116 protein-coding genes and 5 tRNA genes (1 of these 121 cut by a window edge) are annotated in these 110,119 nt (G+C 60.8%); 88 read left to right on the top strand and 33 right to left on the bottom strand.

What is annotated here, in order from left to right; translation table 11 throughout:
* Positions 1 to 205 precede the first annotated feature (205 nt).
* The 50 genes from birA to bfr all read left to right on the top strand — a co-directional run bounded on the left by birA (position 206) and on the right by bfr (position 36,746).
* Complete coding sequence (birA, locus tag ABIE20_RS14740) at positions 206 to 1,165, top strand: bifunctional biotin--[acetyl-CoA-carboxylase] ligase/biotin operon repressor BirA (RefSeq protein WP_429505692.1); 960 nt, start codon at positions 206 to 208, stop codon at positions 1,163 to 1,165.
* A complete protein-coding gene (locus ABIE20_RS14745; protein WP_429505693.1) occupies positions 1,155 to 1,901 on the top strand; it encodes a pantothenate kinase in 747 nt (248 codons plus the stop codon). Before birA ends, ABIE20_RS14745 begins: the two co-directional genes overlap by 11 nt.
* Positions 1,902 to 1,908: 7 nt before the next feature.
* Positions 1,909 to 2,337: a hypothetical protein gene (locus tag ABIE20_RS14750; protein WP_429505694.1), complete on the top strand. Its 429-nt coding sequence runs from the start codon at positions 1,909 to 1,911 to the stop codon at positions 2,335 to 2,337.
* A gap of 152 nt (positions 2,338 to 2,489) precedes the next feature.
* A tRNA-Tyr gene (locus ABIE20_RS14755) sits at positions 2,490 to 2,573 on the top strand.
* A 24-nt stretch (positions 2,574 to 2,597) separates the two neighbouring features.
* A tRNA-Gly gene (locus ABIE20_RS14760) sits at positions 2,598 to 2,671 on the top strand.
* 26 nt (positions 2,672 to 2,697) lie between these two features.
* Positions 2,698 to 2,773, top strand: a tRNA-Thr gene (locus ABIE20_RS14765).
* A gap of 85 nt (positions 2,774 to 2,858) precedes the next feature.
* The gene (gene tuf / locus ABIE20_RS14770) at positions 2,859 to 4,052 is read left to right on the top strand and encodes an elongation factor Tu (protein ID WP_010220303.1); all 1,194 of its coding nucleotides are present in this window, start codon (positions 2,859 to 2,861) and stop codon (positions 4,050 to 4,052) included.
* 53 nt (positions 4,053 to 4,105) lie between these two features.
* Positions 4,106 to 4,181 (top strand) — tRNA-Trp (locus ABIE20_RS14775).
* A 45-nt stretch (positions 4,182 to 4,226) separates the two neighbouring features.
* Positions 4,227 to 4,595: a preprotein translocase subunit SecE gene (gene secE, locus ABIE20_RS14780; RefSeq protein ID WP_274114506.1), complete on the top strand. Its 369-nt coding sequence runs from the start codon at positions 4,227 to 4,229 to the stop codon at positions 4,593 to 4,595.
* Between the two features lie 9 nt (positions 4,596 to 4,604).
* The gene (gene nusG / locus ABIE20_RS14785; RefSeq protein WP_010220294.1) at positions 4,605 to 5,138 is read left to right on the top strand and encodes a transcription termination/antitermination protein NusG; all 534 of its coding nucleotides are present in this window, start codon (positions 4,605 to 4,607) and stop codon (positions 5,136 to 5,138) included.
* 119 nt (positions 5,139 to 5,257) lie between these two features.
* Positions 5,258 to 5,689 (top strand): 50S ribosomal protein L11, encoded by a 432-nt coding sequence (gene rplK, locus ABIE20_RS14790; RefSeq protein ID WP_010220295.1) that lies wholly within the window; start codon positions 5,258 to 5,260, stop codon positions 5,687 to 5,689.
* Positions 5,689 to 6,384, top strand: a complete 696-nt coding sequence (gene rplA / locus ABIE20_RS14795) for a 50S ribosomal protein L1 (protein ID WP_045202241.1) — start codon at positions 5,689 to 5,691, stop codon at positions 6,382 to 6,384. The genes rplK and rplA overlap by 1 nt, the downstream gene beginning before the upstream one ends.
* Before the next feature lie 201 nt (positions 6,385 to 6,585).
* Complete coding sequence (gene rplJ, locus ABIE20_RS14800) at positions 6,586 to 7,086, top strand: 50S ribosomal protein L10 (RefSeq protein ID WP_010220297.1); 501 nt, start codon at positions 6,586 to 6,588, stop codon at positions 7,084 to 7,086.
* 78 nt (positions 7,087 to 7,164) lie between these two features.
* Positions 7,165 to 7,530 (top strand): 50S ribosomal protein L7/L12, encoded by a 366-nt coding sequence (gene rplL, locus ABIE20_RS14805; protein WP_007957596.1) that lies wholly within the window; start codon positions 7,165 to 7,167, stop codon positions 7,528 to 7,530.
* A 219-nt stretch (positions 7,531 to 7,749) separates the two neighbouring features.
* On the top strand, positions 7,750 to 11,823 hold the full coding sequence (rpoB, locus tag ABIE20_RS14810) for a DNA-directed RNA polymerase subunit beta (protein ID WP_038998482.1): 4,074 nt from the start codon (positions 7,750 to 7,752) through the stop codon (positions 11,821 to 11,823).
* Positions 11,824 to 11,887: 64 nt separating this feature from the next.
* Complete coding sequence (rpoC, locus tag ABIE20_RS14815) at positions 11,888 to 16,087, top strand: DNA-directed RNA polymerase subunit beta' (protein ID WP_045202248.1); 4,200 nt, start codon at positions 11,888 to 11,890, stop codon at positions 16,085 to 16,087.
* A 210-nt stretch (positions 16,088 to 16,297) separates the two neighbouring features.
* The gene (rpsL, locus tag ABIE20_RS14820) at positions 16,298 to 16,669 is read left to right on the top strand and encodes a 30S ribosomal protein S12 (RefSeq protein ID WP_003186084.1); all 372 of its coding nucleotides are present in this window, start codon (positions 16,298 to 16,300) and stop codon (positions 16,667 to 16,669) included.
* A gap of 120 nt (positions 16,670 to 16,789) precedes the next feature.
* Positions 16,790 to 17,260: a 30S ribosomal protein S7 gene (rpsG, locus tag ABIE20_RS14825; RefSeq protein WP_008089143.1), complete on the top strand. Its 471-nt coding sequence runs from the start codon at positions 16,790 to 16,792 to the stop codon at positions 17,258 to 17,260.
* Positions 17,261 to 17,290: 30 nt separating this feature from the next.
* Complete coding sequence (gene fusA, locus ABIE20_RS14830; RefSeq protein ID WP_045202252.1) at positions 17,291 to 19,438, top strand: elongation factor G; 2,148 nt, start codon at positions 17,291 to 17,293, stop codon at positions 19,436 to 19,438.
* 30 nt (positions 19,439 to 19,468) lie between these two features.
* The gene (tuf, locus tag ABIE20_RS14835) at positions 19,469 to 20,662 is read left to right on the top strand and encodes an elongation factor Tu (protein WP_010220303.1); all 1,194 of its coding nucleotides are present in this window, start codon (positions 19,469 to 19,471) and stop codon (positions 20,660 to 20,662) included.
* A gap of 142 nt (positions 20,663 to 20,804) precedes the next feature.
* Positions 20,805 to 21,116, top strand: a complete 312-nt coding sequence (gene rpsJ, locus ABIE20_RS14840) for a 30S ribosomal protein S10 (protein ID WP_003186070.1) — start codon at positions 20,805 to 20,807, stop codon at positions 21,114 to 21,116.
* A gap of 80 nt (positions 21,117 to 21,196) precedes the next feature.
* Positions 21,197 to 21,832 (top strand): 50S ribosomal protein L3, encoded by a 636-nt coding sequence (gene rplC / locus ABIE20_RS14845; RefSeq protein ID WP_010220304.1) that lies wholly within the window; start codon positions 21,197 to 21,199, stop codon positions 21,830 to 21,832.
* Between the two features lie 12 nt (positions 21,833 to 21,844).
* Positions 21,845 to 22,447 carry a 50S ribosomal protein L4 gene (gene rplD / locus ABIE20_RS14850; protein WP_010220305.1) on the top strand — a complete coding sequence of 201 codons (603 nt, stop codon included), beginning with the start codon at positions 21,845 to 21,847 and terminating at the stop codon, positions 22,445 to 22,447.
* Positions 22,444 to 22,743, top strand: a complete 300-nt coding sequence (gene rplW, locus ABIE20_RS14855; RefSeq protein ID WP_010220306.1) for a 50S ribosomal protein L23 — start codon at positions 22,444 to 22,446, stop codon at positions 22,741 to 22,743. Before rplD ends, rplW begins: the two co-directional genes overlap by 4 nt.
* Positions 22,744 to 22,757: 14 nt before the next feature.
* Positions 22,758 to 23,582, top strand: coding sequence for a 50S ribosomal protein L2 (rplB, locus tag ABIE20_RS14860; protein ID WP_038606161.1), 825 nt, complete (start codon positions 22,758 to 22,760; stop codon positions 23,580 to 23,582).
* Positions 23,583 to 23,598: 16 nt separating this feature from the next.
* On the top strand, positions 23,599 to 23,874 hold the full coding sequence (gene rpsS, locus ABIE20_RS14865) for a 30S ribosomal protein S19 (protein ID WP_002555486.1): 276 nt from the start codon (positions 23,599 to 23,601) through the stop codon (positions 23,872 to 23,874).
* 11 nt (positions 23,875 to 23,885) lie between these two features.
* Positions 23,886 to 24,218, top strand: a complete 333-nt coding sequence (gene rplV, locus ABIE20_RS14870; RefSeq protein WP_003103908.1) for a 50S ribosomal protein L22 — start codon at positions 23,886 to 23,888, stop codon at positions 24,216 to 24,218.
* 13 nt (positions 24,219 to 24,231) lie between these two features.
* A complete protein-coding gene (gene rpsC, locus ABIE20_RS14875) occupies positions 24,232 to 24,918 on the top strand; it encodes a 30S ribosomal protein S3 (protein ID WP_010220308.1) in 687 nt (228 codons plus the stop codon).
* Positions 24,919 to 24,930: 12 nt separating this feature from the next.
* Entirely contained in the window at positions 24,931 to 25,344 is a 414-nt protein-coding gene (gene rplP / locus ABIE20_RS14880; protein WP_003255479.1) for a 50S ribosomal protein L16, read from the top strand.
* Positions 25,344 to 25,535, top strand: a complete 192-nt coding sequence (rpmC, locus tag ABIE20_RS14885) for a 50S ribosomal protein L29 (protein ID WP_002555481.1) — start codon at positions 25,344 to 25,346, stop codon at positions 25,533 to 25,535. Before rplP ends, rpmC begins: the two co-directional genes overlap by 1 nt.
* Positions 25,536 to 25,537: 2 nt before the next feature.
* Positions 25,538 to 25,804: a 30S ribosomal protein S17 gene (gene rpsQ, locus ABIE20_RS14890; protein ID WP_008374160.1), complete on the top strand. Its 267-nt coding sequence runs from the start codon at positions 25,538 to 25,540 to the stop codon at positions 25,802 to 25,804.
* 23 nt (positions 25,805 to 25,827) lie between these two features.
* Positions 25,828 to 26,196 carry a 50S ribosomal protein L14 gene (rplN, locus tag ABIE20_RS14895; protein ID WP_002555479.1) on the top strand — a complete coding sequence of 123 codons (369 nt, stop codon included), beginning with the start codon at positions 25,828 to 25,830 and terminating at the stop codon, positions 26,194 to 26,196.
* A gap of 11 nt (positions 26,197 to 26,207) precedes the next feature.
* Positions 26,208 to 26,522: a 50S ribosomal protein L24 gene (gene rplX, locus ABIE20_RS14900; protein WP_009397501.1), complete on the top strand. Its 315-nt coding sequence runs from the start codon at positions 26,208 to 26,210 to the stop codon at positions 26,520 to 26,522.
* A gap of 20 nt (positions 26,523 to 26,542) precedes the next feature.
* Complete coding sequence (gene rplE, locus ABIE20_RS14905) at positions 26,543 to 27,082, top strand: 50S ribosomal protein L5 (RefSeq protein WP_010220311.1); 540 nt, start codon at positions 26,543 to 26,545, stop codon at positions 27,080 to 27,082.
* A 13-nt stretch (positions 27,083 to 27,095) separates the two neighbouring features.
* On the top strand, positions 27,096 to 27,401 hold the full coding sequence (gene rpsN / locus ABIE20_RS14910; RefSeq protein ID WP_038998487.1) for a 30S ribosomal protein S14: 306 nt from the start codon (positions 27,096 to 27,098) through the stop codon (positions 27,399 to 27,401).
* 209 nt (positions 27,402 to 27,610) lie between these two features.
* Positions 27,611 to 28,003 carry a 30S ribosomal protein S8 gene (gene rpsH / locus ABIE20_RS14915; protein ID WP_010220313.1) on the top strand — a complete coding sequence of 131 codons (393 nt, stop codon included), beginning with the start codon at positions 27,611 to 27,613 and terminating at the stop codon, positions 28,001 to 28,003.
* A 12-nt stretch (positions 28,004 to 28,015) separates the two neighbouring features.
* Positions 28,016 to 28,549: a 50S ribosomal protein L6 gene (rplF, locus tag ABIE20_RS14920; protein WP_010220314.1), complete on the top strand. Its 534-nt coding sequence runs from the start codon at positions 28,016 to 28,018 to the stop codon at positions 28,547 to 28,549.
* Positions 28,550 to 28,559: 10 nt separating this feature from the next.
* Positions 28,560 to 28,910, top strand: a complete 351-nt coding sequence (gene rplR / locus ABIE20_RS14925) for a 50S ribosomal protein L18 (RefSeq protein WP_009397496.1) — start codon at positions 28,560 to 28,562, stop codon at positions 28,908 to 28,910.
* A 3-nt stretch (positions 28,911 to 28,913) separates the two neighbouring features.
* Complete coding sequence (gene rpsE / locus ABIE20_RS14930; protein ID WP_010220316.1) at positions 28,914 to 29,414, top strand: 30S ribosomal protein S5; 501 nt, start codon at positions 28,914 to 28,916, stop codon at positions 29,412 to 29,414.
* Positions 29,415 to 29,416: 2 nt separating this feature from the next.
* On the top strand, positions 29,417 to 29,593 hold the full coding sequence (gene rpmD, locus ABIE20_RS14935; protein WP_010220317.1) for a 50S ribosomal protein L30: 177 nt from the start codon (positions 29,417 to 29,419) through the stop codon (positions 29,591 to 29,593).
* Positions 29,594 to 29,596: 3 nt separating this feature from the next.
* A complete protein-coding gene (rplO, locus tag ABIE20_RS14940; protein WP_429505695.1) occupies positions 29,597 to 30,031 on the top strand; it encodes a 50S ribosomal protein L15 in 435 nt (144 codons plus the stop codon).
* A complete protein-coding gene (gene secY, locus ABIE20_RS14945) occupies positions 30,032 to 31,363 on the top strand; it encodes a preprotein translocase subunit SecY (RefSeq protein ID WP_010220319.1) in 1,332 nt (443 codons plus the stop codon).
* A 28-nt stretch (positions 31,364 to 31,391) separates the two neighbouring features.
* Positions 31,392 to 31,508: a 50S ribosomal protein L36 gene (gene rpmJ, locus ABIE20_RS14950; protein ID WP_002555468.1), complete on the top strand. Its 117-nt coding sequence runs from the start codon at positions 31,392 to 31,394 to the stop codon at positions 31,506 to 31,508.
* 131 nt (positions 31,509 to 31,639) lie between these two features.
* Positions 31,640 to 31,996, top strand: coding sequence for a 30S ribosomal protein S13 (gene rpsM / locus ABIE20_RS14955; RefSeq protein WP_010220320.1), 357 nt, complete (start codon positions 31,640 to 31,642; stop codon positions 31,994 to 31,996).
* Between the two features lie 30 nt (positions 31,997 to 32,026).
* Entirely contained in the window at positions 32,027 to 32,416 is a 390-nt protein-coding gene (gene rpsK, locus ABIE20_RS14960) for a 30S ribosomal protein S11 (protein ID WP_002555466.1), read from the top strand.
* A gap of 15 nt (positions 32,417 to 32,431) precedes the next feature.
* Positions 32,432 to 33,052 (top strand): 30S ribosomal protein S4, encoded by a 621-nt coding sequence (gene rpsD / locus ABIE20_RS14965; RefSeq protein WP_010220321.1) that lies wholly within the window; start codon positions 32,432 to 32,434, stop codon positions 33,050 to 33,052.
* Positions 33,053 to 33,074: 22 nt separating this feature from the next.
* Entirely contained in the window at positions 33,075 to 34,076 is a 1,002-nt protein-coding gene (locus tag ABIE20_RS14970) for a DNA-directed RNA polymerase subunit alpha (RefSeq protein ID WP_003186012.1), read from the top strand.
* 43 nt (positions 34,077 to 34,119) lie between these two features.
* Positions 34,120 to 34,506 (top strand): 50S ribosomal protein L17, encoded by a 387-nt coding sequence (gene rplQ, locus ABIE20_RS14975; RefSeq protein WP_002555463.1) that lies wholly within the window; start codon positions 34,120 to 34,122, stop codon positions 34,504 to 34,506.
* A gap of 171 nt (positions 34,507 to 34,677) precedes the next feature.
* Positions 34,678 to 36,126 carry a catalase gene (locus ABIE20_RS14980; protein ID WP_429505696.1) on the top strand — a complete coding sequence of 483 codons (1,449 nt, stop codon included), beginning with the start codon at positions 34,678 to 34,680 and terminating at the stop codon, positions 36,124 to 36,126.
* A 155-nt stretch (positions 36,127 to 36,281) separates the two neighbouring features.
* Positions 36,282 to 36,746: a bacterioferritin gene (gene bfr, locus ABIE20_RS14985; RefSeq protein ID WP_045200027.1), complete on the top strand. Its 465-nt coding sequence runs from the start codon at positions 36,282 to 36,284 to the stop codon at positions 36,744 to 36,746.
* A 61-nt stretch (positions 36,747 to 36,807) separates the two neighbouring features.
* Here the strand turns inward: bfr and uvrA are convergent, their stop codons facing one another.
* Positions 36,808 to 39,642 (bottom strand): excinuclease ABC subunit UvrA, encoded by a 2,835-nt coding sequence (uvrA, locus tag ABIE20_RS14990; protein WP_429505697.1) that lies wholly within the window; start codon positions 39,640 to 39,642, stop codon positions 36,808 to 36,810.
* A gap of 129 nt (positions 39,643 to 39,771) precedes the next feature.
* Between uvrA and ABIE20_RS14995 the strand changes: the two genes are divergently transcribed.
* From ABIE20_RS14995 to ABIE20_RS15035, 9 genes are all read left to right on the top strand, one after another.
* Entirely contained in the window at positions 39,772 to 41,166 is a 1,395-nt protein-coding gene (locus tag ABIE20_RS14995) for an MFS transporter (RefSeq protein WP_045200021.1), read from the top strand.
* Positions 41,167 to 41,175: 9 nt separating this feature from the next.
* A complete protein-coding gene (locus ABIE20_RS15000; RefSeq protein ID WP_045200019.1) occupies positions 41,176 to 41,688 on the top strand; it encodes a single-stranded DNA-binding protein in 513 nt (170 codons plus the stop codon).
* A gap of 206 nt (positions 41,689 to 41,894) precedes the next feature.
* Positions 41,895 to 44,960, top strand: coding sequence for a formate dehydrogenase-N subunit alpha (gene fdnG / locus ABIE20_RS15005; RefSeq protein ID WP_429505698.1), 3,066 nt, complete (start codon positions 41,895 to 41,897; stop codon positions 44,958 to 44,960).
* Entirely contained in the window at positions 44,960 to 45,910 is a 951-nt protein-coding gene (fdxH, locus tag ABIE20_RS15010) for a formate dehydrogenase subunit beta (RefSeq protein WP_429505699.1), read from the top strand. The genes fdnG and fdxH overlap by 1 nt, the downstream gene beginning before the upstream one ends.
* Positions 45,907 to 46,560 carry a formate dehydrogenase subunit gamma gene (locus ABIE20_RS15015; RefSeq protein ID WP_045200010.1) on the top strand — a complete coding sequence of 218 codons (654 nt, stop codon included), beginning with the start codon at positions 45,907 to 45,909 and terminating at the stop codon, positions 46,558 to 46,560. Before fdxH ends, ABIE20_RS15015 begins: the two co-directional genes overlap by 4 nt.
* A gap of 4 nt (positions 46,561 to 46,564) precedes the next feature.
* A complete protein-coding gene (gene fdhE / locus ABIE20_RS15020) occupies positions 46,565 to 47,488 on the top strand; it encodes a formate dehydrogenase accessory protein FdhE (RefSeq protein WP_429505700.1) in 924 nt (307 codons plus the stop codon).
* A 62-nt stretch (positions 47,489 to 47,550) separates the two neighbouring features.
* On the top strand, positions 47,551 to 48,966 hold the full coding sequence (gene selA / locus ABIE20_RS15025; protein ID WP_429505701.1) for an L-seryl-tRNA(Sec) selenium transferase: 1,416 nt from the start codon (positions 47,551 to 47,553) through the stop codon (positions 48,964 to 48,966).
* Positions 48,963 to 50,882 carry a selenocysteine-specific translation elongation factor gene (gene selB / locus ABIE20_RS15030; RefSeq protein WP_429505872.1) on the top strand — a complete coding sequence of 640 codons (1,920 nt, stop codon included), beginning with the start codon at positions 48,963 to 48,965 and terminating at the stop codon, positions 50,880 to 50,882. The genes selA and selB overlap by 4 nt, the downstream gene beginning before the upstream one ends.
* A gap of 9 nt (positions 50,883 to 50,891) precedes the next feature.
* Positions 50,892 to 50,987, top strand: a tRNA-Sec gene (locus ABIE20_RS15035).
* 6 nt (positions 50,988 to 50,993) lie between these two features.
* On the opposite strand, the gene ABIE20_RS15040 is transcribed toward ABIE20_RS15035, so the two are convergent.
* A complete protein-coding gene (locus tag ABIE20_RS15040) occupies positions 50,994 to 51,986 on the bottom strand; it encodes an asparaginase (RefSeq protein ID WP_429505702.1) in 993 nt (330 codons plus the stop codon).
* A gap of 1 nt (position 51,987) precedes the next feature.
* A complete protein-coding gene (locus ABIE20_RS15045) occupies positions 51,988 to 53,430 on the bottom strand; it encodes an alanine/glycine:cation symporter family protein (RefSeq protein WP_429505703.1) in 1,443 nt (480 codons plus the stop codon).
* 175 nt (positions 53,431 to 53,605) lie between these two features.
* On the opposite strand from ABIE20_RS15045, the gene ABIE20_RS15050 reads away from it, so the two are divergent.
* Positions 53,606 to 54,424, top strand: a complete 819-nt coding sequence (locus ABIE20_RS15050) for a helix-turn-helix domain-containing protein (RefSeq protein WP_429505704.1) — start codon at positions 53,606 to 53,608, stop codon at positions 54,422 to 54,424.
* A gap of 6 nt (positions 54,425 to 54,430) precedes the next feature.
* Here ABIE20_RS15050 and ABIE20_RS15055 read toward each other — a convergent pair whose 3' ends face one another.
* Genes ABIE20_RS15055 through ABIE20_RS15065 form a run of 3 tightly spaced genes read right to left on the bottom strand, consistent with a single transcriptional unit; the run spans position 54,431 to position 57,135 of the window.
* Positions 54,431 to 55,270 carry an alpha/beta hydrolase gene (locus ABIE20_RS15055; RefSeq protein WP_429505705.1) on the bottom strand — a complete coding sequence of 280 codons (840 nt, stop codon included), beginning with the start codon at positions 55,268 to 55,270 and terminating at the stop codon, positions 54,431 to 54,433.
* A 9-nt stretch (positions 55,271 to 55,279) separates the two neighbouring features.
* On the bottom strand, positions 55,280 to 56,074 hold the full coding sequence (locus ABIE20_RS15060; protein WP_429505706.1) for a TSUP family transporter: 795 nt from the start codon (positions 56,072 to 56,074) through the stop codon (positions 55,280 to 55,282).
* A gap of 17 nt (positions 56,075 to 56,091) precedes the next feature.
* Positions 56,092 to 57,135 (bottom strand): TauD/TfdA family dioxygenase, encoded by a 1,044-nt coding sequence (locus ABIE20_RS15065; RefSeq protein ID WP_429505707.1) that lies wholly within the window; start codon positions 57,133 to 57,135, stop codon positions 56,092 to 56,094.
* A gap of 294 nt (positions 57,136 to 57,429) precedes the next feature.
* Between ABIE20_RS15065 and ABIE20_RS15070 the strand changes: the two genes are divergently transcribed.
* Positions 57,430 to 58,314, top strand: a complete 885-nt coding sequence (locus tag ABIE20_RS15070; protein WP_045199991.1) for a sugar nucleotide-binding protein — start codon at positions 57,430 to 57,432, stop codon at positions 58,312 to 58,314.
* Entirely contained in the window at positions 58,307 to 59,236 is a 930-nt protein-coding gene (locus tag ABIE20_RS15075) for an NAD-dependent epimerase/dehydratase family protein (protein ID WP_429505708.1), read from the top strand. Before ABIE20_RS15070 ends, ABIE20_RS15075 begins: the two co-directional genes overlap by 8 nt.
* Positions 59,237 to 59,314: 78 nt before the next feature.
* Here ABIE20_RS15075 and ABIE20_RS15080 read toward each other — a convergent pair whose 3' ends face one another.
* From ABIE20_RS15080 to ABIE20_RS15100, 5 genes are all read right to left on the bottom strand, one after another.
* On the bottom strand, positions 59,315 to 59,998 hold the full coding sequence (locus tag ABIE20_RS15080) for an OmpW/AlkL family protein (RefSeq protein WP_038998518.1): 684 nt from the start codon (positions 59,996 to 59,998) through the stop codon (positions 59,315 to 59,317).
* Positions 59,999 to 60,108: 110 nt separating this feature from the next.
* Positions 60,109 to 60,624 carry a DUF3299 domain-containing protein gene (locus ABIE20_RS15085; protein ID WP_429505709.1) on the bottom strand — a complete coding sequence of 172 codons (516 nt, stop codon included), beginning with the start codon at positions 60,622 to 60,624 and terminating at the stop codon, positions 60,109 to 60,111.
* A gap of 8 nt (positions 60,625 to 60,632) precedes the next feature.
* A complete protein-coding gene (locus ABIE20_RS15090; protein ID WP_429505710.1) occupies positions 60,633 to 61,898 on the bottom strand; it encodes an ABC transporter permease in 1,266 nt (421 codons plus the stop codon).
* A complete protein-coding gene (locus ABIE20_RS15095) occupies positions 61,898 to 62,617 on the bottom strand; it encodes an ABC transporter ATP-binding protein (RefSeq protein ID WP_429505711.1) in 720 nt (239 codons plus the stop codon). The genes ABIE20_RS15090 and ABIE20_RS15095 overlap by 1 nt, the downstream gene beginning before the upstream one ends.
* 46 nt (positions 62,618 to 62,663) lie before the next feature.
* The gene (locus tag ABIE20_RS15100) at positions 62,664 to 63,242 is read right to left on the bottom strand and encodes a DUF2796 domain-containing protein (RefSeq protein WP_429505712.1); all 579 of its coding nucleotides are present in this window, start codon (positions 63,240 to 63,242) and stop codon (positions 62,664 to 62,666) included.
* Positions 63,243 to 63,374: 132 nt separating this feature from the next.
* Between ABIE20_RS15100 and ABIE20_RS15105 the strand changes: the two genes are divergently transcribed.
* Complete coding sequence (locus tag ABIE20_RS15105; RefSeq protein WP_429505713.1) at positions 63,375 to 63,719, top strand: hypothetical protein; 345 nt, start codon at positions 63,375 to 63,377, stop codon at positions 63,717 to 63,719.
* A 63-nt stretch (positions 63,720 to 63,782) separates the two neighbouring features.
* Here the strand turns inward: ABIE20_RS15105 and trxA are convergent, their stop codons facing one another.
* From trxA to ABIE20_RS15120, 3 genes are read right to left on the bottom strand one after another with little or no spacing between them, the layout of a single operon-like run.
* Complete coding sequence (gene trxA, locus ABIE20_RS15110) at positions 63,783 to 64,655, bottom strand: thioredoxin (RefSeq protein WP_429505714.1); 873 nt, start codon at positions 64,653 to 64,655, stop codon at positions 63,783 to 63,785.
* 31 nt (positions 64,656 to 64,686) lie between these two features.
* Complete coding sequence (locus ABIE20_RS15115; protein ID WP_429505715.1) at positions 64,687 to 65,346, bottom strand: class I SAM-dependent methyltransferase; 660 nt, start codon at positions 65,344 to 65,346, stop codon at positions 64,687 to 64,689.
* The gene (locus ABIE20_RS15120; RefSeq protein WP_429505716.1) at positions 65,346 to 65,792 is read right to left on the bottom strand and encodes a hypothetical protein; all 447 of its coding nucleotides are present in this window, start codon (positions 65,790 to 65,792) and stop codon (positions 65,346 to 65,348) included. The genes ABIE20_RS15115 and ABIE20_RS15120 overlap by 1 nt, the downstream gene beginning before the upstream one ends.
* 107 nt (positions 65,793 to 65,899) lie before the next feature.
* Between ABIE20_RS15120 and nrdR the strand changes: the two genes are divergently transcribed.
* The 12 genes from nrdR to ABIE20_RS15180 all read left to right on the top strand — a co-directional run bounded on the left by nrdR (position 65,900) and on the right by ABIE20_RS15180 (position 74,588).
* Complete coding sequence (nrdR, locus tag ABIE20_RS15125) at positions 65,900 to 66,364, top strand: transcriptional regulator NrdR (RefSeq protein ID WP_010222838.1); 465 nt, start codon at positions 65,900 to 65,902, stop codon at positions 66,362 to 66,364.
* Between the two features lie 2 nt (positions 66,365 to 66,366).
* Complete coding sequence (gene ribD / locus ABIE20_RS15130) at positions 66,367 to 67,497, top strand: bifunctional diaminohydroxyphosphoribosylaminopyrimidine deaminase/5-amino-6-(5-phosphoribosylamino)uracil reductase RibD (RefSeq protein ID WP_429505717.1); 1,131 nt, start codon at positions 66,367 to 66,369, stop codon at positions 67,495 to 67,497.
* Between the two features lie 45 nt (positions 67,498 to 67,542).
* On the top strand, positions 67,543 to 68,208 hold the full coding sequence (locus ABIE20_RS15135; protein ID WP_010222840.1) for a riboflavin synthase: 666 nt from the start codon (positions 67,543 to 67,545) through the stop codon (positions 68,206 to 68,208).
* Positions 68,209 to 68,226: 18 nt separating this feature from the next.
* Positions 68,227 to 69,321, top strand: coding sequence for a bifunctional 3,4-dihydroxy-2-butanone-4-phosphate synthase/GTP cyclohydrolase II (gene ribBA / locus ABIE20_RS15140; RefSeq protein ID WP_038998529.1), 1,095 nt, complete (start codon positions 68,227 to 68,229; stop codon positions 69,319 to 69,321).
* Positions 69,322 to 69,410: 89 nt separating this feature from the next.
* Entirely contained in the window at positions 69,411 to 69,887 is a 477-nt protein-coding gene (gene ribH, locus ABIE20_RS15145; protein ID WP_010222842.1) for a 6,7-dimethyl-8-ribityllumazine synthase, read from the top strand.
* On the top strand, positions 69,884 to 70,384 hold the full coding sequence (gene nusB / locus ABIE20_RS15150; protein WP_429505718.1) for a transcription antitermination factor NusB: 501 nt from the start codon (positions 69,884 to 69,886) through the stop codon (positions 70,382 to 70,384). Before ribH ends, nusB begins: the two co-directional genes overlap by 4 nt.
* 18 nt (positions 70,385 to 70,402) lie before the next feature.
* The gene (thiL, locus tag ABIE20_RS15155; protein WP_429505719.1) at positions 70,403 to 71,368 is read left to right on the top strand and encodes a thiamine-phosphate kinase; all 966 of its coding nucleotides are present in this window, start codon (positions 70,403 to 70,405) and stop codon (positions 71,366 to 71,368) included.
* Positions 71,365 to 71,868, top strand: coding sequence for a phosphatidylglycerophosphatase A family protein (locus tag ABIE20_RS15160; protein WP_045199966.1), 504 nt, complete (start codon positions 71,365 to 71,367; stop codon positions 71,866 to 71,868). The genes thiL and ABIE20_RS15160 overlap by 4 nt, the downstream gene beginning before the upstream one ends.
* An 11-nt stretch (positions 71,869 to 71,879) precedes the next feature.
* Positions 71,880 to 72,632 carry a substrate-binding periplasmic protein gene (locus tag ABIE20_RS15165; RefSeq protein WP_429505720.1) on the top strand — a complete coding sequence of 251 codons (753 nt, stop codon included), beginning with the start codon at positions 71,880 to 71,882 and terminating at the stop codon, positions 72,630 to 72,632.
* Positions 72,633 to 72,745: 113 nt separating this feature from the next.
* Positions 72,746 to 73,363: a GTP cyclohydrolase II gene (ribA, locus tag ABIE20_RS15170; protein WP_010222848.1), complete on the top strand. Its 618-nt coding sequence runs from the start codon at positions 72,746 to 72,748 to the stop codon at positions 73,361 to 73,363.
* Complete coding sequence (locus ABIE20_RS15175) at positions 73,360 to 73,779, top strand: hypothetical protein (protein WP_045199962.1); 420 nt, start codon at positions 73,360 to 73,362, stop codon at positions 73,777 to 73,779. Before ribA ends, ABIE20_RS15175 begins: the two co-directional genes overlap by 4 nt.
* On the top strand, positions 73,779 to 74,588 hold the full coding sequence (locus ABIE20_RS15180) for a cobalamin-binding protein (protein WP_429505721.1): 810 nt from the start codon (positions 73,779 to 73,781) through the stop codon (positions 74,586 to 74,588). Before ABIE20_RS15175 ends, ABIE20_RS15180 begins: the two co-directional genes overlap by 1 nt.
* Here the strand turns inward: ABIE20_RS15180 and ABIE20_RS15185 are convergent.
* From ABIE20_RS15185 to ABIE20_RS15200, 4 genes are all read right to left on the bottom strand, one after another.
* Positions 74,566 to 76,419 carry a TonB-dependent receptor domain-containing protein gene (locus tag ABIE20_RS15185; protein ID WP_429505722.1) on the bottom strand — a complete coding sequence of 618 codons (1,854 nt, stop codon included), beginning with the start codon at positions 76,417 to 76,419 and terminating at the stop codon, positions 74,566 to 74,568. The two genes, ABIE20_RS15180 and ABIE20_RS15185, sit on opposite strands and share 23 nt — an antisense overlap.
* A gap of 77 nt (positions 76,420 to 76,496) precedes the next feature.
* Positions 76,497 to 78,395: a 1-deoxy-D-xylulose-5-phosphate synthase gene (gene dxs, locus ABIE20_RS15190; protein ID WP_429505723.1), complete on the bottom strand. Its 1,899-nt coding sequence runs from the start codon at positions 78,393 to 78,395 to the stop codon at positions 76,497 to 76,499.
* A gap of 140 nt (positions 78,396 to 78,535) precedes the next feature.
* A complete protein-coding gene (gene ispA / locus ABIE20_RS15195; RefSeq protein WP_429505724.1) occupies positions 78,536 to 79,423 on the bottom strand; it encodes a (2E,6E)-farnesyl diphosphate synthase in 888 nt (295 codons plus the stop codon).
* Positions 79,420 to 79,662, bottom strand: coding sequence for an exodeoxyribonuclease VII small subunit (locus tag ABIE20_RS15200; protein ID WP_429505725.1), 243 nt, complete (start codon positions 79,660 to 79,662; stop codon positions 79,420 to 79,422). Before ABIE20_RS15200 ends, ispA begins: the two co-directional genes overlap by 4 nt.
* A 243-nt stretch (positions 79,663 to 79,905) precedes the next feature.
* Here ABIE20_RS15200 and ABIE20_RS15205 point away from each other — a divergent pair, with 243 nt between their 5' ends.
* Genes ABIE20_RS15205 through ABIE20_RS15215 form a run of 3 tightly spaced genes read left to right on the top strand, consistent with a single transcriptional unit; the run spans position 79,906 to position 83,637 of the window.
* Positions 79,906 to 81,309: an MBOAT family O-acyltransferase gene (locus ABIE20_RS15205; RefSeq protein ID WP_429505726.1), complete on the top strand. Its 1,404-nt coding sequence runs from the start codon at positions 79,906 to 79,908 to the stop codon at positions 81,307 to 81,309.
* Positions 81,296 to 82,432 (top strand): SGNH/GDSL hydrolase family protein, encoded by a 1,137-nt coding sequence (locus tag ABIE20_RS15210; RefSeq protein WP_429505727.1) that lies wholly within the window; start codon positions 81,296 to 81,298, stop codon positions 82,430 to 82,432. The genes ABIE20_RS15205 and ABIE20_RS15210 overlap by 14 nt, the downstream gene beginning before the upstream one ends.
* Positions 82,432 to 83,637: an SGNH/GDSL hydrolase family protein gene (locus ABIE20_RS15215; protein WP_429505728.1), complete on the top strand. Its 1,206-nt coding sequence runs from the start codon at positions 82,432 to 82,434 to the stop codon at positions 83,635 to 83,637. The genes ABIE20_RS15210 and ABIE20_RS15215 overlap by 1 nt, the downstream gene beginning before the upstream one ends.
* 244 nt (positions 83,638 to 83,881) lie before the next feature.
* Here the strand turns inward: ABIE20_RS15215 and ABIE20_RS15220 are convergent, their stop codons facing one another.
* Both ABIE20_RS15220 and rtcR read right to left on the bottom strand, forming a co-directional pair.
* Complete coding sequence (locus tag ABIE20_RS15220) at positions 83,882 to 84,970, bottom strand: alpha/beta hydrolase (RefSeq protein WP_429505729.1); 1,089 nt, start codon at positions 84,968 to 84,970, stop codon at positions 83,882 to 83,884.
* A 70-nt stretch (positions 84,971 to 85,040) separates the two neighbouring features.
* On the bottom strand, positions 85,041 to 86,633 hold the full coding sequence (gene rtcR / locus ABIE20_RS15225) for an RNA repair transcriptional activator RtcR (RefSeq protein ID WP_429505730.1): 1,593 nt from the start codon (positions 86,631 to 86,633) through the stop codon (positions 85,041 to 85,043).
* Between the two features lie 596 nt (positions 86,634 to 87,229).
* On the opposite strand from rtcR, the gene ABIE20_RS15230 reads away from it, so the two are divergent.
* Genes ABIE20_RS15230 through ABIE20_RS15245 form a run of 4 tightly spaced genes read left to right on the top strand, consistent with a single transcriptional unit; the run spans position 87,230 to position 91,528 of the window.
* A complete protein-coding gene (locus ABIE20_RS15230; RefSeq protein WP_429505731.1) occupies positions 87,230 to 88,375 on the top strand; it encodes a slipin family protein in 1,146 nt (381 codons plus the stop codon).
* A gap of 54 nt (positions 88,376 to 88,429) precedes the next feature.
* On the top strand, positions 88,430 to 89,635 hold the full coding sequence (locus tag ABIE20_RS15235; RefSeq protein WP_429505732.1) for an RtcB family protein: 1,206 nt from the start codon (positions 88,430 to 88,432) through the stop codon (positions 89,633 to 89,635).
* 13 nt (positions 89,636 to 89,648) lie between these two features.
* Positions 89,649 to 90,446 carry a nucleotidyltransferase domain-containing protein gene (locus ABIE20_RS15240; protein WP_429505733.1) on the top strand — a complete coding sequence of 266 codons (798 nt, stop codon included), beginning with the start codon at positions 89,649 to 89,651 and terminating at the stop codon, positions 90,444 to 90,446.
* Positions 90,447 to 90,496: 50 nt separating this feature from the next.
* On the top strand, positions 90,497 to 91,528 hold the full coding sequence (locus tag ABIE20_RS15245; protein WP_429505734.1) for a DUF6708 domain-containing protein: 1,032 nt from the start codon (positions 90,497 to 90,499) through the stop codon (positions 91,526 to 91,528).
* On the opposite strand, the gene ABIE20_RS15250 is transcribed toward ABIE20_RS15245, so the two are convergent.
* Positions 91,500 to 92,414, bottom strand: a complete 915-nt coding sequence (locus ABIE20_RS15250; RefSeq protein ID WP_429505735.1) for a DMT family transporter — start codon at positions 92,412 to 92,414, stop codon at positions 91,500 to 91,502. The two genes, ABIE20_RS15245 and ABIE20_RS15250, sit on opposite strands and share 29 nt — an antisense overlap.
* A 97-nt stretch (positions 92,415 to 92,511) precedes the next feature.
* Here ABIE20_RS15250 and ABIE20_RS15255 point away from each other — a divergent pair, with 97 nt between their 5' ends.
* A complete protein-coding gene (locus tag ABIE20_RS15255; RefSeq protein WP_429505736.1) occupies positions 92,512 to 93,399 on the top strand; it encodes a LysR family transcriptional regulator in 888 nt (295 codons plus the stop codon).
* Here the strand turns inward: ABIE20_RS15255 and ABIE20_RS15260 are convergent.
* Both ABIE20_RS15260 and ABIE20_RS15265 read right to left on the bottom strand, forming a co-directional pair.
* Positions 93,380 to 93,994 (bottom strand): glutathione S-transferase family protein, encoded by a 615-nt coding sequence (locus tag ABIE20_RS15260; protein ID WP_429505737.1) that lies wholly within the window; start codon positions 93,992 to 93,994, stop codon positions 93,380 to 93,382. The genes ABIE20_RS15255 and ABIE20_RS15260 overlap by 20 nt on opposite strands.
* Positions 93,995 to 94,058: 64 nt before the next feature.
* Entirely contained in the window at positions 94,059 to 94,490 is a 432-nt protein-coding gene (locus ABIE20_RS15265) for an Lrp/AsnC family transcriptional regulator (RefSeq protein WP_115085126.1), read from the bottom strand.
* Between the two features lie 198 nt (positions 94,491 to 94,688).
* Between ABIE20_RS15265 and ABIE20_RS15270 the strand changes: the two genes are divergently transcribed.
* The 4 genes from ABIE20_RS15270 (at position 94,689) to ABIE20_RS15285 (ending at position 99,494) form a co-directional block, all read left to right on the top strand.
* On the top strand, positions 94,689 to 95,396 hold the full coding sequence (locus tag ABIE20_RS15270) for a YczE/YyaS/YitT family protein (RefSeq protein ID WP_429505738.1): 708 nt from the start codon (positions 94,689 to 94,691) through the stop codon (positions 95,394 to 95,396).
* Positions 95,397 to 95,503: 107 nt separating this feature from the next.
* Positions 95,504 to 96,988, top strand: coding sequence for an AmmeMemoRadiSam system radical SAM enzyme (gene amrS / locus ABIE20_RS15275; protein ID WP_429505739.1), 1,485 nt, complete (start codon positions 95,504 to 95,506; stop codon positions 96,986 to 96,988).
* On the top strand, positions 96,985 to 98,109 hold the full coding sequence (locus ABIE20_RS15280) for a trans-sulfuration enzyme family protein (RefSeq protein WP_429505740.1): 1,125 nt from the start codon (positions 96,985 to 96,987) through the stop codon (positions 98,107 to 98,109). Before amrS ends, ABIE20_RS15280 begins: the two co-directional genes overlap by 4 nt.
* Positions 98,110 to 98,177: 68 nt before the next feature.
* Entirely contained in the window at positions 98,178 to 99,494 is a 1,317-nt protein-coding gene (locus tag ABIE20_RS15285) for a PLP-dependent aminotransferase family protein (protein WP_429505741.1), read from the top strand.
* On the opposite strand, the gene ABIE20_RS15290 is transcribed toward ABIE20_RS15285, so the two are convergent.
* Both ABIE20_RS15290 and ABIE20_RS15295 read right to left on the bottom strand, forming a co-directional pair.
* On the bottom strand, positions 99,423 to 100,055 hold the full coding sequence (locus ABIE20_RS15290) for a LysE family translocator (protein WP_115085131.1): 633 nt from the start codon (positions 100,053 to 100,055) through the stop codon (positions 99,423 to 99,425). The genes ABIE20_RS15285 and ABIE20_RS15290 overlap by 72 nt on opposite strands.
* Before the next feature lie 428 nt (positions 100,056 to 100,483).
* The gene (locus ABIE20_RS15295) at positions 100,484 to 101,194 is read right to left on the bottom strand and encodes a LexA family transcriptional regulator (protein ID WP_429505742.1); all 711 of its coding nucleotides are present in this window, start codon (positions 101,192 to 101,194) and stop codon (positions 100,484 to 100,486) included.
* A 407-nt stretch (positions 101,195 to 101,601) separates the two neighbouring features.
* Between ABIE20_RS15295 and ABIE20_RS15300 the strand changes: the two genes are divergently transcribed.
* Complete coding sequence (locus tag ABIE20_RS15300) at positions 101,602 to 101,883, top strand: hypothetical protein (RefSeq protein ID WP_429505743.1); 282 nt, start codon at positions 101,602 to 101,604, stop codon at positions 101,881 to 101,883.
* Between the two features lie 202 nt (positions 101,884 to 102,085).
* On the opposite strand, the gene ppa is transcribed toward ABIE20_RS15300, so the two are convergent.
* The 8 genes from ppa to exaC all read right to left on the bottom strand — a co-directional run.
* A complete protein-coding gene (ppa, locus tag ABIE20_RS15305) occupies positions 102,086 to 102,613 on the bottom strand; it encodes an inorganic diphosphatase (RefSeq protein ID WP_007933577.1) in 528 nt (175 codons plus the stop codon).
* 91 nt (positions 102,614 to 102,704) lie between these two features.
* Positions 102,705 to 103,520: a zinc-dependent peptidase gene (locus ABIE20_RS15310; RefSeq protein WP_429505744.1), complete on the bottom strand. Its 816-nt coding sequence runs from the start codon at positions 103,518 to 103,520 to the stop codon at positions 102,705 to 102,707.
* Between the two features lie 9 nt (positions 103,521 to 103,529).
* Positions 103,530 to 104,180 carry a DedA family protein gene (locus tag ABIE20_RS15315; RefSeq protein ID WP_038998563.1) on the bottom strand — a complete coding sequence of 217 codons (651 nt, stop codon included), beginning with the start codon at positions 104,178 to 104,180 and terminating at the stop codon, positions 103,530 to 103,532.
* A 211-nt stretch (positions 104,181 to 104,391) separates the two neighbouring features.
* Entirely contained in the window at positions 104,392 to 104,850 is a 459-nt protein-coding gene (locus ABIE20_RS15320; RefSeq protein ID WP_123565102.1) for a GNAT family N-acetyltransferase, read from the bottom strand.
* Positions 104,851 to 104,944: 94 nt separating this feature from the next.
* Entirely contained in the window at positions 104,945 to 105,769 is an 825-nt protein-coding gene (gene eutC / locus ABIE20_RS15325) for an ethanolamine ammonia-lyase subunit EutC (protein ID WP_429505745.1), read from the bottom strand.
* An 11-nt stretch (positions 105,770 to 105,780) separates the two neighbouring features.
* Positions 105,781 to 107,175 (bottom strand): ethanolamine ammonia-lyase subunit EutB, encoded by a 1,395-nt coding sequence (locus ABIE20_RS15330; RefSeq protein WP_429505746.1) that lies wholly within the window; start codon positions 107,173 to 107,175, stop codon positions 105,781 to 105,783.
* A gap of 51 nt (positions 107,176 to 107,226) precedes the next feature.
* Positions 107,227 to 108,675 carry an ethanolamine permease gene (eat, locus tag ABIE20_RS15335; protein ID WP_429505747.1) on the bottom strand — a complete coding sequence of 483 codons (1,449 nt, stop codon included), beginning with the start codon at positions 108,673 to 108,675 and terminating at the stop codon, positions 107,227 to 107,229.
* 110 nt (positions 108,676 to 108,785) lie between these two features.
* Positions 108,786 to 110,119, bottom strand: partial view of an acetaldehyde dehydrogenase ExaC gene (gene exaC / locus ABIE20_RS15340; protein ID WP_429505748.1) — the 3' portion only. 187 nt of this gene lie beyond the right edge of the window; 1,334 of the gene's 1,521 nt are visible here — the last part of the coding sequence; its start codon lies off the right edge, out of view; its stop codon occupies positions 108,786 to 108,788.

Below are 110,119 nucleotides of genomic sequence, written 5' to 3' on the forward strand. Positions count from 1 at the left end.
AGTGTGGGGTTTCCCCATGTGAGAGTAGGTCATCGTCAAGATTAAATTCCGAAACCCCTATCTGCATATGCAGGTAGGGGTTTTGTCTTTCTGGCGTTTGCCTCTGTGGGCAGTGCCTGCAGAGTGCCATTCCTGCAGTTCAGTTTTCTATGCAATCCCCACCTGCATGGCTATCATGCCCTCCTCATTGTGAGTCGAGATTGGCATGCTGAAGTTGTTGAAGCTCCTCAAGGATGGCCGGTTCCATTCTGGGCAAGACCTGGGCGCAGCCTTGGGCGTCAGTCGCGCCGCCGTCTGGAAGCAATTGCAGCTTCTTGAGGCTGAGCTGAACCTGCCCATTCATAAAGTTCGTGGCCGCGGCTATCAGTTGGCCACGCCGTTGTCGTTGCTGGAAGAGTCGGCCATAGCCGAGCTTTCCCTGGGCGAACAGTGGCCAGTGTTGATATTCGAATCCATCGACTCGACCAACGCCCAGGCCCTGCGCTCGATCAGCGAAGGCCAGGCTGCACCGTTCCTGGTGCTGGCTGAGCGTCAGGCGGCGGGGCGCGGTCGACGCGGTCGTCAGTGGGTCAGTCCATTCGCGGAAAACCTCTATTACAGCCTGGTGCTGCGCATTGAAGGCGGCATGCGCCAGCTTGAGGGTTTGAGTCTGGTGGTTGGCCTGGCGGTAATGCGTACGCTGCAGGCCTTTGGTGTTGCCGGCGCGGGGCTCAAATGGCCGAATGATGTTCTGGTAAACAATCAGAAGATCGCCGGTATCCTCCTGGAGCTGGTCGGTGACCCCGCGGACGTCTGTCACGTGGTGCTGGGCATCGGAATCAACGTCAATATGCAGGTCAATGAGCAGATAGATCAGTTGTGGACGTCAGTGCGCCGTGAGACCGGTGCTGCAGTCGATCGGAACAAGCTGGTAGCTACGCTCAGTGGCAACTTGCAGCAGGATCTGCAGCGTCATCGCCTATCCGGTTTCGCCGCATTCCAGGCCGAGTGGGAGCAGTCCCACCTGTGGCAAGGGGCTGCGGTATCCTTGATTGCCGGAGTTAACCGGATCGATGGCATTGTTCTAGGCATTGACCGGCAAGGGGCGTTGCGCCTCGAGGTTGATGGTGTTGAAAAGAGCTTTAGTGGTGGTGAGCTCAGTTTGAGGTTGCGTGATGATTCTTGAGCTCGATTGCGGCAACAGCTTTATCAAGTGGCGAGTCATCAGTGCTGCTGAGGGTGCCGTTGTTGCCGGTGGCATTGTGGACTCCGATCAGGCCCTGGTGGCTGCCGTCACGGCGCTCCCGGCAACGCCCCGACGCTGCCGCCTGGTCAGTGTCAGAAGTGAGGAGGAGACCGCTGGCCTTTCGGCGCTGCTCGCCCAGCACTTTGGCTTGAGCGTTGTGGTGGCCCAGCCTGCCAAGGAGGTCGCTGGCGTACGAAACGGCTATGAAGATTACCAGCGCCTTGGCCTGGATCGCTGGCTTGCGGTGCTGGGCGGTTTTCACTTGGCCCGTGGGGCTTGCCTGGTGATGGATTTTGGCACGGCAGCCAAGGCTGACTTCGTTTCTGCCGACGGTGAGCACCTGGGTGGCTTCATCTGTCCGGGCATGCCGTTGATGCGTAGCCAGCTGCGTACCCACACGCGACGCATCCGCTATGACGATGCCTCCGCTGAGCGCGCGCTATCGAGCCTTGCGCCTGGGCGTTCTACCGTCGAGGCGGTAGAGCGTGGCTGTGTGCACATGCTTCAGGGCTTTGTCCGCTCGCAGCTTGAGCATGCCCATGAGTTGTGGGGGGATGATTTCACTGTGTTGTTGACCGGGGGCGATGCGCTCCTGGTGCAAAAGGCCGCTCCACAAGCCCGGGTGGTGCCGGACCTGGTATTCGTTGGCCTGGCCATGGCTTGTCCCCTAGATTGAGGTGCCTATGCGTTGGTTGTTTCTGTTATTGGTGGTGCTTAACGTCTTTTATTACGTCTGGCACCAGCAGGAAGCGCCGTTGAAAGCCAAGGAAGTGGCGCCGTTGTCGCTGTACAAGGGAAATCAGCAGGATATTCGTCTGTTAAGTGAGTCGACCAAGGGGAAAGCGGCGCCTCAGCGGGGCCAGGAATGCCTCTATGTAGGTGGGCTGGTGGAGCAGGAACAGCTAAAAGCACTGCGTCAGCGATTACTGAGCCTCGATATTGCCGCCGTTCCAGTGACCGGTCGCCTGGGCGACAGCACTGGTTTGTGGCTGCAGATTGCGCCCCAGAGCCAGCGTTTGCTGGACCAAACCCTACTCGGGACACTTTCCCATGATTTCAAAGACTTAAAACACAAAATAATGTTGTGCGAGGGTATTGCAACTGGCGAATAGCTTGATAGAATGGCGCCCGCTTCACAGGGAACACCACTGAGGTGGTAGAGCTGGAAGCGGTGTCAAAGCAGCTAAGTTTCAGATTTGATTGAAAAAATTTGAAAAAACGCTTGACACTAGGGCGGCATCTGAATAGAATGCCGGCCAAATCTGGAGGGATTCCCGAGCGGTCAAAGGGGACGGACTGTAAATCCGTTGCGAGAGCTTCGAAGGTTCGAATCCTTCTCCCTCCACCAGTTTTAGCGAGAGCCGCAAGCTCCGCGGGTATAGTTTAGTGGTAGAACCTCAGCCTTCCAAGCTGATGATGCGGGTTCGATTCCCGCTACCCGCTCCAGGTTTGCTGTTGTTGCACAGTGTTACGCTCTTGTAGCTCAGTTGGTAGAGCACACCCTTGGTAAGGGTGAGGTCAGCGGTTCAAATCCGCTCAAGAGCTCCATATGACAAGGCAGATATGAAAATATCTGCCTTTGTTTTAATGGTCATATTGACTTGCTTGTTTCTTATTGCTGAGGATTGTCTCGATGGCTAAGGAAAAGTTCGATCGTAGTCTGCCGCACGTAAACGTCGGCACCATTGGTCACGTTGACCATGGCAAGACCACGCTGACTGCGGCATTGACCCGCGTCTGCTCCGAAGTTTTCGGTTCGGCCGTCGTTGAATTCGACAAGATCGACAGCGCTCCAGAAGAGAAAGCTCGCGGTATCACCATTAACACCGCGCACGTCGAGTACAACTCGAACATTCGTCACTACGCTCACGTCGACTGCCCAGGTCACGCTGACTACGTGAAGAACATGATCACCGGTGCTGCCCAGATGGACGGCGCGATCCTGGTTTGCTCGGCCGCTGATGGTCCGATGCCGCAAACCCGTGAGCACATCCTGCTGTCCCGTCAGGTTGGCGTTCCGTACATCGTGGTCTTCCTGAACAAGGCTGACCTGGTAGACGACGCTGAGCTGCTGGAACTGGTCGAGATGGAAGTTCGCGACCTGCTGTCCACCTATGACTTCCCAGGCGACGACACCCCGATCATCATCGGTTCGGCTCGTATGGCGCTGGAAGGCAAAGACGACAACGAAATGGGCACCACCGCTGTCAAGAAGCTGGTTGAGACTCTGGACAGCTACATCCCAGAGCCTGAGCGCGCTATCGACAAGCCGTTCCTGATGCCAATCGAAGACGTATTCTCGATCTCGGGTCGTGGTACCGTTGTTACCGGTCGTATCGAGCGTGGTATCGTCCGCGTTCAAGACGCCCTGGAAATCGTTGGTCTGCGTGACACCACCACCACCACCTGCACCGGTGTTGAGATGTTCCGCAAGCTGCTGGACGAAGGTCGTGCTGGCGAGAACTGCGGCGTGCTGCTGCGCGGCACCAAGCGTGACGACGTTGAGCGTGGCCAGGTTCTGGTCAAGCCAGGTTCGGTCAAGCCGCACACCAAGTTCACCGCAGAAGTTTACGTTCTGAGCAAAGAAGAAGGCGGCCGTCACACTCCGTTCTTCAAAGGCTACCGTCCACAGTTCTACTTCCGTACTACTGACGTGACTGGTAACTGCGAGCTGCCAGAAGGCGTTGAAATGGTAATGCCAGGTGACAACATTCAAATGACTGTTACCCTGATCAAAACCATCGCGATGGAAGACGGTCTGCGTTTCGCTATCCGTGAAGGCGGTCGTACCGTTGGCGCCGGTGTAGTAGCGAAGATTATCGAATAAGTAGTTGATTTCTCTCAATCAGGCCGGCATAATGGTCGGCCTGATAAGCTTTTAGGTCAGTAGCTCAATTGGCAGAGCGACGGTCTCCAAAACCGTAGGTTGGGGGTTCGATTCCCTCCTGACCTGCCAGATTCACCTCGTGTGTCTGGCTTTCTTTTCACAGGATTTTCCTAGATGACTCCCAAGGCTGAAGCCCAAGACTCTCGTTTTGATCTGCTCAAGTGGCTGGCTGTTGTCGCTTTGGTAGTTGTTGGTGTTGTGGGTAACCAGTATTACTCCGCTTCGCCGATTCTGTACCGCGTACTCGCACTGCTTGCCCTTGCTGCTGTAGCTGGCTTTATCGCCCTGCAGACCGCCAAAGGCAAGTCGTTCTTTGCGCTGGCAAAGGAAGCTCGCACCGAGATTCGAAAAGTCGTATGGCCAACCCGCCAAGAAACCATGCAAACCACGCTCATCGTAGTGGCGGTTGTCCTGGTAATGGCGTTGCTGCTGTGGGGTCTCGACTCCCTGCTGGGTTGGTTGATTTCCTTGATTGTTGGCTAAGGGTGTCCCGTGGCTAAGCGTTGGTACGTTGTGCATGCTTACTCGGGTTACGAGAAGCATGTCATGCGCTCGCTGATCGAGCGCGTAAAGCTGGCTGGCATGGAAGATGGCTTCGGCGAAATTCTGGTCCCCACTGAAGAAGTGGTTGAGATGCGCAATGGCCAGAAGCGCAAAAGCGAGCGTAAGTTCTTCCCAGGTTATGTGCTGGTCCAAATGGACATGAACGAAGGGACTTGGCACTTGGTCAAGGATACCCCTCGCGTCATGGGCTTCATCGGTGGTACTGCAGACAAGCCTGCACCGATCACCGACAAGGAAGCCGAGGCTATTCTGCGTCGCGTTGCCGATGGCAGCGACAAGCCGAAGCCGAAGACTCTGTTCGAGCCGGGCGAAGTGGTCCGCGTTATCGATGGTCCGTTTGCTGATTTCAACGGTACCGTTGAAGAAGTTAACTACGAGAAGAGCCGGATCCAAGTGGCCGTGCTTATTTTCGGTCGCTCTACCCCGGTAGAGCTCGAGTTCAGCCAGGTCGAGAAGGTCTAGCCGAACAAAGCATCCCATACCCCGCAGCCCTATGTGCTGCGGGGTTTTGTCGTCACTGGGATAAAACGCAAGTCATCCGGGGAGCCTTCTGGCGTTCGTACCCGATATTGGAGTAGCTCATGGCTAAGAAGATTCAGGCTTACATCAAGCTGCAAGTAAAGGCCGGCCAGGCCAACCCAAGCCCACCCGTTGGTCCAGCACTGGGTCAACACGGTGTGAACATCATGGAATTCTGCAAGGCCTTCAACGCCCGTACTCAGGGTCAAGAAGCCGGCCTGCCGACTCCTGTGATCATCACTGTTTACAGTGACCGCAGCTTCACCTTCGAAACCAAAAGCACCCCTGCTTCGGTTCTGCTGAAGAAAGCAGCTGGCCTGACCAGCGGTTCTGCACGTCCGAACACCGTTAAAGTCGGTACTGTGACCCGTGCTCAGCTGGAAGAGATCGCAAAAACCAAAAATGCTGATCTGACCGCTGCTGACATGGATGCGGCCGTGCGTACCATCGCCGGTTCCGCTCGCAGCATGGGCCTCAACGTGGAGGGTGTGTAATGGCTAAGCTGACCAAGCGCCAAAAAGCCATTGCTTCGAAAATCGAAGCAGGCAAAGTCTACAACTTCGAAGAAGCAGCAGTGCTGCTGGCCGAACTGTCCACCGTGAAGTTCAGCGAATCCTTCGACGTTGCTGTCAACCTCGGTGTTGACCCACGTAAATCTGACCAGGTTGTTCGTAGCGCTACTGTGCTGCCACACGGCACTGGCAAGACCGTACGTGTAGCTGTCTTCACCCAGGGTCCTGCTGCTGAGGCCGCTTTGGCTGCCGGCGCTGACCGCGTTGGTATGGACGATCTGGCTGCCGAAATGAAAGGCGGCGACCTGAACTATGACGTCGTTATTGCTTCCCCGGACGCAATGCGTGTTGTAGGTCAGCTGGGTCAGGTTCTGGGTCCTCGCGGCCTGATGCCTAACCCTAAAGTCGGTACCGTAACTCCAGACGTAGCCACCGCGGTTAAAAACGCCAAGGCTGGTCAGGTTCGTTATCGCACCGACAAAAACGGCATCATCCACACCTCCGTTGGCAAAATCGGCTTTGAAGCTGGCAAGCTGAAGGAAAACGTTGAAGCCCTGATCGCTGATCTGAAGCGTATCAAGCCAGCTTCTTCGAAAGGTATCTACGTCAAGCGCGTTACCCTGAGCACCACTATGGGCCCAGGTCTGGTCATCGACCAGAGCTCGCTGAACGCGTAAGACAAAACCCGGTGCGAGTGATCGCACCAGGTTGAAAAAAATTGGGGTCCCTGCCTGGCGGGGGCTATCCAAGACCGTAGGCGGCGCAAGCCTTAAACCTCAAGCCTACGCAGATGGTGCTCCCGGTTCCTTACCGAATCAGACACCAAAACGACATCCGGCTTCGGCCAGATGAAACGGTAACAAGCAGGAGTTAAACCCGTGGCAATTAAACTCGAAGACAAGAAGGCCATCGTCGCTGAAGTCAACGAGGCTGCCAAAGTCGCTCTGTCCGCTGTCGTGGCTGATGCCCGTGGTGTGACTGTAGGCGCAATGACCGGACTCCGTAAAGAGGCTCGTGAAGCTGGCGTATACGTACGTGTCGTACGTAACACCCTGCTCAAGCGCGCTGTTGCTGACACTGAATTCAGTGTCCTCAACGACGCCTTCACCGGCCCGACCCTGATCGCTTTCTCCAACGAACACCCGGGCGCTGCTGCTCGTCTGTTCAAAGAGTTCGCCAAGGGTCAGGACAAGTTCGAGATCAAGGCAGCTGCGTTTGATGGCAAGTTCCTTGCCGCTAACCAGATCGACGTGTTGGCTACCCTGCCGACCCGCGACGAGGCCATTGCGAAGCTGATGAGCGTGATCCAAGGCGCTACCAGCAAGCTGGCTCGTACCCTGGCAGCCGTTCGCGACCAGAAAGAAGCTGCTGCTGCCTAAGGCACCGCAAGCCCTTTCAAAATCATATGTTTAATTTGATGGCTGCGTAAGCTGTCACCCCAATACAGGATTCAAGTCATGTCTCTGACTAACGAACAAATCATCGAAGCAATCGGCCAGAAAACCGTTCTGGAAGTTGTTGAGCTGATCAAAGCAATGGAAGAAACCTTCGGCGTTACCGCTGCTGTTGCCGCTGCTGGCCCAGCTGCTGCCGCTGCCGTTGTTGAAGAGCAAACCGAATTCAACGTTGTTCTGGTTGAAGCCGGCGAGAAGAAAGTCAACGTGATCAAGGCCGTTCGTGAACTGACCGGTCTGGGCCTGAAAGAAGCCAAAGAGAAAGTTGACGGCGCTCCTCAGGTTGTCGCTGAAGGCGTTTCGAAAGAAGCCGCTGAAGACGCCAAGAAGAAGCTGGAAGAAGCAGGCGCTAAAGTCGAACTCAAGTAATTTCGACTTTGCGACTCCAGCCCGAGCGCTAAGCAAACGGCTGATGGCTGGTGGCTCTTGCCACCGGCCTTTTTCCGTTATTGGCAGCTGACCAGGTCGGCGCCGATAACGAGCTGCAACCACCAATGATGGTGGCGCAAACCAAGGGGTTTGCACGATTTTCTGGCTGCTCCCGTCGGGAGAAGCCAAACAAGCAGGTGACCAAGCTGGGGAACGCTGATGGCTTACTCATACACTGAGAAAAAACGTATCCGCAAGGACTTTAGCAAGTTGCCGGACGTCATGGATGTGCCTTACCTCCTGGCCATCCAGCTGGATTCGTATCGTGAATTCTTGCAAGCGGGAGCGACCAAAGATCAGTTCCGCGACGTGGGCCTGCATGCGGCCTTCAAATCGGTTTTCCCGATCATCAGCTACTCCGGCAATGCTGCCCTGGAGTACGTTGGCTATCGTCTGGGCGAACCGGCTTTTGATGTCAAAGAATGCGTACTGCGTGGCGTGACCTACGCGGTTCCGCTGCGGGTAAAAGTCCGCCTGATCATTTTCGACAAAGAATCGTCGAACAAAGCGATCAAGGACATCAAAGAGCAAGAAGTCTACATGGGTGAAATCCCCCTGATGACTGAAAACGGTACCTTCGTAATCAACGGTACCGAGCGTGTTATCGTTTCCCAGCTGCACCGTTCGCCGGGCGTGTTCTTCGATCACGACCGCGGCAAAACGCACAGCTCTGGCAAACTGCTGTACTCGGCGCGGATCATTCCTTACCGCGGCTCGTGGCTGGACTTCGAATTCGATCCGAAAGACTGTGTATTCGTCCGTATCGACCGTCGTCGCAAGCTGCCTGCGTCGGTTCTGCTGCGCGCGCTGGGCTACAGCACTGAAGAAGTACTGGATGCCTTCTACACCACCAACGTTTTCCACGTGTCGGGCGAGAAGCTCAGCCTGGAACTGGTGCCTCAGCGCCTGCGTGGTGAAGTTGCGGTCATGGACATCCATGACGAGACCGGCAAGGTCATTGTCGAGCAAGGTCGTCGCATCACTGCTCGCCACATCAACCAGCTGGAAAAAGCTGGCGTCAAGCAGCTGGACGTGCCGCTGGAATACGTCCTGGGCCGCACTACCGCCAAGGCGATCGTGCACCCGGCTACCGGCGAGATCCTGGCTGAGTGCAACACCGAGCTGAGCACCGACGTCCTGGTGAAAATCGCCAAGGCCCAGGTTGTTCGCATCGAGACCCTGTACACCAACGACATCGACTGCGGTCCGTTCATCTCGGATACCCTGAAGATCGACTCCACCAGCAACCAACTGGAAGCGCTGGTCGAGATCTATCGCATGATGCGTCCTGGCGAGCCGCCAACCAAGGATGCCGCCGAGACCCTGTTCAACAACCTGTTCTTCAGCGCCGAGCGTTACGACCTGTCGGCCGTAGGCCGCATGAAGTTCAACCGTCGTATCGGTCGAACCGAGATCGAAGGTTCGGGCGTGCTGAGCAAGGAAGATATCGTCGAGGTCCTCAAGACCCTGGTCGACATCCGTAACGGCAAAGGCATCGTCGACGACATCGACCACCTGGGTAACCGTCGCGTTCGTTGCGTCGGCGAGATGGCCGAGAACCAGTTCCGAGTTGGCCTGGTGCGTGTAGAGCGCGCGGTCAAAGAGCGTCTGTCGATGGCTGAAAGCGAAGGCCTGATGCCTCAGGACCTGATCAACGCCAAGCCGGTTGCGGCGGCGGTGAAAGAGTTCTTCGGCTCCAGCCAGCTCTCGCAGTTCATGGACCAGAACAACCCGCTGTCCGAGATCACCCACAAGCGTCGTGTCTCCGCACTCGGCCCTGGTGGTCTGACCCGTGAGCGCGCAGGCTTTGAAGTCCGTGACGTACACCCGACCCACTACGGCCGCGTGTGCCCGATCGAGACTCCTGAAGGTCCGAACATCGGTCTGATCAACTCCCTGGCTGCGTACGCTCGCACCAACCAGTACGGCTTCCTGGAAAGCCCGTACCGCGTGGTGAAAGAGGGCGTTGTAACCGACGACATCGTGTTCCTGTCGGCGATCGAAGAAGCTGATCACGTCATCGCCCAGGCTTCGGCCACGATGAACGAGAAGAAGCACCTGATCGATGAGCTGGTAGCCGTTCGTCACCTGAACGAATTCACCGTCAAGGCGCCGGAAGACGTCACCCTGATGGACGTTTCGCCGAAGCAGGTAGTTTCGGTTGCAGCGTCGCTGATTCCGTTCCTCGAGCACGACGACGCCAACCGTGCGTTGATGGGTTCGAACATGCAGCGTCAGGCTGTACCAACCCTGCGCGCCGACAAGCCGCTGGTCGGTACCGGCATGGAGCGCAACGTTGCCCGCGACTCCGGCGTTTGCGTCGTGGCCCGTCGTGGCGGCGTGATCGACTCCGTCGATGCCAGCCGTATCGTTGTTCGCGTTGCCGATGACGAAGTTGAAACCGGTGAAGCCGGTGTCGACATCTACAACCTGACCAAATACACCCGTTCGAACCAGAACACCTGCATCAACCAGCGTCCGCTGGTTAACAAGGGTGACGCGGTTCAGCGTGGCGACATCATGGCCGACGGCCCGTCCACCGACATGGGTGAACTGGCGCTGGGTCAGAACATGCGCATCGCGTTCATGGCGTGGAACGGCTTCAACTTCGAAGACTCCATCTGCCTGTCCGAGCGTGTTGTTCAGGAAGACCGCTTCACCACGATCCACATCCAGGAACTGACCTGTGTGGCCCGTGACACCAAGCTTGGCCCAGAGGAAATCACCGCGGACATCCCGAACGTCGGTGAAGCTGCGCTGAACAAGCTGGACGAAGCCGGTATCGTTTATGTTGGTGCTGAAGTTGGCGCTGGCGACATCCTGGTCGGCAAGGTCACGCCAAAAGGCGAAACCCAGCTGACTCCGGAAGAAAAACTGCTGCGCGCAATCTTCGGCGAGAAGGCCAGCGACGTTAAAGACACCTCCCTGCGCGTGCCTACCGGCACCAAAGGTACTGTCATCGACGTACAGGTCTTCACCCGTGATGGCGTCGAGCGCGACAGCCGTGCGCTGTCCATCGAGAAGATGCAGCTGGACGAGATCCGCAAGGACCTCAACGAAGAGTTCCGCATCGTCGAAGGCGCAACCTTCGAGCGTCTGCGTTCGGCCCTGAACGGCCAGGTTGTCGACGGTGGTGCAGGCCTGAAGAAAGGCACTGTGATCACCAACGAAGTCCTGGACGGTCTGGAGCACGGCCAGTGGTTCAAACTGCGCATGGCCGAAGACGCGCTGAACGAGCAGCTCGAGAAGGCCCAGGCCTACATCGTTGATCGTCGCCGTCTGCTGGACGACAAGTTCGAAGACAAGAAGCGCAAGCTGCAGCAGGGCGATGACCTGGCACCGGGCGTACTGAAGATCGTCAAGGTCTACCTGGCAATCCGTCGCCGCATCCAGCCGGGCGACAAGATGGCTGGCCGTCACGGTAACAAAGGTGTGGTCTCTGTGATCATGCCGGTCGAAGACATGCCGCACGACGCCAACGGTACTCCGGTCGACGTGGTACTCAACCCGTTGGGTGTACCATCGCGTATGAACGTTGGTCAGATCCTCGAAACCCACCTGGGCCTGGCGGCCAAAGGTCTGGGCGAGAAGATCAACCGCATGCTCGAAGAGCAGCGCAAGGTCATCGAGCTGCGCAAGTTCCTCACCGAGATCTACAACGAGATCGGTGGTCGTCAGGAAGAACTGGAGACCTTCTCCGACCAGGAAATCCTGGACCTGGCGAAGAACCTCAAAGGCGGTGTGCCAATGGCCACTCCAGTCTTCGACGGTGCCAAGGAAAGCGAGATCAAGGCCATGCTGAAACTGGCAGACATGCCAGAAAGCGGTCAGATGCAGCTGTTCGACGGTCGTACCGGCAACAAGTTCGAGCGTCATGTGACCGTTGGTTACATGTACATGCTCAAGCTGAACCACTTGGTGGACGACAAGATGCACGCGCGTTCCACTGGTTCTTACAGCCTGGTTACCCAGCAGCCGCTGGGTGGTAAGGCGCAGTTCGGTGGTCAGCGTTTCGGGGAGATGGAAGTGTGGGCGCTGGAAGCATACGGCGCGGCATACACCCTGCAAGAAATGCTCACAGTGAAGTCGGACGACGTGAACGGTCGGACCAAGATGTACAAAAACATCGTGGACGGCGATCACCGTATGGAGCCGGGCATGCCCGAGTCCTTCAACGTGTTGATCAAAGAGATTCGTTCGCTCGGTATCGATATCGATCTGGAAACCGAATAACACGTGACGCGAATCGGGAGCGTGGCTGAAAAGCCCGCTCCCTGCTCCGCCAGGAGGAAAGGCCTTGAAAGACCTACTGAATTTGCTGAAAAACCAGGGTCAAGTCGAAGAGTTCGACGCCATCCGTATCGGATTGGCCTCGCCTGAGATGATCCGTTCGTGGTCGTTCGGTGAAGTTAAAAAGCCGGAAACCATCAACTACCGTACGTTCAAACCTGAGCGTGACGGCCTGTTCTGCGCCAAGATCTTTGGCCCAGTCAAGGACTACGAGTGCCTGTGCGGTAAGTACAAGCGCCTGAAACACCGCGGCGTGATCTGCGAGAAGTGCGGCGTTGAAGTCGCTCTGGCCAAGGTTCGTCGTGAGCGCATGGCGCACATCGAACTGGCTTCGCCGGTTGCCCACATCTGGTTCCTGAAATCGCTGCCGTCCCGTATCGGCCTGCTGATGGACATGACCCTGCGTGATATCGAGCGCGTTCTCTACTTCGAGAGCTACGTCGTTATCGACCCGGGCATGACCACTCTGGAAAAAGGCCAGCTGCTCAACGACGAGCAGTACTTCGAAGCGCTGGAAGAGTTCGGTGACGACTTCGATGCCCGCATGGGTGCCGAAGCTGTCCGCGAGCTGCTGCACGCTATCGACCTGGAGCACGAGATCGGTCGCCTGCGCGAAGAAATTCCGCAGACCAACTCGGAAACCAAGATCAAGAAGCTGTCCAAGCGTCTGAAACTGATGGAAGCCTTCCAGGGCTCGGGCAACCTGCCTGAGTGGATGGTCCTGACCGTTCTGCCGGTTCTGCCGCCAGACCTGCGTCCACTGGTTCCGCTGGATGGCGGTCGCTTCGCGACTTCCGACCTGAACGACCTGTATCGTCGGGTGATCAACCGTAACAACCGTCTGAAGCGCCTGCTCGACCTGTCCGCGCCGGACATCATCGTGCGCAACGAAAAGCGCATGCTGCAGGAAGCGGTCGATGCCTTGCTGGATAACGGCCGTCGCGGTCGTGCCATCACCGGCTCGAACAAGCGTCCTCTGAAGTCCCTGGCCGACATGATCAAGGGTAAGCAAGGTCGTTTCCGTCAGAACTTGCTCGGTAAGCGCGTTGACTACTCTGGCCGTTCGGTAATTACCGTAGGTCCGACCCTGCGTCTGCACCAGTGCGGCCTGCCGAAGAAAATGGCGCTCGAGCTGTTCAAGCCGTTCATTTTCGGCAAGCTGGAAATGCGTGGTCTGGCGACCACCATCAAGGCTGCCAAGAAGATGGTCGAGCGCGAGCTGCCAGAGGTCTGGGACGTTCTCGCCGAAGTGATTCGCGAACACCCCGTGCTGCTCAACCGTGCACCGACCCTTCACCGTCTGGGTATCCAGGCCTTTGAACCGGTACTGATCGAAGGTAAGGCTATCCAGCTGCACCCGCTGGTCTGTGCTGCGTACAACGCCGACTTCGACGGTGACCAGATGGCCGTTCACGTGCCGCTGACGCTGGAAGCCCAGCTCGAAGCGCGCGCGCTGATGATGTCGACCAACAACATTCTGTCGCCAGCCAACGGTGAGCCAATCATCGTTCCGTCGCAGGACGTTGTACTGGGTCTGTACTACATGACCCGTGAAGCCATCAACGCCAAGGGCGAAGGTCGCGTATTCGCCGACCTGCAGGAAGTCGACCGCGTATTCCGCGCCGGCGAAGCTGCCCTGCACGCCAAGATCAAGGTTCGTATCAACGAAACCGTCAACGATCGTGATGGCGGCAGCGTCAAGAACACCCGTATCGTCGACACCACTGTCGGCCGTGCTCTGCTGTTCCAGGTTGTACCACCAGGTCTGTCGTACGACGTGGTCAACCAGCCAATGAAGAAAAAGGCGATCTCCAAGCTGATCAACCAGTGCTACCGCGTGGTTGGTCTGAAAGAGACCGTGATCTTCGCTGACCAGCTGATGTATACCGGCTTTGCCTACTCGACCATCTCCGGCGTTTCCATCGGTGTTAACGACTTCGTTATCCCGGATGAAAAAGCCCGCATCATCGGTACTGCAACCGACGAAGTGAAAGAGATCGAGAGCCAGTACGCCTCCGGCCTGGTAACCCAGGGCGAGAAGTACAACAAAGTCATCGACTTGTGGTCCAAGGCGAACGACGAAGTTTCCAAGGCGATGATGGCCAACCTCTCGAAAGAGAAAGTCATCGACCGCAATGGCGACGAAGTCGAGCAAGAGTCCTTCAACTCGATGTACATGATGGCTGACTCCGGTGCCCGGGGTTCGGCAGCTCAGATTCGTCAGCTGGCCGGTATGCGTGGTCTGATGGCCAAGCCGGACGGCTCGATCATCGAGACGCCGATCACCGCGAACTTCCGTGAAGGTCTGAGCGTACTCCAGTACTTCATCTCGACTCACGGTGCTCGTAAGGGTCTTGCGGATACCGCGTTGAAAACCGCGAACTCCGGTTACCTGACTCGTCGTCTGGTAGACGTTGCCCAGGATCTGGTGGTTACCGAGATCGATTGCGGCACCGAGCAGGGCCTGCTGATGACGCCGCACATTGAAGGCGGCGACGTTGTAGAGCCGCTGGGTGAGCGTGTACTGGGTCGTGTTATCGCCCGTGACGTGTTCAAGCCAGGCACCGACGACGTTATCGTTCCGGCCGGTACCCTGGTCGACGAGAAGTGGGTCGAATTCATCGAGCTCAACAGCATCGACGAAGTGATCGTGCGTTCGCCGATCAGCTGCGAAACCCGCTACGGCATCTGCGCCAAGTGCTACGGTCGCGACCTGGCTCGCGGTCACCAGGTGAACATCGGTGAAGCTGTCGGCGTTATCGCTGCCCAGTCGATCGGTGAGCCGGGTACCCAGCTGACCATGCGTACGTTCCACATCGGTGGTGCTGCAAGCCGGACCTCGGCTGCCGACAGCGTCCAGGTGAAGAACGGCGGTATGGTTCGTCTGCACAACCTGAAGCAGGTTGAGCGTGCCGACGGTAACCTGGTTGCCGTATCGCGTTCCGGTGAGTTGGCGATTGCCGACGAATTCGGTCGTGAGCGTGAGCGTTACAAGCTGCCTTACGGTGCGGTCATTTCCGTGAAGGAAGGCGACAAGGTCGACGCTGGCGCAATCGTCGCCAAGTGGGATCCGCACACCCACCCGATCGTTACCGAAATGAAAGGTACCGTGACCTTCGTGGGCATGGAAGAAGGCATCACCATCAAGCGTCAGACTGACGAATTGACTGGTTTGACCAACATTGAAGTTCTGGACGTCAAAGACCGTCCGGCTGCAGGTAAGGAAATCCGTCCTGCAATCAAGATGGTCGACGCCAATGGCAAGGATCTGCTGCTGCCAGGTACTGACGTACCGGCTCAGTACTTCCTGCCGGCTAACGCCCTGGTTGGTGTGGCTGACGGTGCCCAGATCGGCGTCGGTGACGTTATTGCGCGTATCCCGCAAGAAACGTCGAAGACCCGTGACATCACCGGTGGTCTGCCACGGGTTGCCGACTTGTTCGAAGCCCGTCGTCCGAAAGAAGCCTCGATTCTGGCTGAAGTCAGCGGCACCATCGCCTTCGGTAAAGAGACCAAGGGCAAGCGCCGTCTGGTCATCACCCCGAACGATGGCAGCGATCCGTACGAAGAGCTGATTCCGAAGTGGCGTCACCTGAACGTCTTCGAAGGCGAACAGGTTAACCGCGGCGAAGTTATCTCCGACGGTCCAAGCGATCCGCACGACATCCTGCGTCTGCTGGGTGTAAGCGCGCTGGCCAAGTACATCGTCAACGAGATTCAGGACGTTTACCGTCTGCAGGGCGTGAAGATCAACGACAAGCACATCGAGACCATCCTGCGTCAGATGCTGCGTAAAGTTGAGATCACCGAGTCCGGCGATTCCAGCTTCATCAAGGGCGACCAGATGGAACTGACCCAGGTACTGGTAGAGAACGAGCGCCTCGGCGCTGATGACAAGTTCATCTCCAAGTTCTCGCGCGTACTGCTGGGTATCACCAAGGCCTCGCTGTCCACCGAATCGTTCATCTCGGCGGCTTCCTTCCAGGAAACCACCCGCGTACTGACCGAAGCGGCGGTAACCGGCAAGCGCGATTACCTGCGCGGCCTGAAAGAAAACGTGGTCGTGGGTCGTCTGATCCCGGCCGGTACCGGTCTGGCCTACCACAGCGAGCGCAAGCGTCGCCGTGATGCCGACAAACCGCTGCGCGTAAGTGCCAGTGAGGTGGAAGCCGCACTGACCGAAGCGCTGAATTCCAGCGGTAACTGAAAGTAGGACGGGGCCCCGGCAAACCTGTTTTGGCCATCGGCGACATAATTTGTTGCCGATGACCGGAAGGGGAGGGCCGGGGCCTTGTCTTGACTGGGGGCAAGATCCTCTTTAGACTCTTGTACCCCTAAATTTGGTGGGACTCCGTCCTGCCAATTTTTGCTTTTCTTGCAAGACAATAGCGTCGCAAGACAACAGTGGAGCTAGTAGATGGCAACTATCAACCAGCTGGTACGTCAGCCGCGTAAGCGTATCGTCGAGAAATCCGACGTTCCTGCGCTGCAGAACTGCCCGCAACGTCGTGGCGTGTGCACCCGTGTGTACACCACCACGCCGAAAAAACCTAACTCGGCACTGCGTAAAGTTTGCCGTGTGCGTCTGACCAACGGTTTCGAGGTTTCCTCGTACATCGGCGGTGAAGGCCACAACCTGCAAGAGCACAGCGTCGTCCTGATCCGTGGCGGCCGTGTAAAAGACTTGCCAGGTGTTCGTTACCACACCGTTCGCGGCTCCCTGGATACCTCCGGCGTCAAAGGTCGTAACCAAGGTCGTTCGAAGTACGGTACCAAGCGTCCGAAGTAATCGGCCGTTTGTCGCAGTTTGCAGTTATCAATTTTATTGAGTCGATAAGAGTAAGGTCGGGCACGCACCCTTAGGGGGCACTGTCCCGGGCTAACCTGAAGACCGTTTGAGGGCTTATCAATGCCAAGACGTCGTGTAGCAGCCAAGCGTGAGATTCTGGACGATCCAAAATACGGAAGCCAGATCCTCGCCAAGTTCATGAACCACGTAATGGAAAGCGGCAAAAAAGCCGTTGCCGAGCGTATCGTTTACGGTGCACTGGACAAGGTTAAAGAACGCAAGAACAGCGATCCCCTGGAAATCTTCGAGAAAGCTCTCGACGCCATCGCTCCGCTGGTCGAAGTTAAGTCGCGCCGTGTTGGCGGTGCCACTTACCAGGTTCCTGTTGAAGTTCGTCCATCCCGTCGTAACGCCCTGGCAATGCGCTGGTTGGTAGACTACGCCCGCAAGCGTGGCGAGAAGTCCATGGCTCTGCGCCTGGCTGGCGAGCTGCTGGATGCTGCTGAAGGCAAAGGTGCTGCAGTCAAGAAGCGTGAAGACGTACACCGTATGGCCGAAGCCAACAAAGCGTTCTCGCACTACCGCTTCTAATTCTGGCATCACTATTTTTGCGAGGGCTCTATGGCTCGTACTACACCAATCAACCGCTACCGTAACATCGGTATTTGCGCGCACGTTGACGCGGGCAAAACTACCACTACCGAGCGGATCCTGTTCTACACAGGCCTGAGCCACAAGATGGGCGAGGTGCATGACGGCGCCGCGACCACCGACTGGATGGTGCAGGAGCAGGAGCGGGGTATTACCATTACCTCCGCTGCTGTTACCACCTTCTGGCAGGGTTCCCGTGGCCAGTATGACAACTACCGCGTAAACGTCATCGATACCCCTGGCCACGTTGACTTCACCATTGAAGTAGAACGTTCGCTGCGCGTACTCGACGGCGCGGTCGTTGTGTTCTGTGGCACTTCCGGCGTTGAGCCGCAGTCCGAAACCGTATGGCGTCAAGCCAACAAGTACGGCGTTCCACGTGTTGTTTACGTGAACAAGATGGACCGTGCCGGTGCCAACTTCCTGCGCGTCGTAGGTCAGATCAAGAACCGTCTGGGTCACACCCCGGTTCCTGTTCAGCTGGCCATCGGTTCGGAAGATAACTTCCAGGGTCAGGTCGACCTGATCAAGATGAAGGCTATCTACTGGAACGACGACGACAAAGGCACCACTTATCGCGAGGAAGAAATTCCTGCCGATATGCTGGAGCTGGCTGAAGAGTGGCGCGCCAATATGGTCGAAGCCGCTGCCGAAGCCAACGAAGAGCTGATGAACAAGTACCTTGAAGAAGGTGAGCTGACCGTCGAAGAAATCAAAGCCGGTCTGCGCGCGCGCACCCTGGCCAGCGAGATCGTTCCGGCTGTCTGCGGTTCGTCGTTCAAGAACAAGGGCGTTCCCCTGGTTCTCGACGCCGTTATCGACTTCCTGCCTGCTCCGACCGAAATCCCGGCGATCAAGGGTATCCACCCTGATCTGATCGAGAAGCCGAAAGAAGAGCTGGTTGACGCCGACTACGACGAGCGTCATGCCGACGACAACGAGCCGTTCTCGGCTCTGGCGTTCAAGATTGCCACCGACCCGTTCGTGGGTACTCTGACCTTCGTCCGCGTTTACTCGGGTATGCTGCAGTCCGGCGACTCCGTGATCAACTCGGTCAAGGGCAAGAAAGAGCGCGTTGGTCGTATGGTGCAGATGCACGCCAACCAGCGTGAAGAAATCAAAGAAGTACTGGCAGGCGACATCGCTGCTCTGATCGGCATGAAGGACGTCACCACCGGTGACACCCTGTGCAACGCCGACAAGCCGATCATCCTCGAGCGTATGGACTTCCCGGAGCCTGTGATCTCGGTAGCTGTTGAGCCGAAGACCAAGCAAGACCAGGAAAAGATGGGTATCGCACTGGGCAAGCTGGCTCAGGAAGACCCGTCGTTCCGCGTCAAAACCGACGAAGAAACCGGCCAGACCATCATCTCCGGTATGGGTGAGCTTCACCTGGACATCCTCGTTGACCGCATGAAGCGCGAGTTCAACGTCGAAGCCAACATTGGTAAGCCACAGGTTTCGTACCGCGAGCAGATCACCAAGGACAACGTCGAGATCGAAGGTAAGTTCGTTCGTCAGTCCGGTGGTCGCGGTCAGTTCGGTCACTGCTGGATTCGCTTCTCGCAGCCAACAGTGGACGCACAAGGCAACATCACCGAAGGCCTGGAATTCACCAACGAGGTTGTAGGTGGTGTGGTTCCTAAGGAATACATCCCGGCGATCCAGAAGGGTATCGAAGAGCAGATGAAGAACGGCATCGTTGCCGGCTATCCGCTGATCGGCCTGAAGGCTACCGTGTTTGATGGTTCCTACCACGACGTCGACTCCAACGAGATGGCGTTCAAGGTGGCGGCCTCCATGGCGACCAAGCAACTCGCAGCCAAAGGCGGCGGTAAAGTGCTTGAGCCGATCATGAAGGTAGAAGTTGTGACCCCTGAGGACTACATGGGTGACGTGATGGGTGACCTGAACCGTCGTCGTGGTCTGATCCAGGGTATGGAAGATTCGGTGTCCGGCAAGGTTGTCCGTGCTGAAGTTCCGCTCGGAGAAATGTTCGGTTATGCGACCGACGTTCGTTCCATGTCTCAGGGTCGCGCGAGCTACTCCATGGAATTCTCCAAATACGCCGAAGCTCCGTCGAATATCGTCGAAGCACTCGTTAAAAAACAAGGCTAATCCAGCCCTTTAGGCAAGAGGTTCACTGTCGTGGCTAAAGAAAAATTTGATCGTTCCCTTCCGCACGTCAACGTTGGCACCATCGGTCACGTTGACCACGGTAAAACCACTCTGACCGCAGCTCTGACTCGCGTCTGCTCCGAAGTTTTCGGTTCGGCCGTCGTCGAATTCGACAAGATCGACAGCGCTCCAGAAGAGAAAGCTCGCGGTATCACCATCAACACCGCACACGTCGAGTACAACTCGAACATTCGTCACTACGCTCACGTCGACTGCCCAGGTCACGCTGACTACGTGAAGAACATGATCACCGGTGCTGCCCAGATGGACGGCGCGATCCTGGTTTGCTCGGCCGCTGATGGTCCGATGCCGCAAACCCGTGAGCACATCCTGCTGTCCCGTCAGGTTGGCGTTCCGTACATCGTGGTCTTCCTGAACAAGGCTGACCTGGTAGACGACGCTGAGCTGCTGGAACTGGTCGAGATGGAAGTTCGCGACCTGCTGTCCACCTATGACTTCCCAGGCGACGACACCCCGATCATCATCGGTTCGGCTCGTATGGCGCTGGAAGGCAAAGACGACAACGAAATGGGCACCACCGCTGTCAAGAAGCTGGTTGAGACTCTGGACAGCTACATCCCAGAGCCTGAGCGCGCTATCGACAAGCCGTTCCTGATGCCAATCGAAGACGTATTCTCGATCTCGGGTCGTGGTACCGTTGTTACCGGTCGTATCGAGCGTGGTATCGTCCGCGTTCAAGACGCCCTGGAAATCGTTGGTCTGCGTGACACCACCACCACCACCTGCACCGGTGTTGAGATGTTCCGCAAGCTGCTGGACGAAGGTCGTGCTGGCGAGAACTGCGGCGTGCTGCTGCGCGGCACCAAGCGTGACGACGTTGAGCGTGGCCAGGTTCTGGTCAAGCCAGGTTCGGTCAAGCCGCACACCAAGTTCACCGCAGAAGTTTACGTTCTGAGCAAAGAAGAAGGCGGCCGTCACACTCCGTTCTTCAAAGGCTACCGTCCACAGTTCTACTTCCGTACTACTGACGTGACTGGTAACTGCGAGCTGCCAGAAGGCGTTGAAATGGTAATGCCAGGTGACAACATTCAAATGACTGTTACCCTGATCAAAACCATCGCGATGGAAGACGGTCTGCGTTTCGCTATCCGTGAAGGCGGTCGTACCGTCGGCGCCGGCGTCGTAGCCAAAATCATCGAGTAATCGTTGATCGCTTAAAAAGGCCCCCGCTCAGCGGGGGCTTTTTTATTGGGTTGACACTCAGTGGGGCCCTCTATAGAATCACGCCTCCTTTTAACGGGCGTAGTGCGCCCGGTGGGAATAGCAGCCTGGAGTCTGAAATCCAATGCAAAATCAGCAAATCCGTATCAGGTTGAAGGCTTTTGACCATCGCCTGATCGACCAATCCACCCAGGAAATCGTGGAAACCGCGAAACGTACTGGTGCTCAAGTGCGTGGTCCAATTCCACTGCCTACCCGTAAAGAGCGGTTCACCGTTCTGGTCTCCCCGCACGTCAACAAAGACGCGCGTGACCAGTACGAGATCCGTACTCATAAGCGCGTTCTGGACATCGTCCAGCCAACGGATAAAACCGTTGATGCTCTTATGAAGCTTGATCTTGCGGCCGGTGTGGAAGTGCAGATCAGCCTCGGCTAAGACTCGGTCTTAGTCGTGTAACGCTCTGAAATGGGCGGCCATAGCGGGTGAAAGCCCCGTACACTCATGAGGTTTACAACATGACTATTGGTGTAGTCGGTCGTAAATGCGGTATGACCCGTATTTTCACCGAAGAAGGTGTCTCCATTCCGGTCACGGTCATTGAGATCGAGCCGAATCGCGTCACCCAGTTCAAAACTGAAGAAACCGATGGCTATCGTGCAGTGCAAGTCACTGTCGGTGAGCGTCGCGCTTCGCGCGTGACTGCTGCTCAAGCAGGTCACTTCGCTAAAGCGAACGTTGCCGCGGGTCGCGGTGTCTGGGAATTCCGCCTTGAAGAAGGTGAGTTCCAGGCCGGTGATTCGATCAACGCTGAAATCTTCGCTGCAGGTCAGCTGGTAGACGTTACCGGCCAGTCCAAGGGTAAAGGCTTTGCCGGTACCATCAAGCGCTGGAATTTCCGCGGTCAAGATAACACCCACGGTAACTCCGTCTCCCACCGCGTCCCGGGCTCTATCGGCCAGTGCCAGACTCCTGGTCGTGTATTCAAGGGCAAAAAAATGTCCGGTCACATGGGCGCCGAGCGCGTGACCGTTCAGTCCCTCGAAGTAGTGCGCGTCGACGCTGAACGCAATCTGTTGCTGGTCAAGGGTGCCGTTCCAGGCGCAACTGGCAGCGATCTGGTTGTGCGTCCGGCTGCCAAGGCTCGCGGTTAAGGGGAAGCTGACATGCAACTAAATGTAAATGACGCTCAAGCGATCGAAGTTTCCGAACTGACTTTCGGCGGCGAATTCAACGAGACGCTGGTACACCAAGCAGTCGTGGCCTATATGGCCGGCGGCCGTCAAGGCACCAAGCAGCAGAAAACCCGTTCCGACGTTGCTGGTGGCGGTAAGCGCCCATGGCGTCAGAAAGGCACTGGCCGTGCTCGTGCCGGTACTATCCGTAGCCCAATCTGGCGTGGCGGTGGTACCACTTTCGCAGCTCGTCCTCAGGATCACTCGCAGAAGCTCAACAAGAAGATGTACCGCGCAGCAATGCGTTCCATCCTCGCTGAGCTGGTGCGTACCGACCGTCTGGTCGTGGTTCAGGACTTCGCTGTTGAAGCACCGAAAACCAAAGACCTGCTGAACAAGCTGAACGGCATGGGTCTGAGCGACGTACTGATCGTTTCGGACGCTGTTGATCAGAACCTGTACCTGGCTGCTCGTAACCTGCCGCACGTCGACGTACGTGACGTACAGGGTTCCGATCCGGTCAGTCTGATCGCATACGACAAAGTGTTGATCACTGTGTCGGCCGTGAAGAAATTCGAGGAGCTGCTGGGATGAACCAGGAACGCGTATTTAAAGTCCTCCTTGGCCCGCATGTTTCCGAGAAGGCTACCGTTCTGGCTGAGAAAAAAGGCCAGTTCGTATTCAAGGTTGCTACTGACGCAACCAAGCTGGAAATCAAGAAAGCTGTCGAAGGCCTGTTCGGCGTAAAAGTCGAAAACGTGTCGACTGTAAACGTTCTGGGTAAAACCAAGCGTACCGCACGTGGTCTGGGCAAGCGCAATGACTGGAAGAAAGCGATCGTTTCGCTTCAGCCAGGCCAAGATCTCGATTTCAGCAGCAGTGCTGAGTAAGGAAGGGGTGCATCATGGCAATCGTTAAATGCAAACCGACTTCCCCTGGCCGCCGTTTCGTGGTCAAGGTGGTCAACAAGGAGCTGCATAAAGGCGCTCCTCACGCACCGCTGCTCGAGAAGAAATCGAAGTCTGGTGGTCGTAACAACAATGGCCGTATCACTACTCGTCACGTAGGTGGTGGTCATAAGCAGCATTACCGTATGGTCGATTTCCGTCGCAACGACAAAGATGGCATCGTCGCCACTGTCGAGCGTATCGAATACGATCCAAACCGTACTGCTCACATCGCACTGCTGTGCTACGCAGACGGCGAGCGCCGCTACATCATCGCCCCTAAAGGCGTTGCTGCTGGCGACCAGCTGATCGCAGGCGCTCTGGCTCCAATCAAGCCAGGCAACTCCCTGCAACTGCGCAACATCCCAGTGGGTAGCACCATTCACGGCATCGAACTGAAGCCGGGCAAAGGTGCACAGATCGCTCGTTCCGCTGGTGCTTCGGCTCAGCTGATCGCTCGCGAAGGTGTCTATGTGACCCTGCGTCTGCGCTCTGGTGAAATGCGTAAAGTCCTGGCTGAATGCCGTGCGACCCTGGGTGAAGTCTCGAACTCCGAGCACAGCCTGCGTTCGCTGGGTAAAGCTGGTGCCAAACGCTGGCGTGGCGTTCGCCCAACCGTTCGTGGTGTTGCCATGAACCCGGTTGACCACCCACATGGTGGTGGTGAAGGTCGTACCTCCGGTGGTCGTCATCCGGTATCGCCATGGGGCTTCCCGACTAAGGGCGCGAAGACTCGTGGTAATAAGCGTACCGACAACATGATCGTCCGTCGTCGCAAGTAAATAGAGGGATACGACAGTGCCACGTTCTCTGAAAAAAGGTCCTTTTATCGATCTTCACCTACTGAAGAAGATCGAAGTGGCGGCGGAAAAGAACGATCGCAAACCAGTTAAGACCTGGTCGCGCCGTTCCATGATCCTGCCACAAATGGTCGGTCTGACCATCGCGGTACACAACGGTCGCCAACACGTCCCAGTTCTCGTGAACGAAGACATGGTCGGCCATAAACTGGGCGAGTTTGCCGGTACCCGCACTTATCGTGGGCACGTGGCTGACAAGAAAGCCAAGCGTTAAGGGGTAAGGAAATGGAAGTAGCCGCTAAGTTGTCGGGCGCTCGAATCTCCGCCCAGAAAGCCCGCTTGGTCGCCGACCAGATCCGCGGGAAGAAGGTGGGCGAAGCGCTCAACCTGTTGGCTTTCAGCAGCAAAAAAGCCGCTGAAATCATGAAGAAAGTCCTCGAGTCGGCCGTAGCCAACGCCGAGCATAACGAAGGCGCAGACGTTGATGACCTGAAGGTCTCCACCGTTTTCGTCAACGAAGGGCGTTCGCTGAAGCGCATCATGCCGCGTGCCAAAGGCCGCGCTGATCGCATCGTCAAGCGGTCTTGCCATATCACTGTCAAGGTTGCGGACAAGTAACGGAGTCGATCAGATGGGTCAGAAAGTACATCCCACTGGCATTCGCCTGGGAATCGTCAAGGAGCACACCTCCGTCTGGTACGCAGACGGTCGGACTTATGCGGACTATTTGCTCGCAGATCTGAATGTGCGTGAGTACCTCCAAGACAAACTAAAAAGCGCGTCCGTTAGCCGTATCGATATCCATCGTCCGGCCCAAACTGCACGCATCACCATCCACACCGCTCGTCCAGGTATCGTTATCGGGAAGAAAGGTGAAGATGTTGAGAAACTGCGTCAGGACCTGACCAAGCAAATGGGTGTGCCTGTGCACATCAACATCGAAGAGATCCGCAAGCCGGAACTCGACGGTATGCTGGTAGCTCAGAGCGTAGCTCAGCAGCTGGAGCGTCGTGTGATGTTCCGTCGCGCCATGAAGCGCGCCGTACAGAACGCCATGCGCATTGGTGCCAAAGGCATCAAGATCCAAGTGAGCGGTCGTCTCGGCGGTGCTGAAATCGCACGTACTGAATGGTATCGCGAAGGTCGTGTGCCCCTGCACACCCTGCGTGCCGATATCGACTATGCCACCTACGAAGCTCACACCACTTACGGTGTGATCGGTGTGAAGGTTTGGATTTTCAAAGGCGAAGTAATTGGTGGTCGCCAAGAAGAACTGAAACCACAAGCACCAGCGCCTCGTAAAAAAGCTGCTAAGTAAGGGGTACGCCAAATGTTGCAACCAAAGCGTACAAAATTCCGCAAGCAGATGACTGGCCACAACCGTGGTCTGGCACTGCGCGGTAGCAAAGTCAGCTTCGGCGAGTTTGCTCTGAAAGCTGTTGCTCGCGGTCGTCTCACCGCCCGCCAGATTGAGTCGGCACGTCGTGCTCTGACCCGTCACGTAAAACGTGGCGGTAAAATCTGGATCCGTGTGTTCCCGGACAAGCCGATCTCCAAGAAGCCTCTCGAAGTGCGGATGGGTAAAGGTAAAGGTTCCGTGGAGTACTGGGTTGCCCAGATCCAGCCAGGCAAAGTCCTGTACGAGATCGAGGGTGTTTCTGAAGAGCTGGCGCGTGAGGCTTTCGCCTTGGCGGCTGCAAAGCTGCCTCTCGCCACCTCCTTTGTTAAGCGGACGGTGATGTGATGAAAGCGAATGAACTTCGTGAAAAATCAGCACAGCAGCTGAACGAGCAACTGCTCGGCTTGCTGCGCGACCAGTTCAATCTGCGTATGCAGAAAGCAACTGGCCAGTTGGGGCAGTCGCACCTGCTCTCGCAAGTTAAGCGTGACATCGCTCGCGTGAAAACTGTGCTCAACCAGCAGGCAGGTAAGTGATCATGGCTGAAGCTGAAAAAACCGTCCGTACGCTGACTGGCCGTGTCGTCAGCGACAAGATGGACAAAACCATCACCGTACTGATCGAGCGTCGCGTAAAGCACCCGATCTACGGTAAATACGTTAAGCGTTCGACTAAGCTGCACGCGCACGACGAAACCAACCAGTGCCATATCGGCGACAAGGTCTCCATCCGCGAGACCCGTCCGCTGGCCAAGACCAAGTCCTGGGCACTGGTTGAAGTTCTCGAACGCGCTGTTGAAGTCTAAGGGCTAAGGGTCGGAGAAATTTTATGATTCAGACTCAATCCATGCTCGATGTGGCCGATAACAGCGGCGCTCGTCGCGTCATGTGCATCAAGGTTCTCGGCGGTTCGCACCGCCGTTACGCCGGCATCGGTGACATCATCAAGGTAACCGTCAAGGAAGCAATTCCTCGCGGTAAAGTGAAGAAAGGCCAAGTGATGACTGCTGTTGTAGTCCGCACTCGCCACGGTGTCCGTCGTGCTGACGGCTCCATCATCCGCTTTGATGGCAATGCTGCTGTTCTGCTGAACAACAAGCAAGAGCCGATCGGCACCCGTATCTTTGGGCCAGTGACCCGTGAACTTCGTACTGAGAAGTTCATGAAGATCGTCTCGCTCGCCCCAGAAGTGCTGTAAGGAGATCCGACATGCAAAAGATTCGTCGTGACGACGAGATCATCGTGATCGCCGGCAAAGACAAAGGTAAGCGCGGTAAGGTGCTCAAGGTTCTCGCTGACGACCGTCTGGTCGTTGGTGGGATCAACCTGGTGAAGCGTCATACCAAGCCTAACCCGATGTCGGGCGTACAGGGCGGTATCGTCGAGAAAGAAGCGCCACTGCACGCTTCCAACGTCGCCATTTTCAACGGCGAAACCAACAAGGCTGACCGCGTTGGTTTCAAAGTAGAAGACGGCAAAAAAATTCGTGTCTTCAAGTCGACCCAAAAAGCGGTTGATGCTTGAACACTGCTAGGTAGAAGACCATGGCACGACTGAAAGAGATTTACCGGAACGAGATTGCTCCCAAGCTTAAGGAAGAACTTAAGCTGGCGAACGTGATGGAAGTTCCGCGCGTTACCAAGATCACCCTGAACATGGGTCTGGGCGAAGCTGTCGGCGACAAAAAAGTCATCGAACACGCTGTTGCTGACCTGGAGAAGATCACCGGTCAGAAAGCCGTTGTGACTTTCGCTCGGAAATCCATCGCGGGCTTCAAAGTCCGTGAGGGCTGGCCGATCGGCGTTAAAGTTACCCTGCGCCGTGATCGTATGTACGAGTTCCTGGACCGCCTGCTGGCGATCTCCCTGCCTCGGGTTCGCGACTTCCGCGGCCTGAATGCCAAGTCCTTCGATGGTCGTGGCAACTACAGCATGGGCGTGAAAGAGCAGATCATCTTCCCGGAAATCGACTACGACAAGATCGATGCTCTGCGCGGTCTGGACATTACCCTGACCACCACTGCCAAGAACGATGACGAAGGCCGCGCTCTGATGCGTGCTTTCAAATTCCCGTTCCGCAACTGATTGGAGTAGGAAAATGGCCAAGAAGAGCATGAAAAACCGTGAGCTGAAGCGTCAGCTCACTGTTGCCAAGTACGCCAAGAAGCGTGCCGAGCTGAAAGCGACCATCGTGAACCTGGAAGCAACTCCAGAAGAGCGTTTTGCCGCTGTCGTAGCTCTGCAGAAGCAACCACGTGACGCCAGCGCTGCGCGCCTGCGTAACCGTTGCCGCATCACCGGTCGTCCACACGGCGTTTACCGCAAGTTCGGCCTCGGCCGTAACAAGCTGCGTGAAGCAGCAATGCGCGGTGACGTTCCAGGTCTGGTTAAAGCCAGCTGGTAAGACGTACCGGCAGCGTCCAGGTGGCGGGGGAGCAATCTTCCGACCACCGGTGACCTTGCAACGAAACAAGCCCCTTCTGGGGCTTGTTTCGTTTCTGGGAACTGTCTAGAATGACCGGCTCTCCTGAGCCCGGGTTTTTACGTCCGGCGATTTCAGGGGACTGTAGTAGCCGAGAGGCTAATTTTTCTTGTATCAGGAGCGTCTAGCCCATGAGTATGCAGGACCCGTTAGCGGACATGCTAACTCGCATCCGTAATGCCCAGATGGCTGAAAAGTCCGTCGTAAGCATGCCTTCGTCGACTCTGAAGGTTGCGGTAGCCAAAGTTCTGAAAGACGAAGGTTACATCGCTGGCTACCAAGTCAGCAGCGAAGTAAAACCATCGCTTTCCATCGAGCTGAAATACTTCGAAGGCCGTCCGGTCATCGAGGAAGTCAAGCGCGTAAGTCGTCCAGGCCTGCGTCAGTACAAGTCCGTCGAAGAACTGCCGAAAGTACGTGGCGGTCTGGGCGTGTCTATCGTCTCCACCAACAAAGGTGTGATGACTGATCGTGCTGCGCGCGCTGCCGGTGTCGGCGGCGAAGTTCTCTGCACAGTGTTCTAAGGGGGGATAAGCATGTCTCGCGTCGCTAAGAACCCCGTTAAGCTGCCAGCCGGTGTCGAAGTCAAATTCGTCGGCCAACAGCTTTCGGTGAAGGGTGCCAAGGGCACTCTCGAACTGAACGTTCACTCGTCGGTTGAAATTGTTGAAGAAGCTGGTGAGCTGCGTTTCGCTGCTCGCAATGGCGATCAACAAACTCGCGCTATGGCCGGTACTACCCGCGCCCTGGTGAACAACATGGTCCAGGGCGTAAGCCAAGGCTTCGAGCGCAAGCTCCAGCTGGTCGGTGTTGGTTACAAAGCACAAGCCAAAGGCACCGTGCTGAACCTGGCACTCGGCTTCTCGCATCCAGTGGATTACGAACTGCCGGCCGGTATCACCGCAGAGACCCCAAGCCAGACCGATATCCTGATCAAGGGTATCGACAAGCAGCTGGTAGGTCAGGTGGCCGCTGAAATCCGCGACTTCCGTCCACCAGAGCCGTACAAAGGCAAGGGTGTGCGTTACGCGGACGAAGTCGTCCGTCGTAAAGAAGCCAAGAAGAAGTAGGGCCTAGCAAATGACCGACAAAAAAGTTACTCGACTGCGTCGCGCTCGCAAAGCACGCCTGAAAATGCACGAACTCGAAGTCGTGCGTCTCTGCGTGTTCCGCTCCTCGCAGCACATCTACGCCCAGGTCATTTCGGCCGACGGCAGCAAGGTTCTGGCCAGTGCCTCGACCTTGGACAAAGAACTGCGTGATGGTGCCACCGGCAACATCGACGCGGCCACTAAGGTTGGCAAGCTGGTAGCTGAGCGCGCGAAAGCCGCCGGTGTATCTCAAGTTGCCTTTGACCGTTCCGGCTTCAAGTACCATGGCCGCGTCAAAGCGCTGGCTGATGCTGCTCGTGAAGGCGGGCTGGAGTTCTAAGTTATGGCAAATAACGATCAAAAGCGCGACGAAGGCTACATCGAGAAGCTGGTTCAAGTTAACCGCGTTGCTAAAACCGTCAAAGGCGGCCGTATCTTCACTTTCACCGCGTTGACCGTGGTTGGTGATGGTAAAGGTCGTGTTGGCTTCGGCCGTGGCAAATCGCGCGAAGTACCTGCTGCGATCCAGAAAGCCATGGAAGCTGCCCGTCGCAACATGATTCAGGTAGACCTGAACGGCACTACTCTGCAGTACGCCACCAAGTCCGCCCATGGCGCGTCGAAGGTGTACATGCAGCCTGCCTCGGAAGGTACCGGTATCATCGCCGGTGGCGCAATGCGTGCCGTCCTGGAAGTTGCTGGCGTTCAGAACGTCCTGGCCAAGTGCTACGGCTCGACCAACCCAGTGAACGTGGTTCATGCCACTTTCAAGGGTCTGAAGGCTATGCAATCTCCTGAGTCCATTGCTGCCAAGCGCGGCAAGAGCGTTGAGGAGATCCGCTGATCATGGCTACCGTTAAAGTAACGCTGATCAAAAGCACCGCCGGCCGTCTCCCTAACCACAAACTGTGTGTTAAGGGTCTGGGTCTGCGCCGCATCGGTCACACTGTAGAAGTCCTGGATACTCCCGAGAATCGCGGGATGATCAACAAGGCTTACTACATGCTGCGCGTCGAGGGTTAATCGATGAAACTCAATGATCTGAGTCCAGCGCCGGGTTCCCGTCGCGAGAAGCATCGTCCGGGCCGTGGTATCGGTAGCGGTTTGGGTAAGACTGGTGGCCGCGGCCACAAAGGTCAGACCTCCCGTTCCGGTGGCACCATTGCTCCAGGCTTTGAAGGCGGTCAACAGCCGCTGCACCGTCGTCTGCCGAAATTCGGCTTCGTTTCCCTGAAAGCCATGGACCGCGCAGAAGTGCGTCTGTCCGAGCTGGCCAAAGTGGAAGGCGACGTTGTCACCGTGCAATCCCTGAAGGATGCCAACGTGATTAACCAAAACGTACAGCGTGTGAAAATCATGCTGTCCGGCGAAGTTACTCGCGCGGTCACCATCAAGGGTATCGCAGCCACCAAAGGTGCGCGTGCGGCTATCGAAGCAGTTGGCGGCAAGTTCGAGGAATAAATGGCTAAGCAAGGTGCTCTCTCTTCGCTCGGCAAAGGCGGGATGTCTGAACTCTGGGCTCGTCTGCGTTTTCTGTTCCTGGCGATCATCGTCTACCGGATAGGCGCACACATCCCAGTTCCAGGTATCAACCCGGACCGGCTGGCGGAACTGTTTCGACAGAATGAGGGGACCATTCTTAGCTTGTTCAACATGTTTTCCGGCGGCGCGCTGGAACGGATGAGCATCTTTGCACTGGGGATCATGCCGTACATTTCGGCATCGATCATCATGCAGCTGATGACCGCCGTCAGCCCGCAGCTGGAGCAGTTGAAGAAGGAAGGTGAAGCTGGCCGTCGCAAGATCAGCCAGTACACCCGCTACGGCACCGTTATCCTGGCGCTGGTCCAGGCCATTGGCATGTCCATTGGCCTGGCCGGTCAGGGCGTGGCGTTTTCTGCTGACTTTGGCTTCCATTTCGTTGCGGTGTCCACTTTCGTGGCCGGCGCGATGTTCATGATGTGGCTGGGCGAGCAGATCACCGAGCGCGGTGTAGGCAACGGTATCTCGATGTTGATTTTCGCAGGTATCGTCGCCGGTCTTCCGAGAGCAATCGGGCAGTCTTTCGAGTCTGCACGCACAGGCGATATCAACATTTTCGCCCTGGTCGCTATCGGTTTGCTGGCAGTAGCGATTATCGGTTTCGTGGTGTTCATTGAGCGTGGTCAGCGTCGTATCGCCGTTCACTACGCCAAGCGTCAGCAGGGCCGCAAGGTCTTCGCTGCGCAGACCAGCCACCTGCCGTTGAAAGTGAACATGGCGGGTGTAATCCCTGCCATTTTCGCGAGCAGCATCTTGCTGTTCCCGGCTTCGCTGGGTGCCTGGTTCGGTCAGTCCGAAGGTATGGGCTGGTTGCAGGACATCTCGCAGTCGATCGCTCCTGGTCAGCCGTTGAATATTCTGCTGTTTAGTGCAGGGATTATTTTCTTCTGCTTCTTCTATACGGCGTTGATGTTCAATCCGAAAGACGTAGCGGAAAACCTGAAGAAGTCCGGTGCCTTTATTCCGGGCATCCGTCCAGGTGAGCAGTCGGCGCGCTACATTGATGGCGTTCTGACCCGCTTGACCATGTTCGGTGCTCTTTATATGACGGCCGTGTGTCTGCTTCCCCAGTTCCTGGTGGTCGCGGCAAACGTTCCGTTCTACCTTGGCGGGACCTCGTTGCTGATTGTGGTAGTGGTTGTGATGGACTTCATGTCCCAAGTACAATCGCACCTCGTTTCGCACCAGTACGAATCCCTGATGAAGAAAGCCAACCTGAAAGGCTACGGTGGCAGCGGTCTGCTGCGCTGATTGACCCTTAAGGTTCGAGGAGTTGGTGATGAAAGTTCGTGCATCGGTGAAAAAGCTGTGCCGTAACTGCAAAATTATTCGCCGCGAAGGTGTCGTTCGAGTAATTTGCAGTGCGGAACCACGTCACAAGCAGCGCCAAGGCTGATTGTGATCTGCGCTACAAACCCAGCAGCTAGTGCGCTGCTGGGTTGATTATTTGTTTCTACAGCGATATTATCTCGCGCCCTATTTCTTGGCTTCCGGGGCGTAGGTAGCTGTCAATTGGAGTCCCACTGAATGGCCCGTATTGCAGGCGTCAACATTCCAGATAACAAGCACACTGTTATCTCGCTGACCTACATCTATGGTGTTGGTCGCACTACTGCACAGAAAATCTGTGCAGAGACTGGGGTCAACCCAGCCGCAAAGATCAAGGATCTGAGCGACGAGCAGGTTGAATCGCTGCGTACTGAAGTCGCGAAGTACATCACCGAAGGTGATCTGCGCCGTGACATCAACATGAAAATCAAGCGGTTGATGGACCTGGGTTGCTACCGCGGCCTGCGTCATCGTCGGGGTCTGCCAGTACGCGGTCAGCGTACCAAGACCAACGCGCGTACCCGTAAGGGCCCGCGTAAGCCGATCCGCAAGTAATCGCACCAGCGAATCGACAGGAATTTAGAAATGGCAAAACCTGCTGCTCGTCCTCGTAAAAAAGTCAAAAAGACAGTGGTTGATGGCATCGCCCACATCCATGCCTCTTTTAACAACACCATCGTGACCATCACCGATCGTCAAGGTAACGCTCTGTCCTGGGCTACCTCCGGCGGTTCGGGTTTCCGCGGTTCCCGCAAGTCCACCCCGTTCGCTGCTCAGGTAGCTGCTGAACGTGCTGGTCAAGCTGCGCTGGAATATGGTCTGAAGAACCTCGACGTCAACGTCAAGGGTCCAGGTCCAGGTCGTGAGTCCGCTGTTCGTGCTCTGAACGGCTGTGGCTATAAGATCGCCAGCATCACCGACGTGACGCCAATCCCGCATAACGGGTGCCGTCCGCCGAAGAAGCGCCGCGTGTAATCAGGAGACAGATAAATGGCACGTTACATTGGTCCAAAATGCAAACTGTCTCGTCGTGAAGGCACCGATCTGTTCCTGAAGAGCGGCGTTCGCGCTCTGGAATCGAAGTGCAACATCGAAGCAGCCCCAGGTATCCACGGTCAGCGCCGCGGTCGTCAGTCCGACTACGGCACCCAGCTGCGTGAGAAACAAAAAGTCCGTCGTATCTACGGCGTACTTGAGCGTCAATTCAGCGGTTACTACAAGCAAGCGGCCTCCAAGAAGGGCGCTACTGGTGAGAACCTGCTGCAACTGCTCGAGTGCCGTCTGGATAACGTCGTTTATCGTATGGGCTTTGGCGCTACTCGTGCCGAATCCCGTCAGCTGGTTTCGCACAAAGCGATCAGCGTAAACGGCAAGACTGTAAACGTTCCGTCCTACCAAGTTCGTCCGGGTGACGTGGTCGCGGTTCGCGAGAAGTCGCTGAACCAGCTGCGCATTGTTCAAGCCCTTGAACTGTGCGCCCAGCGTGGCCGCGTTGAGTGGGTAGATGTGGATGCTGCCAAGAAGTCGGGCGTTTTCAAGAACGTTCCTGCTCGCAGCGACCTGTCCGCCGACATCAACGAAAGCCTGATTGTCGAGCTCTACTCCAAGTAAGGGCTAGAAAATAGGTGCATCCATGCAGATTTCGGTAAATGAGTTCCTGACGCCCCGCCACATCGATGTGCAGGTCGTCAGTCCAACCCGCGCTAAAATCACGCTCGAGCCTCTCGAGCGTGGCTTTGGCCATACCCTGGGCAACGCGCTGCGCCGCATCCTGTTGTCCTCCATGCCTGGCTGTGCAGTAGTCGAGGCCGAGATTGACGGTGTACTCCACGAGTACTCGGCAATCGAAGGTGTACAGGAAGATGTCATTGAAATCCTGTTGAACCTGAAAGGCCTGGCTATCAAACTGCACGGTCGTGACGAAGTTACGCTGACCTTGTCGAAGAAGGGTTCGGGGGTGGTTACCGCTGCCGATATTCAGCTGGATCATGATGTCGAGATCGTTAACCCCGATCACGTAATCGCTAACCTGGCGTCGAATGGCGCCTTGAACATGAAGCTCACCGTAGCTCGTGGTCGTGGTTATGAGCCGGCCGATTCGCGTCAGAGCGATGAAGACGAAAGCCGCAGCATTGGTCGCTTGCAGCTCGACTCTTCGTTCAGCCCGGTTCGCCGTATCGCATACGTGGTGGAAAACGCCCGTGTCGAGCAGCGTACCAACCTGGACAAGCTGGTAATTGATCTGGAAACCAACGGTACCCTGGATCCTGAAGAGGCCATCCGTCGTGCCGCAACCATCCTGCAACAGCAGCTGGCTGCGTTCGTCGACCTCAAAGGTGACAGTGAACCAGTGGTAGTCGAACAGGAAGACGAGATCGATCCGATCCTGCTTCGTCCGGTTGACGATCTGGAATTGACCGTGCGTTCGGCCAACTGCCTTAAGGCGGAGAACATTTACTACATCGGCGACCTGATTCAGCGCACCGAAGTAGAACTGTTGAAGACTCCGAACCTGGGCAAGAAATCCTTGACTGAAATCAAGGACGTTCTGGCCTCCCGTGGTCTGTCCCTCGGCATGCGCCTCGACAACTGGCCGCCTGCAAGTCTTAAGAAGGACGACAAGGCGACTGCCTGATCGTCGTAATCACCGAACGTAGTGTTTGGTAAGGAATGAACCCATGCGTCATCGTAAAAGTGGACGTCACCTGAGCCGTACTAGCTCTCACCGTAAGGCCATGTTCCAAAACATGGCGGTGTCGCTGTTCGAGCACGAGCTGATCAAAACTACTCTGCCAAAAGCCAAGGAACTGCGCCGCGTTGCCGAGCCGCTGATCACCCTGGCCAAGGAAGACAGCGTTGCTAACCGTCGTCTGGCTTTCGACCGTACTCGTTCGAAAGAAATCGTCGGTAAGCTGTTCAACGATCTGGGCAAGCGCTATGCCACCCGTCAGGGCGGCTACCTGCGTATCCTCAAGTGCGGCTTCCGCGCTGGCGATAACGCACCTATGGCGTACGTCGAGCTGGTTGATCGTCCTGTTGGTGGCTCGGTTGAAGCTGCTGAGTAAGGCGAACAGTCTGTAACAAGAAACCGGGCCTAGCGCCCGGTTTTTTGTGCTCGCATGTATTGTAATAATCTATTGATCTGAATCAGCTAATGAATTTGTTGTTGTCATAGTTGTGGTCGATACTCATCCCAAGCCGATTAGCCGGCCGTTCAAGACCGATAGGGAGAGAGTATGAGCCAGAACAAGATACTGACCACCGCCAGCGGCGCCCCGGTAGCCGACAACCAGAACTCGCGTTCGGCAGGCCCACGCGGCCCGTTGTTGCTGGATGACTTTCATCTGATCGAGAAGCTCGCGCACTTCAACCGCGAGAACATCCCTGAGCGCCGCGTACACGCCAAAGGCTCGGGCGCCTATGGCACCTTTACCGTCACCCGTGATATCACTCAGTACAGCTGCGCCAAGCTGTTCAGCAACGTTGGCAAGCAGACTGAAACCTTCCTGCGCTTCTCCACGGTGGGCGGCGAACGTGGTTCGGCAGACACCGAGCGTGACCCGCGTGGTTTCGCCCTGAAGTTCTACACCGAAGAGGGCAACTGGGACATCGTTGGCAACAACACCCCGGTATTCTTCATTCGCGACCCGCTGAAATTCCCCGATTTTATCCACACCCAGAAACGCCTGCCGCAAAGCAACCTGAAGAGCGCACAGATGATGTGGGACTTCTGGTCGCATTCGCCCGAAGCCCTGCACCAGGTGACCATCCTGTTCTCCGACCGCGGCATCCCGGACGGCTACCGCCACATGCACGGCTTCGGCAGCCACACCTACAGCCTGATCAACGCTCAGGGCCAGCGCACCTGGGTTAAATGGCACTTCAAGACCAAGCAAGGCATCAAGAACCTGGCCCCTGCCGAGGCCGCGCGCCTGGCCGGTACTGACCCGGACTACGCCCAGCGTGACTTGTTCGAAGCGATCGAGCGCGGTGATTTCCCCAAATGGGCCGTGTGCATCCAGGTCATGAGCGAAGAAGAAGCGGCCAGCCGCGACGAGAACCCGTTCGACGTGACCAAGACCTGGTCGCAGAAGCACTACCCGCTGATCGAGATCGGCGAGCTGGAACTCAACCGCAACCCGCTGAACTACTTCGCCGAAGTCGAGCAAGCCGCGTTCGGCCCGAGCAACATGGTGCCGGGTGTTGGCCTGTCGCCAGACCGCATGCTGCAGGGGCGCGTATTCGCCTACGCAGACGCCCATCGCTACCGTGTCGGTACCAACCACCAGCAACTGCCGGTAAACGCCCCACGCAGCCCGGTGAACAGCTACCAGCGTGATGGTTCGATGGCGTTCGGCAGCAATGGCGGTGCGGCGCCGAACTACGAGCCGAACAGCTACGCCAATGCGCCGAAACAGGCCCCGCAGTACGCTGAGCCGGCACTGGCGCTCAACGGTGTCGCTGATCGTTACGATCACCGTGAAGACACTGACTACTACAGCCATGCCGGTGCGCTGTTCCGCCTGATGAACCCGGAGCAGAAGGCGCTGCTGGTCAGCAACATCGCCGGCGCCATGGGCGGAGTTTCTGAAGAGGTGGTCCAGCGTCAGTTGCAGCACTTCTTCAAGGCCGATCCGGCCTATGGCGAAGGGATTGCCAAGGCTTTGGGCATAAATCTCGCCTAAGTCGAAGTGATAAGAAGAACCGCCCTCATTTGGGCGGTTTTTCAATGAATATCACTACCGTTTACCTGCTTTTTTGCACTTTTTTGCCCAATTCTCAGTGACCTTCCGGTCATCCTGGTTCAAACTATGACTTTCACACAGGGAGAGGCAGGGCGATGCAAGGTCACCCGGACGTAATCGATTATCTCAACACGTTGCTGACGGGCGAACTGGCGGCACGTGACCAATATTTCATCCACTCGCGGATGTACGAGGACTGGGGCTTGAGCAAGCTCTACGAGCGTATCAACCACGAAATGGAAGAAGAGGCGCAACACGCCGATGCCCTGATGCGTCGTATCCTCATGCTCGAAGGCACCCCGCGCATGCGTCCTGATGACCTGGACGTCGGCACCACCGTGCCGGACATGATCGCCGCCGACCTGCGCCTGGAGTACAAGGTGCGCGCCGCACTGTGCAAGGGCATCGAGCTGTGCGAACTGCACAAAGATTACATCAGCCGCGACATCCTGCGCCTGCAACTGGCCGATACCGAAGAAGATCACACCTATTGGCTGGAAAAACAGCAGGGCCTGATCAAGTCGATCGGTCTGGAAAACTACCTGCAATCGCAGATGTAATTTTCCCGGAACAAAAAAAGCCCCGCCAGTGCGGGGCTTTTTCATTTGCAAGCGGACCAAATCAGGCGCGGTCACGTTCCAGCAGCGGCTTGAGGTAGTAGCCGGTATACGACTGTTTCATCTCGGCCACCTGTTCCGGGGTACCAAAACCGATGATCTGACCGCCCTTGGAACCACCCTCAGGGCCGAGGTCAACGATCCAGTCGGCAGTCTTGATAACATCCAGGTTGTGCTCGATCACCACTACGGTGTTGCCGTGATCGCGCAGGCGGTGCAGTACATCGAGCAGTTGCTGAATATCGGCAAAGTGCAGGCCGGTAGTCGGTTCGTCGAGGATGTACAGGGTCTTGCCGGTGTCACGCTTGGACAGCTCGCGTGACAGCTTGACCCGCTGCGCCTCGCCCCCGGAGAGGGTGGTCGCCGACTGACCGAGCTTGATGTAGGACAGGCCGACATCCATCAGTGTCTGCAGCTTGCGAGCCAGCGCCGGTACCGCGTCGAAGAACTCGCGGGCTTCCTCGATGGTCATTTCCAGGACCTCGTGGATGTTCTTGCCCTTGTACTTGATCTCCAGGGTTTCGCGGTTGTAGCGCTTGCTCTTGCACACATCGCACGGCACATAGATGTCCGGCAAAAAGTGCATCTCGACCTTGATCAGGCCGTCGCCCTGGCACGCTTCGCAGCGCCCGCCCTTGACGTTGAACGAGAAACGCCCCGGGCCGTAGCCGCGTGAGCGCGATTCCGGCACGCCGGAGAACAGTTCGCGGATCGGCGTGAACAGTCCGGTGTAGGTCGCCGGGTTCGAACGCGGGGTGCGGCCGATCGGGCTCTGGTCGATGTCGACCACCTTGTCCAGGTGCTGCAGGCCATCGCAGCTGTCGTGCGGCGCCGCTTCCAGGGTGCTGGCACCGTTGAGGGCGGTGGCGCTGAGCGGGAACAGGGTGTTGTTGATCAGGGTCGATTTGCCGGAGCCGGACACGCCAGTCACGCAGGTCAGCAGGCCGATCGGAATTTCCAGGTCGACGTTTTGCAGGTTGTTGCCGCGCGCGCCCTTGAGTTTGAGCGAGAGCTTCTTATTTCGTGGTGTGCGCTTGGCCGGTACGGCAATCTTCACTCGCCCAGACAGGTACTTGCCGGTCAGCGAGTCCGGATGGGCCATGACCTCGGCCGGTGTCCCCTCTGCGACGATCTGGCCGCCGTGCACGCCGGCGCCCGGGCCGATGTCGACGACGTAGTCGGCCAGGCGAATGGCGTCCTCGTCATGCTCGACCACGATCACCGTGTTGCCGATGTCGCGCAGGTGATTGAGGGTGCCGAGCAAGCGGTCGTTGTCGCGCTGGTGCAGGCCGATGGATGGCTCGTCGAGGATGTACATGACCCCGACCAGGCCGGCGCCGATCTGGCTGGCCAGGCGGATACGCTGGGCTTCACCGCCCGAGAGGGTGTCGGCGCTGCGATCGAGGGTCAGGTAGTCGAGGCCGACGTTGACCAGAAACTGCAGGCGCTCGCAGATCTCCTTGAGGATCTTGTCGGCAATTTCGCCGCGTCGGCCGGTCAGCTTCAGGCCACCGAAGTAGCCGCTGGCATCGCCGATCGGCAGGCATGTGACCGCCGGCAGGGTCTTCTCGCCGACCCAAACGTGCCGCGCTTCACGGCGCAGGCGCGTGCCACGGCAATCCGGGCAGGGCTGGGTGCTGAGGAACTTGGCCAGCTCTTCGCGTACGGTCGCCGATTCGGTCTCGCGGTAGCGACGCTCCAGGTTCGGCACGATGCCTTCGAACGGGTGCGAGCGCTTGACGATGTCGCCGCGGTCGTTGAGGTACTTGAAGTCGACGTTCTGCTTGCCGCTGCCGTGGAGGATGACTTTCTGCTGCTCGGCTGGCAGTTCGCCGAAGGGGATCTCGAGGCTGAAGTCATAATGCGCGGCCAGCGAGCCGAGCATCTGGAAGTAATAGACGTTGCGCCGGTCCCAGCCGCGAATTGCGCCTTCAGCCAGGGTCAACTCGCCGTTTACCAGGCGCTTGGTGTCGAAGAACTGCTTGACCCCCAGGCCGTCGCAGGTCGGGCAGGCGCCGGCCGGGTTGTTGAAGGAGAACAGCTTGGGCTCCAGCTCGCTGATCGCATGGCCGCAGATCGGGCAGGCGAAGCGGGCGGAGAAGATCATCTCTTCGAACAGCTCGTCATCCATTGATGCGACCAAGGCAATGCCGTCGGCGAGCTTCAGCGCGGTTTCGAAGGATTCGGCCAGGCGCTGCTGCAGGTCCTCGCGAACCTTGAAACGGTCGACCACCACTTCGATGGTGTGCTTTTTCTGCTTGTCGAGCTTGGGCAGTTCATCGAGTTCGAACAGCTTGCCGTTGACCCGGGCCCGCACGAAGCCCTGGGCGCGCAGTTCTTCAAATACTGCCAGGTGTTCACCCTTGCGCTCGCGAATTACCGGTGCCAGCAGCATCAACTTGCTGCCTTCGGGCTGGGCCAGCACCAGGTCGACCATCTGGCTGACGGTTTGCGCTTCCAGCGGGATGTCGTGGTCCGGGCAGCGTGGAGTTCCGACGCGGGCGTAGAGCAGGCGCAGGTAGTCGTAGATTTCGGTGATAGTGCCGACGGTCGACCGCGGGTTGTGCGAAGTCGACTTCTGCTCGATGGAGATCGCCGGCGACAGGCCTTCGATGGTATCGACGTCGGGCTTTTCCATCATCGACAGGAACTGCCGGGCGTACGCCGACAGGGATTCGACATAACGGCGCTGGCCTTCGGCGTACAGGGTATCGAAGGCCAGGGACGACTTGCCGGAACCGGACAGGCCGGTGATGACGATCAACTTGTCCCGGGGCAGGGTCAGGTCGATGTTCTTCAGGTTGTGGGTTCGTGCCCCACGAATCAGGATCTTGTCCACTGCGGCCTCGCTCGGCGGGCATAAACGGTTGAGTATACGGCTCCATGCCATTACGCGGCAAAGCGTCGCGTATATGCCGTTATGCGATGGGACTGGTAGAATCGCCGCCGGTTCACACGAGGTTTATCCATGCACGATCCCCACAGCGAACGCATGAGTGGCAGCGAGACCCGCGCCGCAGGCGGCCTGGCCCTGGTGTTCGCCTTCCGTATGCTGGGCATGTTCATGGTCCTGCCGGTACTGGCGACCTATGGCATGGACCTGGCCGGTGCCACCCCGGCATTGATCGGCCTGGCCATTGGCGCCTACGGCCTGACTCAGGCTTTCCTGCAGATTCCGTTCGGGGTGATTTCCGATCGCATCGGCCGTCGCCCGGTGATTTACCTGGGCCTGGTGATCTTTGCCCTGGGCAGCGTGCTGGCGGCCCAGGCCGACTCGATCTGGGGGGTGATTGCCGGACGCATCCTGCAAGGCGCAGGGGCGATTTCTGCTGCGGTCATGGCCTTGCTCTCGGACCTGACCCGCGAACAGCACCGCACCAAGGCCATGGCCATGATCGGCATGAGTATCGGCCTGTCGTTTGCCGTGGCCATGGTCGTCGGCCCGCTGGTCACCCGTGCCTTCGGCCTTTCGGGGTTGTTCCTGGCCACCGCGGCCATGGCCGTGGTCGGCATTGCGATCATTGCCTTTGTCGTGCCGCCATCTCACGGCGCCCTGCAGCATCGTGAGTCAGGGGTCGCCAAGCAAGCACTGATGCCGACCCTGCGCCATCCGGACCTGCTACGCCTGGACGTGGGCATCTTCGTCTTGCATGCCATTCTGATGGCCAGTTTCATCGCCTTGCCGCTGGCCTTCGTCGAGCGTGGCGGTTTGCCGAAAGAAGAGCACTGGTGGGTGTACCTCACCGCCTTGCTGATTTCATTCTTTGCAATGATCCCGTTCATCATCTACGGCGAAAAAAAGCGCAAGATGAAACGTGTCCTGCTGGGCGCGGTCAGTGTGTTGATGCTTACCGAGCTATTCTTCTGGCTGTCAGCAGACAACTTGCACGAACTGGTGATCGGCACCGTGATATTCTTCACCGCCTTCAACCTGCTGGAGGCATCCTTGCCTTCACTGGTAAGCAAGGTGTCGCCCGCCGGCGGCAAGGGCACGGCCATGGGGGTGTATTCCACCAGCCAGTTCCTTGGTGCCGCGCTGGGAGGAATTCTCGGTGGCTGGTTGTTCCAGCACGGTGGCCTGAGCACGGTGTTCCTTGGCTGCGCAGCGTTGTGTGCCCTGTGGTGGGTCGTGGCGCTGAGCATGCGTGAACCGCCGTACGTGACCAGCCTGCGCATGCCGTTATCGGCCGAGGCGGTACGCGAAGCGGGGCTGACCGAGCGGCTGATGGCCGTCCCGGGTGTGACCGACGCAGTGGTGGTGGCCGATGAAGCCGCCATCTATATCAAACTTGATACACAAATTTTGGATCGCACGACCCTGGAACGCCTGGTAAACCCGGCTTCCTCCGCGTGCGAAGCCTAGGAGAACGTTATGGCCCGTGGGGTTAACAAAGTCATTCTGGTCGGTACCTGCGGCCAGGATCCCGAAGTCCGCTACCTGCCTAACGGTAACGCCGTGACCAACCTGAGCCTGGCGACCAGCGAGCAGTGGACCGACAAGCAGACCGGCCAGAAGGTCGAGCGCACCGAATGGCACCGCGTGTCGATGTTCGGCAAGGTCGCCGAAATCGCCGGTGAATACCTGCGCAAAGGCTCGCAGGTCTACATCGAAGGCAAGCTGCAGACCCGCGAGTGGGAAAAGGACGGCATCAAGCGTTACACCACCGAAATCGTCGTCGACATGCAGGGCACCATGCAGTTGCTCGGCGGCCGCCCGCAGAACCAGGACGGCGCCCCGCAAGGCGGCAACAACTACAACCAGGCGCCACGCCAGCAGGCTCCGCGTCCACAGCAGTCCGCGCCGCAACAGCGCCCGGCGCCTCAGCAGGCCGCACCGCAGCCGGCTCCGGACTTCGACAGCTTCGATGACGATATTCCGTTCTGATTCGCGACGCTGACTGCAACATCCTCAAAACGCCCAGTGCATCGCACCGGGCGTTTTGCTTTTTGCCGACCGGCAATCCGTTTTCATCCCGCTCTCGGGAATCTTGACTAGAGTGACAGTTGGCGGCCATCAATCTGCCGCTACCGTGATCGTTCAAGAGACGCCGGCCACGTCCCGGGCGTCCACCACCTGATCAGGAGTGCACGATGGATCTCAACCGTCGGCAGTTCTTCAAGGTCGCAGCAGTTGGCCTTGGAGGCTCGAGCCTGGCAGCGTTGGGCATGGCCCCGACACCTGCCTTCGCCGAGCAGGTGCGCCACTTCAAGCTGGCGCACACTAAAGAAACCCGCAACACCTGCCCCTATTGCTCGGTCGGCTGCGGCCTGATCCTGTACAGCCAGGGGGACGGCGGCAAGAACGTTGCGCAGAACATCATCCACATCGAAGGCGATGCCGACCATCCGGTGAACCGCGGAACCCTGTGCCCGAAAGGCGCCGGCCTGCTCGACTTCATCCACAGCCCCAGCCGGCTGCAGTACCCGCAGATGCGCAAGCCCGGCAGCAGCGAGTGGACGCGGGTGTCCTGGGATGAGGCGCTGGACCGTATTGCCGACCTGGTCAAGACCGACCGCGATGCCAACTTCGTCGAGAAGAATGCTCAGGGGCAGACGGTCAACCGTTGGCTGACCACGGGTTTTCTGGCGGCATCGGCGGCTTCCAGCGAGGCCGGTTACCTGACTCACAAGGTCATTCGCAGCCTGGGCATGCTGGGGTTCGATAACCAAGCGCGTGTCTGACATGGCCCGACGGTGGCAAGTCTTGCCCCGACGTACGGCCGTGGTGCCATGACCAACCACTGGACTGATATCGCCAACGCGAATCTGATCCTGGTGATGGGCGGCAACGCAGCAGAAGCGCACCCGTGCGGCTTCAAATGGGTGACCGAAGCCAAGGCTCACAACAAGGCCCGGCTGATCGTGGTTGACCCGCGGTTTACCCGTACCGCGTCGGTGGCCGATTACTACGCGCCGATTCGTACCGGTAGCGATATCGCCTTCATGGGCGGCCTGATCAATTACCTGCTGAGCAACGACAAGATCCAGCACGACTATGTGCGCAATTACACCGACGTGTCGTTTATCGTCAAAGCCGGCTTTGGCTTCGAGGATGGGCTGTTCAGTGGCTACGACGCGGCCAAGCGCAGCTACACCGACAAGTCCGGCTGGGGTTACGAGCTGGGCGAGGACGGCTTTGCCAAGGTCGATCCGACCCTGCAGGACCCGCGCTGCGTCTACCAGCTGATGAAGCTGCACTACAGCCGCTACACCGCGGACCTGGCGAGCATGACCTGTGGCATGCCGCAGGACCGCATGCTGAAGATCTGGGAAGAGATCGCCACCTGCTCGCAACCGGGCAAGACCATGACGATCCTCTATGCCCTGGGCTGGACCCAGCACTCGATCGGCGCGCAGATCATCCGCAGTGCGGCCATGGTGCAACTGCTGCTGGGTAACGTCGGCATGCCCGGTGGCGGCGTCAACGCCCTGCGCGGGCACTCCAACATCCAGGGGCTTACCGACCTTGGCCTGCTGTCGAACTCCTTGCCCGGTTACCTGACCCTGCCGGGCGATGCCGAGCAGGACTACGACGCCTACATCGCCAAGCGGGCGCTCAAGCCGTTGCGGCCGGGGCAGCTGTCGTACTGGCAGAACTACGGCAAGTTCCACGTCAGCCTGATGAAGGCCTGGTATGGCGCCAATGCCAGCGCCGAGAACCATTGGGGCTACGACTGGCTGCCGAAGCTGGATATCCCCGGCTACGACGTGCTGAAGATGTTCGACCTGATGGGCCAGGGCAAGGTCAACGGCTACATGTGCCAGGGTTTTAACCCTATTGCCGCGCTGCCGGATAAAAACCGCGTGACTGCGGCCCTGAGCAAACTCAAGTGGCTGGTAGTGATGGACCCGCTGGCCACCGAGACCTCGGAGTTCTGGCGCAACGTCGGGCCCTTCAACGACGTGCAGAGCGCCGAGATCCAGACGGAGGTGATCCGCCTGCCCACTACCTGCTTCGCCGAGGAAGATGGCTCGCTGGTCAACAGCAGCCGTTGGCTGCAATGGCACTGGAAGGGCGCCGACGGCCCGGGGGAAACCCGCACCGACGTGCGCATCATGAGCGAGCTGTTCCTGCGCCTGCGCAAACGCTACCAGGCCGAAGGCGGCGCCTTCGCCGAGCCGCTGTTGAACCTCAGCTGGCCGTACAAGGTGGCCGACGAACCATCACCTGAAGAGCTGGCCAGGGAGCTCAACGGCAATGCCGTCAGCGACCTCACCGATGCCACTGGCGTTACCCTCAAGGCCGGCCAGCAGTTGTCCGGTTTTGCCCAGCTCAAGGACGATGGCAGTACGGCTTCCGGGTGCTGGATTTTTTGCGGCAGCTGGACTGAGCAGGGCAACCAGATGGCCCGCCGTGACAACAGCGACCCGTTCGGCATGAAGCAGAACCTCGGCTGGGCCTGGGCCTGGCCGGCCAACCGGCGGATCCTCTACAACCGCGCCTCGGCCGACCCGCAAGGCAAACCCTGGGACCCGAACAAGCGCCTGGTGTGGTGGAACGGCAAAGCCTGGGGCGGCACCGACACCCCGGACTACAAGGCCGACGTGCCGCCAGAGGCCGGCATGAACCCGTTCATCATGAACCCGGAAGGGGTGGCGCGCTTCTTTGCCGTCGACAAGATGAACGAAGGCCCGTTCCCCGAGCACTACGAGCCCTTCGAGACGCCGATCGGCATCAACCCGCTGCACCCGAACAACAAGCAGGCGACCAGCAACCCGGCCGGGCGGATCTTCGATTCGGTGTGGGACACCCTTGGCCAGGCCAAGGACTTCCCTTACGCCGCGACCAGCTACCGGCTGACCGAGCATTTCCACTTCTGGAGCAAGCACTGCAAGCTCAACGCCATCGCCCAGCCCGAGCAGTTTGTCGAGATCGGCGAAGTGCTGGCGCAAGAGAAGGGCATCGTCGCCGGCGACCGCGTGCGGGTCACCTGCAAACGCGGGCATATCGAGGCGGTGGCGGTTGTCACCAAGCGCATCCGGCCGTTGCAGGTCAACAACCAGACCGTGCACCAGATCGGCATTCCGCTGCACTGGGGCTTCACCGGCAGTACCCGTCACGGCTACCTGACCAACACCCTGGTGCCGTTCCTCGGTGATGGAAATACGCAGACGCCGGAATCCAAGTCGTTCCTGGTCAACGTGGAGAAAATCTGATGGCTAGCCAAGACATCATCGCCCGTTCGGCCACCACCACGCCGCCCTCGTCGATCCGCCAGCTGGAGGAGGTGGCCAAGCTGATCGACACCACCAAGTGCATCGGTTGCAAGGCCTGCCAGGTGGCCTGTTCGGAGTGGAACGAGCTGCGAGACGAGGTCGGTCACAACCATGGCACCTACGACAACCCGCAGGACCTGAGCGCCGAAACCTGGACGCTGATGCGCTTCACCGAGCACGAGACCGGCGACGGCAACCTGGAGTGGCTGATCCGCAAGGACGGCTGCATGCACTGCGCCGATCCTGGTTGCCTGAAGGCCTGCCCGAGCCCGGGGGCGATCATCAAGCATGCCAACGGCATCGTCGACTTCAATCAGGACCACTGCATCGGCTGCGGCTACTGCATCACCGGCTGCCCGTTCAACATCCCGCGAATTTCGCAGAAGGACCACAAGGCTTACAAATGCACCTTGTGTTCCGACCGGGTGTCGGTGGGGCTGGAGCCGGCCTGTGTGAAAACCTGCCCGACCGGCGCCATCGTCTTTGGCAGCAAGCAGGACATGAAGGAGCATGCTGCCGAGCGCATCGTCGACCTCAAGTCGCGCGGTTTCGACCAGGCCGGCCTGTACGACCCGGACGGCGTTGGCGGTACCCACGTGATGTACGTGCTGCACCACGCCGATACGCCGCGCTTATACGCGGGCCTGCCGGACCAGCCGGTCATCAGCCCGCTGGTAGGCCTGTGGAAAGGCGTGACCAAGCCACTGGCGCTGCTGGCCATGGGCGCGGCGGTGCTGGCCGGGTTCTTCCATTATGTGCGCGTCGGCCCGCAACGGGTCGACGCGGACGAACACCCGAGCCCGGTGGATACCAGCGTGCAGGTGGTCGACCCGGCGGTGCACGTTTATGACCCGAACCGGCCGGGCGGGCAAGGGGAGGAGCGACCATGAACGACAAACCTATCCTGCGCTACAACGCCAACGAGCGGACCAACCACTGGCTGGTGGCGATCCTGTTCATCATGGCCGGGTTGTCGGGGCTGGCGCTGTTTCACCCGGCGCTGTTCTGGCTCAGCCATCTGTTCGGCGGCGGGCCGTGGACACGGATTTTGCACCCGTTCATGGGCGTGTTGATGTTCGTGTTCTTTGTTGGCCTGGTGCTGCGTTTCTGGCGGGCGAACTACTTTATCGCCAACGACCGCCTGTGGCTCAAGCGCATCGACCGGGTGATGCGCAACGAGGAGGAGGGCGTGCCGCCAATCGGCAAGTACAACCCCGGGCAGAAGCTGCTGTTCTGGACTTTGCTGCTGTGCATGCTGGTGCTGTTGATCAGCGGCGTGGTGATCTGGCGAGCCTACTTCAGCAGTTATTTCGGCATCGGTTCGATTCGCCTGGCGACCCTGGCGCATGCCCTGGCGGCGTTCGTGCTGGTGCTGAGCATCATCGTCCATATTTACGCCGGGATCTGGATCAAGGGTTCGGTCAGCGCCATGCTGCATGGCTGGGTCAGCCGCGCCTGGGCGAAAAAACACCATGAGCTGTGGTATCGGGAGGTGACCGGCGACAAACAGCCGCCACCGCCGATCAATAAAAAAGGATGAGCGCTTGAGTACCCTTCTTGAACCCGGGCAGATCGAAGCGGCGGCCAGCACGCCGCCGTTTCTCTACCTGCCGCCGAGGAACCTGTTCGCCCTGCGTGCGCAGCGCCTGGAGCAATTGGCCGGGTGCAGTCCGCTGGCGGACTACCTGCGCCTGATCGCCGGCTTGTGCCAGGTACAACAGAGCCTGCTCGACCAGCCGCCTGCCGCAGCCCCCAGCGACACCGAGCGCCAGCGTCTGTGTGTCGAGCACGGCTTGCCACCGCTGGCGGCCGACAGCCTGGTGCGCGAGGGGCATTGGCTGGTTTATCTGCAGGCGATGTTGCAGCGCTATCCGGCTTCGACGGGTGCCGTGGCCGATGCCGTGTCGGTACTGCAGCGCGCTGATGATGAACAGCGCAAACTGTGGGCCATCGCCTTGCTCACAGGTTCGTACAGCCTGGTGCCGGCGGCGCTGGTGCCGTTCCTGGGCGCGGCATTGCAGGCGGCCTGGAGTCATTGGTTGCTGAGCCTGCAGGGTGTCGAGCTGAAAGCGGCAAACAGCCTGTGCCAATGCCCGGCCTGTGGCTCGCCGGCCATGGCCGGGGTCATCCGCCATCGCGGCAAGTACAACGGCTTGCGTTACCTGGTGTGCTCGCTGTGCGCCTGCGAATGGCATGTGGTGCGGGTCAAGTGCGTGTATTGCGAGCAGAGCAAGGGCCTCAAGTACTTCAGCTTCGAGGATGACCGCTACGCCAGCGCCAAGGCGCCGTTGCAGGCCGAATGCTGCCCGGGCTGCAACACCTACCTCAAGCATATCTACCTGGAAAACGACGCCGATGCCGAAGCGTTGTCGGCAGACCTCGCCAGCCTGGCGCTGGACCTGCGCCTGGATCAGGAAGGCTTCCAGCGCCTGGCGCCGAACCTTTTGCTGGCACCGGGAGGGGAGTGAGATCGGGTCTACACTGAGGTTTTGCCCATGGCCAGCGCCCACTGAAGTTGAGAACCGTCTGAATGCCGTCCAACCTCGCCAAGCTCCCGATCCGCCTGCCCTCCATCGACACTCTGTTGCGTCACCCCGCCAGCCAGCCGCTGACCGGGCGCTATGGCCGCGACGCGCTGTTGGCGACCTTGCGTCAGTTGCTCGACGACCTGCGCGAGGACGCCCGGCTCGGCCAGCTGGATGCTGCCGAACTGGCCGCGCCGGTGCTGCTTGGCCGCGCTGGCGAGCGCCTGGTTGTTCGGCACCGCAGTCAGGTGCGGCGGGTTTTCAACCTCACCGGCACGGTGCTGCACACCAATCTGGGCCGGGCCTTGCTGCCCGAGGAGGCCATCGACGCCGTACAACGGGCAGCCCGCTACCCGCTCAACCTCGAGTTCGACCTGGCCAGCGGCAAGCGCGGCGACCGCGACGACCTGATCGAAGGCTTGATCCGCGAACTCACCGGCGCCGAAGCCGTCACCGTGGTCAACAACAACGCCGCGGCCGTGCTGCTGGCGCTCAACAGCCTGGGTGCGCGCAAGGAGGGCATCATCTCGCGCGGTGAGTTGATCGAGATTGGTGGCGCTTTTCGCATTCCCGACATCATGGCCCGCGCCGGGGTCAAGCTGCATGAGGTGGGCACCACCAATCGCACCCATGCCCGCGATTACGAGGCGGCCATCGGCCCGCGCAGCGGCCTGTTGATGCGCGTGCATTGCAGCAATTACAGCATTCAGGGCTTCACCACCCAGGTGCCGACCGCAGAACTGGCGCGCTTGGCTCATCACCATGATTTGCCCTTGCTCGAAGACCTCGGCAGCGGCAGCCTGCTCGACTTGAGCCGCTGGGGCCTGCCGGCCGAGCCCACTGTGCGCCAGGCCCTGGCCGATGGCGCCGATCTCGTCACCTTCAGCGGCGACAAGCTGTTGGGCGGGCCCCAGGCTGGCATCATTGTCGGGCGCAAGGACTTGATCACGCGGATCAAGAAGAACCCGCTCAAGCGCGCCCTGCGGGTCGACAAACTGACCCTCGCGGCGCTTGAAGCGGTGCTGGGTTTGTACCGCAACCCCGATCAACTGGTCGAGCGCCTGCCCAGCCTGCGCCTGCTGACCCGGCCGCAGGCCGAGATTCTCCAGCAGGCCGAGCGCTTGCAGCCAGCGTTGGCGCAACAGCTGGGCGAACAGTGGACGGTCAGCGCAGAGCCCGCACTGGGCATGATCGGCAGTGGCAGCCAGCCGGTGGCGCGCTTGCCCAGTGCGGCCTTGTGCGTGCGCCCACAGGTGTCCAAGCGCCTGCGCGGGCGTTCTTTGCACGGGTTGGAAGCCGCACTGCGGGCCTTGCCGATTCCAGTGCTGGGGCGCATTGATGACGATGCCCTGTGGCTGGACCTGCGCCAGCTCGATGATGAAGCCGCGTGGCTGGCGCAACTGGCGCAGGTGCAGGCGTGATTGTCGGTACCGCCGGACATATCGACCACGGTAAGACCGCTTTGCTTGAGGCCCTGACCGGCCAGGCGGGCGACCAGCGCCGGGAAGAGCGCGAGCGCGGCATGACCATCGACCTCGGCTATCGCTATTACGCGCTAAGCCCTGGCGCAGCGCTTACCGGCTTTATCGACGTGCCCGGCCACGAGCGTTTTATCCACAACATGCTCGCTGGCGCCCAGGGTATCGACCTGGTGTTGCTGGTCGTGGCCGCCGATGACGGGGTAATGCCGCAGACCCGCGAGCACCTGGCGATTGTCGAATTGCTGGGCATTCCCCAGGCGTTGGTGGTGATCAGCAAGTGCGATCGGGTCGAGCCGCAACGGGTGCTGGAGGTTCAAGCCCAGGTCAGCGTGCTGCTGGCCGCCGGGCCCTATGCGGAGGCGTTGCAGTTCGTGGTTTCCAGCGTTACCGGTGAAGGGATCGAGACGCTGCGCCTGGCCTTGTTGGCGGCCCAGGCTGAGGTTAGCCAGCGCAGCAGCCAGGGCGGCTTTCGCCTGGCCATCGATCGTGCGTTCGCGGTTGCCGGTGCCGGTATCGTGGTCACCGGCACGGCGCTGGACGGGCGCGTGCAACTGGGCGACACCTTGCTGCTCGGCAAAGCCGGCAAACCGGTGCGGGTGCGTGGCCTGCATGCGCAAAACCAGGCCGCTGCGCAGGCTTGCGCCGGGCAGCGGGTGGCCTTGAACATCAGCGCCGAGCGCCTGGCCCTTGAGCAGATTCACCGCGGCGAGTGGCTGCTCGCCGAGTGGCTGCATGCACCGACCCAGCGCGTGGATATCGAACTGCAGCTACTGGCCAGCGAATTGCGCGCCTTCGAGCATTTCAGCCCGGTGCATGTGCACCTGGGTACTCAGGATGTCACCGCCCGGGTGGCTTTGTTGCAGGGGGAGCACGTGCTACCGGGCAAGCGCATGTTCGCCCAACTGCTCACCAATGCACCGGTGCAGACGGTGCATGGCGATCGCCTGGTACTGCGTGACCAGCGTGCGCAACGCACCCTCGGCGGTGGCCGTGTGCTTGATCCATTCGCTCCTGCACGCCAGCGCCGCAGCGAGGCGCGCATTGCCCAATTGCAGGCCTTGGCTGGCGCCAGCAGCCTGGAGCAGGCCTTGCCGGCCCTGCTTGCCAGTGACGATGTCGGGCTCGATCCGCAGCGCCTGGAGCGCCAGTTCAACCGCTTGCGCAGCAGCTGGCTGCTACCCGCCAATGTCCAGGTAATCGCCACCCGCCAAGGCCCGCTGCTGTTTACCGATGAGCATTGGCAAACACTGCAGACTGCAGTGCTGGAAGGGCTGGCGCGGTTCCATGAACAAGAGCCGGACCAGCTCGGCCCGGATCGCGATCGCCTGCGCCGCTTTGTTGCCCTGCCCCTGGAGCGCCCGGCCTTCATCAGCCTGGTAGATGAGCTGCTCGCCAGCGCCATGTTAGTCAGCAGTGGGCCCTGGCTGCACCTGCCCGGGCACCAGATACGCCTGAGTGATGCCGACTCGCAACTGTGGAGTCAGCTGCAGCCGTTGCTCGAAGAAGGCACTTTCGATCCGCCCTGGGTGCGTGATCTGGCCCGATCAGTTAACGTCGATGAGGCCGAGGTGCGGCTGTTGCTGCGCAAGCTTGGGCGTTTGGGCCAGGTGCACCAGGTGGTGCGCGATCTGTTCTATCCTGAGGCCACGATCCGGCAAATGGCGGCTATGCTCTTGCAGCTGGCCAGCGACGATCCGGTGGTGCAGGTGGCGGCGTTTCGCGATGTGCTGGGGATCGGCCGCAAACGCAGCGTGCAGATCCTCGAGTATTTCGACCGCATCGGCCTGACCCGGCGTGTCGGTGATCGACGCCAGATTCGCGCCGACAATGCCCTGGCCCAGACGCCGGGGCAGTAACCCGTTCATGGAAGGCAACCGCGCCCGGTGGCGCGGCCGGGCTTCAAACCCGGTTGGGGACGGCAGCCGTTCCTGGGCAGGTTCGACTCCCGCTGCCTTCCGCCACTTTTTCTACTGTACGCGCTCGCCGCACAGGTCCAGGGCGAACCAGTGCTCCGCCGCTTGTACATCGAGCCCGGCACCGAGCAAGGCGAACATCTTGCCCAGCGCCGCTTCGCGGGTCATGCCACCGGCGCTGACCAGGCCGGTGTCGCGCAAGCGGCTGCCGGCCGCGTAGGTATCGAAGTGCACCGCGCCTTCCGGGCACTGGCTGATGGCCGCAATCAACACACCACCCTGGCGGGCGTCGTGCAGTGCATCGAGCAGGTCCTGATCGTCTGACGGCCCGGTGCCGCTGCCATAACATTCCAGCAGTAACCCTTGCACGCCGCTGGCCAACAGGCCGCGCAGATGACCGACCTGCAGCCCGGGGAACACCGGCAGCACCATCAGGTTTACCGGCTGGCGTGGCTGGCGATAATCCAGGCAGGTCGGGACTGCCTCCACCCGTTGACCATCGCGTTCACGCGGCAGCGCGGCGAAGGCATCGAATGCCTCGCTGCGCAGCTTCGAAGCACGCGCGCCGTGCAGCAGCTGGCCGTTGAAATACAACTGCACGCCATCGTCAATACCTGCCGCCATCACCCGCAGGGCGCCACAGAGGTTGTCCCAGGCGTCGCTGTCGGGGGCGCCGGCGGGCAACATCGAGCCAGTCAGCAGCACCGGTACTGGCAAGCCGAGCAGCAAAAACGACAGCGCCGCTGCGGTGTAGGCCAGGGTGTCGGTGCCGTGCAGCAGCAGGATACCGTCGTGGCCATCACGCTCTACTGCCTCGACAATCGCCTCGCGCATCGCCAGCCAGTTGCCTTGCTGCATGTTGGCGCTGTCGATCAATGGCCGCAGTTCGCGCAGACGCCAATTCAACACCGGCGCGTCGGCCAGTTGCTCCAGGTGTTCACGCATGCGCGCTTCGAAGCCGCCCGCAGGCGCCAGGCCCTGCGGGGTTTGCAGCATGCCGATGGTGCCGCCGGTGTACAGCACCAGAAGATTGTTGACGGCGCGCATGTCAGTTCTGCGTCTGTGCGCTGGCGACGTTGACTGCAGTCCGGGCCTCGACTTGCGGATTTACTGGCCAGGCAGCCGGGTCCAGATCCAGGTCGGAGAACTTCGACGCATCGAACACCGGCTGGGCGATACCGGCACGGCGCTGTTCATCGTAGTCGCGCATTACTCGCAGGCCGACCTTGAACAGCAGCGCCAGGGCCACCAGGTTGACGAACGCCAGGCAGGTCATGGTGATGTCGGCAAAGGCGAACACGGTCGACAGGTTCTGCACCGAGCCCCAGAGGATCAGCAGCAGTACCAGGCCGCGGTAGCCCAGCAGCACCAGGCGGTTGCGGGTGAAGAACTGCAGGCTGGTTTCGCCCAGGTAGTAGTTGTAGAGGATGCAGGTGAAGACGAACAGCGACAGCGCCACGCTGACGAAGATCCGCCCCCAGTCACCGACGACCGCGGCCAGGGAGTTCTGGGTCAGGGCGATGCCGTCACCTTCGAAGCCCGGGGTGTAGAAGCCCGAGAGCAGGATCAGCAGCGCGGTGCAGGTGCAGATCACAAAGGTGTCGAGGAATACGCTGAACGCCTGGACCACACCCTGGGCGGCCGGGTGTTTCACGGCGGCCACGGCGGCGACGTTCGGCGCGCTGCCAAGGCCGGCTTCGTTGGCGAACACGCCACGTTTCACGCCCATGACAATGGCGCTGCCGAGCAGGCCGGCAAAGGCCGGATCAAGGCCGAAAGCGCTCTTGATGATGGTTTCGAGCATGGCCGGCACGTGTTCGATCTGGGTGAAAATCACGTACAGGGTCACGCCGATGTAGGCCAGGGTCTTGACCGGTACCAGCAGGTCCGAAACCGAGGCGATACGCTTGATACCGCCGATGAACACCAGGCCGAGCAGGGCGGCCAGGGCGATACCGGTGTACTTCGGCTCGAAGCCGAAGGCGTTCTGCAGCGAGTGGGTCACGGTGTAGGACTGCAAGCCGTTGAAGGTGAAGCCGTAGGTCACCAGCAGCAGGATCGCGAACACCATCGCCATCCAGCGCAGCTTCAGGCCGTGCTGGATGTAGTAGGCCGGGCCGCCACGGTACAGGCCGTCGCCGTCGCTACGCTTGTAGACTTGGGCCAGGGTGCACTCGAAAAAGCTGCTGGACATGCCCACCAGCGCGGTCACCCACATCCAGAACACCGCGCCCGGGCCGCCGAGGGTCACGGCGATACCGACACCGGCGATGTTACCGGCACCGACGCGGCCGGCCAGGCTCAGCATCAGCGCCTGGAACGAGCTCAGTTGCCCTGCCTGGCCGCGCAGGGATTCCTTGAAGACGCTGAACATGTGGCCGAAATGGCGGAACTGGACGAAACGGGAGCGCAGGGTGAAATAGCTGCCGAGTCCGACGATAAGCACGATGAGAAGTTTCCCCGAGAGGAAATCGTTGAGCGCTTCGAGCATGATATGACCTCGATTCTTATTCTTCGCATGAAAGACGACAGGCCGGCGTCGATGCGCCGTGTCCGTGGGGCGCATGGTTGGTCATGACAAGACTGGTTACAATTTCGCGGGTTGCTCTGAGTTGATGCGACTTGATGCTAAACTGGCGTCTGTCGCATCACCTGGAACGGCTCACATGAGCGAACATCTCGGCACTAATCTCAAGCTTGCCTGCAGCCACTACCGCTCTATCTCGGAAGTTTGCCGGCAGCTGTCGATCAACCGCGCACAGTTCAACAAGTACCTGAGCGGGCAAAGCCAGCCGACGGCGTACAACCTCAAGCGCATCGGCGATTTCTTCGGTGTCGAGGATTACGAACTGGGTTTGCCGCCAGAGCAGTTCGCCCGCCTGATCGGGGCGCGCAGCGCCGCCAACCAGGCGGTCAGCCATAATGATCCACTAGCCGAGCTGCTGCGGCCGTTGCGCGAGCATGCCGGCAACCTGTCGCGCTATTGCGGTTACTACTTCGAATACTCCAACTGCATGTCGGTACCCGGCTCCATCCTGCTGTCGCTGGTACACCTGCGCGAAGAGCGCGGTAGCTTTCTGTTCGAGCGCCAGGAGCGTCAGGAACGTTCCAGCAGCACCGACGTCCAGGCCGAAGACTGGGTGCGCTGCCGATACCTGGGTGCGGCGTTCCAGTTGCAGGACCGTTTGTTCCTGCTCGATTACGAATCGCTGACCGTCAACGAGATGAGTCAGACCATTCTCATTCCCAGCTTCAAGAGCCGCATCACCCGCCTCAATGGCCTCAAGACCGGGGTTTCCAGCGGTGACCGACGCACCCCGGCCTGCACCCGCGTGGTGTGGGAATACCTGGGCAGCGAGATCAACCGCATCAGCGCCTACCGCCAGGTCAAGCTGTACCGCCCGGACGATCCGCGGATCGACGACGACGTGCGCGAACGCCTGAGCGCCGGGCCGATCCGTAACGGCCTGTTCGAGATCGAATGACTGAGCTCAGCCGAGAATGAATTCGGCCACCACCTGCGTCACCTGATCGGCCACTGCCGGCTTGTCGCGCAGGTGCGCGGCGATGCCATGATCGCAATCGGTCAGCAGCAGGCATTCCAGGTGCGGTGCCGGCACGGCGCGCAGCAGGGCCTGGGTGACTTCTTCAGGGATCGGGCTGTAGCGCTGGGCGCCGGCCAGCCACAAGGTGCCCGCCGAGGTGCCTTCGGCTTGCCCGTAGGCTTTGGAGTTGAGCCCGTCGAATTCGCCGATCACCAGCAGCACCCGGCCCTGAAACGTGCGCAGAAACTCGTAGCTGTCGCAGTCGAGAAAGCCGTAGGGCTGGCGGATCGCTGCGGTAAAGGCCGGGCCGAACGGCGCCTGATGGGCGGCATCCGGGTAAACCGCCGGGCAGATCAACACCAGCTTGTCGATGGCGGGCGTCTGCGCCGCCAGTTTCAGCGCGATGGCGCCGCCCAGGCTGTGACCGAGCAGGGTCTGGCAGCGCTCGGCAATATGCCGGTGAAAGCGCTGCGCTTCTTCCAGGTTGGTGGTCAGCGACGGCTGCGGCGCGCCGGGCTCGGCCGCCAGGCTGTGGCCGGAGAGGTTGCCGGTCAGCGAGCCGATACCTTGCTGCTGCAGGCGATACAGCAGCGGGTTGAGGCGGGTAAAGTCAGAGCGCGCGCCACCGATCACGAACAGCGGGGCGGCACGCTCCTGATCAGGTATCAGCAGCCGCGCCTGTTGCTGGAAACCGTCGAAGGTTTCGCTGATGAAGCGCTCGGTAGCGGGCGCCGGTTCATCGTATTGCCAGGTGGAGCGTTGGGTCGAGATTGCTTCCAGGTGCATGGACACCGCCTATAGGAACTGATGTTGCAGCCATTGGCCAAGTGGATTGCCAGTGCTGAGCAGCAGCTTGAGGGCCATGATGCAGCACACGCAGACCAGCAGCGGCTTGATCAGTTTAGGACCGAAATGCACCGCGCAGCGAGCCCCCAGTTGTGCGCCGACGAAGGCTGCACAGGCCATTGCCAGGGCCAGCGGCCAGACGATCGCGCCGCTCAGGGAAAACACAGACAGCGCGCCGAGGTTGCAGGCGGCGTTGAGCAGCTTGCTGTTGCACACCGCGCGCAGCATCGGCTGGCCGAGCAGGACCACGCAGGCAACCATGTAGAACGAGCCGACGCCGGGGCCGAACACGCCGTCGTAGAAGCCGATCACCGGCGCTACTGCCAGGCAGAACAGGCTGATCGAGATTCTCGCCTTGCGCTGCTGCTCGTCTGGCTTGGGGCTGAAGGCAAAGTAGGCGGCCACCAGGATCAGCAGCACCGGCACGCAGGCCTGGAGGAAACTCTTGGGTACCAGGCTGACCGATAGCGCCCCTAGCGCACCGCCAGCAAAGGCCATGGCGGCCATGGGCAGGCCGTGCTTCCAGTCGATCATGCCCTTGCGGGCAAAGGCGAATGTTGCCGAGACCGTTGCCGAGGCGGCCTGGAACTTGTTGGTGGCGATCGCTGCCAGCGGATCGATGCCGGCAACGAACAGCACCGGCAGAGTGATCAGGCCGCCCCCGCCGGCGATGGCGTCGAAAAAACCGGCCATCAGCGCTACCGACGCCAGGGTCAGCAGCAGGGTGATATCAATTTCCATCATCTGGGTGTTTCCCTTGTTCAGCCACGTACCAGCAGCGGGTCATCGTTGAGGACTATTGGATTTGCAAAGCGCGAGTAGCCGAACAGGCGCACCAATAGGCGCCGGTTGTCCTGGAGAATGTCGCGCCCATGCAGGGCTCGGCAGTTGTTGATCAGCAATGCACTATCGGGCTGAAGCACGAACGGCAAGGGTTGGGCAGCCTGGACCTGCGCCTGGAAAGCGTCGAAGGCGCGGGTAGCAGCGTCGCTGGCGTGATCGTTCAGCGAGAAACGGTACGAGTTGTAGCGCAGGCTGAAACCGCCGTCGGGGTCGAACTGCAGCATCGACGTGGCCTGGTCGGGTTCGCCTTGACCTGCGACGAAGCAGTCGCTGCGAGTGAAGTTGAAGGAAGCAGAGGTCAGCGCCAGTGCATGCAAGCTGCCCAGTTGTTCGATAATGGTGCGCAACGGGATGATCCGGGTCGGTTCCCCCGCCGGGTTCCAGCGCGCGGAAAGGATCAGCGCCGACGGCGCAGGTGAGCGGCCTTCACAGGCGCTCACCGAACAGTTGTAGGGCGCTTCGGTATGCGGGCCCAGGCACAGCCCGGCGTGAGAGCTGAGTTCGGCCTGGATGCTGTGGTCCTCGCCAGGGCGGGGCAGGCTGCCGCCGCCTTTGAAGTTGCCGACCAGCCGCACGATCTGGCCCTGGTTGTCGATATCGAAGGCAAAGGCCCGGTAGTTCACCAGCTCCAGCAGCAACTGGTTGCGCGAAGCGAGGTACAGGCAGCGTTCGCTCTGGGCCAGGGTGGCCAGGTCAGGCAGATGCACGGGCAGCGGATCGCTCCCGGGGCAGGTCATTTGCGAACACATCAGGGCCGACAGTTGGCCATCGGCAAAGCGTTGCAGCACGGCCTTCTGGCGGGTGTCGAGGGTAGGGTGCAGGCGCTGTGCCCACTGGCGGGCCTGGCTGGCGACTCCGCGGGCCTGAGGGCCGCCGAGTTCGGCGAGGTGCTGGCTGGCCGCTGCCAGCGTACGGGCCTGGTCCTGGTCGAAACTCAGGTACTCGACCTCCGAATCCTGCATGGGAACATTCCTTTGTTATTGGTTTTATCTGGCTATCCGTGCCGACCGGGTATCAGAACGTGCGTCTGCGTCCCGGCGAACGAATAAGCTAACTATTCTCCTGATTGATCCATTCAGGCGAGTCAGCTCATTCCGGGCGCAGTATAGGCAGATTCCGGATTTGTGTAGGCATGGAAAAAACCTCGCCCTCGACACCGCGCCGGGCGGGCTGGGCGCCCCTGTGTTGGACTTCCCCTGCCGGAAACCGCAAAATGAAGGCTTTCTTCCAATAATCTGATCGGACCTGCTGACTCTATGCGAATGCGCCTGATGCTGTTGGGTGGTGGAAGTGCCCTCGGGCAAGCGCTGATTCGACTCGGGGCCGAGGAAGATATCGGCTTTCTGGCACCGCGTCCGCCAGACAGCGGCTGGGACCCGGCGAGCCTGACCCAGTTGCTCGACGACACCCGCCCTGATGCGCTGATCAACCTGGCTTACTACTTCGACTGGTTCCAGGCCGAAGCGGTCAGCGAGCAGCGTCTGGCCCAGCAGGAACGCGCCGTCGAGCGCCTGGCCGAGCTGTGCCAGCACCACAACATCATCCTCGTCCAGCCGTCCAGCTACCGGGTCTTCGATGGCTCGCGGGCCACCGCCTACAGCGAAAAGGACGAACCCGTGCCTTTGGGTTTGCGTGGCCAGGCCCTGTGGCGCATTGAACAAAGCGTGCGCGCCACGTGCCCGCAGCATGTATTGCTGCGCTTTGGCTGGGTGCTCGACGAGAGTATCGATGGCGTCCTCGGTCGCTTCCTGACCCGCGCCGAGCAACCACAGGAACTGCTGCTGGCCGATGACCGACGCGGCAACCCGACCCCGGTGGATGACGCTGCGCGAGTGATCCTCTCGGTGCTCAAGCAGCTCGATTGCGCCGCGCCCCTGTGGGGCACCTACCACTACGCCGGCAATGAGGCGACCACGCCGCTGGCGCTGGGGCAGGCTATCCTCACGGAAGCTGCCCAGTTGCATAAGCTGGCGGTACAGGCCCCGACCGCGCAGGCGCATGCCGCGCGCCCGGATGCCAGCGAAGAACCGCAGCATGCGGTACTGGCCTGCAAGAAAATCCTCCACACCTTCGGTATCAAGCCCCGCGCCTGGCGCGCCGGTTTGCCGCCCCTACTGGATCGCTTCTATCGTCATGGCTGATGCCCCTATTCTGATCACCGGTGGCGCCGGCTTCATCGGTTCCCACCTCAGCGATGCGTTGCTGGAAAAAGGCTACAGCGTGCGAATCCTCGACGACCTGTCGACCGGCAAGCGCAGCAACCTGCAGATCGACAACCCCCGGCTGCAGCTGGTCGAAGGTGATGTCGCCGACGCCGAACTGGTCCAGCGTGCCGCAGCCGGTTGCCAGGCGGTGGTGCACCTGGCCGCTGTCGCCTCGGTGCAGGCTTCGGTGGATGACCCGGTGAAAACCCACCAGAGCAACTTTATCGGCACCCTCAATGTCTGCGAGGCCATGCGCCTGAACGGCATCAAGCGCGTGCTGTTTGCTTCCAGCGCGGCGGTGTATGGCAACAATGGCGAGGGCCAGTCGATCGAAGAAGACACGCCCAAGGCGCCGCTGACGCCTTACGCTGTGGATAAACTGGCCAGCGAGCAATACCTGGACTTCTATCGCCGCCAGCATGGCCTGGAGCCGGTGGTATTCCGCTTCTTCAACATCTTCGGCCCGCGCCAGGATCCTTCCTCGCCGTACTCCGGGGTTATCAGCATCTTCTGCGAGCGCGCCTTGAACGGCACGCCGATCACCTTGTTTGGCGATGGTGAGCAGACCCGCGACTTTCTCTATGTGGGCGACCTGGTCACGGTAATGGTCCAGGCGCTGGAGCTGGCTGAGGTCGAGGAGGGCGCGGTGAACATCGGCCTGAACCAGGCCACTTCGCTGAACCAGTTGCTGGCTGCGTTGAAGTCGGTGATCGGTGATCTGCCGGTGATCAGCCATGGGCCGGCGCGTCCGGGCGATATCCGCCATTCGCGGGCGAACAACCAGCGTTTGCTGAGCCGTTTTGACTTCCCTGAGCCAACCCCTCTGGCTGTTGGGCTGGCGCGCCTTCTAGGACGCTGAAAAGCATCGCGGGGCAAGCCCGCTCCTACATACCTCTGTAGGAGCGGGCTTGCCCCGCGATGTGCGTCTGAACGACGTTTAGAACTTGTAACCCACGCCAACCATGTAGACCCATGGATCGACATCGACGTCGACCTTGGTCTTGCCAACGCCCAGGGCGCTCGGGCCGTCGATGGTGGCCTTGGTGTCGATGTCGACGTACCAGACCGCGGCGTTGATCAGGAAGTTGTCGTTGATCATGTAGTCCATGCCCAACTGACCGGCCAGGCCGACCGAATCCTTCAACTTCATGTTGCTGAAGCCTTGAGCCTTGCGGTTGCTGCTCAGGTCTTCGTCAAAGAACATGGTGTAGTTCAGGCCGATACCGGCGTAAGGCTGGAACTTCGACGAAGCTTCCATTGGGTAGTACTGCAGCGACAGGGTCGGTGGCAGTTGCTTGATGTCGCCCAGCTTGCCATCCAGGCCAGCGCCCAGGCCCTTGACGCCCACGGTGTGCTGGAACGGGGTGGCGGCCAGCAGCTCGAGGCCGATGTGGTCGGTCAGCATGTAGGCGAACGCCAGGCCCAGTTGGGTGTCGCTGTCCAGGGTAGCCTTGGTGCCGGACATCTTGGTGCCGTCGAGCTTGATGTCGCCGCTGTTCTCGTTGGGAGCGGTAGTGATCGCACCGGCACGCAGGATGAAGTCGCCAGCCTGGTGGGCGTGGGCAACAGGGGCTGCAAGCGCCAGAGCAACGAGCGAGGCGCCAAGCAAGGACTTGTTCATGGAAGCTCCCAAAGGACGTTTAGAATTTAATGAGTCCAATGGTAAGGAGCTGACAGGCGACGACTTTTGACGCAGCTCAATGAAATCGTCAAAGGCTGACAAGCGGCCATTTATTCTAGCTCGTATGCGTAGATTTTCTCGGCTTCCATCTGATAACCGGCATCGGCCAGTTCGCTGCTGGTGGCTTTGACCTGCATCTGGCCTTCGATCCAGTACGGCTGGTAAAGGTCTTCGACCTTGATACCGATCTCGCTGAAGATGTGAACGATCTGGTTCGACGGCGGTGGCGGCACATGAATGCAGGCGCCGTAGTAAGGCACCAGCAAGAACTCGGTGGTGCGGCCTTCTTCGCTGACTTCCAGCGGCACGATATAGCCCGGCAGTTTGACCTGCTGGCCATCCAGTGCCTTGACTACCGGGGCATTGGGTGCGGTTTGCCGTGCCGCGGGCGCAGCTTCGGCGGCCAGGGCGTCGCTCAATTGGGAAAGGTCGTGCAGTGGCGCCAGTTGTGGCTGGATCACCGGCGCCCCGGGCGGAATCAGTTGCTGCCATTCCAGTGTGCGCGGTTCGGCGGCCCACAGGGGCGAGGCAATCAACAGCAACATCAGCAGCTGGGCGCGGTTCATCGAGTTACTCACAGGTGAATGGACAGGCCGTCGGCCAGCGACTGGCGATAGGCGCGCCAGGCCGGCACGCTGCCCATCAGCAGGGCGGCGCCAAGGATTATGCCCAGCAGGGTCCATTCGTGGGCGCTGGGCCAGGCCAGCGGTAGCAACAGGCCGTAGTTGGCCTGCACGTAGCCCTGTGCCAGGGCGATGCCGCCGTACAGCAAGGCCAGGCCAGCGACAATACCGGCCACCGCCAGGGCCAGTGCCTCGAGCACCAGCAGCCCGGCAATGTGCCAGGGACGTGCACCGACCGAACGCAGGATGGCCATTTCCCGGCGCCGTTCATTGAGGCTGGTGAGGATTGCCGTGAGCATGCCGATCAGGCCGGTCAGTACCACGAACAACGAGACCACGAACAGCGCCTGCTCGGCCGTGCCCATCAAGCTCCAGAGCTCTTGCAGGGCCACGCCCGGGAGGATCGCCAGCAGCGGTTCGCCGCGGTACTCGTTGATTTCCCGTTGCAGGCTGAAGGTTGCCACCTTGTTGTTCAAGCCGAGCATGAAGGCGGTAATGGCGGCGGGCTTGAGGTCCATGTTGCGCGCCTGATCGGCGCTGATACGCCCGGCGCCGCGGGCCGGCATACCGTTGTGCCAGTCGATGTGGATGGCTTCCATACCGCCCAGGCTGATGTGCAGGGTGCGGTCGACCGGAGTGCCGGTACGTTGCAGCACACCGACCACGGTGAACGGTTTGTCATCGTGTTTGACCAGACTGATGGCCGCCACGCCATGGGCCAGCACCAGCTTGTCGCCCAGCTGGTAGTGCAGGGCATCGGCCACCTCGGCGCCAAGCACCACCTCGAACGGATCAGTGGCAAAGGCGCGGCCTTCGGCCAGTTGCAGGTTCTGCTTGCGGCCGTACTGGTAGTGCTCGAAATAGCGCGCGTCGGTGCCCATCACCCGGTAGCCGCGATGGGAATCGCCCAGGGAGATGGGGATGGCCCATTTCACCCGTTTGTCGTTGGCGTAGTGTTCGAAGCTCTCCCAGCGGATGTTGTTGGTGGCGTTGCCGATACGAAACACCGAGTACAGCAGCAGGTTCACTGAGCCCGAGCGGGCGCCGACGATCAGGTCGGTGCCGCTGATGGTGCTGGCGAAGCTGGCGCGGGCTTCGGTGCGCACCCGCTCGACCGCCAGCAGCAGGCACACTGACAGGGCGATGGCGAAGGCGGTCAAAAATGCGGTAAAGCGGCGGTTGGCCAGGCTGGCCAAGGCAAGGCGGAGCAGGTACATCAGGCCTCCAGGTCGTTGGCCGGCTGGGCCGCGCGGTTGAGTTCGGCAAGGGATAGCTGGCGGTCGAACAGTGGTGCCAGGCTCTGGTCGTGGCTGACGAACAACAAGCTGGAGCCAGCTGCACGGCACTCGGCGAACAACAGGCGGATGAAGGCTTCGCGGGTATCGGCATCGAGGGCCGACGTCGGTTCGTCGGCGATTACCAGCTCCGGCTGGCCGATCAAGGCCCGGGCCGCGGCAACGCGCTGCTGCTGGCCGATCGACAGGCTGTCGGCGCGGCGTGTGAGCAGCGCCGGGTCTTTCAGCCCCAGGTGCGCGAGCAGGATGGCGGCGGCCTGATCGATACTGCCGTGGCGCTCGGCGGCGCGTTGTGCGCGGCTGCGCGAGAAGCGGCAGGGCAGTTCGACGTTCTCCCGTACCGAGAGGAACGGCAGCAGGTTGAATTGCTGGAAAATGTAACCGGTGTGATCGACCCGAAAACGGTCGCGAGCGGCCAGCTTCAGTGCGCTCAAGTCCTGGCCGAGCAGGCGGATACTGCCGCGATCAGGCTTTTGCACGCCGCCCAAAAGGCCCAGCAGGGTGGTCTTGCCGCTGCCGCTGGGGCCTTTGAGAAACAGCGATTCGCCGGCTTCCAGGCGCAGGGCGGGAATATCCAGCAGGGGGGCTTGGCCCGGCCAGGCAAAGCCCAGGTCGGTCAGTTCAATCAGTGCCTGGCTCATAAATGAACGCCCGGGTTACCCCGGGCGTTTCGCTGCAAAAGGGCTATCAGAAGTTGATCGTGGCCTTGGCCGGGGTCGCTTCGACACCTTGCTGGCCGTTGGGCCCGATCAGTTGTAGCGTAATTTTCTGGGTGGCAGGGAAGGCCTTGAACAATGGACTCAGGTCGAGGCTCTTGAGCTCAGCGGGCTTGTCGCAGGCCAGCCGGTAATGGGCATGGACTTCGCTGTGCTCGTGGCCTTCGTGCTCGTCGCCATCATCATCGGCTGCTGGCTTGTCGCCGAACAGCGGGCTTTCCAGCTCCTGGTCACTTTCGCTGCAGTTGGCCGCCTTGGCCAGGCCGAACAGCGCCAATGGTTTTTCCAATTGTGAACGCACTGCAGCGACCTTGGCTTTGTCGGCGGCGCTGGTGGCCGGGTGTTCGAAGCCGACCAGGTTCATCGCCGGGCTGTCCAGTTCCAGTTCCAGGGACTTGTCGTCGAGCACCACATTCAAGCGCGCGACGCCGTGTTCATGGGCGCCTAGGCTGCCATGGGCGTGGTCATGATCGTGGTCGTGGCCTTCATGGGCGTGGGCGACGGCCAGGGGCAACAAGGCAAACGGCAAGGCGAGCAACAGACGACGCATGGGCTGACTCCGCGGAGGCATTGGAATGATTTGGTAATGTTATAACAACTTGTTCGGCGTGCGCCAGTGTGCTTGGCGATGAAGCGTCGGCGTGGGAGCATGGGCCCATTGACTGCGCACAAGGACACCCCCATGCGAATTCGCGGACACATCGGCGACTGGCCGGTAGACCTGACCCTGGAACTGGACCCGGCCGAATGGGCGCAATTGGGCGGCCAGCTGGCCGCTGTGACGCCAGCGCCTGCAGTAGCGGCGAGTCCGGTTGCGGCGGTGCGACCGGATGATGCGCTCTGGCAGGCGGCGCGCGAGGTACTGCGCAAGGCCGGGCAGCTCAACGGGCCGGAGTTGCTTGAACACTTGGAAGGGCTGGCGGGCAATACCGCGGCGGGCAAGCGACTGCTGGTGCGCCTGCGCCACAGCGCCGAGGTGAAGGTACAAAGCGGGGCGGATGCACCGGTTTATCACTGGGTGGGGTGATGAGGTCGCGGGGCAAGCGCGCTCCTACAAGATCAGTAGGAGCGGGCTTGCGCCGCGATCAATTCAATACAAGGCAGCAAACAACTTGCGACGGTAGTTGCCCACCAGCGGGTGGTCGTTGCCCAGCAGGTCAAATACCTGCAGCAAGGTCTTGTGCGCCACCCCGCCGTCATAGCCGCGATTGCGCTTGAACAGCTTGAGCAAGCCTTCCAGCGCTGCTTCGTACTGCTGGCGCGATAGCTGCTGGATGCACAGCTGGTACGCCGCTTCGTCATCTTCAGCATTCTGCGCCAGGCGCGCTTTCAGGTCGGCGACTTCCGGCAGGCTGGCGGCCAGGCCCAGGAAGGTCAGCTGCGCCTTGGCGCCGGCCAGGGCAGCCTTGTGCTCATCACTCTTGACCGCATCGAGCACGGTCTGGGCTTCACTCAGCTCGCCGCGCTCAGCCAGGCAGCGGGCATAAAGGATCAGCGCACCAGCATTGCTGTTGTCTTCCGTGAGCAGCGCCTTGAGGGTGCTCTCGGCTTCGCTGAAACGGCCCTCGGCAAACAGCGCCTGGGCTTGTTCCAGCGGGTCGGCAGCGGCCGGTGGTGGCAGTTGCACATGGGGCTCGAGCAGGGCGCGAATCGCCGACTCCGGCTGGGCACCGGCAAAGCCGTCGACCGGCTGGCCATCCTTGAACAGCACCACGGTCGGCAGGCTGCGGATGCCGAAGCGGGCGACGATGTCCTGTTCGATATCGCAGTTGACCTTGGCCAGCAGCAGTTCGCCCTGGTAGCTCTCGGTGATCTGCGCCAGCAGCGGCATCATCGCCTTGCACGGCGCGCACCATTCGGCCCAGAAGTCGACCAGCACCGGTTTATGGAAAGAGTTCTGGATCACCGACTGATCGAAGTCGGCGCCAGTGGCATCGAATATGTACGGGGTAACAGGGTTCATCGCGACTCTCGAAAATCCGTGAATGGCACCACTATAAAGGCTGGCGGCTGGCGTGGTACAGGCTGACCCGGCGGAATTCGTGGGGCTCGGCCAGGTCCGGCAGGGTCAGGGCGTCCAGCACACCCAGCGACTGGTACAGCGGGTGGCGAAAATCCCGTACCCGCGAATCGGCGACCAGGGCCTGCTGGCCACGGCTGAGGAATTCATCCAGCAGTGGCAGGTTGGCGCGATCGTAAAGCACGTCGGCGACCAGGATCAGGTCGAAACGGTCGGCCTCCTGGAAGAAATCGCTGGAATAGCTCAGTTCCACCTCATTGAGCTCGGCATTGGCCCGGCAGGCCTGCAGCGCCAGCGGATCGAGGTCGCAGGCCACCACTTCCAGCGCGCCGGCCTTGGCTGCAGCGATACCGGCAATACCGGAGCCTGCGCCAAAGTCCAGCACGCGCTTGCCTTCGACCCAATGCCGATGCTCATCCAGGTAGCGCGCCATGGCCAGGCCGCTGGCCCAGCAGAAGCTCCAGTACGGCGGCTCGTGGAGGATGCGCCGGGTTTCTTCCGAGCTGAAGGCGCGGTCCATGTTCTGCGCATCGATCAACCACAACTTGAGTGCGCATTCGGGCAGGTCGCTGACCACCAGTTGCGCATCCCCCAGCAGCTCGCTCAAGGCCTGTTGCAGTGGCGCGGGGGCCATCATGGCGCCTTTTCGAAGCGCAGCGGGCCAGTGGCCTGGGTTTGCGCCTGGGCGATACGCAGCGGTGGCAGGTGCAGGATCAGTTGCCCGGATTTGCTCGCGCGCCCGCGCAACTCGACCCGCGCCCCGGCCGGAAAGGCCTCGGGGTTGAAGCGCAGGCGAAACGGCAGATCCAGGCCATTGCCGCTGAATGTGCCGCTGGCCAGGAGGCCTTGCGGCCGGCCACGTTCATCGATCACCAGCAGGGCCAGTTCGACTTCGGCGCCGGCCGGGATGTTCAGCAAGGTGCCGCTCAATTCGCGCTGATAGGCCGGCAGTGGCCCGAGCGCCTTGGCCGGTTTGCTTGCTACCGGGGCCTTGGGCGCCGGTACAGGCTGGGGTTTATCGCTGCTGCACGCGCTCAGCACGGCAGCAAAACTGAGCACGACAAGCGCTCTTGATGGCATGGGGAATTCCTTCGCGGCATATTTCCTCACTGGATGGTAACCCCTTTGGCTTGTCTTGCCAGTGGGATGCGCTACCATGGCCCTCCCTTTTTTTGTTGCCTGCCACCATGCACTGTCCCTTCTGCGGTGCCAACGACACCAAGGTCATCGACTCGCGACTGGTTGCCGAGGGCGAGCAAGTGCGCCGTCGGCGCGAATGTGTAGCCTGCGGTGAGCGCTTCACCACCTTCGAAACCGCCGAACTGGTTCTGCCCCGGCTGATCAAGCAGGACGGCAGCCGCCAGCCCTTCGACGAAGAAAAACTGCGTGCCGGTATGCAGCGCGCCCTGGAAAAACGCCCGGTCAGCGTCGAGCGCCTGGAAGCGGCGCTGGCGCATATCAAGCACAAGCTGCGGGCTACCGGCGAGCGCGAGATCAAGTCGCTGGTGGTCGGCGAGCTGGTCATGGCCGAGCTGCAAAAGCTCGATGAAGTCGCCTATATCCGCTTTGCCTCGGTGTACCGACGCTTTCAGGACCTCAACGAGTTCCGTGAAGAAATCGACCGCCTGGCCCGTGTGCCGGCTAAAGAGTGAGCATGTCCAGCGAACGCGCGGTGCTTGATGCGCACTACATGGCCCGGGCCATCGAGCTGGCCCGCAAGGGTCTGTATTCCACCCACCCGAACCCGCGCGTCGGCTGCGTGATCGTCCGTGACGGCCAGGTGGTCGGCGAAGGCTGGCACGTACGTGCCGGCGAGCCGCATGCCGAAGTGCATGCCTTGCGCCAGGCCGGCGAGCTGGCCCGTGGCGCCTGCGCCTACGTCACCCTTGAGCCGTGCAGCCACCACGGGCGCACGCCGCCCTGTGCCGAGGCGCTGGTCAAGGCCGGCGTGGCGCGAGTGGTCGCGGCCATGCAGGACCCCAATCCGCAAGTCGCCGGCAACGGCCTCAAGCGCCTGGCAGATGCGGGTATCGAGGTTGCCAGCGGTGTGCTTGAGGCCGAGGCCCGTGCCCTGAACCCGGGCTTTCTCAAGCGCATGGAGCACGGCCTGCCGTTTGTGCGGGCCAAGCTGGCGATGAGCCTGGACGGCCGCACGGCCATGGCCAGCGGCGAGAGCCAGTGGATTACCGGCCCGGCGGCGCGTTCGGCGGTGCAGCGTTTACGCGCACGCTCCAGCGTGGTCCTGACCAGCGCCGAAAGCGTGCTGGCCGACAACGCGCGGATGACCGTGCGCGGTGAAGAGCTGGGCCTGGACCCGGCAACCACCGCGCTGGCCCTGGCGCGTCCGCCCTTGCGGGTGTTGATCGATGGTCGCTTGCGTGTGCCGCTCGATGCGCCGTTCTTTACCGCCGGCCAGGCCCTGGTGGTCACCGCCGCTGCAGCCGAGGCACGTTATGCCCAGGCCGGCCATGAGCTGCTGAGCCTGCCCGGCAACGATGGTCGCGTTGACCTGCCGGCGCTGATGGGCGAACTTGCGACCCGCGGCGTCAACGAAGTGCTGGTCGAAGCCGGCGCCGGCCTGGTCGGCGCCTTTGCCCAGTTGGGTTTGATCGACGAGTACCAGATTTTTGTCGCCGGGCGCATTCTTGGCTCCAGTGCCCGGCCGTTGCTCGACTGGCCCCTGGATACAATGAGCCAGGCGCCCCATTTGCAGATCACCGAAATGCGCGCAGTAGGCGATGACTGGCGAGTCACTGCAGTACCCAAGCCTGCGCCCGGCGTATAATTTGCGGCTAGCGCCACGCGCAGCCCTGTTCTCGAGGAGGACTTCATGTTCACCGGCATCATCGAATCGATTGGCAGCATCCGTTCTCTGACCCCTAAAGGCGGTGACGTGCGGGTGTATGTCGAAACCGGCAAGCTCGACCTGGGCGACGTCAAGCTGGGCGACAGCATCGCTGTCAACGGCGTGTGCCTGACTGCGGTCGAGCTGCCTGGCGATGGCTTCTGGGCCGACGTCAGCCGCGAAACCCTCGACTGCACCGCCTTCAACGAGCTCAAGAGCGGCAGCCGGGTCAACCTCGAAAAGGCCCTGACGCCGACCACCCGCCTGGGCGGTCACCTGGTCAGCGGCCACGTCGACGGCGTCGGCGAAGTGGTCTCGCGCAGCGATAATGCCCGCGCTATCCAGTTCCGCATCCGTGCACCCAAGGAGCTGGCCAAATACATTGCCCACAAGGGCTCGATCACCGTCGACGGCACCAGCCTGACGGTGAACGTCGTCGATGGCGCCGAGTTCGAGCTGACCATCGTCCCGCACACCCTGGCCGAAACCATCATGGCCGATTACCGTCCAGGTCGTCGGGTGAACCTTGAGGTCGACCTGCTGGCACGTTACCTGGAGCGTCTGCTGCTGGGTGACAAGGCCGCCGAGCCGAGCAAAGGCAGCGGTATCACCGAAAGTTTCCTGGCCGCCAACGGCTACCTGAAATCCTGATTTGAAAGGGGGTGCCGAGTGGCGCTCAACAGCATCGAAGAACTGGTCGAAGACATCCGCCAAGGCAAAATGGTCATCCTCATGGATGACGAAGACCGCGAGAACGAAGGCGACCTGATCATGGCCGCCGAGTGCTGCAAGGCTGAGCACATCAACTTCATGGCCAAGCACGCCCGCGGCCTGATCTGCATGCCGATGTCGCGCGAGCGCTGCGAAACGCTCAAGCTGCCGCTGATGGCGCCACGCAATGGCTCGGGTTTCGGCACCAAGTTCACCGTGTCGATCGAAGCCGCCACCGGCGTCACCACCGGCATCTCCGCCGCCGACCGCGCGCGTACCGTGCAGGCTGCCGCCGCCCGTGATGCCAAGGCCGAAGACATCGTCAGCCCCGGTCACATCTTCCCGCTGATGGCCCAGCCTGGCGGTACCCTGGCCCGTGCCGGCCACACCGAAGCTGCCTGCGACCTGGCGCGCATGGCCGGTTTTGAGCCCAGCGGGGTGATCTGTGAGGTGATGAACGACGACGGCACCATGTCACGTCGCGCCGAACTCGAGACTTTTGCCGCCGAACACAACATCAAGATCGGCACCATTGCCGACCTGATCCACTACCGGATGATCCACGAACGTACCGTTCAGCGGGTTTCCGAGCAGCCGCTGGACAGCGAGCTGGGCCATTTCAACCTGGTTACCTACCGTGATTCGGTCGAAGGCGACGTGCACATGGCGCTGACCCTGGGCAACATTTGCGCCGAAGAACCGACCCTGGTGCGGGTGCACAACATGGACCCGCTGCGCGACCTGCTGATGGTCAAACAGCCAGGCCGCTGGAGCCTGCGCGCGGCCATGAGCGCCGTTGCAGACGCCGGCAGCGGCGTGGTGCTGCTGCTCGGCCACCCGCTCGATGGCGACGTGCTGCTTGCACACATTCGCGAAAGCGCCGACGCTGGCGCCCAGGCGAAAACCCCGACCACCTACAGCACCGTCGGTGCCGGTTCGCAGATCCTGCGCGACCTCGGCGTGCGCAAAATGCGCCTGATGAGTTCGCCGATGAAGTTCAATGCGATATCCGGATTCGATCTGGAAGTTGTAGAATACGTGCCCTCCGAATAAAGCAGGCGGTTTTTCGCGCTGCCATTCGTGTCCCAAACACCTACAGGCCGCCCGTTTGCGGCCTGGCTCTTTAAGATGAGAACTCCGCAATGACCCTGAAGACCATCGAAGGTACCTTCATTGCCCCCAAAGGTCGCTATGCTTTGGTGGTTGGCCGCTTCAACAGCTTCGTCGTCGAAAGCCTGGTGAGCGGTGCCGTTGACGCCCTGGTTCGCCACGGTGTGAACGAAAGCGACATCACCATCATCCGTGCCCCGGGTGCCTTCGAAATCCCGCTGGTTGCACAGAAAGTCGCCCAGCAAAGCGAATATGCCGCGATCATCGCCCTGGGCGCTGTGATCCGTGGCGGTACCCCGCACTTCGAATACGTTGCGGGCGAGTGCACCAAGGGCCTGGCCCAGGTGTCCATGGAGTTCGGCGTGCCGGTCTCCTTCGGTGTCCTGACCGTCGATTCGATCGAACAGGCCATTGAGCGTTCCGGCACCAAAGCCGGTAACAAGGGCGCCGAAGCTGCCCTGTCCGCTCTGGAAATGGTCAGCCTGCTGGCGCAGTTGGAGGCCAAGTGATTAGCGACGAAAGCGATCGTTTCAACCCGCGCGATCCAAAACCTGCGGATGCTGGCAAGCCATCGAAAAGCGCCAAGCGTCGCGAAGCCCGTCAGCTCGCGACCCAGGCCCTGTACCAATGGCATATGGCCAAGCAGTCGCTGAACGAGATCGAAGCGCAGTTCCGGGTCGATAACGATTTCACCGATGTCGATGGTGCCTACTTCCGCGAAATCCTCCATGGGGTTCCGGCGAAGAAAGTCGAGATCGACGATGCACTCAAGCCGTGCCTGGACCTGGCTATTGAAGAGCTCGATCCGGTTGAGCTGGCGGTGCTGCGCCTGTCCACCTGGGAGTTCATGATGCGCGTTGATGTTCCGTACCGCGTTGTGATCAACGAAGGTATCGAACTGGCCAAGGTGTTCGGTTCGACCGACGGCCACAAGTTCGTCAACGGCGTGCTCGACAAGCTGGCACCACGCCTGCGTGAAGCCGAAGTCAAGGCGTTCAAGCGCTGATTCCGGCGCTATGTGCCAATGGGTGAGTTCGAGCTGATCCGTCATTACTTCGCCGCCGCGTCCTGTGCGCAAGGCGGTGAAGGTGTGGCCCTGGGCATTGGCGATGATTGCGCCTTGCTCAGCGTGCCAGCGGGCGAACAGCTGGCGATCTCCACCGATACGCTGGTGGCCGGGGTGCATTTCCCGGCTGTCTGCGACCCTTTTCTGCTCGGTCAGCGTTCGCTGGCCGTCGCTGCCAGTGACCTGGCTGCCATGGGCGCCACGCCCATCGGCTTTACCCTTGCCCTGACCCTGCCAGAGGTTCGCGCCGACTGGCTGCAGGCCTATGCCCGCGGTTTGAACCAGATGGCCGAAAGCTGCCAACTGAGCCTGATCGGCGGCGATACCACCCGTGGCCCGCTGAGCCTGACCATGACCGTGTTCGGCCGTGTGCCGGGCGGCCAGGCCCTGACCCGCAGCGGTGCTCGCGCCGGCGACCTGCTGTGCGTTGGCGGCGAGCTGGGCAATGCCGCCGGGGCCTTGCCGCTGGTGCTCGGCGAGCGCGTGGCGGAGGCGGCACAGGCCGATCCGCTGCTTGCCCATTACTGGTCGCCGCAGCCGCAACTGGCACTGGGCCAGGCGCTGCGTGGCAAGGCTAGCTCTGCACTGGACATCTCTGACGGTCTGCTCGCCGATTGCGGGCATATCGCCAAGGCATCGCAGGTGGCATTGCAGGTCGAGCTGGAGCGGCTACCGTTGTCGGCGGCGCTGCTGGCTTTTTTTGGCCGCGCAGGCGCGCAACAGGCGGCATTGGCCGGGGGCGACGATTACGTCCTGGCTTTCACCCTGCCCGAGGCCGAGCTTGAGCCGCTGCTGGCGGCCAACTGGCCGATCCATGTGGTCGGGCGGGTCAGTGCCGGCAGCGGCGTGCGCCTGCTCGATGGCAGCGGCCAGGACATCACCCCGCAAACCCGGGGTTATCAACATTTTAAGGAGACACCGTGACCGATCACCCCAAACAGGTGCCTGCGGAGTTCGTTCCGCCGTCGGTCTGGCGCAATCCCTGGCATTTCCTGGCGTTCGGCTTCGGCTCCGGAACCTTGCCCAAGGCGCCTGGAACCTGGGGCTCGCTGGTGGCTCTACCGTTTATCCCGTTGTGGCAGATGCTGCCCGACTGGGGCTACTGGCTGATGCTCGGCCTGACCATGCTGTTCGGCTTCTGGCTGTGCGGCAAGGTCGCCGACGACCTCAAGGTTCATGACCACGAAGGCATCGTCTGGGACGAAATGGTCGGCATGTGGATAACCCTGTGGCTGGTGCCAGAGGGCTGGATGTGGTTGCTCGCGGGCTTTTTGATGTTCCGCTTCTTCGACATCCTCAAGCCCTGGCCGATTCGCTGGATCGACCGTCATGTGCATGGCGGGGTCGGGATCATGCTCGATGATGTCCTGGCCGGAGTGTTTGCCTGGCTGGGCATGCAGGTTCTAGTATGGAGTTTCACCTAAGGAGCGGGGCGATGACGGGATGGCGGCTGTTGCTGTTGTTGCTGGTCCTGGCGACAAGTGGGGTCAAGGCGGCAGGCACGCCGTCGGCGACACCCGGCCAGGTTCGTCTGGTTAGTGAAGAGTGGCTCGACTACACCAACGCCGATGGCAGCGGCCTGGCCTGGGACGTGCTGCGCAAGGTGTTCGAACCGGCCGGCGTCAAGGTCCGCACCCAGAGTGCGCCGTACAGCCGGGCGGTCGGCCTGGTCAAGCGCGGTGAGGCCGATGCCTGGGTCGGCTCCTATCACGAAGAGAACGCCGACAACCTCTACCCGCGCTGGCATTTCGATATGGACCATATCTATGCCCTGGGCCTGGCCAGCAGCCCCGTGCCCACCCCGCAGACCCTGGGCCAGTATCGCCTGGCCTGGGTGCGCGGTTATGACTACAAGAGCTACCTGCCCAACGTCGGTCACTTTCGCGAAATCCAGCGCCGCGAGGGGATATTGCCGATGCTTGAGCATGATCGCGTCGACTACTACATCGATGCCCTGACCGAAGTCGACTATGTGCTCGCCCAGGCCCCCGATCCCAAGCTGTTTCGCCGCAGTCACCTGGCGGAACTGCCGCTGTACCTGGCCTTTGGCCGCACCGCCGAAGGCAAGGCGTTGCGCGCGCTGTTTGACCAGCGCATGGACAAACTGGTGACCAGTGGCGAGTTGCGGGCGGTCTTCGAGCACTGGAAGCAGCCGTATCCGTTCGACGGCGAGGGCAAGCGGCCGTAAGTGATATCGAACTTGTCGATCTGTTTGCCCAATAATTCAGCCTAAGCAGCGGCGCCACGCTGCTGATACAATCGGCCCACGTCAATTTTCAAGTTACTGATCAGGAGCACAACGTGCCCGTCGTTTTTGTTGCCGCTTCCAAGCTGCCTACCCCGTTTGCGACCTTCACCATGCATGGTTTTCTCGACGAAGCCACCGGCCGCGAGCACGTCGTGCTCAGCCTGGGTGATGTGGCCGATGGGCAGCCGGTGCTGGGGCGCCTGCATTCCGAATGCCTGACCGGCGATGCCTTGTTCAGCCAGCGCTGTGACTGCGGTTCGCAACTCGAAGCGGCCCTGCAGGCGATCGCCCGCGAAGGCCGCGGTGTGCTGCTGTACCTGCGTCAGGAGGGCCGTGGCATTGGCCTGCTGAACAAGATCCGCGCCTACGAGCTGCAAGATGGCGGCGCCGACACTGTCGAAGCCAACGAACGACTGGGCTTTGCCGCCGACCAGCGTGACTACGGGATGTGCCAGCCGATGCTCGAGCACCTGGGCGTCAAGTCGCTGCGGCTGATGACCAACAACCCGCGCAAGGTCAAGGCGCTGACCGGCATGGGTATTCCGGTTGCCGAGCGCGTGCCGCTGCACACCGGCCACAACCCGCATAACAAACACTACCTGGCGACCAAAGCCGGCAAGCTCGGCCACATGATGGGCAACGAGCACCAGGGCGAGGCCGGTCGGGCGTGACCCGCGCCCAGGTTCGCCGTCGTCTGGAACTGGCCTGGTGGCAGTACCTGGCGGTGGCGCTGGCGCCGTTGCTGGTATTTGCCTGGGCCTTTGGTGGCGTGCAGGCGCTGATTCCGATCCTGGCCATGCCGATGTTCATCGCCGGCGTGGCATCGATGTTCCTCAGCCTGCCGCGCTTTGGCGCCTACAAGCATGGGCTGATCGCCACCCAGAAAGCCCTGAACAGCGACGACGAGCCTGCGGCCTGGATCGAGCTGGCGCGTATCCGCCGCCTGGGCATGCTGTTCGCCTGCCTGCCGGCCTGGGTCGCCGCGTTGTCGGTATTCGTCGGCCTCGAGGCAGTGCCGCAGATCCTCCTGGCAATCTCCAGCGTGGTCCTGCTCTACCTCTATCGCATTCCCCGCCAGCTCGGCTGATGCGTCGCTACCTGTGGCTGTTGCTGCTGGCCTTCGGCATGCCGCTGGCAGCGGCGCCGCGGGTGGTCAGCCTGGCGCCCTCGATCACTGAAATCCTCCTCGACCTGCAAGCCGGCGACCTGCTGGTGGGCATGGCCGAGTGGCACGAACGGCCGGCGCAGTTAAGCGACGTGCCGCTGGTGGGCCGCTATGGCCAACTGGACATGGAGCGCCTGCTCAGCGTGCGCCCGGACCTGGTGCTGTATTGGCCGGGCAGCGTGCCGGCAGCCCAGCGCGACCAGCTCGAGCGCCTGGGTATCCCGCTGTATAGCGTCGATGTGCATGAGCTGGATGACCTGGTGTCGCAGGTTGACGAAATTGGCGTGAGGATCGGGCGCAGGGAGCAGGGCGGGCAGTTATCCACAGCCTTGCGCAAGCGCCTTGCCGCGTTACGCCAGCAGTACCATCGCGAGCATGCGCTGACGGTGTTCTACCAGGTCTGGGACAAGCCGCTGTACACCGTCGGCGGCTACCAGATCATCTCCGATGCGCTGAGCGTCTGCGGTGCGCGCAACGTGTTTGCCGACCTCACCCAGCCGGCGCCGCAGGTCAACCTGGAGACCGTGCTGGCGCGCAACCCGCAGGTGATCCTTGCCCCCGATCAGCTCCAGCTCGATGCCTGGAAGGCCTGGCCGCAGGTCGCCGCGGTGCGTGATGGCTTGCTGTTGCAGGTGCCGGACAAAGGCCTGGAGCGCCCCAGCGGGCAGATGATCGAAGCGACGGCCAAATTGTGCGAGTTGCTTCAGGCTAAAGCGCCGGTGTCCAGGTGACGCCCAGTAGCCAGGTGCGGCCTTCTTCGCGGTAATCGGCATAGCCTGTGCCGTAGCTGTACTGCGCGCGGCTGTAGGTTTTATCCAGCAGGTTGTCGGCTTTGAGCTCCAGGCGAATCTCGCGGCTCAGGTTCCAGCTGCTGCGCAAACCGAGCAGGCCGTAGCCACTGAGTGAGCGTTTGTTGTCGGCGTCAGCGTAACTGCTGCTGACTGCTTGCCAGCTGGCACCGAGGCCCAGGCGATCGAACTGGCGATCCAGGTCCAGGCTCAGGGTGCGGCGGGCGCGACGTTCGAGGGTGTGCCCGGAATCGCGGTCACGCGGGTCGATCAGCGCCAGGCCCAGGTTGCTCTGCCAGCCGAACCACTGCTGATGCAGGCTGGCCTCGAAACCATTGATGCGTGCCGAGCCGACATTGTGTGGAATGAAGTTGGGGCCCAGGGAGATCGCATTGCGCAGGTCGGTGCGGTACAGCGAGGCCTCCAGCCGGGTGCTCTCGGTCAGTTGGCTGCGCCATTGCAGCTCGTAGCTCTTCGAGCGCTCGGGCTTGAGGTCGGGGTTGCTGAAATCCGGGTAGTAAAGGTCGTTGAACGTCGGTGCGCGAAAGCCTTCGCTGTAGGACAGAAGCAGGTCGTTGTCGACGTTGAGCGGCACGCCGAGACTGGCGCTCCAGCTGTTCTGGCTGCCGAATTGCTGGTTCTGGTCGCGGCGCACGCCGATTTCGGTGTTGAAGCTGTCGCCTTTGTAGCGATGCTGGACAAAGGCGGCGCGGTTCCAGCGGCTGTCTTCATCAAAGGTCGTGCTGCCATGCAGGCGATCCTGATACCAGTCGCCACCGAGCAACAGGTTGTTGCGCTCGTCGAGGCTCAGGTCATTCTGCCAGTTGATCGAGTCGCGGTAAGTGTTGAACTCGCTACCGCCCGGCTGCAGCGAGTCGCGCTTGGTATCGCGGTTTTCGCTGTGGCCCAGCTCCAGGCGTGAATGCCACATCTCGGTGAGTTGTGCGTCGGCGTAGGTGCCGAGGCTACTGACGGTGAAATCGGTGTAGGGCTGGCTGTGGTCGCCAAACAGGTTGTCGTATTCGCTGCGTCCGCGGCTGTCGAGCAAATTCAGGCCCAGTTCCAGAGAATCGCTGGCAACATGGCTGAGGTTCAGGCTCAGGCTCTTGTTTCTGTAGGCATCATGATCGCTGTTGGCCGGGAATGACTCGCGGGTAGCGTTGATGCCGTCGGTTTCGTCCAGGCCGGCGGCGAGGTTGAAACGCGTGCGCTCGTCACCACCGGACAGGCCGACATCGTGCTGCCAGGTCTTGTTGCTGCCACCGGCCAGGTGCAGGCGCGGTTGCAGGCCGGGCTTGCTGGCACGGCGAGTGAAGATCTGGATTACTCCACCAATCGCATCGCTGCCGTAGATCGCCGAACGCGAACCGCGCAGTACTTCGACCCGCTCGATCTGATCGATGTTGAGAAACTGCAGGCCGCTGTCGCCGGACGAGGTGTTGGCAATACGTACGCCATCGACCAGCACCAGGCTCTGGGCCGACTTGGTGCCGCGAATGAAAATGCCGGGCAAGCTGCCACGCCCGCCTGTGCGCGAAACTTGAACCCCCGGCACCCGGGTCAGCAAGTCAGTAACACTGGAAGGCTGCAGGCGGTCGATGTCTTCGCGGGTGAATACCGTATTGGCAGCGCTGGTTTGCGTGCGGTCTTCGACCTGGCGGTTGGCGCTTATAAGCGTGTTGGGCAGCTTCAGGGCGCTTTCGCGGTCGATCGGGTCGGCCAGCAGGGTGGTTGGCAGGCATAGCAGGAGGGGGGCAAGGCGCAGGGATTTCATGGGCAGTTCCATTGCTATCGCGGGTCAAGCCCGCTCCCACAAAACCTGTGGGAGCGGGCTTAGCCCGCGATGCGGTCTCAAAGACCGAGCAGTTGCATCCGCTGACGCACCGATGCCTCGATCCCGGCGGCATCCAGGCCGCACTCGGCGAGCATCTGGGCAGGCTTGGCATGCTCGACATACACATCCGGCAGGCCCAGGTGCAGCACCGGTTTGAGCACGGCTTCGCGGGCGAGGAACTCGCTTACCGCCGCACCGGCGCCGCCCATGATGGCGTTCTCTTCGATAGTCACCAGCAGTTCGTGACTGCCGGCAATGTCGCGCACCAGGGCTTCATCCAGAGGTTTGACGAAGCGCATGTCGACCACGGTGGCGTCGATCTGCTCGGCGACTTTCAGGGCTTCGCTCAACTGCACGCCGAACACCAGCAAAGCGACCTTGCTGCCCTGGCGGCGGACGATGCCCTTGCCGATTTCCAGCGGCTCGAGGTTGCTCTCGATGGTTGCGTTCGGGCCGCTGCCACGTGGGTAGCGCACGGCGGCCGGGCCGTTGTACAGGTGGCCGGTGCTGAGCATTTTGCGCAGCTCGTTCTCGTCGCTCGGGGTCATCACCAGCATGCCGGGGATGCAGCGCAGGAACGACAGGTCGAAGCTGCCCGCGTGGGTCGGGCCGTCTTCGCCGACCAGGCCGGCGCGGTCGATGGCGAACAGCACGTCGAGGTTCTGCACCGCGACGTCATGGATCAGTTGGTCGTAGGCGCGCTGGAGGAAGGTCGAATAGATCGCTACCACCGGTTTGGCACCTTCGCAGGCCATGCCCGCCGCCAGGGTAACTGCATGCTGTTCGGCGATGGCGACGTCGAAGTAGCGATCCGGATAGCGCTCGCTGAAGGCCACCAGGTCGGAGCCTTCTTTCATCGCCGGGGTGATGCCGACCAGGCGCTGGTCGGCGGCCGCCATGTCGCACAGCCATTGGCCGAATACTGCGGAGTACTTCGGCCCGGCAGCTTGTTTCGGTGCGGTGGCGGGTTTGTCCACAGGCTCGAGCTTGGTGATCGCGTGGTAGCCGATCGGGTCGACCTCGGCCGGGGCGAAGCCCTTGCCCTTCTTGGTGACCACGTGCAGGAACTGCGGGCCCTTGAGGTCACGCATGTTGCGCAGGGTGGTGATCAGGGTCGGCAGATCGTGGCCATCGATCGGGCCGATGTAGTTCCAGCCCAGCTCTTCGAACAGGGTGCCGGGTACCAGCATGCCCTTGGCGTATTCTTCGGTGCGGCGGGCGATTTCCCAGGCGCCGGGCAGGCGCGACAGGACCTTCTTGCTGCCCTCGCGCATGCTCGAGTAGGTACGGCTGGAGAGAATCTTGGCCAGGTAATTGGACAGGCCGCCGACATTGCGCGAAATCGACATGTCGTTGTCGTTGAGGATCACCAGCATGTCGGCATCGACTTCCTGGGCGTGGTTCAACGCCTCGAAGGCCATACCGGCGGTCAGTGCGCCGTCACCGATCACGGCGATGGACTTGCGCGGATCGTTCTGCAGGCGGGCGGCGATGGCCATGCCCAGGGCCGCACTGATCGAGGTGCTGGAGTGACCGACGCCAAAGGTGTCGTACTCGCTCTCGGCGCGGCGCGGGAAGGCGGCCAGGCCGTCCTTCTGGCGCAGGGTATTCATGCGCTGGCGGCGACCGGTGAGGATCTTGTGCGGATAGGCCTGATGACCGACGTCCCACACCAGACGGTCGTCCGGGGTGTCGAAGACGTAGTGCAGGGCGATCGTCAGCTCGATGACGCCCAGGCCGGCACCGAAATGCCCGCCGGTCTGACCAACGGTATAGAGCAGTTCCTGGCGCAACTCGTCGGCCAGGTTCTCCAGGTCGGCTTCAGCCAGGCGGCGCAGGCCGGCAGGCGTATCGGCACGGTCAAGCAGCGGCGTGACCGGGCGTTCGCGGGGGATCTCTTGAAACGTCGTGGGCATCAGGCGAATCGTTATAGATATGAAGTGGCGGCAGTTTACCTTATTGCGGTGTTGGCTGCCCATTTGAGCTAATCGCGGGGCAAGCCCGCTCCTACAGTGATTGCTGTGGGAGCGGGCTTGCCCCGCGATACCCGCGCTGCTTAGTTACGGCGCTCGACGATGTAGCGCGCCAGTTCGCGCAGCGGCTCGGCCGCCGCGTCAAACGGACGCAGGGCATGCAGGGCCTGGTCGCGCAGTTCCAGGGCATAGGCCTTGGCTGCCTCGAGGCCGAGCAGGGCCGGGTAGGTCGGCTTGTCGCGGGCGATGTCGGCGCCCTGGCGCTTGCCCAGGGTTTCGGTGTCGCTCTCGACATCGAGGATATCGTCCTGGACCTGGAAGGCCAGGCCGATGGCCTGTGCATAAGTCTGCAGGGCCTTGAGCTGGGTCTGATCGGCGCGGGCGCTGGCCAGGGCGCCGAGCCTGACGCTGGCTTCAATCAGCGCGCCGGTCTTGTGCCGGTGCATGAACTCCAGCGCCGTCTGGTCGAGTTTGAGGCCCACCGAGCCCAGGTCGATGGCCTGGCCGCCGACCATGCCGGCAGGGCCTGCGGCCAGCGCCAGGGTCTGGACCATGGCCAGGCGGATGCTGTCTTGCTGCGGGCTCAGCTGCGGATCGAGCAGGGCGCTGAAGGCCAGGCTCTGCAGGCCGTCGCCGGCAAGTATCGCGCAGGCTTCATCGAAAGCCTTGTGGGTGGTCGGCTGGCCGCGACGCAGGTCGTCATCGTCCATCGCCGGCAGGTCGTCGTGCACCAGCGAGTAGGCGTGAATCAATTCGACCGCGCAGGCCGCGCCGTTGGCCTGCTCCGGCGCAGCACCCAGGGCTTGGCAGGCGGCGTAGGCGAGCAGCGGGCGTACCCGTTTGCCGCCATTCATGACGCTGTAGCGCATGGCCTCATACAGGCGATTGAGCTCAACCGAAGGCGCGACGAACAGGTGTTCTAGGGCGGCATCGACCCGCGCCTGGCAACTGGCCTGGTAGGCGGCGATCATTCCGGCTGTTCCGCATCGAAAGGCTCGGCAGCCAGTTCGCCATCGCGCTCGAGCAGCACCTGGACCTTCTGTTCGGCGTGGGCCAGGGCGCTCTGGCAGTCGCGTGTCAGGCTGATGCCCTGTTCGAAGGCGGTCAGCGAGTCTTCCAGCGACAGCTCGCCGTTCTCCAGGCGCTCGACCAGGACCTGCAGGTCGGCGAGGGATTGCTCGAAATCAATGGAGGCTTTTTTTCGGGCCATGGCGGCTGTCTCGGTGGCAGTATAAACGGCGCGACACTAGCAGAGCGGGGCGGGGGGAGCAAATCGGTAGGGGTGATCTTTCGTCGCATTCTGTTGCACAAAGACCGGCGGCGTAGTCTTGATTTTTCTGCAGGGCTCGCATTGTGAGGGGTTGTGGCTCTCTGCCATAATCGCGCCCGCTTTGCCCCGCGGCTTTCTGGTGGCTAAGCCTCCTATTTCTGTTGTCACGTAATGGACTACGTTGTGAGCTTCCTTTCGATCGAGTTTGGCCTCTGCTTCACACTGTTTTTCATCGTTTACTGGAGCCTGTGCTGGAGCGTTCGCCTGCAGAACGTCCTGCTGCTGGCCGCCAGTTATGGCCTGGTGGCCAGTTTCAGCTTCAACTCCTTGTACATCCTGCTGGGCTTCAGCGCCCTGGTGTATCTGCTCGGCCTGGTCGGTGAGCGTTATCCCGGGCGGCGCTTCAGCTATTTGCTGGTGTTGCTGCTGGTACTGGGTTGCTTCTACCTGTTCAAGTACCAGGAGTTCTTTGTCGGTGGCGTGCAGGGCGCCCTGGCCAGTGCCGGGCTGGATGTGTCGCTGCCGGTGCTGGAAGTGCTGGTGCCGATCGGCCTGTCGTTCTACGCCTTTCACTCGGTCAGCTACCTGGTGTCGATCAACCGTCGCGAGATGCCCTCGGCTTCGCCGTTCGACCTGGCCCTGTACCTGGCGTTCTTCCCCAGCCTGATTGCCGGCCCGGTCAACCGCGCCAGCCACATGCTGCCGCAAATTCGCTCGAGCAGTATTCGTGAGGTGCTGGAGCCGCAACGGGCCCTGGGGCTGATTGCCCTGGCGGTGGTCAAGCTGTTCTTCTGCAGTGCCTGGCTGGCCAGCGAGTGGGTCGACCCGGTGTTCGAGACGCCGGGCAGCTATTCGCCCGAGCAGATCCTGCTGAGCGTGTATGGCTATAGCTTCCTGATCTATTTCAACTTCAGCGGCTACACCAACCTGGTCACCGGCATTGCCTTGCTGCTGGGTTTTCGCCTGCCTGACAACTTCAATGCGCCTTATGCCGCGCACAACCTCAAGGAATTCTGGGGCCGCTGGCACATCAGCCTGTCGCTGTTCATTCGCGACTATGTCTACATCCCGCTGGGCGGCAACCGCCAGGGTGTGTGGCGCGGCAACCTGAACATGCTGCTGGCGATGCTGATTTCCGGCCTGTGGCATGGGGCGAGCATCAACTTCATTATCTGGGGCGCGCTGCACGGCATCGGCCTGGCGCTGTACAAGGCCTCGACCTATATCCTGCCGCAGCCGATGCGCTGGCCGGGCGCCGGCCTGGCGGCGCGCCTGCTGACCTTCCATTACGTGGCCTTCGCCTGGATCTTCTTCCGTAGCGCAAGCCTCGATGAAGCCATGGACATGCTCGCCGGCATCGGCGGCTTGAGCCTGGATGGATTGTTCTCCAGTACCGGCCTGCTGTTGCTGGCGAGCGTGTTGTATGTCGCCGTCTACCCGCAGTTGCTGGTGCTGCTGCGCCAGTTCTTTGCTACCACCACGCGCTTGCCCTGGCAGCTGTATCCAATACCGCTGGGGTTGTTCATTTCCTTGGTCATTTTTGCTTCGCAATCGGGCGTGCCGGGGTTCATCTATGCAAGCTTCTAATGCCGGTCGTTTGCTGTCTTCGCAGCTGGGTGCGGCCAAAGCCTTTTACGCCATTGTCATCACCACTCTGTTGCTGTTCTGGCTGAACCAGGATTCGATCAGCCTGTATTGCCAGCAGAAGTACCACCAGAGCTGCGAGCTGCCAGTACTCGGCCAAAGCCCGGCCTGGCGCCTGGGCGGCAACCTTACCCATGCCCTGGGCGATGCCCGCGACAGCTTCATCGACAGCCTGGAAAAACGCAGCGAGCAGGTGCTGGTGGCCAAGGTTGAAGCCAGCGACACCGTGGAGCTACCGGCGCCGATTGCGGTGGTCCCGGTGCGCCTGGACAAGCCCCCGGTTGCCGCGCAGGTGCCTGTCAGCAAGCCGGTTGCAGTCAAGGGGGTAACACCTGTTGCGCCCGTTGCTGCGCCGGTTGCCGCACCTGCGGCAGCAGTTGCCCAGGCACCTTCGCAAGCCGGCACCGTGGTGTCTCTGGCGGCGGGTGACGAAGTATTCCTGGTCGGCGATTCGCTGATGCAGGGTGTCGCTCCGCACCTGGCCAACAGCCTGCGCAAGCGCTACCAGATCAAGAGCGTCAACCTCAGCAAGCAAAGCACCGGCCTTGCCTATCCCGGTTTTTTCAACTGGCCGCAGACCGTGGCCAAAACCCTCGAGAGCGAGCCGAATATTCGCCTGATGGTGATCTTCCTCGGCCCCAACGACCCCTGGGACATGCCTCAGGGCAAGGGCAAGCCGTTTTTGCGCTTCAAGTCGCCGGAGTGGGAAGTCACCTATCGCCAGCGTATCGACTCGATCCTCGACCAGGCCCGTGAGCACAATGTGCAGGTGATCTGGGTCGGGCCGCCGAACATGCAAAAGCCCAAGCTGTCTACGGCCATGGCTTACCTGAGCGGGCTGTACGAGCAGCAGACCGGCCTGTATCAGCAGCATTACCTCTCGGCCAACCCGGTCCTGGGTTACAACGACGACAGTTTCTCCTATACCTTGCAGAACGCTCAGGGCAAACGGATCAAGACCCGGGTCGATGACGGCATCCATTTCACTACCACCGGACAGAAGCTGATCTCGGAACGGATTCTCTCGTTGATCGCCTTTCCCGGCCTCACTGTAACGGGACACTGATGCCTCGACTGCACAACATTCTGGGGTTGGCCCTGCTGATCTGCGCGTTGCCGGGCTGTAGCCCGGTGGCGGCGGTCAATAGCACGGCCAAGCCAGCCAAAACGGCGGCCAAAGCCCCGGCCAACCGCGTCGATGGCAACCTGGCGGTACTGGCGGGCAAGTTCAAGAACGCCAACCGTGCGCCGGTCAACATCATCCAGTTCGGCGACTCGCACACCGCTGCCGACCTGTTCAGCGGCGAGATGCGCCACCTGCTGCAGGCGCGTTATGGCGATGGCGGTATCGGCCTGATTGCCGCCACGCCGGTGCCGGGCACCCGCTATGACCAGGTGATCCTGAAAACCGCCAAGCGCCAGTGGGAGCTAGTGTCGGCGCGTAACCAGCAGAGCACGCAATTCCCCCTTGGCGGTTACCTGTCGGTGCCGATGGCGGCCAACCCGAGCGTGCGTATCGAAGCCCGTGAGCCTACGGCGCAACGCTATCGGGTGCAGGCCCTGTACCAGGCGCGGGAAAACAGCACCCTGGTGCTGCGCGATGGTCGCGGGCGCAACCAGCGCTTGCTGGCGGCCACCGGCGGGCAATGGCGCTTCGGTCCGCAAGTCAGCAACCTCGGCCTGCCGCTGGACCTGAGCGTTAGCAACCGCCCCGGCACGCTGTTGGGTGGCTGGTACATCCAGGGCCAGAAGAATGCCGGGGTGATCTACTCGGCGCTGGGCATCAATGGCGCGCGCCTTGAAGTGCAGGACAAATGGCAGGCCGGCTGGCAGGACAACCTCAAGACCCTGCGCCCGGACCTGGTGATTCTCGCCTACGGCACCAATGAAGCCTTCGACGACACCCTCGACCTCGGTCTGTACCAGACGCAGTTGCGCAATACCCTCAAGCGCCTGCGCCAGGACCTGCCGCGCGCGGTGATATTGCTGGTCGGCCCGCCGGACTCGATCAAGCAGCGCAAGGCCCGCAGCTGCGCCGCGCGCCAGCCGCAGCAACTGGCCCAGGTGATCCGCATCCAGCGCCAGGCAGCCAAGCAGGCCAACGCGCTGTTCTGGGACTGGCAGGCGTACATGGGCGGGCGGTGTTCGATTGTCGGCTGGCAGGCGTCGGGCCTGGCCCGTGGTGATCTGGTGCACCTGACGGCCGATGGCTACAAGAAAAGCGCGGCCGGCCTGCACGAGTTTTTGCGCAGCCAGCTGGGCTTGAAGTAAGGCAGAAAAAAGTAGGGACGGGGACGACTCAGGGTTGGCTTGCGGCGCCCCATGAAGTCGTCTTCCCGCCCCTTAATAGAGGCAAACCCGGGGGCGTTCAACGGCCCCCGCTCAGCACGATGCGACTGCCTTGAATCAGCCGCGGTTCATTCCTCTGCATTCACCTTAGTAGCTGTCTGCAGGGCTGTAAATTTTCTCGAACAGATTATTTCTCAGGTGCTTCCCGGGGCTGCCTGGCGCGTGCTCAAAGGCCCAGGGCGTAGTCCAGGTAGCCCGGGTAGGCCTTGCGCCAGTCGTCCTGGAAGGTGTGGCCTTCAGGGTGTTCGTGACTCTGCACCTTGTTGTTGCTGGCGAAGGCTTTTTCGGTGGTGGCGGTCAGTTGCAGGTTGCTTTCATGCTCCTGGGCGCCATGCACTACGATCAGGCGCTTGTCCTTGGCTTTTTGCACGGTGAACGGAATCTTGAAGCCGCCCGGCGACAGCAGTACCGCGCCGCTGTAGTTCTGCGGGTACTGTGCGATCAGGTGGGCGGCGTGTTCGGCGCCTTGCGAGAAGCCGATCAGGGCGACTTTCGAGCGATCGATGCGGGTGTCTTTTTCCAGCTTCTTCAGCGCTGCGGCCACCGCTTGCTCGGTCGGCTCGACCGACTGCTGCTGCCACATGAACTGATGCTCGTCGCGCTTGAGGGTGCCGTTCAGGGCCACCAGCACGGCCTTGTCGCCGACCAGGTCGGCGCGCATGTTGGTACCCTTGACGCCTTCGGTGCCAAAGCCTGCCAGCCACACCACCACCGGCCAGCCGCCAGCCGGGGCCTTGCCTTCAGGGATGCTGAAGGCGGCGAGGCCAGCATCCTTGGCCTGGGTCGGATAATTCTTCTCGGCCGCTTGCAGCAGCTTCTGGTAGGCCGGGTCGTTTTTCATCGGCTCCAGTTCGTCGTCTTCCTTGAGAATCACCGCTTGCCAGAAGCCGCGTTCGCGGGCTTCGTCGAGGTATTGCGCGGCCAGTTCCGGGCTGTCCATGGACGACAGTGCGGCAGCGGCCTGGTACGCGGCAAAGGCGTTCTTCGGGTCGAGGCGGGCGGCAGTCAGGTAGAAGGCCAGGGCGCCGGCATAGTTGTCGTGCTCACTTTTTTCTTTGTCGCCGGCGTCCATGAATTCGGCCGGGGTGGCGTCGTTCAGGTACAGGTTGGCCATGGCAGCCATGCCTTGCCAGCGGCCTTTGTGCAGGGCCTGGTCGGTAGCCTCGTCGGCGAAGGCAGTGGTTGCAGTGAGGCTGAGGCCGGCCAGCAGGCCGAAGGAGCAGAGGTGCAGGCGGGTCGCTGTCAGCAATGACATGGCCGAGAGTCCTTTTTCGGTAGTGCTCGGCCAGGTGCGGCCGAAGTGGGCGCGGATTCTAGCACCCTGTTCAGCCCTTGAGTTGATTCCAGTCCAGGCCAAAGCGCGCCAGGTATTTGCGCAAACGGTCGGCGTCATTGGGCTTTTCTTTTTCCAGGCGCGAGACATCGAACAACTGGCGCCCGGCCTCGGACAGTGTGCGGGCGTTGCGGCACACCTTGAGTACCGCGTGCAGTTGCAGGCGGTCGAACTGGTCAAGGGCCTGGTCGCCGAGCAAGGCGTCGAGTGGGTCCGCGCCTTGCTCAAGGCCCCAGGCGTGTTGCAGGCGCTCGATTTCTTCCAGTACCAGCGGCTCGTCGATGCGCCCGCTGTCGGCGAGGGTGGCCATGCGCGTGATCGACGCCGACAACTCGCGAAAGTTACCGGCCCAGCGCGCTTGCGGCGAGTTGGCAAAGGCCAGGTAGCGGCGCTTGGCTTCGAGGTTGAAGCGCACCTGGCGGTTCTGTTCGCGGGCATGGCGCTGCAGTTCGAAATCGATGTTCGGCTCGATGTCTTCGCGGCGCCCGGCCAGGCCTGGCAGGGCGAAGGTCCAGAGGTTGATGCGCGCGTACAGGTCTTCGCGAAACAGCCCTTCGGCAACCCGGCTGCGCAGGTCGCGGTGGGTGCCGGCGATCAGCTGGAAGTCGCTCTCTACCTCACGGTCCGAGCCCAGCGGGAAGAAGCGTTTTTCTTCGATGGCCTTGAGCAGCATGGCTTGTTCATCAGTGCCCAGCTCGCCGATTTCATCAAGGAACAACATGCCGCCATCGGCGGCGCGCAGCAGACCTTCGCGGGCGTTCTGGGCGCCGGTGAAGGCGCCTTTGCTATGGCCAAACAGCGTCGACATGGCGCCGTCACCGCGCAAGGTGGCGCAGTTCACTTCGACGAAGCGCCCCTCCAGCTGATGGCGACCGCGCTTGAGCTCATAGATGCGCCGGGCCAGGAACGACTTGCCGGCGCCGGTCGGGCCGACCAGCAGCATCGGTGCCCGCGAGCGCAGCGCCACCCGCTCGATCTGCTCGATGGAGCGGTTGAAGGCGGCGTTGCGGGTGGCGATGCCGGCCTTGAGAAAATTCAGGCTGTCGGCCTGTTCGCGCTGAAAGCGCGAGGCGATGTGGTCATAGCGCGACAGGTCAAGGTCAATCAGTGTGCTGGTGCCGGCCGGGTCGGCGGTGTCTTCCTTGCCGCGGGCGGGCGAGGTCTGGATCAGTCGCGCCGGCAGGTAGCGTGCCTCGGTCAGCAGGAACCAGCAGATCTGCGCCACGTGGGTGCCGGTGGTGATGTGCACCAGGTAGTCCTCGTGCTCGGTATCGAAGGGGTAGGCGCTGGCGAAGTCGTGCAGCGCGCCATAGACCTCTTCGAAGTCCCAGGGGTTGCGCAGGACCATCGGCTGCAGGCGCACTTCGGTGTGCGGCGAGATGCTCTGGATATCGTCGCGAATGCGCTCGGCCAGGCCCAGGTCGCGGGCGCTGGTGCCGTGGATCAGTTCCAGGCGGTCGATGGGGGTTTGTGCCTGCTGGCACAGGCTGATGGTCGGCCGCCAGCGCTGCCAGCGCGCCGCGCCTTTGCCGTTGCGATCAAGGGTGGTGCCGAGAAAGCCGATGGCGACGCTGCGCTTGCTCATTGCTGTTTAGCTCAGTAGATAAATATATATCCCATAATATATAAAAATATTGCCTGGTATAGGCTGAGAAAATTCACCGATTTCTGTTGGTAAAAATAAAAACCTTATAAATCAATAAGATAAAAATTAATTTTGGACCTGACGCAAAACCTGGCACGCCCCTCGCAATACATACCTCGACCGCATCGCCAAGCTGGCCAACGGGACGGGGTTTATGTCCCCGCCGGTGCACGAGCCCACCCCTGGTGTAGGTGTCGTGCATGCCGCCGCCGCAACGTGCAGTCGATAGCGTGGCTCCTCACGGAGACGCTGGTCTCGAGGCCTGACTCGAACCTTACATACCCTCCAAGGTATTCGAATGTTGTACCCGCCGGTGGGGCGTAGCCAGGGAAGGCTGCTAGGTGCGCACGGAGCGCACACGCCCACCGCCGATTTGCCCGGCTTGCCGGCCGGGCCCGGAGCAAGGCAGTTGCCGGACCGCAGGACGCGGTCAATGGACAGGATGTCCCGGCAACTGGCTCCTCCGGGCCACGCCCGCAACGCTCGGCGCTTTGGCAACACCGGCACCAAGGACTTAATTGCACAGGATGACCAAGATGAAACTGTTGAAACGCTTTATCGTGAAAAAGAACGAACGCGGCCTGCTGTTCTGCGAAGGCGACTTTGTGTCGATCCTCGAACCTGGCGTGCACAAGCGTTTCGACCTGCACAACCGGCTGACGGTAGAAACCTTCAGCCTCAATACTTCGCTGTTCGAGCATCGTCTGGCAGGCTTCCTGCGTCAAAGCGAGCCGGCCTTGGTCGAGCAGTATTTCGAACGTATGGACCTGGCGGAAAACGAAGCCGGCCTGCGTTTTGAAGATGGCGCCCTGGTCGAGCTGTTGGCCCCGGGCAGCCGCCATCTGTACTGGAAAGGCCAGAGCGCGCAGACCCTGCAGCGCATCGACCTGAGCCAGACCTATCGCCTGGAAACCGCCCTGGTGGCCCAGCTCAACCAGCCGAAACTGCGCGGCCGCAATCTGGCCGGGCTGGACGCGGTGTTGTTGGCAGCGGTGCCGGCGTTCCATGTCGGCGTGTTGAAGGTCGATGGCGTGGTGGAAGAGTTGCTGGCTGCCGGGCAGTACGGCTTCTGGCGCTTCAACCGTCAGGTCAGCGTCGAGTTGGTCGATATGCGTATCCAGGCCATGGAAATCAGCGGGCAGGAAATTCTCACCCGCGACAAGGTCAGCCTGCGCCTGAATCTTGCGGCCAACTGGCGCTACAGCGATGTGCTCGGTGCGTTCGCGCAGTTGAGCAAACCGTTGGAGCATCTGTACCGCGAGGTGCAGTTCGGCCTGCGGGCGGCGGTGGGCACCCGCACCCTCGATGAGCTGCTGGAAAACAAGCAGTTGATCGACGATTCGGTCAGCCAGTACCTGCAGGAAAAACTGGTCGGCAGCGGCATCGAAGTCAGCGGCCTGGGGGTGCGCGACATCATCCTCCCAGGCGAGATGAAAACCCTGCTGGCGCAGGTGGTGGAGGCGGAGAAAGCGGCGCAAGCCAACGTCATCCGCCGCCGTGAAGAGACCTCGGCGACCCGATCGCTGCTCAACACCGCCAAGGTCATGGAAGACAACCCGACGGCCCTGCGCCTGAAGGAGCTGGAAACCCTGGAGCGGGTGGCCGAGCGCATCGACCGGATTTCGGTGTTCGGCGGCCTGGATCAGGTGTTGAATGGACTGGTCAGCATCAAGGCCGGATGAGGTTTGCCGGGCTCAAGCAGCCCGGCAGCAACAGATAAGAATGGAAGTACCGACATGAACATACTCGAAGTGGCCGGCGGCAAGCCGATCAAGCTCTGGACCGACGGCGTCCCGGTGGACGAGGGCGCCCGTGAGCAACTGCTGAACACCGCGAAGATGCCGTTCATCTTCAAGCACCTGGCGGTGATGCCCGATGTGCACCTGGGCAAGGGCTCGACCATCGGCAGCGTGATCCCGACCCTGGGTGCGATCATCCCGGCGGCGGTCGGCGTCGACATCGGCTGCGGCATGATCGCCGCGCGCACCTCGCTGACCGCCAGCGACCTGCCGGACAACCTGCACGGCCTGCGCTCGGCGATCGAAAAGGCCGTGCCCCACGGCAAGACCTTCGGCCGCCGTGACCAGGGCGCCTGGGACAGCGTGCCGGCCATGGCCGACCGTGCCTGGCACGACCTGGCGGCGCGCTTCAAGGCAATCACCGACAAGTACCCGAAGCTTGAGAAAACCAACAACCGCCAGCACCTGGGAACCCTCGGTGGCGGTAACCATTTCATCGAGGTTTGCCTGGATGAAGCCAACCGCGTCTGGTTCATGTTGCACAGCGGTTCACGCGGGGTCGGCAATGCCATCGGCAACCTGTTCATTGAACTGGCCCAGGCCGACATGCGCCAGCATATCGCCAACCTGCCGGACCGCAACCTGGCCTATTTCGAAGAAGGCAGCCGGCACTTTGCCGACTATGTCGAAGCGGTGGAATGGGCCCAGGATTTCGCCCGGCAGAACCGTGCGTTGATGATGCACGCGGTGATCGCCGCTACACGCAATGTGCTCGGCAAGCCCTTCGAGGCCAACCTCGAAGCGGTCAACTGCCACCACAACTATGTGCAGCGCGAGCATCACTTTGGCCACGACGTGCTGGTCACCCGCAAGGGCGCGGTGTCGGCGCAAAAGGGCGAGCTGGGGATCATTCCCGGCTCCATGGGGGCCAGGAGTTTCATCGTTCGCGGCCTGGGCAACGAAGAGGCGTTCTGCTCTTGCAGCCACGGCGCCGGGCGGGTGATGAGCCGCACCCGGGCCAAGCAGGCGTTTACCGTCGAAGATCAGCAACGGGCCACTGCCCATGTCGAATGCCGCAAGGACAAAGACGTGATCGACGAGATCCCCATGGCCTACAAGGATATCGACGCGGTGATGCAAGCCCAGCGCGAGCTGGTGGAAGTGGTGCACACCCTGCGTCAGGTGGTGTGCGTAAAGGGATAGGAAGGGATACACCATGAACAAGGAAGACCGTCACCCACTGCCGGGCGCCATGCGCGAGTGGGTGCTTGAAGAATTGCGCCGGGTCGAGCTTGAACACGATGTGCGCGTGCTCTACGCCTGTGAATCCGGCAGCCGTGCCTGGGGCTTTGCCTCCACCGACAGCGACTTCGACGTGCGCTTCATCTACGTCCCGCGCCAGGACTGGTACCTGCGCGTCGACGAGCCGCGCGACGTCATCGAGCGGCCGCTGACCGACGAGCTGGACATCAGCGGTTGGGAGCTGCGCAAGACCCTGAAGCTGCTGCGCAACTCCAACCCGACCCTGCTCGAATGGCTCGGTTCACCGTTGGTGTATCGTGCCGAGCCCGGTGCAGTGGAGTCGCTGCGGGCGCTGGCGCTGAACTTCTACAGCGCCCGGGCGGCGCGGCATCATTACCTGTCGATGGCGAAAAAGAACCACCGCGACTTCCTCCAGGGCGAGCAGGTGCGCTTCAAGAAGTACCTGTACGTGCTGCGTTCGCTGTTGGCGGTGCGCTGGATCGACCTGGGCCTGGGCATGCCGCCGACGGCCTTTGCCGACCTCTTGGCAGGCACCTTGAACGAGCCGCAGATGCTTGCCGAGATCGATGAGTTGCTGCGCATCAAGCGCCAGGCGGTCGAGGCCGATTACGGGCCGCGACGGGAAGCACTGCAGCAGTTCATCAACAGTGAGCTGTTGCGCGCAGAAACTTCGCCGGCCTTGCCGCGGCTGCGCGGTGATACGCAACAGCTGGATGACTATTTGCGCGATACTGTGCGGCGTTATTCATAGGAAGCGCGCCTTGGCGTGCCTTCCTTGTCGAAAGGACTCGGAACGTTTTCATGCCTGACAGCAAATACCAGCGCCTGCCCCATGCCGGAGACTTCGAGCAAGTCTCCGGTACCCAAATTGTCTACTTGTCGCCCAAGCCCTTGCCCACGGGCGTCGAGGCCTACAGCTACCAGCTCCTGCACCGTGATGCCAACGAGGTCTACCTGGACTTCGGCATTGGCCGGGGCAACTTCGAGTTCATGGCCCGCTGCGGCATTGCCGCGGTCATGGGCGTGATCACCAGCTTTGTGATGACGGCGCTGCTCGCGGGCTGGGCGCGGCGCAAGCACGAGCCGTTCTGGTCGGGCTTTCTCGACTTTCTCGCCTCGCCGCCGATCTGGGGCTTTATCGGCGCGTTGGCGCTGATGTACGTGTTCATTTTCTGCAAGACCGTGCGCGAGCTCAGAGTCCAGCCGCCGATCCGTTTCAACCGCCAGCGACGCGAAGTGGCGATGGTGCCGAAGAAAGGTGCAGCCCCCCATTATGTGCCGTGGGAAGAGGTTATCGCCTGTGTCTCGGCCGGCAAACTGGTCACCGAATACGCGGTGCTGCCTGAGTTCAAACTGATGATCGGCCTGCGTGACGCCGCCAGCGGTAACGTCCTCTGGCTGACTGTGGCCTGTGGCAGCCTGCGCGCTGCGGTGGCCGAATGGGAGGCGATTCGCGCCTACATGGAAGAGGGCCCGGCAGCCTTGCCGGCGCCACCGTCAGAAGAGTTTGAAGAGGGCACGGTGGCGTATTTTCACATGGCCCGGCTCGGCTATCGCGAGAATTTCCCGTGGCTGCAGTATGTGTTCGGCTTTCTGTTCGTCCAGGCGTTCGGCGGCTGGACCTTGCCGTGCCATATCTCCAACTGGGTCAACAATCGCCCCAGGGCGCTGTTCCCCAAAGCGGTGCAGGAGTGGTCCCGGCCCTTGCCGGCGGATCAGCATGCGTTGCCCAGCGAGGCGCTGCTCAAAGAAAGTGCCGAGGTGCGCGAGGTTTTTTACCGGGGCAAAACCCTGCTGGATTACTTCAAGGTGAAATTTGCCGAGCCGGCCTAGCCATTCGTTGAATGCGCATCCTTGATGGCGCGTTCAATGCCAGCACACTGATCACCACCACCACAGCCCCGGCGATCACCATCAGCGAAGGCTGCTCACCGAGCAGCAAGGCCGCGATCAGCATGGCGCAGGGCGGGATCAGGTACAGCGCCATGGTTGCCCGGCTGACCTGCGTGTGGCTCAGCACAAAGGCCCACCCCAGGTAGGCCAGGGCGCTGGGAAATACGCCCAGCATCAACACCGCCAGGTCTGCCTGCAGTGGCGCGGCCTTCACGGCGCCGGCCAGGCCCGGCAGATACACCAGCAGCAAGGCGGTGCCGGCCCAGATGGTGTAGCAGACCATGGTCAGGCCGTCGTATCGATGGCCATGAAGTTTCTGCAAGGTGAAGTAGATACTCCACGACAGCGCGGCCAACAGCACCAGCAGGCCGTGGGCGTTCAGCGCTCCTACGTCGCGATCGCCTGCAACCACCATTGCTGAGCCAAGCATGCCCAGCACCAGGCAGCCCCAGTGCCAGGCGCTGGCCTTCTGGCGCAGGACAAAACAGCCGATCAACAGGCTGAACAACGGCGTGGATTGCGCCAGGACACTGGATGCCCCGGCACTGATCCCGCGCTGGCCGAAATTAATCGCCACATGATGCACAAACACCGCGAATAGCCCGAGCAGCATCAGCAGCGGCAAGTCCTTCGCCTTTGGCAGGCTGATCCCTCGCCAAAGTGCGACAAAGGCCATGAACACCGACGCCACGATAAACCGCGCCAAAGCCAGATGGCCCGGCTCGTAGCCTTGCAGGGCGATATGGATGCCGGTGGGTGAGTAGGCCCAGCACAACACCACGAACAGTGTCGCCAGGACGATTTTCAGGGGGTGCGCGTGTGGCATCGCAAGAGGCTCCGAAGGCTGGGAGCTTCAGTATCAGAAAGGCCAATACTCACCACAATCGACTTATACTGAGCGTATCGTTCACTTTGGGTGATGTATGGAGCTGATGCAGATCCGCATGTTCAAGACGGTCCACGACACCGGCAGCATCGCCCGTGCGGCCGAGGTGTTGCACTACGTGCCGTCGAACATCACCGCGCGGATCAAGGCGCTGGAACAAGAGCTTGGCGTGGCGCTGTTCTTTCGCCATGGTCGTGGCCTGAAGATCAGCCCGGCAGGCGAAACCTTCCTCGAATACGCCACCCAGATGCTCGCCCTGGCCGAAGCCTCCAAGGCCGCCTTGAGTCCGCAAGCCTTGCCCAGCGGGCGCTTGCGCATCGGCGCCATCGAGTCCTCGGCCAGTGGCCGGCTGCCGCGGTTACTGGCCGAGTACCATGCGCGCTTCCCGCAGGTTTCACTGGAACTGAGCACGGGCACCTGGTCGCAACTGCTCGATGATGTGCTCAATCATCGCCTCGACGGGGCAATTGTCGCGGTGGAGGTCGAGCGGCCGCTGCTCAAACGCACGCCCATGTACCAGGAAGACCTGGTGCTGATCGCGCCTGAATCGCTGGGGCCGATTCGCAGCGCGGAAGACCTTCAGGGCAAGGCCATCTTCATGTGGCCGGAGGGTTGCCCATACCGCGCGGCGTTGGAGCACTGGTTGCTCGAACAGGGGCAAAAACTGCCGATTGTCGGCATCGCCAGCTATGGCGCCATCGTCAGTTGCGTCAGTGCTGGCGCCGGAGTGTCGCTGGTGCCCAGGGGCATCTTCGAGCAATACCGCAAGGGCGCCGGCTGGAGCGGCCATGAGTTCGCCGAACTCAAGGCCATCAGCAACGCCTTCTACTGGCATGCCCAGGCAGGAAGGCATCCGGCCCGGGATGCCTTCGTGCATTTGCTGCGCGAGGGATTGGCGCCGGGCGCTATTCGATCGGGTACTTGAGCATCGCCGGATGCCCTTCGATCTTGTGTGCCAGGCGCTGCACATGCGGATAGTCGCTGGCCGCAACCACCTCGGCGCATACGTACTGCGTGAACGACCAGGCCACCGCCGTGGTGATTTCTGCCTGGCTCAAGGGCAGGGTGGGGCATTTGGTCGGCTGCTCGGCAAGCAAGCCGTCGAGCTTCGCGTACGCCGCCTGCAACTGCCCGGTCACCCGCTCCAGCCAGGGCGTGTGCAGCTTCTCTTGCGGGCGCAGGTTGTGCTCGTAATAGATTTGCACCGACTTCTCACTGGCCGCCAGCGCCAGGCCGACTACCTGCAAATCACTGGCGCGGGCTAGCGGGTCTTGCGGCATCAGCTTTTTGGCGGGCACGGCCAGGGCTTCGAAGTAATCCAGAATCAGCGTCGAATCCATCAGCAGCGTGCCGTCATCCAGCACCAGGCTCGGCGCCTTGACCACCGGATTGATCGCGGCGAACTCGGCAAAGTTGCGAAACACCGACAACGCCTGGTGCTCGAAGCTGATGCCGTACAGTTCCAGCGATACCGCGACGCGGCGTACGTAGGGGGAATCGAGCATGCCGATCAGTTTCATGAGGCCTCCATTCATTCAGGACAGGTTGACTGCGTAGAAAGTAGCTGAAGATCGATGTCGCGCTTCACGGCGCCAGTTTTCGTCGCTCGATGGGTTCTGACAGTACGATGCTGGTGCGTGTCTCCCCAAAGGGATTGATCCTGGCGATGGTGTTTTCGATATCAGCCATGGATTTGGCGTAGAGCCTGATCAGGTAAGAGTCGTTACCCGTTACGTGCAGGCACTCGACGACCTCGGGTATTTCCTGAAGGAGGGCAATCAACTTGGTTTTGGCCGGCTTGAAGGTGGTCATGCCAACCACGGCCGAGATGCCGTATCCGAGTTTGACGGGGTCGACCTGGGCACTGTAGCCCTTGATCACCCCGGCATCTTCGAGTTTGCGTAAGCGGTCAGTGGTCGCGGGGATAGAAAGACCAGCGTGCCGAGATAACTCGGTGATGGAAATTCGGCCCGAGGTCTGCACCGCGGCGAGGATTTTTATGTCTATACGGTCCATGTAGATTTCCTCTGGCAAAAGCAAAGAAATTAATGAAAAAGGTACCTTTTTCATTAAAAAATAATGCATCAAAAAATAGTGCGATGCTAGTCTAATTTTGTCGCTCGAAGAGTCGCTTTGGAACGGCGTTGACATAATAAGAATTATTTCCCGGTCCGCGGATCATGGGCCAGGTCTTTCCTTGGAAATGGAGTTCGTATGGGGAATAAGACGCGCGGCTGCATTAACAATACCTACCCTTCGTTTCGCCAGTACCTCACCGGGCAATTGTTTGGCTTTCGCCACTTGAAAGTTGATCAGGTGTGCATGTATCTGGTCGGTGTCGGCCTGTTCTCACTGGGTGCCAAGTTGTTTATTATGAGTCACCTCGGCACCGACCCGCTGGATGTGCTTATTATTGCCTTCAATCAAATCCTGATGGTCGGCATGGGTGTCTGCTCGGCGATTGTGTCGCTGATCTTCCTGTCCTGGTGGATGCTCTGGAACAAGAAATATCCGCCGATCAGCCCGTTCATCACTACCACCCTGACGGGGTTGTTGATCGATCTGTGGACGGTGCTCGACCTGGAGGGCCATGTGGTCCCCCACCTTAATGCCTATGCCATGTTGGCCCTGGGTTTACTGCTGTGTGCCTATGCCTCGGCGCTGATCATCATGAGCGGCGTTGGTATTCGCATCATGGACCTGGTGGTATTGACCATGGTCGCCAAATGGCGCTGGTCATTCACCCAGGCCAAGATGTTCATTGAAATCGGTATCTTTTCAACCGGCTGGTTGCTGGGCGGTCCGTTTGGTGTCGGGACGCTTCTGTTCCTGCTGGTGATCGGTCCCTTGATTCAACCGTTCATGACCATCAATGCCCGGCATTTTTCGCTGACCAATCACGGCCTGGCCAGCGCCTCTTGAATTAAAACCATAACAACAACCCTCCTCGGCAGTCAGTGACTGGCGCGCGAGCGGCTGCGTACTTAACCGATGATGTAACTACTGTGCTGATGGATGAGGAATAAACAGTGAACGATCTCAATAATAAAACCTGGACCCTGCAAAGCACCCCGGCTAAGTTGGAAGAGCTGTTGCCGGACGGCGCAGTAAAGTGTCATCTTTCTCCGCGTAACTGCGTCATTCAGGAAGGCAAGCTCGGCTTTTGCAAGGTGCGTGGCAATCGCGGCGGACGTTTAGTTACATTGAACTATGGCAAGGGTGTTCATAGCACCGAGGAGACCATCGAAACCGAGGCTGTTTTTCACTTCGCGCCCGGTGAGCGGATTCTCTCGCTGGGTAATATCGGCTGTATGCTCAATTGTGGCTACTGCCATAACTGGAAAACCTCGCAGGCCAAGTACGTTACCGATAAGGACGTTTATTACTACACCCCCGAACAGGTCGTGGAAACCGCGTTGCAGCACGGTATTCGCGTACTGTCGTGGACCTACAATGACCCAGTGGTCTGGCATGAATTTATTCTGGACACGGCCAAGCTGGCCAAAGAAGCTGGCCTGATCAACCTGTACAAATCGGCCTTTTTCATCAGTGAGGAGGCGATCGATGAACTGTTGCCGGTCATCGATATTTTCTCGATCTCGCTGAAGTCCATTTCTCCCGAGTATTACCGCAAGGTCACCACCGGCTGGGTCGAGCCGGTGCTGGCGGGTATCAAGAAAGTCTACGACGCGGGCAAGTATGTCGAAGTCAGCACGTTGATGGTGACCGATATCAGTGATGACGAAGACACCGCATGCACGATCAGCCAGTGGGTCCTGGATGAGCTGGGCCCAGAGGTGCCGTTGCACTTTGTGCGCTTCCACCCCGACTACAAGATGAGCAACAGCATTCGCACACCGGTTGACCGCCTACTCAAGGCCAGGGACGTTGCCCGGTCGATGGGGGTCGAGCATGTCTATCTGGGCAACGTGAATGATGTCGACGGTACCAATACCAGCTGTAACAACTGCAGCGCCTTGCTGGTCACCCGCTACGGGCTGAACGCCAGGAATATCGGCCTGAATAGCCAGGGTTGCTGTACTCAATGCGGTCACGATGCCCACTTCAGGTTGTTGCCCGAGCTGCCCGCTGGCCAGCCCGTCGAGTTGCGCGAGGAGGCGTTGACGGCGTACGAGAAAAGGAAGTTTGAATGGCACGGCGACATCGTTTCATTGCACGCCCAGGTTCTCAACACCCTTGACCGTGAGCATAGCGTGTACCTGCGTCGAAACTATGCCGATGGCCACAGCAGCGAGTGGAAAACCCTGACGCTGCGGCCGTTTGAAAGCTATCGGTTCATCATCGCGAAGGCTCGAGTGGACGAGCTGGGCCCTGAAGTCTGGCTGCCAGCGGGGGTGAATTCCAACCTGCATGAAGTGTTTGACCGTGCCCATTTTCCCACTGAATCGATCGAGGAAATCGGCATAGCGAAAAACGACATCACGCCAACCGTCGGCTATGAAGGCAAACAGAACATGTATGAGCAAGTCATCAAACTGGTGAGCAAGGCATGAACATTTCGACCGAGATGTTGCACATCCGGGTGGATGACCATGGCGCTCAACCCGCGGTCACGCCTCTTTATCAATGCAGTGCGTTCAGCGCCGACTCGGCATTTTTCTATTCGAGAAAGGCGAATCCCAACGTCAGCGAGCTCGAACAAGTCGTTGCGGCCCTTGAAGGGAGCGAACATGCCCTGGCCTACGCCACGGGTATGAGTGCACTCTACATGGTGCTCGAACTGCTCAAGCCGGGCGACTCGCTGGTGATCAACAGGCTTATCTACGGTTGTTCGTACAAGCTTTTCCAGCGTTACGCAGCACGCCTGGGTGTGCAATTGAGCATCCTCGACCTGAGCTGTGCGCAGGGATTGGCAGCCTTGCCGGCGAAGGTCGACATGGTGATATTTGAAACACCGACCAATCCGTTCTTGAAGGATATCGACATCCAGGCTGTTTCGACGGCGGTCAAGAGCATCAATCCCCAGGCGGTGATCGTGGTCGACAACACCTGGGCGACGCCGTTGTTTCAAAAGCCGTTGGCCTGGGGCGCGGATATTTCGCTGTACAGCGCCACCAAGTACTTCTCAGGGCACAGCGATGTCATGGGTGGGCTGGTAATGGTCAATGACCAGGCACTTTACCAGCGCTTGCTGGAAGGGCGCTTTTATTCGGGTTCAATCCTGACGCCCCATAGTGCCTGGTTGCTGCGCAGAAGCATGCAGACGTTTGAGTTGCGCATGGAGCGGCACGGCAAGACCACCGTGCAAATGCTCAACTATCTGAAGGACCTTCCCTATATCGAGCGGGTTTACTATCCGCACATCGATGGCAAGCAGCTGACAGGCTATGGCGGGATTGTGTTTGTCGATATTCGCCGTGACTTGGTGCCGGTCTACAAAACCTTCACACGCTCGCTCAGATGGTTCGGAACCGGTACAGGCATGGCGTGTGTCACATCGATGGTTGCCCAACCCTTTAGCGGCAGCCATGCGTCAATGACTGACGAAGAAAAAGCGCTGATGGGCATTGACCAGGGGCTGGTGCGCTTGTGCTTTGGCCTGGAAGCGCTGGAAGACCTCCAGGATGACCTGCTGCAAGCGTTTCAGACGGCTGAACAAGCTACACGCCAATAGCGCGCAAAAGTGTCGGCAATCGAACAACGGGCTCAGGAGGCCCGTTGTTTTTTTACAGGAGCGACAAGGTGTCGACTATCAGTGAATCTTCTGTTTTTGATGAGCCAGTGTTGAATGTCATTCATTTGTTGAACTCATTGACGGGCGAGCATCCGCAGGCAATTTCACTGGCCTCTGGCCGTCCGGACGATGAGCAATGCGATCCGGCGTTGATCGAGCGTGGCCTGGCCAGTTACACGCGGTATCTCGATCAGCCAGCATCGGTGGCGACATTGCTGTGCCAGTACTCGGCAACGGCAGGGATCATCAACGCGTTGCTGGCCGAGCACCTGCGGGTCGACGAAGGCTTGTGTCCGGTTGATCTTGACTGCCTGGTGGTGTGTCAGGGGGTTCAGGAAGCAGTGACACTGGCGCTGCTGGCACTGTTCGACAAGGGTGGGGTGCTATTGGTGCCTGACCCGGTGTTTTCCGGCATAACCGGGATTGCCAAACTGTTGAAGATCGAGGTTGTTGCCGTACCCATGGCCACTTTTCTCGAACCGCGCGCGTTGCGCCTTTTCATCAGCACCGTGCAGTGTCAGGGGCGTAAGGTGCGGGCGATCTATGCCATTCCTGACTTCAGTAATCCGACTGCCGACACCCTGTCCTTCGATGCCCGGCAGGCCATGCTGGACATCGCCCGGGCGTGCGATTTCTATGTGCTGGAAGACAATGCCTACCGTTACTTCAGGTACGAAGGCGATCGGCTGCCTGCGATGAAGGCACTCGACAGCGAGCGGGTCTTTTATCTTGGCTCGTTTGCAAAGTCGATCTTCCCCGGCTTGCGCATGGGCTATGTGGCTGCACCGCAAGGCGTTCATGCGCGCGAGTGGGCTGCCAGATTGTGTAAAAGCAAAAGCCTGGTGAGCGTGCATACACCGGCGCTGTGCCAGGCGGTCGTCGGCGGTTTGCTGCTGGATAACCAGTTTTCCCTGGTGCAGTTGAACGCCGCGCGTGTGGCGGCCTATGCACGCAAGCGCGATTACATGCTCGAGTGCCTTGCACAGGCATTCGCCGATCAGCCCGGGGTGTCGTGGAATCGCCCGGCAGGCGGCTTTTTCATCAATCTGAAACTGCCCTTTGAATTTGCCCAGGCGCAGATGAAAGAGTGTGCCATTGCCTTCAGGGTCATCGTTTTTCCGGTCGCGTTGTTCTCTTTGTTGGGGCACGGCACCCGGGAAGTCCGCTTGTCCTTCAGCAATGTATCGCTCGAGCAGATCCGCGTTGCCATCGAACGCTTTGGCGCCTACGTCGATGCAAAGCTCGGTAGCGGTTCACGCAGCGCTACTGAGCATCACGCCACTGACGATCTGATACGCGCCGAGCAGGCTGATGGCGGTGCCTGAGCAGTAGTTGATCAGTCGCAGCTTTGCGCCGGACATCCTGGCTTTGAAGGCGGAGGAGAAGCCGCTCAGCCCGAGCCACCATGCCGCAGAACCGAGAAAGATTCCGGCGACCATCAGTGCCACTGACAAGGTACTGCCTTGCTCGCCGCCGATACCGTCACTCATGGCGGCAAATATGGCGATGAAGGACAGGATCGTCATCGGGTTCGACAGTGTCAGGAACAAGGTAGTGGTATAGGCCGTGAGCATGTTGCTTCGCTCTCCCGTCAGGGACTCGGCTTTGTCTTTCGATCTGATTATCTGATACCCCACATACGCAAGGAACGCGCCGCCGAAGATACACAACCAGGGTTTCCAGCTGACCAGCGTGGCAATGAGCGCAGTAATGCCGAGCGCCCCGATAAAGCCGTAGATCGAGTCGGCGGTCGCCGCGCCCAGGCCAGTGGCAAAGCCTGCGCGCCAACCCTGGGAAAGACTGCGTTGAATGCACAGCAGGCCGATCGGTCCGACGGGCGCGGCGATGCAGAGTCCGATGATCAATGATTTGAAGAAAATCAGCATGGTGGCGCCTCCGTAAGTTGTTGATTAAAGATTAAGAGGAGTTCGCGCCTGTATTAATGAGGTTTTAAATAATTTTTGCGATTTAACCGTCGAATTTAATGTAATGCCGGGGATGTTCCTGAAAAATGAAAGCGTACCGGTGGCCTTGGAGAGTCAGGCCTTGCGGGCATATTCAGCAGGGGTGGGGGCGTGGAATCGCAGGCATTAAAAAGCCGGCTTGTGGCCGGCTCCTTGGGGACGGGCTTGGCTAATTTTTGGTAAGCCGCAACCGCCTTAAAATCGTTGCTCCGGCGCTGGGGCCGGGAGGTGGCGGGCAAGCTGTGGAGTGCCGCGCCAGGGCCGCGGACGGGCTGGGCCGTCGGGCTAAATGTGCGGCGTAGCATACTGGGATTGGCCGGCGATGCCCAGCAAAAAATCACCTGCGGCGCTCAGTCCGGGCGGCTGTCGCGCAGGTGGCCCCACCAGAATACCCAGCCAAGTACCTCCAGGCGCTGGGTCTTGAGTTGCGCCGGGCTGTAGGTTTCGGTGGGGTATTCGTCGCTGTCCTGGCTGTGCAGGCGCAGGGCGCCATTGGCGCGGCGGCTGAGGCTGTTGATGCGCAGGCGGCCGTTGTGCAGCAGGGCGTAGATTTCGCCTTCGACCACCCGGGTCAGGCTGCGGTCGACGGCCAGCGTGGTGCCGCGCGGCAGCAGCGGGCTCATGTTGTGCCCGGGCATGCTCAGGCACAGGGCATCGCCCGGGTTGATGCCGAGGGCATCGAGCGCACGCAGGGGCAGGCGCAGGTAACGGTCTTCGACCGGTTTTAACTGGCGAGTCTGGATGCTGTAGAACGGCACCTGTATGTCGTTGTAGCTGTGCGCCGCCAGCGCGCTGGCATCGGGGCCTTCGACGCCGGGGCGGGCGGCCTGGCTGTTGAGGCGCGGCAAGGGGTTGGGGTGCTTGGGGCCTTCGCCATTGCGCAGCCAGCGGCTGCGCACGCACAGCAGCTCGGCGATTTCATCCAGCCGGGCCAGGGGCACGCCGCGCTTGAACCAGTTGTTGACGTGCTGCGGCGTAACCTTGCGCTGCGCAGCAAAGTCGGAAGGGGACAGGTTGCACTCGCTCAGGAGCGCTTTGAGACGATCACCGGATGTATTCATGAGGCCCGAGTGTAGTGGGCTCGTACAGCCCGGGCTATAAACGCGAGGTTCATTTTCAAGGCTGGAAAATGGCTGGATTACAGGCGGTTGCTTAGGCTCGCGTAGGAGGTTTCGCGGCAAAAAAATCCACTTGAATGACGTTCGGAACTATCCTACGCACGCTGCTGCCTTTTCACTGTTGTGATAAAGGTGCTACAGGGTTAGTTTCCTCGGGTCGCTACGTTGGCGACCGGGTGTGAGAGCTCGAGTAGATAGTAGAAGCAGCTAGTTATGGCAGCTGTGCGCGGGCAGACCTCGGTCTGGCCGGGTTTCCTATGTCTACCGGTCTCTCACCCCGCGTACGGCTGCCACCCTAATCCTGTGAGAGGGATGCGGAGGTAGCTCCTGATAGATATAGGAGGTACGTCATGAAGAAGATCGTCCCCGACCCACCGTATTCCGATATATCTCGCAACAACATCACCAACCCCTACTTCTCCATCCACAGCGACCTGATCCCTCCTGATTCCCTGGCCTATGCCAGCGAACTGCTGCGCGGTATCCATGAAACCACCGACGAATTCTGCCGAGCCCATGCCAATGAACCCGGCCAGGGCATGCTGGTGAATGTGCTGCATTCGGCCGAGATGGCCAGGGCGTTGGTCGAGCATGCACTGAGCAAGCTGCTGGCCGTGGAAGGCGATTGTTGATGATGTGGGTTTGGGAATGAATAGGGCTTAAGAAGGTAGCTGTCTTTGCTGTGGGAGCGGGCTTGCCCCGCGATGCGATGTGGCTGACCATCAGCTATCGCGGGACAAGTCGAGGCGTCGCACCGCCGCTCCTACCTTGATGGGTTGTTCTTGCCCTGAAACAAAAAGCCCCGCATTTGCGGGGCTTTTTGTTGAGGGTTGCTTAGCCTTTGTAAGCGGCAACCGACTTGGTGATCGCAGCGCGGGCGGCGTCAGCGCCATCCCAGCCTTCGATCTTGACCCACTTGCCTTTCTCGAGATCTTTGTAGTTCGCGAAGAAGTGCTCGATCTGCTGGATCAGCAGGGCTGGCAGGTCGGTGTATTCTTTGACGTCGACGTACAGTTGCGACAGTTTGTCGTGCGGTACGGCGATGACTTTGGCGTCGCCGCCGCCGTCGTCGGTCATGTTCAGGATGCCGACCGGACGGGCGCGGATGACCGAGCCTGGCGCTACCGGGTACGGGGTAACAACCAGCACGTCGAGGGGGTCACCGTCGTCGGCCAGGGTGTTGGGGATGTAGCCGTAGTTGGCCGGGTAGAACATCGGGGTGGCCATGAAACGGTCAACGAACAGGCAGTCGCTGTCCTTGTCGATCTCGTATTTGATCGGCGCGTGGTTGGCTGGAATCTCGATGGCGACGTAGATGTCGTTCGGCAGGTCTTTGCCAGCCGGAATCTTGCTGTAGCTCATTGGGCAGTGCCCCCATGTTTGGCCAAAAATTGGTCGCGATTATAGGCACATTCCAGCGCGCTTGCCACGCCCGGCCGGATGTCCGGCAGGCTCAGTCCTGCGCGTCCTGGTAATGCGGGTGGTGGCGCTGCAACTGCTGCAGGCGGGCCAGCGGGTCCTGGCGGTAGAAGCCGCGCAATTGCTGGTACACCGCGGGGTAGGCGTCGTTGAGCAGGTCCGGGGCGCTGAAGAAGTATTCGCTGGTCACGGCAAAAAATTCTGCCGGATTTTCTGCGGCATACGGGTCGATGGCAGTCTCGGCGTCGGGGTTGCGGTCAAGCTGGGCGTTGAGGTCGTCAAAGGCCGCTTGCATGACCTGGGCCCAGTCGCTGACGCGCAGGTCGCTGTGCAGCGGCGGCAGGCCGTTGGCATCGCCATTGAGCATGTCGAGCTTGTGCGCCAGTTCGTGGATCACCAGGTTGTAGCCTTCCCAGCCGCCACTGGCCAGCACGCCAGGCCAGGCCAGGATCACCGGGCCCTGTTGCCAGGCTTCGCCGCTGTGTTCACCGTCCCATTCGTGCTCGATACCGCTGGCGTCGCGATGGCGCTGCGGGCTTACGAAGTCGTCGGGGTAGAGGATGATTTCGTGAAAACCCTGGTACCAGTTCAGCTCGCCCAGGTGCAGCAGCGGCAGTTGCGCCTGGGCGGCAAGAAACAGCCGCTGCTCGCCGTCCAGCTCGACCCCGGGCAGGGCAGTCAGGTGCTTGCTATCGAGGAACAACACGCAGGCTTCACGCAGCCATTGGTCTTCTTCGTCGCTCAGGCCATCGAGCATCGGCAGGCGCTCGCGCACCCGCTGCCAGCGCTGCGGGTCGAGCGGGTGTCGGGCCAGGGTACGGCGACGGCGCCAGGCGCTCAGCGACCACATAAACCGGGCTTAGTGAACCTTGGCTTCGTTGCGGCCCATGCGGCTGCGCACGATGCCGATGATCATCGGCACCAGCGACAGCAGGATGATGGCGACGATCATCAGCGACAGGTTCTGCTTGATGAACGGCACGTTGCCGAAGAAGTAGCCCAGGGTAACCAGACCGCCGACCCAGAGCACGGTGCCGGCGACGCTGAAGCCGAGAAAGCGTGGGTAGTGCATTTTGGCGATGCCGGCGACGAACGGCGCAAAGGTGCGCAGGATCGGCAGGAAGCGCGCCAGGGTCACGGTCTTGCCACCATGACGCTCGTAAAAGTCGTGGGTTTGCTGCAGGTAGTCGCGGCGGAAGATCTTCGAGTTGGGGTTGCGGAACAAGCGTTCACCCGCTGTTCGGCCGATCACGTAGTTGGTGCTGTCGCCCAGGATTGCCGCCGCCATCAACAGGCCGCCGAGCAGTACCGGGTCCATGCCACCGCCCGCCGCCACGGCGCCGGCGATGAACAGCAGGGAGTCACCCGGCAGGAACGGCATGACCACCAGACCGGTCTCGCAAAAGATCACCAGGAACAGGATCGCGTAGATCCACGGGCCGTAGTTGTTGACCAACAGGTCCAGGTAGGCGTCGAGATGCAGAATGAGGTCCAGCGGGTTGAAATCCATGTACAGCACCTTGTGTTCTTGACCCGGGCGACGGGCTTGCGATGGCTGGCAGTGCGAATGCGGACGGTCGCTACCCGGAAGATGGGTAAAGTTTCACACACAATGAAGAGGCGCATTATACGGCTACGAACAGATTGTGCCTGCGCAGTTTGTAGCGGCGGATGTCGAATGGAGGTGAACGGCAGGCATCGCGCCTGCCGTTGCGCTCGGCTCAGTCCGAGTGGATAGGCAGGATGTAGCTCTTGAACTCGGTGTCTTCGTGAAAACCGATGGATTCGTAGGTTTTCATCGCCACTTCGTTGTCACTGCTGGTGGATACCCGCAGGCGCACGGCGTTGGTTTCCTTGGCCAGCTTCTTGGCTTCGCGCATCAGGTGGTCGGCCACCAGCATGCGTCGGGAGTCTTCGGCGACATAGATGTCGTTGAGGATCCACACGCGCTTGAGCGACAGCGACGAAAAGCTTGGGTAGAGCTGGCAAAAGCCCATCAGCTTGCTGTCGTCATCGTCCGGCAGGGCCAGGTAGATGATCGACTCGCCACGCTCCAGGCGTTTTTCCAGGAACGAGCGCGAGGAGTCCGGGTAGGGCAGCTGGCCGTAGAACTCGCGGTATCTGACGAACAGCGGGGCAAGCAGGTCCAGATGTTCCAGGGTTGCTTTGATGATTCGCATAAGCAGGCCTCAGGGTCCATGGGAGTTTGCGGCGAATCGCCGGCAGCCTTGGCAGATGCTGCCTGAAAGCAATTAGAAAGCGCAATCTACGATCTCAAGGTTTACTCAGCAGGAAATTTCCGCTTTTCGGCGTATCGGTGTCTGACTCAAGGGTTTGCACCTGGGCTTCGTCCTTCAGATTGACCCCCGACAACTGCCGCCGACAGGCTTCGCGCATCAGGTACAGCAGGCGATGGGCGGCCATGCCATAGCTCAGGCCTTCCAGGCGCACATTGGAAATGCAGTTGCGGTAGGCATCGGTGAGGCCAACCTTGGGGTTGTAGGTGAAGTACAGCCCGAGGCTGTCCGGCGAGCTCAAGCCCGGGCGTTCGCCGATCAGGATCACGGTCATTTTCGCCCCGAGCAGCTCGCCCACCTCGTCGGCCACCGCCACCCGGCCTTGTTCGACCAACACCACCGGTGATGTCGACCAGCCGTCGGTGGCGCTTTGTTCTTCCAGGCGGGCGAGAAACGGCAGGGTATGGCGATGCACGGCCAGGGCCGAGAGGCCGTCGGCAACCACGATGGCCAGGTCGACGCCGCCGGGGTTGGTCTGGGCGTGTTCGCGCAGCCGTTGTGCTGAATCTTCGTGCAGGCGGCGCCCCAGATCGGGGCGTTGCAGGTAGCTGTGACGATCGGTGGCGGCGCTGTGCAGCAGCAGGCTTTCACGTCCGCGCTCGCTCAATTGCTGGCGCAGGCCGGCATGGTCGAAGGCCAGGTGCACGGCGTCGCGGGCCTGGGCGTGGGCGAACTGAAAGTCCAGCTGGGCGCCGGTCGGCAGGCTGGTGCCGGTGCGGCCCAGGGCGATGCGCGCCGGAGTCAGGCGGCGCAGCTCCAGCCAGGGATTGGCGCTGTTGTCGTGTTGGGGGGTGTTGGCCATAGTCGACTCGCTTATCCCAGTTGCGCCAGAGCCTGGCGGAAGGCCGGCGGCAGGTTGTCACCGAAACGCACCCGGCCGTCGGCCTGGGTGAAGATGCCCATGCGCGCCAGCCAGCTTTCGAACTCCGGCGCAGGTTTCAGGCCCAGGGTTTGCCGGGCGTAGAGCGCATCATGGAACGAAGTGGTCTGGTAATTGAGCATGATGTCGTCGGAGCCGGGGATGCCCATGATGAAGTTGATCCCGGCGACACCCAGCAGGGTCAGGAGCATGTCCATGTCGTCCTGGTCGGCTTCGGCATGGTTGGTGTAGCAGATGTCGCAACCCATGGGTACGCCGAGCAGCTTGCCGCAGAAGTGATCCTCAAGGCCGGCGCGGATGATCTGTTTGCCGTTGTACAGGTACTCGGGCCCGATGAAGCCGACCACGGTATTGACCAGGAACGGCTTGAAGTGCCGGGCCACGGCGTAGGCGCGGGTCTCGCAGGTCTGTTGGTCGACGCCATGGTGGGCATTGGCCGACAGGGCGCTGCCCTGGCCGGTCTCGAAATACATCAGGTTCTGCCCGAGGGTGCCGCGGTTCAGGCTCAGGCCGGCGTCGTAACCTTCCTTGAGCACGTTGAGGTTAATGCCGAAGCTGGCGTTGGCTGCTTCAGTGCCGGCGATCGACTGGAACACCAGGTCCAGCGGTACGCCACGGTTGATCGCTTCAATAGAGGTGGTGACGTGGGTGAGCACGCAGGCCTGGGTCGGGATGTCATAGCGCTGGATGATGGCGTCGAGCATTTCCAGCAGGGCGCAGATCGAGGCGATGCTGTCGGTGGCCGGGTTGATGCCGATCATGGCATCGCCGTTGCCGTAGAGCAGCCCGTCGAGAATGCTCGCGGCTATGCCGGCCGGCTCGTCGGTGGGGTGGTTGGGTTGCAGCCGGGTCGACAGGCGCCCGCGCAGGCCCATGGTGCCGCGAAAGCGGGTGACCACGCGGATCTTCTGCGCCACCAGCACCAGGTCCTGCACGCGCATGATTTTCGACACGGCGGCGGCCATTTCCGGGGTCAGCCCCGGGGCCAGGGCGCGCAGGCTGTCTTCATCGGCCGCTTCACTGAGCAGCCAGTCGCGAAAGCCTCCGACGGTCAGGTGGCTGACGGCGGCAAAGGCATTGGCATCATGGGTGTCGATGATCAACCGGGTGACTTCATCGTCTTCGTAGGGGATCAGCGCTTCAGTCAGAAAATGCTTGAGCGGGATGTCGGCCAGGGCCATCTGTGCCGCCACCCGTTCGCCGTCGTTGCTGGCGGCGACGCCGGCGAGAAAATCACCTGAACGCGCCGGGCTGGCCTTGGCCATGACCTCTTTGAGGCTGTCAAAACGGTAGGTCTGGTTGCCTGCCGTGTGAACAAAACTTGCCATACAGACTCTCCAGAACGCCGCAGGGCTGGCCTGCGGCGTAGGTGGCGTTGATCAGTGCAGGGCCTCTTCGGCCTTCTGGATCGCGGCGAATTCTTCTTCCGGGGTCCCGGCGACCAGGTGGTGCCGGCTGTAGAAAGCAAAGTAGGCAATCAATACCGCATAAATCGCTGCGGCGCCAATCACTACCCGTGGGTCGACCAGAAAGCCCGCCACCACCGCGATGCAGGCCAGCACCAGGGCCACGCCCGAAGTGAAAACGCCGCCTGGGGTGCGATACGGCCGCTCCATTTTCGGCCGGCGGATGCGCAGGGTGATGTGCGCGGCCATCATCAGTACATAAGACAGCGTAGCGCCGAACACCGCGACCAGGATCAGCAGGTCGCCCTGGCCGGTCAGCGACAGGGCGAAACCGATGATCCCGGGGATCACCAGGGCCAGCACCGGGGCCTTGCTCTTGTTGGTTTCCGACAGCTTGCGCGGCAGGTAGCCGGCACGGGACAAGGCAAAGATCTGCCGCGAATAGGCGTAGATGATCGAGAAGAAGCTGGCGATCAGGCCGGCCAGGCCCACCAGGTTGACGAAGCCGCCCATCCAGGTCGATCCGCCGTAGGCTTTCGACAGTGCTTCTACCAGCGGATTACCGGAAGCTTTCAGCGCCTCGGCGCCAGCGCCACCCGGGCCGACCACCAGGATCAGCAGGGCAAAGGCCAGCAGCACCAGCATGGCGCCGATCAGGCCGCGGGGCAGGTCACGCTTGGGGTTCTTGGTTTCTTCGGCGGCCAGCGGCACGCCTTCGACGGCGAGGAAGAACCAAATGGCGTAAGGGATCGCCGCCCACACCCCGACATAGCCGAACGGCAGGAAGCTGCTGGCGCCGACAGCGTCGGTCTGGGCGATATCGAACAGGTTGTTGACGTCAAAGTGCGGCACCATCGCCACCAGGAACACGCCCAGGGCAATAGCGGCCACGGCGGTGATGATGAACATCAGCTTGAGCGCTTCACCGACACCAAAAATGTGGATGCCGATAAAAATGATGTAGAAGGCCAGGTAGATCATCCAGCCGCCGATGCCGAACAGTGACTGGCAGTAGGCGCCGATGAACACGGCAATGGCCGCCGGGGCAATCGCGTATTCGATGAGGATCGCCGTACCGGTAAGAAACCCGCCCCAGGGCCCGAATGCGCTGCGGGCAAAGCCGTAGCCGCCACCGGCGGTGGGGATCATCGACGACAGTTCAGCCAGCGAGAAACACATGCACAGGTACATGGTCGCCATCAGCAAGGTGGCGAGGAACATGCCGCCCCAGCCACCCTGGGCCAGGCCGAAGTTCCAGCCGGCGTAGTCGCCGGAAATCACGTAGGCAACGCCCAGGCCCACTAGCAGTACCCAGCCGGCGGCGCCCTTTTTTAGTTCACGTTGTTGGAAATAGTCGGAGCCGACTTTTTCGAAGTCGACAGAAGAGCCTGCCGGCGCGCTGCCGGTATGATCGCTTGGCATAGGGTTCACCTGTTGTTTTTATCAATACCGGCGGGTGCCGGTTTGTCTGGTGATGGTCTTGCAGGAAGCGAGCCAGAGCGGCCCCGGGTCGGAGCCGCCCTGTTGCTCGTTTAGAAGAAGCCCAGCGGGTTGATGTCGTAGCTGACCAGCAGGTTTTTGGTTTGCTGGTAGTGATCGAGCATCATCTTGTGGGTTTCACGGCCGACGCCGGACTTTTTGTAGCCACCGAACGCGGCGTGGGCCGGGTACAGGTGGTAGCAGTTGGTCCATACGCGACCAGCTTTGATACCGCGGCCCATGCGGTAGGCGCGGTTGATGTCGCGGGTCCAGACACCGGCGCCGAGGCCGAACTCGGTGTCGTTGGCAATCGCCAGGGCTTCGGCTTCGTCCTTGAAGGTGGTGATGCTCACCACCGGGCCAAAGATCTCTTCCTGGAACACGCGCATCTTGTTGGTGCCCTTGAGCAGGGTCGGCTGGATGTAATAGCCGGTCGACAGGCTGCCTTCGAGTTTTTCCACCTTGCCGCCGGTGAGCAGCTCGGCGCCTTCCTTCTCGGCAATTTCCAGGTACGAGAGGATCTTGTCGAACTGTTGCTCGGAGGCCTGGGCGCCGACCATGGTGTCGGTGTCGAGCGGGTCGCCGCGCTTGATCTGCTTGATCTTCTTCATCACCTCTTGCATGAACGCCGGGTAGATCGATTCCTGCACCAATGCGCGCGATGGGCAGGTGCACACCTCGCCCTGGTTGAAGAACGCCAGCACCAGGCCCTCGGCGGCTTTTTCGATGAAACTCTGCTCGGCCTGCATGATGTCTTCGAAGAAGATGTTCGGCGACTTGCCGCCCAGTTCGACGGTGCTCGGGATGATGTTTTCGGCGGCGCATTTCATGATGTGCGAACCGACCGGGGTAGAGCCGGTAAAGGCGATCTTGGCGATGCGCTTGCTGGTGGCCAGGGCTTCACCGGCTTCGCGGCCATAGCCTTGCACCACGTTGAGCACGCCAGGCGGCAGCAGGTCGCCGATCACTTCCAGCAGCACGCTGATGCCCAGCGGGGTTTGCTCGGCCGGCTTGAGCACCACGCAGTTGCCGGCGGCCAGGGCCGGGGCGAGTTTCCACGCGGCCATCAGGATCGGGAAGTTCCACGGGATGATCTGGCCGACCACGCCCAGCGGTTCATGGATGTGATAGGCGACGGTGTTGCCGTCGATTTCGGCGGCGCTGCCTTCCTGGGCGCGCAGGCAACCGGCGAAGTAGCGGAAATGGTCGGCAGCCAGCGGGATGTCGGCGTTGAGGGTTTCGCGGATGGCCTTGCCGTTGTCCCAGGTTTCGGTGATGGCCAGCAGTTCGAGGTTCTGTTCGATGCGGTCGGCGATTTTCAGCAGGATCAGCGAGCGTGCCTGCACCGAGGTGGTGCCCCAGGCATCAGCGGCGGCGTGGGCGGCAT

Origin of the sequence: Pseudomonas sp. 2835 (assembly GCF_050435905.1) — a bacterium.
Classification (GTDB): domain Bacteria; phylum Pseudomonadota; class Gammaproteobacteria; order Pseudomonadales; family Pseudomonadaceae; genus Aquipseudomonas.

Excerpts from the sequence above, each read along its gene's own strand:
- birA (WP_429505692.1), top strand. The coding sequence starts at position 206 with ATGCTGAAGTTGTTGAAGCTCCTCAAGGATGGCCGGTTCCATTCTGGG.
- ABIE20_RS14745 (WP_429505693.1), top strand. The coding sequence starts at position 1,155 with ATGATTCTTGAGCTCGATTGCGGCAACAGCTTTATCAAGTGGCGAGTC.
- ABIE20_RS14750 (WP_429505694.1), top strand. The coding sequence starts at position 1,909 with ATGCGTTGGTTGTTTCTGTTATTGGTGGTGCTTAACGTCTTTTATTAC.
- tuf (WP_010220303.1), top strand. The coding sequence starts at position 2,859 with ATGGCTAAGGAAAAGTTCGATCGTAGTCTGCCGCACGTAAACGTCGGC.
- secE (WP_274114506.1), top strand. The coding sequence starts at position 4,227 with ATGACTCCCAAGGCTGAAGCCCAAGACTCTCGTTTTGATCTGCTCAAG.
- rplK (WP_010220295.1), top strand. The coding sequence starts at position 5,258 with ATGGCTAAGAAGATTCAGGCTTACATCAAGCTGCAAGTAAAGGCCGGC.
- rplA (WP_045202241.1), top strand. The coding sequence starts at position 5,689 with ATGGCTAAGCTGACCAAGCGCCAAAAAGCCATTGCTTCGAAAATCGAA.
- rplL (WP_007957596.1), top strand. The coding sequence starts at position 7,165 with ATGTCTCTGACTAACGAACAAATCATCGAAGCAATCGGCCAGAAAACC.
- rpoB (WP_038998482.1), top strand. The coding sequence starts at position 7,750 with ATGGCTTACTCATACACTGAGAAAAAACGTATCCGCAAGGACTTTAGC.
- rpsL (WP_003186084.1), top strand. The coding sequence starts at position 16,298 with ATGGCAACTATCAACCAGCTGGTACGTCAGCCGCGTAAGCGTATCGTC.
- rpsG (WP_008089143.1), top strand. The coding sequence starts at position 16,790 with ATGCCAAGACGTCGTGTAGCAGCCAAGCGTGAGATTCTGGACGATCCA.
- fusA (WP_045202252.1), top strand. The coding sequence starts at position 17,291 with ATGGCTCGTACTACACCAATCAACCGCTACCGTAACATCGGTATTTGC.
- rpsJ (WP_003186070.1), top strand. The coding sequence starts at position 20,805 with ATGCAAAATCAGCAAATCCGTATCAGGTTGAAGGCTTTTGACCATCGC.
- rplC (WP_010220304.1), top strand. The coding sequence starts at position 21,197 with ATGACTATTGGTGTAGTCGGTCGTAAATGCGGTATGACCCGTATTTTC.
- rplD (WP_010220305.1), top strand. The coding sequence starts at position 21,845 with ATGCAACTAAATGTAAATGACGCTCAAGCGATCGAAGTTTCCGAACTG.
- rplW (WP_010220306.1), top strand. The coding sequence starts at position 22,444 with ATGAACCAGGAACGCGTATTTAAAGTCCTCCTTGGCCCGCATGTTTCC.
- rplB (WP_038606161.1), top strand. The coding sequence starts at position 22,758 with ATGGCAATCGTTAAATGCAAACCGACTTCCCCTGGCCGCCGTTTCGTG.
- rplV (WP_003103908.1), top strand. The coding sequence starts at position 23,886 with ATGGAAGTAGCCGCTAAGTTGTCGGGCGCTCGAATCTCCGCCCAGAAA.
- rpsC (WP_010220308.1), top strand. The coding sequence starts at position 24,232 with ATGGGTCAGAAAGTACATCCCACTGGCATTCGCCTGGGAATCGTCAAG.
- rplP (WP_003255479.1), top strand. The coding sequence starts at position 24,931 with ATGTTGCAACCAAAGCGTACAAAATTCCGCAAGCAGATGACTGGCCAC.
- rpmC (WP_002555481.1), top strand. The coding sequence starts at position 25,344 with ATGAAAGCGAATGAACTTCGTGAAAAATCAGCACAGCAGCTGAACGAG.
- rpsQ (WP_008374160.1), top strand. The coding sequence starts at position 25,538 with ATGGCTGAAGCTGAAAAAACCGTCCGTACGCTGACTGGCCGTGTCGTC.
- rplN (WP_002555479.1), top strand. The coding sequence starts at position 25,828 with ATGATTCAGACTCAATCCATGCTCGATGTGGCCGATAACAGCGGCGCT.
- rplX (WP_009397501.1), top strand. The coding sequence starts at position 26,208 with ATGCAAAAGATTCGTCGTGACGACGAGATCATCGTGATCGCCGGCAAA.
- rplE (WP_010220311.1), top strand. The coding sequence starts at position 26,543 with ATGGCACGACTGAAAGAGATTTACCGGAACGAGATTGCTCCCAAGCTT.
- rpsN (WP_038998487.1), top strand. The coding sequence starts at position 27,096 with ATGGCCAAGAAGAGCATGAAAAACCGTGAGCTGAAGCGTCAGCTCACT.
- rpsH (WP_010220313.1), top strand. The coding sequence starts at position 27,611 with ATGAGTATGCAGGACCCGTTAGCGGACATGCTAACTCGCATCCGTAAT.
- rplF (WP_010220314.1), top strand. The coding sequence starts at position 28,016 with ATGTCTCGCGTCGCTAAGAACCCCGTTAAGCTGCCAGCCGGTGTCGAA.
- rplR (WP_009397496.1), top strand. The coding sequence starts at position 28,560 with ATGACCGACAAAAAAGTTACTCGACTGCGTCGCGCTCGCAAAGCACGC.
- rpsE (WP_010220316.1), top strand. The coding sequence starts at position 28,914 with ATGGCAAATAACGATCAAAAGCGCGACGAAGGCTACATCGAGAAGCTG.
- rpmD (WP_010220317.1), top strand. The coding sequence starts at position 29,417 with ATGGCTACCGTTAAAGTAACGCTGATCAAAAGCACCGCCGGCCGTCTC.
- rplO (WP_429505695.1), top strand. The coding sequence starts at position 29,597 with ATGAAACTCAATGATCTGAGTCCAGCGCCGGGTTCCCGTCGCGAGAAG.
- secY (WP_010220319.1), top strand. The coding sequence starts at position 30,032 with ATGGCTAAGCAAGGTGCTCTCTCTTCGCTCGGCAAAGGCGGGATGTCT.
- rpmJ (WP_002555468.1), top strand. The coding sequence starts at position 31,392 with ATGAAAGTTCGTGCATCGGTGAAAAAGCTGTGCCGTAACTGCAAAATT.
- rpsM (WP_010220320.1), top strand. The coding sequence starts at position 31,640 with ATGGCCCGTATTGCAGGCGTCAACATTCCAGATAACAAGCACACTGTT.
- rpsK (WP_002555466.1), top strand. The coding sequence starts at position 32,027 with ATGGCAAAACCTGCTGCTCGTCCTCGTAAAAAAGTCAAAAAGACAGTG.
- rpsD (WP_010220321.1), top strand. The coding sequence starts at position 32,432 with ATGGCACGTTACATTGGTCCAAAATGCAAACTGTCTCGTCGTGAAGGC.
- ABIE20_RS14970 (WP_003186012.1), top strand. The coding sequence starts at position 33,075 with ATGCAGATTTCGGTAAATGAGTTCCTGACGCCCCGCCACATCGATGTG.
- rplQ (WP_002555463.1), top strand. The coding sequence starts at position 34,120 with ATGCGTCATCGTAAAAGTGGACGTCACCTGAGCCGTACTAGCTCTCAC.
- ABIE20_RS14980 (WP_429505696.1), top strand. The coding sequence starts at position 34,678 with ATGAGCCAGAACAAGATACTGACCACCGCCAGCGGCGCCCCGGTAGCC.
- bfr (WP_045200027.1), top strand. The coding sequence starts at position 36,282 with ATGCAAGGTCACCCGGACGTAATCGATTATCTCAACACGTTGCTGACG.
- ABIE20_RS14995 (WP_045200021.1), top strand. The coding sequence starts at position 39,772 with ATGCACGATCCCCACAGCGAACGCATGAGTGGCAGCGAGACCCGCGCC.
- ABIE20_RS15000 (WP_045200019.1), top strand. The coding sequence starts at position 41,176 with ATGGCCCGTGGGGTTAACAAAGTCATTCTGGTCGGTACCTGCGGCCAG.
- fdxH (WP_429505699.1), top strand. The coding sequence starts at position 44,960 with ATGGCTAGCCAAGACATCATCGCCCGTTCGGCCACCACCACGCCGCCC.
- ABIE20_RS15015 (WP_045200010.1), top strand. The coding sequence starts at position 45,907 with ATGAACGACAAACCTATCCTGCGCTACAACGCCAACGAGCGGACCAAC.
- selA (WP_429505701.1), top strand. The coding sequence starts at position 47,551 with ATGCCGTCCAACCTCGCCAAGCTCCCGATCCGCCTGCCCTCCATCGAC.
- ABIE20_RS15040 (WP_429505702.1), bottom strand. The coding sequence starts at position 51,986 with ATGCGCGCCGTCAACAATCTTCTGGTGCTGTACACCGGCGGCACCATC.
- ABIE20_RS15045 (WP_429505703.1), bottom strand. The coding sequence starts at position 53,430 with ATGCTCGAAGCGCTCAACGATTTCCTCTCGGGGAAACTTCTCATCGTG.
- ABIE20_RS15050 (WP_429505704.1), top strand. The coding sequence starts at position 53,606 with ATGAGCGAACATCTCGGCACTAATCTCAAGCTTGCCTGCAGCCACTAC.
- ABIE20_RS15055 (WP_429505705.1), bottom strand. The coding sequence starts at position 55,270 with ATGCACCTGGAAGCAATCTCGACCCAACGCTCCACCTGGCAATACGAT.
- ABIE20_RS15060 (WP_429505706.1), bottom strand. The coding sequence starts at position 56,074 with ATGATGGAAATTGATATCACCCTGCTGCTGACCCTGGCGTCGGTAGCG.
- ABIE20_RS15065 (WP_429505707.1), bottom strand. The coding sequence starts at position 57,135 with ATGCAGGATTCGGAGGTCGAGTACCTGAGTTTCGACCAGGACCAGGCC.
- ABIE20_RS15070 (WP_045199991.1), top strand. The coding sequence starts at position 57,430 with ATGCGAATGCGCCTGATGCTGTTGGGTGGTGGAAGTGCCCTCGGGCAA.
- ABIE20_RS15075 (WP_429505708.1), top strand. The coding sequence starts at position 58,307 with ATGGCTGATGCCCCTATTCTGATCACCGGTGGCGCCGGCTTCATCGGT.
- ABIE20_RS15080 (WP_038998518.1), bottom strand. The coding sequence starts at position 59,998 with ATGAACAAGTCCTTGCTTGGCGCCTCGCTCGTTGCTCTGGCGCTTGCA.
- ABIE20_RS15085 (WP_429505709.1), bottom strand. The coding sequence starts at position 60,624 with ATGAACCGCGCCCAGCTGCTGATGTTGCTGTTGATTGCCTCGCCCCTG.
- ABIE20_RS15090 (WP_429505710.1), bottom strand. The coding sequence starts at position 61,898 with ATGTACCTGCTCCGCCTTGCCTTGGCCAGCCTGGCCAACCGCCGCTTT.
- ABIE20_RS15095 (WP_429505711.1), bottom strand. The coding sequence starts at position 62,617 with ATGAGCCAGGCACTGATTGAACTGACCGACCTGGGCTTTGCCTGGCCG.
- ABIE20_RS15100 (WP_429505712.1), bottom strand. The coding sequence starts at position 63,242 with ATGCGTCGTCTGTTGCTCGCCTTGCCGTTTGCCTTGTTGCCCCTGGCC.
- ABIE20_RS15105 (WP_429505713.1), top strand. The coding sequence starts at position 63,375 with ATGCGAATTCGCGGACACATCGGCGACTGGCCGGTAGACCTGACCCTG.
- trxA (WP_429505714.1), bottom strand. The coding sequence starts at position 64,655 with ATGAACCCTGTTACCCCGTACATATTCGATGCCACTGGCGCCGACTTC.
- ABIE20_RS15115 (WP_429505715.1), bottom strand. The coding sequence starts at position 65,346 with ATGGCCCCCGCGCCACTGCAACAGGCCTTGAGCGAGCTGCTGGGGGAT.
- ABIE20_RS15120 (WP_429505716.1), bottom strand. The coding sequence starts at position 65,792 with ATGCCATCAAGAGCGCTTGTCGTGCTCAGTTTTGCTGCCGTGCTGAGC.
- nrdR (WP_010222838.1), top strand. The coding sequence starts at position 65,900 with ATGCACTGTCCCTTCTGCGGTGCCAACGACACCAAGGTCATCGACTCG.
- ribD (WP_429505717.1), top strand. The coding sequence starts at position 66,367 with ATGTCCAGCGAACGCGCGGTGCTTGATGCGCACTACATGGCCCGGGCC.
- ABIE20_RS15135 (WP_010222840.1), top strand. The coding sequence starts at position 67,543 with ATGTTCACCGGCATCATCGAATCGATTGGCAGCATCCGTTCTCTGACC.
- ribH (WP_010222842.1), top strand. The coding sequence starts at position 69,411 with ATGACCCTGAAGACCATCGAAGGTACCTTCATTGCCCCCAAAGGTCGC.
- thiL (WP_429505719.1), top strand. The coding sequence starts at position 70,403 with ATGGGTGAGTTCGAGCTGATCCGTCATTACTTCGCCGCCGCGTCCTGT.
- ABIE20_RS15165 (WP_429505720.1), top strand. The coding sequence starts at position 71,880 with ATGACGGGATGGCGGCTGTTGCTGTTGTTGCTGGTCCTGGCGACAAGT.
- ABIE20_RS15180 (WP_429505721.1), top strand. The coding sequence starts at position 73,779 with ATGCGTCGCTACCTGTGGCTGTTGCTGCTGGCCTTCGGCATGCCGCTG.
- ABIE20_RS15185 (WP_429505722.1), bottom strand. The coding sequence starts at position 76,419 with ATGAAATCCCTGCGCCTTGCCCCCCTCCTGCTATGCCTGCCAACCACC.
- dxs (WP_429505723.1), bottom strand. The coding sequence starts at position 78,395 with ATGCCCACGACGTTTCAAGAGATCCCCCGCGAACGCCCGGTCACGCCG.
- ispA (WP_429505724.1), bottom strand. The coding sequence starts at position 79,423 with ATGATCGCCGCCTACCAGGCCAGTTGCCAGGCGCGGGTCGATGCCGCC.
- ABIE20_RS15200 (WP_429505725.1), bottom strand. The coding sequence starts at position 79,662 with ATGGCCCGAAAAAAAGCCTCCATTGATTTCGAGCAATCCCTCGCCGAC.
- ABIE20_RS15210 (WP_429505727.1), top strand. The coding sequence starts at position 81,296 with ATGCAAGCTTCTAATGCCGGTCGTTTGCTGTCTTCGCAGCTGGGTGCG.
- ABIE20_RS15215 (WP_429505728.1), top strand. The coding sequence starts at position 82,432 with ATGCCTCGACTGCACAACATTCTGGGGTTGGCCCTGCTGATCTGCGCG.
- ABIE20_RS15220 (WP_429505729.1), bottom strand. The coding sequence starts at position 84,970 with ATGTCATTGCTGACAGCGACCCGCCTGCACCTCTGCTCCTTCGGCCTG.
- rtcR (WP_429505730.1), bottom strand. The coding sequence starts at position 86,633 with ATGAGCAAGCGCAGCGTCGCCATCGGCTTTCTCGGCACCACCCTTGAT.
- ABIE20_RS15230 (WP_429505731.1), top strand. The coding sequence starts at position 87,230 with ATGAAACTGTTGAAACGCTTTATCGTGAAAAAGAACGAACGCGGCCTG.
- ABIE20_RS15235 (WP_429505732.1), top strand. The coding sequence starts at position 88,430 with ATGAACATACTCGAAGTGGCCGGCGGCAAGCCGATCAAGCTCTGGACC.
- ABIE20_RS15240 (WP_429505733.1), top strand. The coding sequence starts at position 89,649 with ATGAACAAGGAAGACCGTCACCCACTGCCGGGCGCCATGCGCGAGTGG.
- ABIE20_RS15245 (WP_429505734.1), top strand. The coding sequence starts at position 90,497 with ATGCCTGACAGCAAATACCAGCGCCTGCCCCATGCCGGAGACTTCGAG.
- ABIE20_RS15250 (WP_429505735.1), bottom strand. The coding sequence starts at position 92,414 with ATGCCACACGCGCACCCCCTGAAAATCGTCCTGGCGACACTGTTCGTG.
- ABIE20_RS15255 (WP_429505736.1), top strand. The coding sequence starts at position 92,512 with ATGGAGCTGATGCAGATCCGCATGTTCAAGACGGTCCACGACACCGGC.
- ABIE20_RS15260 (WP_429505737.1), bottom strand. The coding sequence starts at position 93,994 with ATGAAACTGATCGGCATGCTCGATTCCCCCTACGTACGCCGCGTCGCG.
- ABIE20_RS15265 (WP_115085126.1), bottom strand. The coding sequence starts at position 94,490 with ATGGACCGTATAGACATAAAAATCCTCGCCGCGGTGCAGACCTCGGGC.
- ABIE20_RS15270 (WP_429505738.1), top strand. The coding sequence starts at position 94,689 with ATGGGGAATAAGACGCGCGGCTGCATTAACAATACCTACCCTTCGTTT.
- ABIE20_RS15280 (WP_429505740.1), top strand. The coding sequence starts at position 96,985 with ATGAACATTTCGACCGAGATGTTGCACATCCGGGTGGATGACCATGGC.
- ABIE20_RS15290 (WP_115085131.1), bottom strand. The coding sequence starts at position 100,055 with ATGCTGATTTTCTTCAAATCATTGATCATCGGACTCTGCATCGCCGCG.
- ABIE20_RS15295 (WP_429505742.1), bottom strand. The coding sequence starts at position 101,194 with ATGAATACATCCGGTGATCGTCTCAAAGCGCTCCTGAGCGAGTGCAAC.
- ABIE20_RS15300 (WP_429505743.1), top strand. The coding sequence starts at position 101,602 with ATGAAGAAGATCGTCCCCGACCCACCGTATTCCGATATATCTCGCAAC.
- ppa (WP_007933577.1), bottom strand. The coding sequence starts at position 102,613 with ATGAGCTACAGCAAGATTCCGGCTGGCAAAGACCTGCCGAACGACATC.
- ABIE20_RS15310 (WP_429505744.1), bottom strand. The coding sequence starts at position 103,520 with ATGTGGTCGCTGAGCGCCTGGCGCCGTCGCCGTACCCTGGCCCGACAC.
- ABIE20_RS15315 (WP_038998563.1), bottom strand. The coding sequence starts at position 104,180 with ATGGATTTCAACCCGCTGGACCTCATTCTGCATCTCGACGCCTACCTG.
- ABIE20_RS15320 (WP_123565102.1), bottom strand. The coding sequence starts at position 104,850 with ATGCGAATCATCAAAGCAACCCTGGAACATCTGGACCTGCTTGCCCCG.
- eutC (WP_429505745.1), bottom strand. The coding sequence starts at position 105,769 with ATGGCCAACACCCCCCAACACGACAACAGCGCCAATCCCTGGCTGGAG.
- ABIE20_RS15330 (WP_429505746.1), bottom strand. The coding sequence starts at position 107,175 with ATGGCAAGTTTTGTTCACACGGCAGGCAACCAGACCTACCGTTTTGAC.
- eat (WP_429505747.1), bottom strand. The coding sequence starts at position 108,675 with ATGCCAAGCGATCATACCGGCAGCGCGCCGGCAGGCTCTTCTGTCGAC.